At 71.5% G+C, this 115,343-nt stretch carries 98 protein-coding genes, 1 tRNA gene and 4 pseudogenes (2 of these 103 cut by a window edge); 36 read left to right on the top strand and 67 right to left on the bottom strand.

What is annotated here, in order from left to right; genetic code table 11:
- Positions 1-640, bottom strand: partial view of a DUF2127 domain-containing protein gene (locus JT723_RS05975; RefSeq protein ID WP_205043418.1) — the 5' portion only. 176 nt of this gene lie to the left of the window's left edge; only the first 640 of its 816 coding nucleotides appear in the window; it begins with the start codon at positions 638-640; the stop codon falls past the left edge of the window.
- Between the two features lie 217 nt (positions 641-857).
- On the opposite strand from JT723_RS05975, the gene JT723_RS05970 reads away from it, so the two are divergent.
- On the top strand, positions 858-1,202 hold the full coding sequence (locus JT723_RS05970; protein WP_205043417.1) for a DUF3817 domain-containing protein: 345 nt from the start codon (positions 858-860) through the stop codon (positions 1,200-1,202).
- Complete coding sequence (locus tag JT723_RS05965) at positions 1,199-1,492, top strand: MTH1187 family thiamine-binding protein (protein ID WP_205043416.1); 294 nt, start codon at positions 1,199-1,201, stop codon at positions 1,490-1,492. Before JT723_RS05970 ends, JT723_RS05965 begins: the two co-directional genes overlap by 4 nt.
- Before the next feature lie 115 nt (positions 1,493-1,607).
- Here the strand turns inward: JT723_RS05965 and JT723_RS05960 are convergent, their stop codons facing one another.
- Positions 1,608-2,594 (bottom strand): ArsR/SmtB family transcription factor, encoded by a 987-nt coding sequence (locus JT723_RS05960; RefSeq protein WP_205043632.1) that lies wholly within the window; start codon positions 2,592-2,594, stop codon positions 1,608-1,610.
- Between the two features lie 69 nt (positions 2,595-2,663).
- Here JT723_RS05960 and JT723_RS05955 point away from each other — a divergent pair, with 69 nt between their 5' ends.
- A complete protein-coding gene (locus JT723_RS05955; RefSeq protein ID WP_205043415.1) occupies positions 2,664-3,989 on the top strand; it encodes an MFS transporter in 1,326 nt (441 codons plus the stop codon).
- A 150-nt stretch (positions 3,990-4,139) separates the two neighbouring features.
- Here the strand turns inward: JT723_RS05955 and JT723_RS05950 are convergent, their stop codons facing one another.
- Entirely contained in the window at positions 4,140-5,348 is a 1,209-nt protein-coding gene (locus JT723_RS05950) for a lipid II:glycine glycyltransferase FemX (RefSeq protein ID WP_240165150.1), read from the bottom strand.
- Positions 5,349-5,817: 469 nt separating this feature from the next.
- Between JT723_RS05950 and murJ the strand changes: the two genes are divergently transcribed.
- The 3 genes from murJ (at position 5,818) to JT723_RS05935 (ending at position 8,869) form a co-directional block, all read left to right on the top strand.
- Positions 5,818-7,434 carry a murein biosynthesis integral membrane protein MurJ gene (murJ, locus tag JT723_RS05945; RefSeq protein ID WP_240165149.1) on the top strand — a complete coding sequence of 539 codons (1,617 nt, stop codon included), beginning with the start codon at positions 5,818-5,820 and terminating at the stop codon, positions 7,432-7,434.
- An 81-nt stretch (positions 7,435-7,515) separates the two neighbouring features.
- Complete coding sequence (locus JT723_RS05940) at positions 7,516-8,088, top strand: PadR family transcriptional regulator (RefSeq protein ID WP_205043412.1); 573 nt, start codon at positions 7,516-7,518, stop codon at positions 8,086-8,088.
- A complete protein-coding gene (locus JT723_RS05935) occupies positions 8,072-8,869 on the top strand; it encodes an SGNH/GDSL hydrolase family protein (protein WP_205043411.1) in 798 nt (265 codons plus the stop codon). Before JT723_RS05940 ends, JT723_RS05935 begins: the two co-directional genes overlap by 17 nt.
- Here JT723_RS05935 and JT723_RS05930 read toward each other — a convergent pair.
- Positions 8,860-9,483, bottom strand: coding sequence for a TetR/AcrR family transcriptional regulator (locus JT723_RS05930; RefSeq protein ID WP_205043410.1), 624 nt, complete (start codon positions 9,481-9,483; stop codon positions 8,860-8,862). The two genes, JT723_RS05935 and JT723_RS05930, sit on opposite strands and share 10 nt — an antisense overlap.
- A 95-nt stretch (positions 9,484-9,578) precedes the next feature.
- Here JT723_RS05930 and JT723_RS05925 point away from each other — a divergent pair, with 95 nt between their 5' ends.
- The gene (locus JT723_RS05925) at positions 9,579-10,757 is read left to right on the top strand and encodes an FAD-dependent oxidoreductase (protein ID WP_205043409.1); all 1,179 of its coding nucleotides are present in this window, start codon (positions 9,579-9,581) and stop codon (positions 10,755-10,757) included.
- A gap of 44 nt (positions 10,758-10,801) precedes the next feature.
- On the opposite strand, the gene JT723_RS05920 is transcribed toward JT723_RS05925, so the two are convergent.
- From JT723_RS05920 to JT723_RS05910, 3 genes are all read right to left on the bottom strand, one after another.
- Complete coding sequence (locus tag JT723_RS05920) at positions 10,802-11,362, bottom strand: mycothiol transferase (protein WP_205043408.1); 561 nt, start codon at positions 11,360-11,362, stop codon at positions 10,802-10,804.
- 71 nt (positions 11,363-11,433) lie between these two features.
- Positions 11,434-12,390, bottom strand: a complete 957-nt coding sequence (gene meaB, locus JT723_RS05915; RefSeq protein WP_205043407.1) for a methylmalonyl Co-A mutase-associated GTPase MeaB — start codon at positions 12,388-12,390, stop codon at positions 11,434-11,436.
- A 28-nt stretch (positions 12,391-12,418) separates the two neighbouring features.
- Positions 12,419-13,615: an acetyl-CoA C-acetyltransferase gene (locus tag JT723_RS05910; protein WP_205043406.1), complete on the bottom strand. Its 1,197-nt coding sequence runs from the start codon at positions 13,613-13,615 to the stop codon at positions 12,419-12,421.
- 139 nt (positions 13,616-13,754) lie between these two features.
- Between JT723_RS05910 and mce the strand changes: the two genes are divergently transcribed.
- From mce to JT723_RS05885, 5 genes are all read left to right on the top strand, one after another.
- Positions 13,755-14,204, top strand: coding sequence for a methylmalonyl-CoA epimerase (mce, locus tag JT723_RS05905; RefSeq protein ID WP_205043405.1), 450 nt, complete (start codon positions 13,755-13,757; stop codon positions 14,202-14,204).
- 180 nt (positions 14,205-14,384) lie between these two features.
- A complete protein-coding gene (gene scy, locus JT723_RS05900; protein ID WP_205043404.1) occupies positions 14,385-17,948 on the top strand; it encodes a polarized growth protein Scy in 3,564 nt (1,187 codons plus the stop codon).
- A gap of 105 nt (positions 17,949-18,053) precedes the next feature.
- The gene (locus JT723_RS05895; RefSeq protein WP_205043403.1) at positions 18,054-18,989 is read left to right on the top strand and encodes a coiled-coil domain-containing protein; all 936 of its coding nucleotides are present in this window, start codon (positions 18,054-18,056) and stop codon (positions 18,987-18,989) included.
- Positions 18,990-19,089: 100 nt separating this feature from the next.
- The gene (locus JT723_RS05890) at positions 19,090-20,163 is read left to right on the top strand and encodes an ABC transporter ATP-binding protein (protein WP_205043402.1); all 1,074 of its coding nucleotides are present in this window, start codon (positions 19,090-19,092) and stop codon (positions 20,161-20,163) included.
- 1 nt (position 20,164) lies between these two features.
- Positions 20,165-20,938 carry an ABC transporter permease gene (locus tag JT723_RS05885; RefSeq protein WP_205043401.1) on the top strand — a complete coding sequence of 258 codons (774 nt, stop codon included), beginning with the start codon at positions 20,165-20,167 and terminating at the stop codon, positions 20,936-20,938.
- Between the two features lie 189 nt (positions 20,939-21,127).
- On the opposite strand, the gene JT723_RS05880 is transcribed toward JT723_RS05885, so the two are convergent.
- Positions 21,128-21,445 carry an Rv1322 family protein gene (locus tag JT723_RS05880; RefSeq protein ID WP_205043400.1) on the bottom strand — a complete coding sequence of 106 codons (318 nt, stop codon included), beginning with the start codon at positions 21,443-21,445 and terminating at the stop codon, positions 21,128-21,130.
- A gap of 173 nt (positions 21,446-21,618) precedes the next feature.
- Here JT723_RS05880 and JT723_RS05875 point away from each other — a divergent pair, with 173 nt between their 5' ends.
- Entirely contained in the window at positions 21,619-22,647 is a 1,029-nt protein-coding gene (locus tag JT723_RS05875) for an LLM class flavin-dependent oxidoreductase (RefSeq protein WP_205043399.1), read from the top strand.
- A 100-nt stretch (positions 22,648-22,747) separates the two neighbouring features.
- Here the strand turns inward: JT723_RS05875 and JT723_RS05870 are convergent, their stop codons facing one another.
- On the bottom strand, positions 22,748-23,140 hold the full coding sequence (locus tag JT723_RS05870) for an SCO5389 family protein (RefSeq protein ID WP_205043398.1): 393 nt from the start codon (positions 23,138-23,140) through the stop codon (positions 22,748-22,750).
- A gap of 250 nt (positions 23,141-23,390) precedes the next feature.
- Here JT723_RS05870 and nucS point away from each other — a divergent pair, with 250 nt between their 5' ends.
- On the top strand, positions 23,391-24,053 hold the full coding sequence (gene nucS, locus JT723_RS05865; RefSeq protein WP_205043397.1) for an endonuclease NucS: 663 nt from the start codon (positions 23,391-23,393) through the stop codon (positions 24,051-24,053).
- A 331-nt stretch (positions 24,054-24,384) separates the two neighbouring features.
- Positions 24,385-25,449, top strand: coding sequence for a glycoside hydrolase family 11 protein (locus JT723_RS05860; protein WP_205043396.1), 1,065 nt, complete (start codon positions 24,385-24,387; stop codon positions 25,447-25,449).
- A 48-nt stretch (positions 25,450-25,497) separates the two neighbouring features.
- Here JT723_RS05860 and JT723_RS05855 read toward each other — a convergent pair whose 3' ends face one another.
- From JT723_RS05855 to JT723_RS05845, 3 genes are all read right to left on the bottom strand, one after another.
- Entirely contained in the window at positions 25,498-28,233 is a 2,736-nt protein-coding gene (locus JT723_RS05855; protein WP_205043395.1) for an ATP-binding protein, read from the bottom strand.
- 90 nt (positions 28,234-28,323) lie between these two features.
- On the bottom strand, positions 28,324-28,623 hold the full coding sequence (locus JT723_RS05850; RefSeq protein ID WP_033176582.1) for an STAS domain-containing protein: 300 nt from the start codon (positions 28,621-28,623) through the stop codon (positions 28,324-28,326).
- A 132-nt stretch (positions 28,624-28,755) separates the two neighbouring features.
- Positions 28,756-29,604 (bottom strand): 3-hydroxyacyl-CoA dehydrogenase family protein, encoded by an 849-nt coding sequence (locus JT723_RS05845; protein ID WP_205043394.1) that lies wholly within the window; start codon positions 29,602-29,604, stop codon positions 28,756-28,758.
- Positions 29,605-29,738: 134 nt separating this feature from the next.
- On the opposite strand from JT723_RS05845, the gene JT723_RS05840 reads away from it, so the two are divergent.
- Positions 29,739-30,311 (top strand): cob(I)yrinic acid a,c-diamide adenosyltransferase, encoded by a 573-nt coding sequence (locus JT723_RS05840; protein ID WP_205043393.1) that lies wholly within the window; start codon positions 29,739-29,741, stop codon positions 30,309-30,311.
- A gap of 24 nt (positions 30,312-30,335) precedes the next feature.
- Here JT723_RS05840 and JT723_RS05835 read toward each other — a convergent pair whose 3' ends face one another.
- From JT723_RS05835 to JT723_RS05715, 25 genes are all read right to left on the bottom strand, one after another.
- The gene (locus JT723_RS05835) at positions 30,336-30,782 is read right to left on the bottom strand and encodes a DUF2550 domain-containing protein (RefSeq protein WP_205043631.1); all 447 of its coding nucleotides are present in this window, start codon (positions 30,780-30,782) and stop codon (positions 30,336-30,338) included.
- A 169-nt stretch (positions 30,783-30,951) separates the two neighbouring features.
- A complete protein-coding gene (locus tag JT723_RS05830; RefSeq protein ID WP_205043392.1) occupies positions 30,952-31,326 on the bottom strand; it encodes a F0F1 ATP synthase subunit epsilon in 375 nt (124 codons plus the stop codon).
- Positions 31,327-31,436: 110 nt separating this feature from the next.
- A complete protein-coding gene (gene atpD / locus JT723_RS05825) occupies positions 31,437-32,885 on the bottom strand; it encodes a F0F1 ATP synthase subunit beta (protein ID WP_205043391.1) in 1,449 nt (482 codons plus the stop codon).
- A gap of 5 nt (positions 32,886-32,890) precedes the next feature.
- Entirely contained in the window at positions 32,891-33,814 is a 924-nt protein-coding gene (locus tag JT723_RS05820; protein WP_205043390.1) for a F0F1 ATP synthase subunit gamma, read from the bottom strand.
- 4 nt (positions 33,815-33,818) lie between these two features.
- Positions 33,819-35,390, bottom strand: a complete 1,572-nt coding sequence (gene atpA, locus JT723_RS05815; protein ID WP_205043389.1) for a F0F1 ATP synthase subunit alpha — start codon at positions 35,388-35,390, stop codon at positions 33,819-33,821.
- Between the two features lie 137 nt (positions 35,391-35,527).
- On the bottom strand, positions 35,528-36,343 hold the full coding sequence (locus JT723_RS05810; RefSeq protein ID WP_205043388.1) for a F0F1 ATP synthase subunit delta: 816 nt from the start codon (positions 36,341-36,343) through the stop codon (positions 35,528-35,530).
- On the bottom strand, positions 36,340-36,909 hold the full coding sequence (locus tag JT723_RS05805) for a F0F1 ATP synthase subunit B (protein ID WP_205043387.1): 570 nt from the start codon (positions 36,907-36,909) through the stop codon (positions 36,340-36,342). Before JT723_RS05805 ends, JT723_RS05810 begins: the two co-directional genes overlap by 4 nt.
- Positions 36,910-36,951: 42 nt before the next feature.
- Positions 36,952-37,197: an ATP synthase F0 subunit C gene (atpE, locus tag JT723_RS05800; RefSeq protein ID WP_205043386.1), complete on the bottom strand. Its 246-nt coding sequence runs from the start codon at positions 37,195-37,197 to the stop codon at positions 36,952-36,954.
- 88 nt (positions 37,198-37,285) lie between these two features.
- Complete coding sequence (gene atpB, locus JT723_RS05795; protein WP_205043385.1) at positions 37,286-38,092, bottom strand: F0F1 ATP synthase subunit A; 807 nt, start codon at positions 38,090-38,092, stop codon at positions 37,286-37,288.
- A 298-nt stretch (positions 38,093-38,390) separates the two neighbouring features.
- Positions 38,391-38,807 (bottom strand): Cg1360 family ATP-synthase-associated protein, encoded by a 417-nt coding sequence (locus tag JT723_RS05790; protein ID WP_205043384.1) that lies wholly within the window; start codon positions 38,805-38,807, stop codon positions 38,391-38,393.
- Between the two features lie 264 nt (positions 38,808-39,071).
- Positions 39,072-40,415 (bottom strand): MraY family glycosyltransferase, encoded by a 1,344-nt coding sequence (locus JT723_RS05785; protein WP_205043383.1) that lies wholly within the window; start codon positions 40,413-40,415, stop codon positions 39,072-39,074.
- Between the two features lie 182 nt (positions 40,416-40,597).
- A complete protein-coding gene (locus JT723_RS05780) occupies positions 40,598-41,272 on the bottom strand; it encodes an arsenate reductase/protein-tyrosine-phosphatase family protein (protein WP_205043382.1) in 675 nt (224 codons plus the stop codon).
- On the bottom strand, positions 41,269-41,916 hold the full coding sequence (locus tag JT723_RS05775; RefSeq protein WP_205043381.1) for an L-threonylcarbamoyladenylate synthase: 648 nt from the start codon (positions 41,914-41,916) through the stop codon (positions 41,269-41,271). Before JT723_RS05775 ends, JT723_RS05780 begins: the two co-directional genes overlap by 4 nt.
- A gap of 61 nt (positions 41,917-41,977) precedes the next feature.
- Positions 41,978-42,823 carry a peptide chain release factor N(5)-glutamine methyltransferase gene (prmC, locus tag JT723_RS05770; protein WP_205043380.1) on the bottom strand — a complete coding sequence of 282 codons (846 nt, stop codon included), beginning with the start codon at positions 42,821-42,823 and terminating at the stop codon, positions 41,978-41,980.
- Between the two features lie 11 nt (positions 42,824-42,834).
- Positions 42,835-43,929 carry a peptide chain release factor 1 gene (gene prfA, locus JT723_RS05765; protein ID WP_205043630.1) on the bottom strand — a complete coding sequence of 365 codons (1,095 nt, stop codon included), beginning with the start codon at positions 43,927-43,929 and terminating at the stop codon, positions 42,835-42,837.
- Between the two features lie 105 nt (positions 43,930-44,034).
- Entirely contained in the window at positions 44,035-44,259 is a 225-nt protein-coding gene (gene rpmE / locus JT723_RS05760; RefSeq protein WP_205043379.1) for a 50S ribosomal protein L31, read from the bottom strand.
- Positions 44,260-44,416: 157 nt separating this feature from the next.
- The gene (locus JT723_RS05755) at positions 44,417-45,544 is read right to left on the bottom strand and encodes an LCP family protein (protein WP_205043378.1); all 1,128 of its coding nucleotides are present in this window, start codon (positions 45,542-45,544) and stop codon (positions 44,417-44,419) included.
- Positions 45,545-45,666: 122 nt separating this feature from the next.
- Entirely contained in the window at positions 45,667-47,472 is a 1,806-nt protein-coding gene (locus JT723_RS05750) for a trypsin-like serine protease (RefSeq protein WP_205043377.1), read from the bottom strand.
- 277 nt (positions 47,473-47,749) lie between these two features.
- On the bottom strand, positions 47,750-49,744 hold the full coding sequence (rho, locus tag JT723_RS05745) for a transcription termination factor Rho (protein ID WP_205043376.1): 1,995 nt from the start codon (positions 49,742-49,744) through the stop codon (positions 47,750-47,752).
- A gap of 360 nt (positions 49,745-50,104) precedes the next feature.
- On the bottom strand, positions 50,105-51,028 hold the full coding sequence (thrB, locus tag JT723_RS05740; RefSeq protein WP_205043375.1) for a homoserine kinase: 924 nt from the start codon (positions 51,026-51,028) through the stop codon (positions 50,105-50,107).
- A 299-nt stretch (positions 51,029-51,327) separates the two neighbouring features.
- Positions 51,328-52,419, bottom strand: a complete 1,092-nt coding sequence (gene thrC / locus JT723_RS05735) for a threonine synthase (protein WP_240165148.1) — start codon at positions 52,417-52,419, stop codon at positions 51,328-51,330.
- Between the two features lie 7 nt (positions 52,420-52,426).
- Complete coding sequence (locus JT723_RS05730) at positions 52,427-53,719, bottom strand: homoserine dehydrogenase (protein ID WP_205043374.1); 1,293 nt, start codon at positions 53,717-53,719, stop codon at positions 52,427-52,429.
- A gap of 271 nt (positions 53,720-53,990) precedes the next feature.
- A complete protein-coding gene (lysA, locus tag JT723_RS05725) occupies positions 53,991-55,382 on the bottom strand; it encodes a diaminopimelate decarboxylase (RefSeq protein ID WP_205043373.1) in 1,392 nt (463 codons plus the stop codon).
- Between the two features lie 28 nt (positions 55,383-55,410).
- Entirely contained in the window at positions 55,411-56,397 is a 987-nt protein-coding gene (gene nrtL, locus JT723_RS05720) for an ArgS-related anticodon-binding protein NrtL (RefSeq protein ID WP_205043372.1), read from the bottom strand.
- A gap of 320 nt (positions 56,398-56,717) precedes the next feature.
- Positions 56,718-57,155: a response regulator transcription factor gene (locus JT723_RS05715; RefSeq protein ID WP_206248072.1), complete on the bottom strand. Its 438-nt coding sequence runs from the start codon at positions 57,153-57,155 to the stop codon at positions 56,718-56,720.
- Positions 57,156-57,325: 170 nt separating this feature from the next.
- On the opposite strand from JT723_RS05715, the gene JT723_RS05710 reads away from it, so the two are divergent.
- Positions 57,326-57,397: transfer RNA gene (locus tag JT723_RS05710), tRNA-Arg, on the top strand.
- A gap of 865 nt (positions 57,398-58,262) precedes the next feature.
- Here the strand turns inward: JT723_RS05710 and JT723_RS36575 are convergent.
- The 5 genes from JT723_RS36575 to JT723_RS05690 form a co-directional block, all read right to left on the bottom strand.
- A complete protein-coding gene (locus JT723_RS36575; protein WP_491697034.1) occupies positions 58,263-58,430 on the bottom strand; it encodes a DUF8730 family Cys-rich protein in 168 nt (55 codons plus the stop codon).
- A gap of 137 nt (positions 58,431-58,567) precedes the next feature.
- Positions 58,568-59,311 carry a sulfite exporter TauE/SafE family protein gene (locus JT723_RS05705; RefSeq protein WP_205043370.1) on the bottom strand — a complete coding sequence of 248 codons (744 nt, stop codon included), beginning with the start codon at positions 59,309-59,311 and terminating at the stop codon, positions 58,568-58,570.
- A complete protein-coding gene (locus JT723_RS05700; RefSeq protein WP_205043369.1) occupies positions 59,308-59,673 on the bottom strand; it encodes a rhodanese-like domain-containing protein in 366 nt (121 codons plus the stop codon). Before JT723_RS05700 ends, JT723_RS05705 begins: the two co-directional genes overlap by 4 nt.
- 59 nt (positions 59,674-59,732) lie before the next feature.
- Positions 59,733-61,091 carry an MBL fold metallo-hydrolase gene (locus tag JT723_RS05695; protein WP_205043368.1) on the bottom strand — a complete coding sequence of 453 codons (1,359 nt, stop codon included), beginning with the start codon at positions 61,089-61,091 and terminating at the stop codon, positions 59,733-59,735.
- Between the two features lie 272 nt (positions 61,092-61,363).
- Positions 61,364-61,870, bottom strand: coding sequence for a MarR family winged helix-turn-helix transcriptional regulator (locus JT723_RS05690; RefSeq protein WP_205043367.1), 507 nt, complete (start codon positions 61,868-61,870; stop codon positions 61,364-61,366).
- Positions 61,871-62,123: 253 nt separating this feature from the next.
- Between JT723_RS05690 and JT723_RS05685 the strand changes: the two genes are divergently transcribed.
- From JT723_RS05685 to JT723_RS05675, 3 genes are all read left to right on the top strand, one after another.
- A complete protein-coding gene (locus tag JT723_RS05685) occupies positions 62,124-62,771 on the top strand; it encodes a phosphatase PAP2 family protein (protein WP_205043366.1) in 648 nt (215 codons plus the stop codon).
- Positions 62,772-62,875: 104 nt separating this feature from the next.
- Positions 62,876-63,760, top strand: a complete 885-nt coding sequence (gene lgt, locus JT723_RS05680; RefSeq protein WP_205043628.1) for a prolipoprotein diacylglyceryl transferase — start codon at positions 62,876-62,878, stop codon at positions 63,758-63,760.
- A gap of 143 nt (positions 63,761-63,903) precedes the next feature.
- Positions 63,904-64,065 (top strand): hypothetical protein, encoded by a 162-nt coding sequence (locus JT723_RS05675; protein ID WP_205043365.1) that lies wholly within the window; start codon positions 63,904-63,906, stop codon positions 64,063-64,065.
- 126 nt (positions 64,066-64,191) lie between these two features.
- Here the strand turns inward: JT723_RS05675 and JT723_RS05670 are convergent, their stop codons facing one another.
- The 5 genes from JT723_RS05670 to ctaD all read right to left on the bottom strand — a co-directional run bounded on the left by JT723_RS05670 (position 64,192) and on the right by ctaD (position 69,912).
- On the bottom strand, positions 64,192-65,652 hold the full coding sequence (locus JT723_RS05670; protein WP_205043627.1) for an MFS transporter: 1,461 nt from the start codon (positions 65,650-65,652) through the stop codon (positions 64,192-64,194).
- 299 nt (positions 65,653-65,951) lie between these two features.
- Positions 65,952-67,028, bottom strand: coding sequence for a PP2C family protein-serine/threonine phosphatase (locus JT723_RS05665; RefSeq protein WP_205043364.1), 1,077 nt, complete (start codon positions 67,026-67,028; stop codon positions 65,952-65,954).
- A gap of 261 nt (positions 67,029-67,289) precedes the next feature.
- On the bottom strand, positions 67,290-67,655 hold the full coding sequence (locus JT723_RS05660; protein ID WP_491697035.1) for a DUF302 domain-containing protein: 366 nt from the start codon (positions 67,653-67,655) through the stop codon (positions 67,290-67,292).
- A gap of 158 nt (positions 67,656-67,813) precedes the next feature.
- The gene (locus JT723_RS05655; RefSeq protein WP_205043363.1) at positions 67,814-68,155 is read right to left on the bottom strand and encodes a hypothetical protein; all 342 of its coding nucleotides are present in this window, start codon (positions 68,153-68,155) and stop codon (positions 67,814-67,816) included.
- Positions 68,156-68,181: 26 nt separating this feature from the next.
- Positions 68,182-69,912, bottom strand: a complete 1,731-nt coding sequence (gene ctaD / locus JT723_RS05650; RefSeq protein ID WP_205043362.1) for an aa3-type cytochrome oxidase subunit I — start codon at positions 69,910-69,912, stop codon at positions 68,182-68,184.
- 248 nt (positions 69,913-70,160) lie between these two features.
- On the opposite strand from ctaD, the gene JT723_RS05645 reads away from it, so the two are divergent.
- Together JT723_RS05645 and JT723_RS05640 are read left to right on the top strand one after the other, a co-directional pair.
- Complete coding sequence (locus JT723_RS05645) at positions 70,161-72,335, top strand: MMPL family transporter (protein ID WP_205043361.1); 2,175 nt, start codon at positions 70,161-70,163, stop codon at positions 72,333-72,335.
- A 149-nt stretch (positions 72,336-72,484) separates the two neighbouring features.
- Positions 72,485-72,751, top strand: a complete 267-nt coding sequence (locus JT723_RS05640) for a metal-sensitive transcriptional regulator (RefSeq protein ID WP_205043625.1) — start codon at positions 72,485-72,487, stop codon at positions 72,749-72,751.
- Positions 72,752-73,160: 409 nt separating this feature from the next.
- On the opposite strand, the gene JT723_RS05635 is transcribed toward JT723_RS05640, so the two are convergent.
- Positions 73,161-73,772, bottom strand: a complete 612-nt coding sequence (locus JT723_RS05635; protein WP_205043360.1) for a TetR/AcrR family transcriptional regulator — start codon at positions 73,770-73,772, stop codon at positions 73,161-73,163.
- A gap of 94 nt (positions 73,773-73,866) precedes the next feature.
- On the opposite strand from JT723_RS05635, the gene JT723_RS05630 reads away from it, so the two are divergent.
- On the top strand, positions 73,867-74,592 hold the full coding sequence (locus JT723_RS05630; RefSeq protein WP_205043359.1) for an SDR family oxidoreductase: 726 nt from the start codon (positions 73,867-73,869) through the stop codon (positions 74,590-74,592).
- A gap of 207 nt (positions 74,593-74,799) precedes the next feature.
- On the top strand, positions 74,800-75,711 hold the full coding sequence (locus tag JT723_RS05625) for a hypothetical protein (protein ID WP_205043358.1): 912 nt from the start codon (positions 74,800-74,802) through the stop codon (positions 75,709-75,711).
- A gap of 129 nt (positions 75,712-75,840) precedes the next feature.
- Here JT723_RS05625 and JT723_RS05620 read toward each other — a convergent pair whose 3' ends face one another.
- From JT723_RS05620 to JT723_RS05610, 3 genes are all read right to left on the bottom strand, one after another.
- Positions 75,841-76,521, bottom strand: coding sequence for a uracil-DNA glycosylase (locus tag JT723_RS05620; protein ID WP_205043357.1), 681 nt, complete (start codon positions 76,519-76,521; stop codon positions 75,841-75,843).
- 276 nt (positions 76,522-76,797) lie between these two features.
- Positions 76,798-78,198 (bottom strand): amino acid permease, encoded by a 1,401-nt coding sequence (locus tag JT723_RS05615; protein ID WP_205043356.1) that lies wholly within the window; start codon positions 78,196-78,198, stop codon positions 76,798-76,800.
- A gap of 165 nt (positions 78,199-78,363) precedes the next feature.
- Complete coding sequence (locus tag JT723_RS05610) at positions 78,364-78,678, bottom strand: hypothetical protein (protein WP_205043355.1); 315 nt, start codon at positions 78,676-78,678, stop codon at positions 78,364-78,366.
- A 40-nt stretch (positions 78,679-78,718) separates the two neighbouring features.
- On the opposite strand from JT723_RS05610, the gene JT723_RS05605 reads away from it, so the two are divergent.
- Positions 78,719-79,903, top strand: a complete 1,185-nt coding sequence (locus JT723_RS05605; RefSeq protein ID WP_205043354.1) for a permease — start codon at positions 78,719-78,721, stop codon at positions 79,901-79,903.
- Positions 79,904-79,917: 14 nt separating this feature from the next.
- Here JT723_RS05605 and JT723_RS05600 read toward each other — a convergent pair whose 3' ends face one another.
- Positions 79,918-80,415 (bottom strand): nitroreductase family deazaflavin-dependent oxidoreductase, encoded by a 498-nt coding sequence (locus JT723_RS05600; protein WP_205043353.1) that lies wholly within the window; start codon positions 80,413-80,415, stop codon positions 79,918-79,920.
- A 238-nt stretch (positions 80,416-80,653) separates the two neighbouring features.
- On the opposite strand from JT723_RS05600, the gene JT723_RS05595 reads away from it, so the two are divergent.
- Both JT723_RS05595 and JT723_RS05590 read left to right on the top strand, forming a co-directional pair.
- Complete coding sequence (locus JT723_RS05595; RefSeq protein WP_205043624.1) at positions 80,654-81,700, top strand: PP2C family protein-serine/threonine phosphatase; 1,047 nt, start codon at positions 80,654-80,656, stop codon at positions 81,698-81,700.
- 308 nt (positions 81,701-82,008) lie between these two features.
- On the top strand, positions 82,009-83,517 hold the full coding sequence (locus tag JT723_RS05590; RefSeq protein ID WP_205043352.1) for a SulP family inorganic anion transporter: 1,509 nt from the start codon (positions 82,009-82,011) through the stop codon (positions 83,515-83,517).
- Positions 83,518-84,264: 747 nt separating this feature from the next.
- On the opposite strand, the gene JT723_RS05585 is transcribed toward JT723_RS05590, so the two are convergent.
- The 3 genes from JT723_RS05585 to JT723_RS05575 form a co-directional block, all read right to left on the bottom strand.
- Entirely contained in the window at positions 84,265-84,756 is a 492-nt protein-coding gene (locus JT723_RS05585; RefSeq protein ID WP_205043351.1) for a MarR family winged helix-turn-helix transcriptional regulator, read from the bottom strand.
- Positions 84,757-84,844: 88 nt separating this feature from the next.
- Positions 84,845-86,077, bottom strand: coding sequence for a polysaccharide deacetylase family protein (locus JT723_RS05580; RefSeq protein WP_205043350.1), 1,233 nt, complete (start codon positions 86,075-86,077; stop codon positions 84,845-84,847).
- A gap of 215 nt (positions 86,078-86,292) precedes the next feature.
- Positions 86,293-87,984, bottom strand: a complete 1,692-nt coding sequence (locus JT723_RS05575) for a chloride channel protein (protein ID WP_205043623.1) — start codon at positions 87,982-87,984, stop codon at positions 86,293-86,295.
- Positions 87,985-88,200: 216 nt separating this feature from the next.
- Between JT723_RS05575 and JT723_RS05570 the strand changes: the two genes are divergently transcribed.
- Together JT723_RS05570 and JT723_RS05565 are read left to right on the top strand one after the other, a co-directional pair.
- Complete coding sequence (locus JT723_RS05570) at positions 88,201-88,713, top strand: MarR family winged helix-turn-helix transcriptional regulator (RefSeq protein WP_205043349.1); 513 nt, start codon at positions 88,201-88,203, stop codon at positions 88,711-88,713.
- An 82-nt stretch (positions 88,714-88,795) separates the two neighbouring features.
- Positions 88,796-89,317, top strand: a complete 522-nt coding sequence (locus tag JT723_RS05565; RefSeq protein ID WP_205043348.1) for a hypothetical protein — start codon at positions 88,796-88,798, stop codon at positions 89,315-89,317.
- 319 nt (positions 89,318-89,636) lie between these two features.
- On the opposite strand, the pseudogene JT723_RS05560 reads toward JT723_RS05565, so the two are convergent.
- Positions 89,637-89,972, bottom strand: a pseudogene (locus JT723_RS05560) (TerD family protein); the annotation flags it as partial.
- Between the two features lie 54 nt (positions 89,973-90,026).
- Positions 90,027-90,194 (bottom strand): annotated as a pseudogene (locus JT723_RS05555) (IS256 family transposase); the annotation flags it as partial.
- An 817-nt stretch (positions 90,195-91,011) separates the two neighbouring features.
- Between JT723_RS05555 and JT723_RS05550 the strand changes: the two are divergent.
- Positions 91,012-91,305 carry a hypothetical protein gene (locus JT723_RS05550; protein WP_205043345.1) on the top strand — a complete coding sequence of 98 codons (294 nt, stop codon included), beginning with the start codon at positions 91,012-91,014 and terminating at the stop codon, positions 91,303-91,305.
- Positions 91,306-91,385: 80 nt separating this feature from the next.
- Positions 91,386-94,022 carry a class III lanthionine synthetase LanKC N-terminal domain-containing protein gene (locus JT723_RS05545; RefSeq protein WP_205043344.1) on the top strand — a complete coding sequence of 879 codons (2,637 nt, stop codon included), beginning with the start codon at positions 91,386-91,388 and terminating at the stop codon, positions 94,020-94,022.
- A 169-nt stretch (positions 94,023-94,191) separates the two neighbouring features.
- Here the strand turns inward: JT723_RS05545 and JT723_RS05540 are convergent, their stop codons facing one another.
- The 3 genes and pseudogenes from JT723_RS05540 to JT723_RS05535 form a co-directional block, all read right to left on the bottom strand.
- Positions 94,192-95,175 (bottom strand): zinc-dependent alcohol dehydrogenase family protein, encoded by a 984-nt coding sequence (locus JT723_RS05540; protein WP_205043343.1) that lies wholly within the window; start codon positions 95,173-95,175, stop codon positions 94,192-94,194.
- Between the two features lie 163 nt (positions 95,176-95,338).
- Positions 95,339-95,446 (bottom strand): annotated as a pseudogene (locus JT723_RS34905) (oxidoreductase); the annotation flags it as partial.
- 117 nt (positions 95,447-95,563) lie between these two features.
- Positions 95,564-97,048: a hypothetical protein gene (locus JT723_RS05535; protein WP_240165147.1), complete on the bottom strand. Its 1,485-nt coding sequence runs from the start codon at positions 97,046-97,048 to the stop codon at positions 95,564-95,566.
- A gap of 121 nt (positions 97,049-97,169) precedes the next feature.
- Here JT723_RS05535 and JT723_RS34900 point away from each other — a divergent pair.
- Together JT723_RS34900 and JT723_RS05530 are read left to right on the top strand one after the other, a co-directional pair.
- Positions 97,170-97,484, top strand: a pseudogene (locus JT723_RS34900) (DNA-binding protein); the annotation flags it as partial.
- A gap of 133 nt (positions 97,485-97,617) precedes the next feature.
- A complete protein-coding gene (locus tag JT723_RS05530) occupies positions 97,618-98,310 on the top strand; it encodes a hypothetical protein (protein ID WP_205043342.1) in 693 nt (230 codons plus the stop codon).
- 40 nt (positions 98,311-98,350) lie between these two features.
- Here JT723_RS05530 and JT723_RS05525 read toward each other — a convergent pair whose 3' ends face one another.
- A complete protein-coding gene (locus JT723_RS05525; RefSeq protein WP_205043341.1) occupies positions 98,351-99,547 on the bottom strand; it encodes a Gfo/Idh/MocA family protein in 1,197 nt (398 codons plus the stop codon).
- A gap of 118 nt (positions 99,548-99,665) precedes the next feature.
- Here JT723_RS05525 and JT723_RS05520 point away from each other — a divergent pair, with 118 nt between their 5' ends.
- The gene (locus JT723_RS05520) at positions 99,666-100,499 is read left to right on the top strand and encodes a helix-turn-helix domain-containing protein (protein ID WP_205043340.1); all 834 of its coding nucleotides are present in this window, start codon (positions 99,666-99,668) and stop codon (positions 100,497-100,499) included.
- A gap of 74 nt (positions 100,500-100,573) precedes the next feature.
- Here JT723_RS05520 and JT723_RS05515 read toward each other — a convergent pair whose 3' ends face one another.
- From JT723_RS05515 to JT723_RS05495, 5 genes are all read right to left on the bottom strand, one after another.
- On the bottom strand, positions 100,574-103,960 hold the full coding sequence (locus JT723_RS05515) for a lectin (RefSeq protein ID WP_205043339.1): 3,387 nt from the start codon (positions 103,958-103,960) through the stop codon (positions 100,574-100,576).
- Positions 103,961-104,269: 309 nt separating this feature from the next.
- On the bottom strand, positions 104,270-106,795 hold the full coding sequence (locus JT723_RS05510) for a helix-turn-helix transcriptional regulator (RefSeq protein ID WP_240165146.1): 2,526 nt from the start codon (positions 106,793-106,795) through the stop codon (positions 104,270-104,272).
- 235 nt (positions 106,796-107,030) lie between these two features.
- Positions 107,031-108,035, bottom strand: coding sequence for a class I SAM-dependent methyltransferase (locus JT723_RS05505; protein WP_240165145.1), 1,005 nt, complete (start codon positions 108,033-108,035; stop codon positions 107,031-107,033).
- Complete coding sequence (locus tag JT723_RS05500) at positions 108,032-109,222, bottom strand: DegT/DnrJ/EryC1/StrS family aminotransferase (RefSeq protein ID WP_205043338.1); 1,191 nt, start codon at positions 109,220-109,222, stop codon at positions 108,032-108,034. The genes JT723_RS05505 and JT723_RS05500 overlap by 4 nt, the downstream gene beginning before the upstream one ends.
- A gap of 159 nt (positions 109,223-109,381) precedes the next feature.
- Entirely contained in the window at positions 109,382-110,515 is a 1,134-nt protein-coding gene (locus JT723_RS05495; RefSeq protein ID WP_265934412.1) for a type III polyketide synthase, read from the bottom strand.
- 326 nt (positions 110,516-110,841) lie between these two features.
- Between JT723_RS05495 and ispH the strand changes: the two genes are divergently transcribed.
- Together ispH and ispG are read left to right on the top strand one after the other, a co-directional pair.
- Positions 110,842-112,854: a 4-hydroxy-3-methylbut-2-enyl diphosphate reductase gene (gene ispH, locus JT723_RS05490; RefSeq protein ID WP_205043336.1), complete on the top strand. Its 2,013-nt coding sequence runs from the start codon at positions 110,842-110,844 to the stop codon at positions 112,852-112,854.
- A gap of 75 nt (positions 112,855-112,929) precedes the next feature.
- A complete protein-coding gene (ispG, locus tag JT723_RS05485; protein WP_205043335.1) occupies positions 112,930-114,087 on the top strand; it encodes a flavodoxin-dependent (E)-4-hydroxy-3-methylbut-2-enyl-diphosphate synthase in 1,158 nt (385 codons plus the stop codon).
- A 73-nt stretch (positions 114,088-114,160) separates the two neighbouring features.
- On the opposite strand, the gene JT723_RS05480 is transcribed toward ispG, so the two are convergent.
- A protein-coding gene (locus JT723_RS05480; protein ID WP_205043334.1) for an alkaline phosphatase family protein crosses the window boundary here: on the bottom strand, positions 114,161-115,343 show its 3' portion. 206 nt of this gene lie beyond the right edge of the window; the window shows 1,183 of its 1,389 coding nt (coding positions 207-1,389); its start codon lies off the right edge, out of view; it ends in the stop codon at positions 114,161-114,163.

The following is a 115,343-nucleotide window of genomic DNA, read 5'->3' as shown; positions in this document are numbered from 1 at the left end:
CCAGCACGTTGAGCGCGAGGGTGCCGATCTTGAAGTAGCTGACCTTCTCGGTCAGTTCGTAGACCTCAAGGGGGAGGAAGGCGGCGGTGGCGACGACCGTCAGGTACTCGGCCCAGCGCTTGGCCCACCACAGCCCGAAGCCCTCGATGATCTCGATCAGCGCGTAGCCGAGCAGGGCCGCGGCGACGATCTGCAGGGTGGACTTCTTGTAGTCGAAGGTCTTGCGGATGGTGTCCACGACCGGTGAGTGGTCCAGGTCGTAGTGGAAGTGGTCGGCGACCGGCTTGAAGGCGGTGAGGTCGTCCTCGAAGAGCTTGCGCACCGCGTCCTGCGAGTTGCTGAACTTCCACACTGCCCAGGCGGCGACCACGATCAGCAGTCCGCGCAGGATCCGCTCGACCGCGAGGAAGCGCAGGATGAACAGGTCGCGCAGCGCCCGGCCGCGCGGCACCAGCGGTGCCCGGTCGGCGGGGCCGGTGCCGTGCGGGTCGCCCAGCACGAAGTCGCCGCAGCGCAGGCAGCGCCACACCTCGCCGACGGCGGTGCTCGCGTGCAGCCGGCTGCGCAGCCGCAGCTCGTCGGGCGCGTAGGTGATGTGGCCCTTGCGGGCGCAGTGCCTGCGGTCCCAGTCGATGCTCATCGTGTCCCGGTCCCCGTTGAGTACGTACAGATGTCGTGGACATGGACGCTATCGCCCGCCGGACGGTTTCCTACCCCCGGGGCAGGTCATCGATACGGGCCGGTGATAATGGACGCATCCTTGTGATCGCGTTCACAAGATCCGGTCCCGGCCCGCCCGGGGTCGGGCACCGCCCCCCGGCCGACAGTGCCGGCAGCATCGACAGTGAGGTTTTCCCGTGGACCTGAAGACCGCCGGCGCTCTGCGCAGGCTGCGCCTGATCTCCGCCCCGGAGGCGGTCTCCTTCCTGCTGCTGCTGGTCTGCTCGGTGCTCAAGCGCACCACCGACTTCAACGCGGTGCCGGTGATGGGCATGGTGCACGGCGTGCTGTTCGTCGGATACGTCGTGCTGTGGGCGCTGGCCTGGAACCGCGCCCGCTGGGGCTTCGGCCGGGCGGCGCTGCTGTTCGTGCTGTCGGTCCTGCCGACCGGCGGCTTCTTCGCCGAGCGCACGCTCGCCCGCGAGTGCGAGGACGCGGTCGTGGCCGCCCGCGCCGAGGCGCAGCAGGCGGTCGGCGCATGATCGTCGCCTTCTCCGTCACACCGCTGGGCGTCGGCGAGGACGTCGGCGAATACGTCGCCGACGCGGTGCGGGTGGTGCGCGAGTCCGGGCTGCCGAACCGCACGGACGCGATGTTCACCTCGGTCGAGGGCGAGTGGGACGAGGTGATGGACGTGGTCAAGCGGGCGGTCGCCGCGGTCGAGGAGCGGGCACCGCGGGTGTCGCTGGTCCTCAAGGCGGATCTGCGGCCCGGCGTCACGGACGGCCTGGACTCCAAGGTGGCCACCGTGGAGCGGTATCTGGCCGGTTGACGGCCGTTTTCGGACATCCTGCCGTAGCACAGGGGCCACGGTTGCGTCACGTGCGGAGCGGGCAGGGACTACAACCGGACCGCGGCGGTCCTGCGGGCGCCGCCGCCCGCGGGCCTCACAGCGGCCCCCCGGTGGCCAGGGCGATGCCCAGCGGGGTGCGCTCGTAGAGCACCTGGTGCCCGTAGCGGCGGGACGTCAGCAACCCTGCGTCCCGCAGCACCGCCAGGTGTGCGGAGACCGACGACATCGCCATCACATGCCGGTGCGCCAGTGCCGTGGTGGTGCTGGGGGCGTCGAGGCCGCTGAGGATCGCGGCCCGGTTGGCGCCCAGCAGCCGCACCAGGGTCGCGGACGCGGTCGGGCCGCCAGGCGCCCACAGGCCGCCGATGCCGCGCGCCGGGTAGATCACCAGCGGCTGCCAGGGCGGGTCGAAGGCGCTGCCCGCCTCGGGCCAGAAGAAGACGCTGGGCACCAGCACCAGGCCGCGCCCGCCGGGCTCGGGCAGCGGCCCCATGGCGCCCGCGGTGGTCAGCGCCCCCTCCGACCAGTGCAGTTTCGGATGCAGCCCGGTGAACAGCCGCTGCATGCCGCCGTCGGCGAGCCGCCGGGCGTGGTAGGCGACGTCGGCTTCGAGGACCGCGCGCAGCCGCGGCCAGTGCGGGGCCAGCAGCGCGGCCCACACGTGCTCGTACAGCCCCGCCAGCTGCCGTACGGTCCCGGCGGGGTCGGCCAGCATGGCGCGGCCCCTGCGGGTGTCGGCGGCGCCGGGGGTCTGGGAGAGGGCAACCGCGATCTGCAGCCTGGCGACCTCCGGCGGGGTGGACCTGACGACGTCCAGCTCCTCGTCGAGACCGGCCAGCGGCACCTCGGGGATGGGCTGCAGAAAGTCGGGGCCGTAGCCGTGCTCGGGGGCCAGCAGCCACAGCGGGGCGAGGTCGAGACCGGCCGCCGCGGCCCTGACCTGGCGCAGCCACGGCAGGTGGTGGCCGTGCCGGTCGGGGCGGGACAGGGTGCGCACCGCGCCCTGCGCCTCACGCAGCGGGGATATGGCAAAACGGCACCTCAGCAGGTCCTCAGCCGCAAAACGCATGCGAAGCGACATCATGACCCCCAAGATTCGGCTGTACGCGAAAGACTACACGTGGGGTCCCTGTGGCTCCAGGGTGATGACATGACAACGGACAGCGAGCACCCTCCACGCGGTGTCAACCACGCTTCGCCGGCCGGAGAAGAGCACGTGAAGGACGCGGACAACGCCACCACCACCCCCGGTGGCGCCGACAGCGGAAGCACCATCGGTTACGGCGCGGTGTTCTCCGTCCGCGAATTCCGGCCGATCTTCGCCGCGCACGTGCTGTCCCTGCTCGGCGGCGTCCTCGCCGAGGTCGCGCTCGCCGTCCTGATCTTCGCCGAGACCGGCTCCGCCGTCCTGTCAGCCCTGGTCTTCGCACTGACCTACCTGCCCTACGCGCTCAGCGGCCTGCTGCTGTCCGGCATCGCCGACCGCTACCCCTCCCGCCGGGTCCTGGTGTCCTGCGACGTGCTCTCCTGCGGCTGCGTGGCCGCCATGGCGATACCCGGGGCGCCCGTGGTGCTGCTGTTCGTGCTGCGGGTCGCCGTCTCACTGATCGCCCCGCTGTTCACCGGCACCAGGGCGGCGAGCCTGGCCGACATCCTGGAGGGCGAGCGCTACGTGCTCGGCCGCTCCCTGGTGCGGATCGTGGCCCAGGGCTCGCAGATCGCCGGCTTCGGCCTCGGCGGCCTGGTCCTGGTGTGGCTCACCCCGCGCTCCGCGCTGCTGCTGACCGCGTGCACCTTCGCCGGGTCCGCGCTGCTGCTGCGCCTGGGCACCGCGGACCGCCCGGCCCGCGCCACCGGCAGCGGGCGGCTGATGCGCGAGTCCATCGCCTCGGCCGGGCGGCTGATGGCCGACCCGCGGATCAGGGCGCTGCTGCTGATGTGGTGGGTGCCGCCGATGTTCTTCATCGTCGCCGAGGGCCTCGCGGCGCCCTTCGCCAAGGCCGCCGGGATCGGCACGGTCGGCTTCGGCCTCTTCCTCGCCGCGATGCCCGCGGGCACCGCCGTCAGCGAGGTGCTGGCCGGGACACTGCTGTCGCCCGCGGCCAGGGACCGTATCGTGCTGCCGCTCGCCGCGGTCTCGCTGCTGCCGCTGGTCCTCTTCGCCCTCGACCCGTCGCTGCCGCTGGCCCTGGTGCTGCTGGTGCTCACCGGGCTGTGCGCGGCCTACGCGCTGGGCATGGACCGCTGGTTCGTCGACGACGTGCCCGACCAGATGCGCGGGCAGGCCATGTCGCTGCTCGGCGCGGGACTGATGACCCTGCAGGGCCTGGGCATCACCGTCGGCGGCGCCCTCGCCGAATGGGCGCCGCCCTACGCCGTCATCGCCGGCTCCGGGGTCGGCGGCACGCTGAGCGTGGTCCTGGTCCTGCGGATGGTGCGCCGCACCCGCGCGGTGCCGGCCGCACTGGCGGCCTGAGCGCAACCGGCGCGCTCCCGCGGGCTCGGCGCCCGGCTGCCTTCCGACCGGTCCCGCGGGCTCAGCGCACGCCGCATTCCTGCCGCGCCGGCCCCCGGCCGCCCTTGCGCGGGCTCGGCGCCCGGCTGCCTTCCGACCGGTCCTGCGGGCTCAGCGGCGGGTCAGATACGTGTGCATCGCCCGGTGCAGGGCCTTGTTCACCGCGCCCTGGAGCGGCAGTTCCCACTCCCCCACGGTCTCCACCGCCTCGCCGCCCGTGCCGAGCTTCCAGCGCAGCAGCCCGTGCGCGCGGGCCGCGGGGTCCAGGTCGTCGGGGACCCCGCGCATGTCGTAGACCGCGGCGCCCGCCAGCAGGGCGTCGCACAGCATCCGCCACTGCAGGGCGTTGCTCGGCCGCACCTCGCGGCGGTGGTCGGCGGACGCGCCCGTCTGGTACCAGACGCGGTTGCCGTCCGGCGCGGTCAGCAGGGTGTGCGCGGCCAGCAGCTCGCCCTGGTGGCGGGCGGTGTACAGGCGCATGCTGCGGGGCCGCTCCGCGTTCAGCTCGGCATACTGCCGCTGGTAGTAGTCCAGGCCGCGGCCCAGGTCGAAGCCGTCGCGGCGCTCGGTGATCCGCAGCAGGTCGTGGAAGGCCGGCAGCGTCTGCGGCCCCTCGACGCCGGTCCACACACCGGACTTCGCGGCCTTCTTGATGTTGCGGCGCCACTCCTGGTTCAGGCCCGTCCACAGGTCGTCCAGGCCGCGCCCGGCCAGCGGCACCTCGAACAGCAGCCGGGGCTGCGCTCCCCCGGAGATCCGCCTGGGAGGTACCCCCACGCCCTGCCCGTCCTCCCCGCAGCGCCGCCAGCCCGACTCGCGCAGCCGGTCGGCGACCGCGGTGCCCAGCGGCTCCACCAGGTCGGGCAGCACGTCCCCGACCCTGCGCCCCGGCCCCGCCGCGTCCTTCAGCGTCCGTGCCGACCACCTGCGGTACGCCAGGGGCGGCCCCATCCGTACGGCGAAGGCGCCGGTGCCCGCCAGGTGCGCGAGCAACGGGTCGAGCCAGCGCTCCAGTTGCGGGTCCGCCCAGTCCACGCCGGGGCCTTCCGGCAGGTACGCGAAGAAGCGGCGTACGCCGGGAGGACGGCGGTAGAGGACCAGCGCCGAGCCGACCATGCGCTGGTCCGCGTCGAACCAGCCCAGGGTCTCCGAGCGCCAGCCCGTCTTGACCCTGGCCCACGCCGGTGTCTGCAGGAAGCTCGCGGTGTACGGGCCCGGGCGCCGCAGGAAGGCGGCGTGCTCGCCGCCCGTCACCGGCTGGAGGAGCAGCGGGCCGTTACGCTGTCCCGCCGGGGCCTGCGGGCGATGGTGGGTGCTCATCGTCAAGGCGTCGTCCTCCGCGTATGCGGCGGTCCGGGGCGGCCCGCTCACATGTAACACGCGTGTACCTCCGGGTATGTGACAGAGACTTTCCCGACATCGCGCGGGGCTTCGGCCCCAGCCGCGCGTACGGCACACTTGCGCCCTGGGGCGCCCCCTCCACATCCGGGCCGGTGGTCCGCCTCCGAACCGAACAGCCCCCTCCGTCCGGTGACGACCCGCGCCCCGGTGGGGGCTTGTCGCGCAGTTCCGCCCCCAGAGCTTCGCCTGGGGGTACCCCCAGCGCCTCCTGATGGTTGCCCTCCTCCGCAGAGGCGGGCGCTTGCATGCGGCGCCCTCTTCCGCAGAGGGTGAGCGTTTTTCAGGGGCGCGGGGAGCTGCGCGACCAGCCCCCACCGGGGGAAGGCGCGCGGGCCACCGCAAGTGGCACCCCACCTGGCGAAGGTGGCAGAGAACGGAGAGCACAACGTTGACGACAGCCGCGCCACGCAGTGGCAGGCGCGCCCACGCGAAGCAGCCGTCGCTGCGGCGCAGCGGGACCCTGATGGCCGCCGGGTCGCTGGTGTCCCGGGCGACGGGATTCGCCCGGCTCGCGGTGATCACCGCAGCCGTCGGCACCGCAGCGACCGGCGACGCCTTCGGCGTCGCCAACACCGTGCCGAACATCATCTACGCGCTGATGATCGGCGGCGCCCTCCAGTCCGTGTTCGTGCCGGAGCTGGTGCGCGCGGCGAAGGAGCACGCGGACGGCGGACGGGCGTACACCGACCGGCTGCTGACGCTGTGCGCGGTCGGCCTGGTGCTGGTCACCGCGGTGTCCGTGGCGGCGGCGCCACTGCTGGTGTCGGCGTACGCCCCGGACTTCAGCGGCGGGCAGCGCGACCTGACGGTGACGCTGGCCCGCTACTGCCTGCCGCAGATCCTCTGCTACGGGGTGTTCACGCTGCTGGGCCAGGTGCTGGGGGCGCGCGACCGGTTCGGCGCGATGATGTGGACGCCGGTGCTCAACAACCTCGTCGTCATCGCGGTGTTCGGCCTCTACCTCGGCACCGCGCGCGGCGGTGTCGACGACCGCGACGCGATGGTGCTGGGCCTGGGCAGCACGGCGGGCATCGCGGTGCAGGCCCTTGGGCTGCTGCCGTCGCTGCGGGCGGCGGGATTCCGCTGGCACCCGCGGTTCGACTGGCGCGGTGCGGGGCTGACGCAGCCGGTGCGGGCCGCGGTGTGGACGCTGCTGCTGGTGCTGGTCAACCAGGCCGCGTACTGGGTCGTGACCCGGCTGTCGACGTCGGCGGGGCAGCACGCGCTGGCCGCGGGGCACCGCGCGGGCGTCGGCTATGCCGCGTACAGCAACGCCTACAGCCTGTGGGTCGTCCCGCAGGGCATCGTCACCGTCTCCCTGGTCACCGCGCTGCTGCCGCGGATGAGCAGGGCCGCGGCCGACGGCGACCACGCGTCGATCGGCGCGGACCTGACGCGCGGCCTGAACGCGTCGGGTACCGCCGTGGTGCCCGCCGTGCTGGCCTTCGTCACCCTCGCACCGCAGATCACCGGCGTCGTCTTCCAGCACGGCGCGACCACCGACGCCGACGCGGCCGCCATCGGCTGGATGCTCACCGCCTTCGCGCTGGGCCTGCCGGCCTTCGCGGGCCAGTACCTGCTGGCCCGCGGCTTCTACGCGCTGGGCGACACCCGTACCCCCTTCTTCCTCAACGTGCTGATCGCCGGCGTCAACGCGTCGCTGGCCGCGGCCTCTTACGCGCTGCTGCCGGCCCGCTGGGCGGTCACCGGCATGGCGGCCGGCTACGCGGTCGCCTGCACCGCCGGGCTGCTCGCGACGTCGGCGCTGCTGCGGCGCCGGCTGGCCTGGCGGCCCCGGGTGCTGGGGCACCATGTGCGGCTGCTGGCCGCTTTCCTGCCGGGCGCCGCGCTGTCGCTGGCCGCCGCGCACTACTGCGCCGGGCGGTTCGGCACGGCGCCCGCGGGCGACCTGGCGGGCCTGCTGCTGGGCGGGGTCGCGCTGGTGCTGCCCGCGGTGGCGCTGGCCCGGCCGCTGGGGCTGCGGCTGAAGCCGGCGCGGTCGTGAGCCGAAGTGTCCGCTAGTCATATCCGCGACTAGTCAATTTTTTGAGTATGCTGAGCCCACGGGAGAGAGGGGGACTCGGCGATGGCACTGCGGCATGCCGTGCTCGCGGCGCTGCTGGACAGCGACTTCAGCGGCTACCAGCTGGCCAAGGCGTTCGACGTGGGCGTGGCCAACTTCTGGCACGCGCTGCCCCAGCAGCTCTACACGGAGCTGGCCAAGCTGGAGAAGGAGGGGCTGGTCGCCGGGCGCGAGGTCGTCCAGCACGGCCGCCCCAACAAACGGGTCTTCACCGTGACCGGCGCGGGTGTCGCGGAGCTGGAGCGCTTCGCCGCCGCCGAGCCGAAGCCGACCTTCATCCGCGACGACCTGCTGGTGAAGGTGCAGGCCGCGGACCGCGTCGGCGCCGGGCACGTGGTCCGGCAGCTCGACGAGCGGGCGGCAGCGGCCACCACGCGGATCGCCGCCTTCGAGGCGCTGCTCGCCCGGCTGCGCGGCGACCAGGCCGAGGACGACTACCTGCGCCACGGCACCCGCATCGGCCCGTACCTGACGTGCCTGCGCGGCCTGGCGCTCGAACGCGAGACCCGCGAGTGGTGCACCGGCACCGCGTCCGTCCTGCGCGCCCGGGAGGCAGCCCATGCAGAACAGATCTGACGCCGCGGAGGTGCGGGCCTACCGGCGCTATGTCGCGCTCGGGGACAGCCAGACCGAAGGGGTCGGGGACGGGGACGGCGCCGGCGGGCTGCGGGGGTGGGCCGACCGCTTCGCCGAGGTGCTGGACCGCGTCAGCCCGGGCGTGGAGTACGCGAACCTGGCCGTGCGGGGGAAGCTCGCGGGGCAGGTGCGCGCCGAGCAGCTGGCGGCGGCCCTGGGGCTGCGTCCCGACCTGGCGACGGTGGTGGCGGGGGTCAACGACCTGATGCGGCCGCGCTTCGACGCGGGCGCGGTGGCCGGGGAGCTGGAGGCGATGTTCGCCGCGCTCACCGCGGGCGGTGCGCACGTGGTGACGCTGACCTTTCCCGACGTCGGCCGGATCGCCCCGCTCACCCGTCCGCTGCGGCCCCGGGTGCGCGCCCTCAACGCGGCCGTCCGCGCCGCCGCCGCCCGGCACGGCGTGACCGTCGTGGAGACCGAGCACGAGCCGGTCGCGACCGACCCGCGGCTGTGGAGCGCCGACCGGCTGCACGCCTCGCCCGTCGGCCACGCGCGTATCGCCGCCGCGGTCGCGCAGGCCCTGCACCTTCCCGACGGCGGCCCCGCCTGGAACACGCCCTTCCCGACCCCGGCCGCCCGGCTGACCCTGGCCACCGAGGCCCGCTGGGCCGCCGCCTTCCTGGCACCCTGGGTCGCCCGCCACGCCCGCGGCCGCTCCTCCGGGACCGGCCGTACGGCCAAGCGCCCCGACCTGCTGCCGGTGGCGGCGCCCTACAGGTAGCCGGCCAGGCCCTCCGCGAGCACCGCGAAGGCGTGGTCCGCGTCGGCGAGCGCGGCGGAGAAGCGGTCGTCGGCCGACTGGCCGTCGGCGAGCGCCCGGTGGTTGTCCATCGACAGCAGCCAGTGGACGGCGACGACCTGCGTGGCGGCCAGCCGCGCGGTCAGCTCGGGGACTCCCGCGGTCTCCCGCAGCGCCTGCGCGAGCGCTTTTCCCGCACCCTCCTGGAAGCGGACGGCCCGGGTGCGCAGCGCCGGCGTCTCCCGGACCATGCGGGTCAGCGCGAGGATCTGCGGCACGTCGTTGAGCCCGGTGACCGGGTCGCGGTCGCGCAGGCCCGCCAGGAAGTGGTCGCGCAGCGCGGTGAGCGGGCCGGTGCCGGGCGGCCTGCCGCGTACGACGCGCGCCTGTTCCGCCTCGTGGTCGGCGAAGCGGTGGACGACCAGGTCCTCTTTGGCGGGGAAGTACGCGAAGACCGTCCGTTTGGAGACCTCGGCGGCCTCCGCGACCTCCGCGACCGACACCTGGTCGTAGCCGCGGTCCAGGAACAGCGCGATGGCCGCGTCCGAGATGGCGGCGTGCGTGCGTGCCTTCTTGCGTTCCCGCAGCCCTGCCATGCGGTCACCGTACCAGGAATCCTGCACTCGGCTTTTTCTTGCACCCGGTGTACTTTTGCACTCGGACGAGGATTACGGCGCCGGAGGAGTGGACGATGACCGACGTGATCGTGGCGGGCGCGGGACCCACCGGGCTGACGCTGGCGTGCGAGCTGGCGCAGGCCGGGGTCGGGACGCTGGTGGTCGAGCGGCTGCCGGAGCCGCTGCGGCAGACCAAGGGGGGCGCGCTCCAGCCGCGTACCCAGGAGCTGTTCGAGGAACGCGGCCTGCTGGAGCCACTGCGGGCCAGGGCCGTGCCGACCGAGGCGGCCGGCGGGCACTTCGCGATGCTGCCCGTGCCGCTGGACTGCACGGTGTGGGACACCGCCCACCCGCACACGCTCGCCGTCCCGCAGTGGGAGGTCGAGGAGGTGCTGGCCGAGCGGGCCGTCGCACTGGGCGCCACCGTGCTGCGGGACGCCCCGGTGACCGCGGTCGAACAGGACGCGGGCGGCGGCGTCACCGTGACCGCGGGCGGCCGGCGGCTCGCCGCCCGCTACCTGGCGGCCTGCGACGGCGGCCACAGCACCGTGCGGAAACTGCTCGGCGTGCCCTTCCCCGGCCGCACCGGGACCTTCACCGCGGTGCTGGCCGACGTGACGCTCTCGTCGGTGTCCGACCTGGTGCCGACGGGCATCGGCCACATCAGCACCCTCACCCGCGAGGCCGGCGGGCACTGGGTGATGCTGGCGCCGCTGGGCGGCGGCCGCTACCGCTTCACAGGCGGCACCGCGGACGACGGAGGGCAGGACAAGGGCAGGCCGGTGACGTTCGAGGAGGTCGCGCACGCGCTGCGGGTCGTCTACGGCGAGCAGACCGTGCTGGCCGCGATGGAATCCGCCTCACGCTTCGGCGACGCCACCCGGCAGGTCGAGGCCTACCGGGTGGGCGGCGTCTTCTTCGCCGGCGACGCCGCCCACATCCACCCGCCCTTCGGCGGGCAGGGCCTGAACCTCGGTGTGCAGGACGCGGTCAGCCTCGGCGGGAAGCTGGCCGCGGTGCTGCGCGGCGGCGCCCCGCAGGACCTGCTCGACACCTACCACGCCGAGCGGCACCCGGTGGGCGCCTGGACCCTGCACATCACGCAGGCGCAGCGCGCACTCGCCCACCCCGACCCCGGCCCGGACGTGGTCGAACTGCGCCGCTTCCTCACTGAGCTGCTGCGCGGCCCCGAGGCCAACAAGCAGCTGGCGGGGCTGATGTCCGGCCTGTCCCGCCCCTACGACCTGGCCTGACCGCGGGGGCGGTGCCCCGACGGCGGGACCCCGGGGCCGCCGCGCTACTGGCCGACCCGGCCGTCGACGCACTCGCGCAGCAGGTCGGCGTGCCCGCAGTGGCGGGCGTACTCCTCGATGCGGTGGACCATCAGCTCGCGCACCGCGACCTGGTCCCTGCCCACCCGCTCGCCGAGGTCCGGGTGGGCGGCGAGTGCCGCGTCGGTCGCGGCCTGCTCCCGCTCCAGGTCGGCGTAGGCGGCGTCCACCACCGCCTGGTCGGCGACGGCGCCGTCGAAGTCCGCGTCGTCACCGCCGTACAGGCCGGGCAGCGGGTCGCCGTCGGTGATCCAGTTCTGCCAGTCCCGCTCGACCTCGGCGAGGTGCCGCAGCAGCCCGAGCAGCGACATGGTCGACGGCGGCACCGAGCGGCGGGCCAGCTGCCCGGCGTCCAGGCCCTCGCACTTCATCCGCAGGGTCAGCCGGTAGCCGGTCAGGAAGTCCTGCAGCGTGGCGAGTTCGCCGTCCGGGCTGTTCCCTTCGCTGTTGCGCGGGTCGTCGTCGGGGTCGGCCCACATGTCGGGGTAGACGGTGGCCTTGGTCCATCGTGCGGGTCGGTCGCTCATCCGCCCATGCTGCGGGGTGCGGCCCCGTGGCCGCCACGCGATTTGCCGCCGCCGCCCGCCGATGCCGCCCTTCACTCCCCCGTCAGGCCCGCGACCAGCTCGTCGGCCGCCGCGTACGGGTCGAGGGTGCCGTCGGTGACCCGGGAGGCCAGCGCCGTCAGGTGCTGGTCGCCGGCCAGGGTGCCGATACGGGCGCGCAGCGCGGTCAGCGCGATGGTCTCGATCTCGCGGGCCGCCCGGGTGCGGCGGCGGGTGGCCAGCACGGAGTGCTCCTCCATCCAGGCGCGGTGCTTGTCGAGGGCCTCGACCACCTCGTCGACGCCCTCGGCGCGGGCGGCCACGGTCTTGACGATCGGCGGGCGCCAGTCGCCGGGGCCGCGCGACTCCCCCAGGCCCAGCATGTGGTTCAGCTCGCGGGCGGTGGCGTCGGCGCCGTCGCGGTCGGCCTTGTTGACGACGTAGACGTCGCCGATCTCCAGGATGCCGGCCTTCGCGGCCTGGATGCCGTCGCCCATGCCGGGGGCGAGCAGCACCACGCAGGTGTCGGCCTGCGCGGCGATCTCGACCTCGGACTGGCCGACGCCGACCGTCTCGACCAGGATCACGTCGCAGCCGGCCGCGTCCAGCACCCGGATGGCCTGCGGTGCGGCCCAGGCGAGGCCGCCGAGGTGGCCGCGGGTGGCCATGGAGCGGATGTAGACGCCCGGGTCGGAGGCGTGCTCCGACATGCGCACCCGGTCGCCGAGCAGGGCGCCGCCGGAGAACGGCGACGACGGGTCGACGGCCAGCACCCCGACCCTGCGGCCCGCCTTGCGGTAGGCGCTGACCAGGGCCGAGGTGGAGGTGGACTTGCCGACGCCGGGCGAGCCGGTGAGGCCGACCACGTACGCACCGCCGGTGAGCGGTGCGAGCGCGGCCATCACCTCGCGCAGCTGCGGGGACGCCCCCTCGACCAGCGAGATCAGCCGGGCGACGGCCCGCGGCCTGCCCTCCCGGGCCTGCTCGACCAGCTGCCCCACGTCCACCATCGCGCGATGTCCTCCGTCGATCGGGAATTCAGTTGGTCGGCACGTGCAGGATCAGGGCGTCGCCCTGGCCGCCGCCCCCGCACAGGGCGGCCGCACCGGTGCCGCCGCCGCGGCGGCCCAGCTCAAGGGCCAGGTGGAGAACGATACGGGCTCCCGACATGCCGATGGGGTGGCCCAGCGCGATGGCGCCGCCGTTCACGTTCACCTTTTCAGGTGTCACCCCGAGGTCTTTCATGGACTGCACGGCGACCGCGGCGAAGGCCTCGTTGATCTCGATGAGGTCCAGGTCGGCGACGGTCAGGCCCTCCTTGCCCAGGGCGTGGGCGATGGCGTTGGAGGGCTGGGACTGCAGCGAGTTGTCGGGGCCCGCCACGTTGCCGTGGGCGCCGATCTCGGCGATCCAGGTCAGGCCCAGCTCCTCGGCCTTGGCGCGGCTCATGACGACGACCGCGGCGGCGCCGTCGGAGATCTGCGAGGAGGTGCCCGCGGTGATCGTGCCCTCGGCGGCGAAGGCGGGGCGCAGCCGGCCCAGGGACTCGGCGGTGGTCTCCGGGCGGATGCCCTCGTCCTTGCTGACGACGACCGGTTCGCCCTTGCGCTGGACGACCTCGACGGGGGTGATCTCGGCGTCGAAGACGCCGTTCTTCTGGGCGGCGGCGGCCCGCTGGTGGGAGAGGGCGCCGAACTCGTCCTGCGGGGCGCGCTCGATGCCGAGCCGGGTGTTGTGCTTCTCGGTGGACTCGCCCATCGCGATGTTCTCGTAGGCGTCGGTGAGGCCGTCGTGGGCCATCGAGTCGAGCATCTCGATCGCGCCGTACTTGAAGCCGGCCCGGGAGCCGGGCAGCAGGTGCGGGGCGTTGGTCATGGACTCCTGGCCGCCGGCGACCACGACGTCGAACTCGCCGGCCCGGATCAGCTGGTCGGCCAGCGCGATGGCGTCCAGGCCCGACAGGCACACCTTGTTCACCGTGAGGGCGGGCACCGACATGGGGATGCCGGCCTTGACCGCGGCCTGGCGGGCGGGGATCTGGCCCGCGCCGGCCTGCAGCACCTGGCCCATGATCACGTACTGCACCTGGTCGCCGCTGATGCCGGCCCGCTCCAGGGCGGCCTTGATGGCGAAGCCGCCGAGGTCGGCTCCGGAGAAGCCGCGCAGGCCGCCGAGCAGTCTGCCCATCGGAGTGCGTGCGCCCGCGACGATCACCGATCGAGTGGTGTTTCCCATGGTGCGGCCCCTTCGGCTGAAGAGAGGAGTTAACGAGGGTTAGCGTCAATGTACTGGCGGGTACATCCGGAGTCACCCGGCGGAACGTGTGATGGCGCGCACGTTGCGTAGTCACCGGGGGCTGGGGTGCACTGGGTCCATGCTGACGCGTATCGACCACATCGGGATCGCCTGCTTCGACCTCGACGCGACCGTCGACTTCTACCGTGCCACGTACGGCTTCGAGGTGTTCCACAGCGAGGTCAACGAGGAGCAGGGCGTCCGGGAGGCCATGCTCAAGATCAACGGGACCTCCGACGGCGGCGCCTCGTACCTGCAGCTGCTGGAGCCGACCAGGGAGGACTCCGCGGTCGGCAAGTGGCTGGCCAAGAACGGCGAGGGCGTCCACCACATCGCCTTCGGCACCGCGGACGTCGACGCTGACTCCCAGGCCGTCCGCGACAAGGGTGTGCGGGTGCTCTACGACGAGCCCCGGCACGGGTCCATGGGCTCCAGGATCACCTTCCTGCACCCCAAGGACTGTCACGGAGTGCTCACGGAACTCGTGACCGCCGCGGCTGCGCACGGTCAGGACCCGCAGGACCACTGACCCAACCCCCGTCCTGCCCGGTAGAGTGACCGGGCCGACCGGGGTGGGCTCTGGGTACGCTCCCGCTCCGCGCCGTTGATCTGACACCATTCTTCTTATGGGCCTGGATGGACACAGCGCCCACGGAGAATCTCACCCGGTTGGCGGGTGAGTACGCCAGGAGACCGATGGGACCGCGGAGTGCGGGGCAACGACAGCTACCGGGCTGACGACCACCTCTCTCAGCTCGAAGCCGAGATGGACCGGCTTCGTACCGAGCGGGGCAAGGCCGTCGACCACGCCGACGACCTCGGATACCAGGTCGAGGTGCTGCGCGCCAAGCTGCACGAGGCGCGGCGCATGCTGGCGTCCCGCCCTGCCTACGACAACATCGGGCACCAGGCCGACCAGCTGCTGCGCAATGCGCAGATCCAGGCCGACCAGCTGCGCGCCGACGCCGAGCGCGAGCTGCGCGAGGCCAGGGCGCAGACCCAGCGGCTGCTGCAGGAGCAGGCCGAGCACCAGTCGCGCTTCGAGGCCGAGTGGCATGCCGAGGCCATCGCCAGGCGCCGCCAGCTGGACGAGGAGCTGGCCGAGCGCAGGGCCAACGTCGAGACGCACGTCAACGAGAACGTGGCGTGGGCCGAGCAGCTGCGGGCGCGCAGCGAGTCCCAGGCCCGCCGGCTGCTGGACGAGACCAGGGCCGAGTCCGAGGCGGCGCTCGCCGCCGCCCGCGCCGAGGCCACCCGGGTCGCCGAGCAGACCAGGGACCGGCTGACCGCCGACGCCCAGGCGGCCCGCGCCGAGGCCGAGCAGCTGCTGCGCAGGGCGCGCACCGACGCCGAGCGGCTGCTGACCGCCGCGTCCGCACAGGCCCAGGAGGCCACCACAGAGGCCGAGCAGCTGCGCACCTCCACCCGCAGCGAGTCCGACGACGCCAGGATCAGGGCCACCGAGCTGTCCCGGCTGGCCGAGGAGCGGATGCGCGAGGCCGACGAGGCGCTGCGCACCGCCACCGCGGAGGCCGAGCGGCTGCGCGAGGAGGCCACCGCGGGCGCCGCCAAGCGCCTGGCGGCCACCGAGACCGAGAACGAGCAGCGCACCCGCACCGCCAGGGCCGAGATCGCCCGCATGGTCAACGAGGCCACCAAGGAGGCGGAGGCCGCCAAGGCGGAGGCCGAGCAGACCGTCGCCGACGCCAGGGCCGAGGCCGAGCGGATCCGCAGCGAGGCGCAGGAGGCGGCCAGGGCCGCGGCGGCCGAGGACGCCGCGGCCCAGCTGGCGCAGGCCGCCCGCTCGGCCGAGGAGATCCTGACCAAGGCCTCGGAGGACGCCCGCTCCACCACCAAGAGCGCGGGCGAGGAGGCCGAGCGGATCCGCCGGGAGGCGGAGGCGGAGGCCGAGCGGCTGCGCAGCGAGGCGGAGGCCTCGGCGCAGGAGCTGCGCGGCGCCGCACAGGACGACACCGAGGAGTACCGCGCCAGGACCGTCGAGCTGCAGGAGGAGGCCAGGCGGCTGCGCGGCGAGGCCGAGCAGCTGCGGGCCGACGCGGTCGCCGAGGGCGAGCGGATCCGCGGCGAGGCCCGCCGCGAGGCGGTGCAGCAGATCGAGGAGGCCGCGAGCAAGGCCGAGGAGCTGCTCGCCAAGGCCAAGGCGGACGGCGACGAGCAGCGGCAGAGCGCGGCGGCCGAGGCCGAGCGGATGCGGACCGAGTCCGTCGAGCGGGCCTCGGCGCTGAACACGAAGGCCGAGGAGGCGCTGCGCAGCGCCCGCGCCGAGGCCGACGAGCTGCGGGCGGAGGCCGAGCGGCAGGGCGCCGCGGTCAAGGAGGCCGCGGAGCAGGCCGCGGCCGAGCAGCGGGCCGAGGCCGGCACGATAGTGGCCCGCATGCGCGAGGAGGCCGAGGTCGACCTGGCCCGGCTGCGCGAGGAGGCCGAGAGCCGGGTCACGGCCGCCGAGCAGGGCCTGCGGGACGCCTCGGCCGAGGCGGACCGGATCAGGTCGGAGGCGGCGGCCGAGGCCGAGCAGCTGCGCCAGGAGACCGCCGAGCGGGTCCGTACGCTGCAGGAGCAGGCCGAGGCCGAGGCCGTACGGCTGCGCGACGAGGCGGCGGCCGATGCGGCGCAGACCCGCGCGGAGGGCGAGAACGTCGCGCTGCGGGTGCAGGCGGAGGCGGCCGCGGAGGCCGAGCAGCGCAAGGCCGAGGCGCAGGAGACCGCCGACCGGGTGCGCGCCGAGGCGTCGGCGGCGGCCGAGCGGCTCGGGGTGGAGGCCGCCGAGGCGCTGGCCGCGGCCCAGGAGGAGGCGGCCAGGCGGCGCAGGGCGGCCGAGGAGCACCTGGCGACCGCGCGCGCGGAGGCCGAGCAGGAGCGGGCGCGGGCCCGCGGGGAGAGCGAGGAGCTGCTCGCGGCGGCCCGCAAGCGGGTCGAGGACGCGGCGGCGGAGGCTGACCGGCTGGCCTCGGAGGCGGAGCAGCGGGCCGGCGAGCTGGTGGCGGCGGCCGAGGCGACCGCGCAGCAGGTGCGGGACTCGGTGGCGCATCTGCACCAGGAGGCGGAGCAGGAGATCGCCGGGCTGCGTTCCGCGGCCGAGCACGCGGCGGAGCGGGTACGCAGCGAGGCGCAGGGCGAGGCGGACCGGCTGCACGCGGACGCCAACTCCGAGCGGGAGCGCGCAGGGCAGGACGCGTCCCGGGTGCGCAGCGAGGCGCAGGAGGAGGCGGAGGCCGCCAGGTCGCTGGCCGACCGTACGGTCACCGAGGCGATCGAGGAGGCCGACCGGCTGCGGGCCGAGGCCCGCGAGGACGCCAACCGGATGCGCACGGACGCGGCGAACCAGGCCGACCAGCTGGTCGGCAAGGCCCGCGAGGAGGCCGACCGGCTCGGCGCGATGTCCCGGGAGGCGCTGGAGAGTGCGGAGCGGGAGGCGGAGGAGTCGCGCAACGCCTCGCAGCGGATCCTCGACGAGGCCAGGGAGGCGGCCAACAAGCGCCGCAGCGAGGCCGCGGAGCAGGCGGACGAGCTGGTCGGCAAGGCGCAGGCCGAGGCCCGCAGGGTCGCCGAGGCCGCGGAGGAGCGGGCGGACACGATGGTCGCCGCGGCCCGCGCGGAGGCCGAGCGGCTGGTCAACGAGGCCACCGCGGAGGGCAACGGCCTGGTGGAGCGGTCGCGTACGGACGCCGACACGCTGCTCGGCGAGGCCCGCAGGGACGCCACCACGATCAGGGAGCGCACCGACGAGCTGCGCCGCCGGGTGGAGTCCGAGGTGGAGGCGCTGCACGACCGGTCCCGCAAGGAGGCCGCGGAGGCGATGCGGGTGGTCGGCGAGCGGGTCGACAAGCTGGTGGCCGCAGCGACCGAGCAGCTGCGGGAGGCGGAGCAGAAGGCCGCCGAGATCAAGTCGACCGCCACGTCCGAGGCGAGCAAGGTCCGTATCGCCGCGGTGAAGAAGGTCGAGGGCCTGCTCAAGGAGGCCGAGCAGAACAAGGCCGAGGCCGAGCGGGAGGCCGAACGGGTCAAGGGGGAGGCGCGGGCCGAGGCCGAGCGCATCGTGAACGAGGGCCGGCGGGAGCTGGACACCCTGGTCCGCAGGCGCGAGGACATCAACGCGGAGATCGGCCGGGTCCAGGACGTGCTGGAGGCCCTGGAGTCGTTCGAAGCACCGGGTGGCGCAGCGAAATCGACGAAGAGTACGGTCTCGGCGGGAGCGGCTGCCGGTTCCGCCCGCACGGGTGGCAAGCGCAACGACGATGCTCCACTCGATTGAGCGGACATTCTCCATGCCGAATGCGCAATGGCTCGGTGACACGCCGCTGAGCCCCCTAGGATTCCCTCTATCACCTCACCGGTCTGAATCATCGACAGGAACCCCATGAGCGACACTTCCTCCCCTTTCGGCTTCGAGCTCGTGCGTCGCGGATACGACCGCGGACAGGTGGACGACCGCATCACCAAGCTCGTCGCCGACCGTGACAGTGCACTGACCCGGATCACCGCGCTGGAGAAGCGCATCGAGGAACTGCACCTCGAAACCCAGAACGCCGCGGCTCAGGTGAACGACTCCGAGCCGTCCTACGCCGGTCTCGGCGCCCGGGTGGAGAAGATCCTCCGCCTGGCCGAGGAAGAGGCCAAGGACCTGCGCGAGGAGGCCCGTCGGGCCGCCGAGCAGCACCGCGAGCTGGCCGAGTCGGCCGCGGCCCAGGTGCGCAACGACGCGGAGGCCTTCGCCTCGGACCGCAAGGCCAAGGCCGAGGACGAGGGCGCCAGGATCGTCGACAAGGCGAAGGGCGACGCGACGCAGCTGCGCAGCGACGCCCAGAAGGACGCCCAGGCCAAGCGTGAGGAGGCCGACGCGCTCTTCGAGGAGACCCGCGCCAAGGCCGCCCAGGCCGCAGCGGACTTCGAGACGAACCTGGCCAAGCGCCGCGAGCAGTCCGAGCGCGACCTGGCGTCGCGTCAGGCGAAGGCGGAGAAGCGCCTGGCGGAGATCGAGCACCGTGCCGAGCAGCTGCGCCTGGAGGCGGAGAAGCTGCGTACGGACGCCGAGCGCCGTGCCCGCCAGACCGTGGAGACCGCGCAGCGCCAGTCCGAGGACATCGTCGCGGACGCGAACGCCAAGGCCGACCGGATCCGCAGCGAGTCCGAGCGCGAGCTGGCGGCGCTCACCAACCGCCGCGACAGCATCAACGCCCAGCTGACCAACGTCCGCGAGATGCTGGCCACGCTGACCGGTGCGGCGGTCGCCGCGGCCGGCTCCACCGACGACGAGCCGATCTCGCGCGGCGTCCCGGCCCAGCAGTCCCGCTGACCCCACAGGCCAGGGCGGAACTCGCTGTTCCGACGGTTTTTGCGGAACCCTCGCACGCTCGCGTGCGGGGGTTCCGCCGTGTCTTGCTAGCCTCGCCCCCATGATTGAGTTGCAGGGGCTCACCAAGCGGTACGGGGACAAGACCGCAGTCGACCATCTGACCTTCACCGTGCGCCCCGGCGTGGTGACCGGATTCCTCGGGCCGAACGGCGCGGGCAAGTCCACCACGATGCGGATGCTGCTCGGCCTCGACACCCCGACCAGCGGCGATGTCCGTATCGACGGCCGGCACTACGCGCAGCTCAGCGAGCCGCTCAAGCACATCGGGGCGCTGCTGGACGCCAAGGCGATCCACGGCGGGCGCACCGCCTACAACCATCTGCTGTGCATCGCGCAGTCCAACCGCATCCCGGCCCACCGGGTCAGCGAGGTGCTGGAGACGGTGGGTCTGACGGCGGTGGCACGCAAGCGCTCGAAGGGGTTCTCGCTGGGCATGGGGCAGCGGCTGGGGATCGCGGCCGCGCTGCTCGGCGACCCGGAGATCCTGATGTTCGACGAGCCGGTCAACGGCCTGGACCCGGAGGGCATCCACTGGATCCGCAACCTCATGAAGGGGCTGGCCGCGCAGGGCCGTACGGTCTTCGTCTCCAGCCACCTGATGAGCGAGATGGCGCTGACCGCGGAGCACCTGATCGTGATCGGCCGGGGGCGGCTGCTGGCCGACACCTCGATGGCCGACTTCATCGAGAAGAACTCGCGCAGCTACGTGCGGGTGCGCACCCCGCAGCCCGAGCGGTTCAAGGACGTGCTGACGGCGGCGGGCCACACCGTGGTGACGACCGGCGACGGCTCGTTCGAGATCACCGGTACCGAGGCCGCGCAGCTCGGTGAGCTGGCCGCGCAGCACCAGCTGGTGCTGCACGAACTGAGCCCGCAGCGGGCGTCGTTGGAGGAAGCGTTCATGCAGCTGACCGCCGAGTCGGTCGAGTACCACGCGCACGGGGCGGTGACACCCGGCGCCCCGCCGCCGATGCCGGTCGCACCGGGGGCGCAGCAGTGGCAGCAGCCGCCCGCGGCGCCGCCCGCCCAGCCCGGGCAGCCGCCCCAGCAGCAGCCCGGCGGGCAGCAGTGGGGCTCGCAGTGGCGCAACCCCGGCTCTGGAAAGGGGCGTTGACATGGCTGCTCCTTCCGCCGTCCTCCAGTCGGAGTGGACGAAGATCAAGTCGGTCCGCTCGACCATCTGGACGCTCGCTCTCGCCTTCATCGTGACCGTGGCCCTGGGCGCGGTGATCTGCCTGGTGTTCAACAACACCTGGGACGACCTGTCGACCGAGGACCAGGCGACGTTCGACCCGACCAACACCGCCTTCTTCGGCATGACGCTGGGCCAGTTGGCGCTGATCGTCTTCGGTGTGCTGGTGATGTCGAGCGAGTACAGCACCGGCATGATCCGCACGTCGCTGGCCGCGGTGCCGCAGCGGGGCGCCTTCTACACCAGCAAGGTCGCGGTGGCCGGTGTGCTGGCGCTGGTGGTCGGCATGGCGACGAGCTTCGTGGTCTTCTTCCTGGGCCAGGCGCTGCTGGGCTCGCACAAGGCGCAGATCGGCGACCCGGGGGTGCTGCGCGCGGTCGTCGGCGCGGGGCTGTACATGACGCTGCTGGTGCTGCTGTGCGTGGGCGCGGCGGCGATGCTGCGCAGCCCGATGCTGGGCCTGGGCATCCTGATGCCGTTCTTCTTCCTGGTCTCGCCGATCCTGTCGGCGGTGCCGAAGGTGAAGAAGGTCGCGCACTACTTCCCCGACCAGGCCGGCCAGAAGATCATGCAGGTGGTGCCGTCCACCGACGACCACGTGTCGTACGGGCCGTGGGGCGGTATCGCGATCATGGCGGTGTGGGTCGCGGCGGCGCTGCTCGGCGGCTACGTCGTGCTCAGGCAGCGCGACGCCTAGGGCCTGTCTGACAAATAGCGTCGTCCGCCCATAGGGCGGGCATGGCGGGGTCTGGTGCGTGCGATGGCAAGGCGGAGGAAGGAGAGCGCAGCGGGCTGCGCCGACGACCGACAACGCAGCCAGCGTGCGTGCCAGACCCCGCCATGCAGACGGGATTTGTCAGACAGGCCCTAGGCAGCGGGCGGGGTTTCAGTACCTCGGCGCGTTACGGGACCGCTGCACCTTGCTGGTGCGGCGGTCCTTGGCGTTCCAGCAGGCGCGGTGCCAGTGCCTGCGGTCGTCGAGGCCGTCGTACTCGCGCCAGGCGACGACATGGCCGACGCCGGGCGGGATCTCCTGGTCGCAGCCCGGGCAGCGGTAGTGCTTGGCGGACGCGGCGCCGGCGATGGGCCGCACCACCCACTCCTCGCCCTGCCACTCCTCGGTGCCGGCGCCGCCGACGCCGGACTCCTGGCTGCGTTCTGCCGGGCGATGGGCGCCGTGCGGGTGGTTACGTCGCGGCGACACGGAACACCTCGCGCTCTGCTGGCTTCGCGGACGGCATCCAGGGTACGCGCCGGACCCCCGGGTACCCGAACGGGCGCATCCGCCGCACCACGGCCGAAAATCATGAAAACACCGCAGAAGGCCGTGCCTTTGGCACGTGCCAGGCGTTAGTCACGGCAAGGAGGGAGTGGGCGATGCGCGTTGGGACGTTCGTACTCGCTGCTCAGTTCCCCGGTCAGGGCCAGGCCGAGCCGCTGCACCGGGCGATATCGACGGCGGAGGCGGCCGAGGCCGCGGGCCTTGACACGGTGTGGCTGGCCGAACACCACTTCGTGCCGTACGGCGTGTGCCCCTCGGCGGTGACGCTGGCGGGGGTGCTGCTGGGCAGGACCCGGCGGATCGGGGTGGGAACGGCGGTGAGCGTGCTGCCGACCGCGCACCCGGTGGCGCTCGGCGAGCAGGCGGCACTGCTGCACCTGGCCTCGGGGGGCCGCTTCACGCTCGGGGTGGGACGCGGCGGCCCGTGGGTGGACCTGGCGGTCTTCGGGGCCGGAACGGCCGCCTACGAGCACGGTTTCCCCGAGTCGCTGGATCTGCTGCTCCGCTGGCTGCGGGAGCCCTCGGTGGGCGGCCAGGGGCCGCGCTACGCCTTTCCCGAGGTGCCGGTGGTGCCGCGGCCCGACGAGCTGGAGCCGGCCGGTGAGGGGCCGCAGGTGGTCGTGGCGTGCACCTCCCCCGGCACCGTGCGACTGGCCGCGGAGCGGGCGCTGCCGATGCTGCTCGGCATGCACTGCGGCGACGAGGACAAGGCGGGGATGGTGGCGCTGTGGCGGCGCACCGCACTGGCCGCGGGCCACTCCCCCGACGTGGTCGCGGCGGCCGGGCACGTGTCGGCCGGGGTGGTCCAGATCGCCGACACCCGCTCCGACGCGGTGGAGACGCTGCGCAAGGCGATGCCGGGCTGGCTGCAGCAGGGCCTGGCCGCGCACCGCACGGTCGACGGCAGGGCGCGGGCGATGCGCGACCCGTACGCCTACACCGACCTGCTGTGCGGGCTGCACCCGGTGGGGCCGCCGCGGCTGTGCGCCGACCGCCTCGCGGCGACCGCCCGGGCGACCGGCATCACGCGCTTCGCGCTGCTGGTCGAGGGCTCCGGCGACCTCGACGCGACGCTGCACAACGTCGCACGTCTCGGCGGTGACGTGCTCCCGGAACTGGCCTGAACACATGTGCATGGCCCGTTACGGGAGCACGCCCCGTTGTGCGCGCCGCCACTGATCGACTACTGCGCTCCCGCAGCTGCGCCACGGGGCCGCCGACGGGTCAGCAGTCCCTGAACTCCGGTGACTGGTTCAGTACTTGCGACCTGACCGAGGTGAACTTGTCGTAGCTCTCGCCGACCGCCGGGTCGAGCGGGAAGACCGCCACCCGGTGGCAGTTCTGGAACGCCAGCCGCACCCCGAAGTGCCGCTGCAGCGCTCCGCGTATCGCGTCGCTCGCCAGCGCGCGGAGCAGTTGGCCGCGCTCCTTCTCGCTGGGCGGCGGCACCTGGTTGTCCGCGAAGTTCCCCCCATCCACCTTGAGTTGTGCCACCAATGAGCTGATCAGCTCCCACGCGTAGGGGAGGGATGTCCTGACGCAGTCGACGAATTCCTGCTCGTCGACCTCGCCTCGCTCGGCCTGTTCGAGGAGGGCCGGAGAGACGTCGAGCGACATGGGTACTCCTCTCGGTGACCCCGTGGGCGCACGGGGCCGTACGGACGGGATCCGGCAGCCGCGACCGCGTATCCCCCGCGCGGCGGCCACCGGCTTTCAACCGTAGGGTTGGAACGCTGAGCGCACCAGGAGGTAGCACGCACAACCGGCCAATTTTCGGTCCCGGGGGGTAGTCGGCCGAACTCGTACGGTCCCGGAGACCCCGGGCCGAATCGCGTGCCGCACACCGGGTGAAGTAGCGTGGCCCACCATGCGCCTTGTGATCGCCCGCTGCTCCGTCGACTACGCGGGCCGGCTGTCCGCCCACCTTCCGTCCGCCACCCGGCTGCTGCTGGTCAAGGCCGACGGGAGCCTGTCGGTGCACGCCGACGACCGGGCCTACAAACCGCTCAACTGGATGTCCCCGCCGTGCACGCTCAAGGAGGGTGAGGACGGCGTCTGGACGGTCGTCAACAAGGCGGGCGAGCAGCTGATCATCACCATAGAGGAGGTCCTGCACGACTCCTCGCACGAACTCGGCGTCGACCCGGGCCTGATCAAGGACGGCGTCGAGGCGCATCTGCAGGAGCTGCTCGCCGACCGCATGGAGGTGCTCGGCGAGGGCTGGACGCTGATCCGCCGCGAGTACCCCACGGCCATCGGCCCGGTCGACATCCTGTGCCGGGACGCCTCCGGCGGCACCGTCGCCGTCGAGCTGAAGCGCCGCGGTGACATCGACGGTGTCGAGCAGCTCACCCGCTACCTCGAACTGCTCAACCGCGACCCCCATCTGGCGCCCGTGAGGGGCGTGTTCGCCGCCCAGGAGATCAAGCCGCAGGCGCGCGTGCTGGCCACCGACCGCGGTATCGACTGCGTCGTCCTGGACTACGACGCGATGCGCGGCATCGAGGACGACAAGCTCCGGCTCTTCTGACCCCTCCTCCTCGATACCCGGAAATTTTTCGAAACTTTCGAGATTCTGAACCCGGCCCTGATCGCATAATCCGGGCCTCAGGCGGGCAACCTTGACCCCGGCTCCGTATACGGGGCTTCGACCTGCCCAAATGCTTCCCCTTGACGACCACTGCGGAGCGAAGCTTTCGCAATCATTGTCGAAAGTGTTGACAGTGTGTCGGGCGAGTTCAACACTGTCGGTCGCCGGTCGCGCAGGACCGGCGAACCCCGCTGCGCGGCACGGCCATTCCACCGCGCCGTGCCGCGCGGCCGGGCTGCCCCACCAGCCCTCGACGAGGAGGAAGCACCACATGAACACCACCCCCCGACCGGAGACCCGCAGAGGCGGCCGTTTCCGGGTGCTCGGTCGCTTCAGGCTGCTGCTCAGCAGCCTCTGCACCATCGCGCTGGTCGCCGTCGCCGCGCTGGTCCTCCCCGGCACCGCGAGTGCCGACACGACCGTCAGCCAGAACAGCACCGGCACCAACAACGGGTACTTCTACTCGTTCTGGAGCCAGAACAGCGGCCAGGCCTCGATGACCATGGGCTCCGGCGGCCAGTACAGCACCCAGTGGAACAACGTCGAGAACTTCGTCGCCGGCAAGGGCTGGAACCCGGGCAACACCTCGCCCGTGAGCTACTCGGCCTCGTGGAACTGCAACGGCAACTGCTACCTGTCGCTGTACGGCTGGACCACGAACCCGCTCATCGAGTACTACATCGTCGAGAACTTCGGCAGCTACAACCCCAGCACCGGCGCCACCCGGCTGGGCTCGGTCAACAGTGACGGCAGCACGTACGACCTGTACCGGACGCAGCGCGTCAACCAGCCGTCCATCCAGGGCACCGCGACGTTCTACCAGTACTGGGCCGTCCGCCAGGCGCACCGCACCAGCGGCACCATCACCGTGTCCAACATCTTCAACGCGTGGGCGCAGTCGGGCCTGAACCTCGGCACCCCGAACTACGAGATCCTCGCCACCGAGGGCTACCACTCCTCCGGCAGCTCGAACGTCACCGTCGGTTCCAGCAGCGGCGGCACCACGGGCAGCACCACCAACGGCGGTACGACCGGAAGCACCACCACCGGCGGCACCACCGGCGGTGGCGGCAGCTGCACGGCCAACGTGACAGCCGGCGACCAGTGGAGCGACCGCTACAACCTCAACGTCTCGGTCTCCGGCTCCAGCAACTGGACCGTGACGGTGAACCTGCACGCCCCCGAGGTCACCATGGCGACCTGGAACATCAGCGCCAGCTACCCCAGCCAGTACCAGCTGGTCGCCAAGCCCAACGGCAGCGGCAACAACTGGGGCATGACCATCCAGAAGAACGGCTCGACCACCTGGCCGTCGTTCTCCTGCCAGGCCAACTGACCCACACCCTGACCGCCTCCCCCCACACGCCGGTCGCGGCGCCGTACCTCACGGCGCCGCGGTCGGCGTCGCCGTGTCGGTGAGGTCGGGGGCACCCGAGACGGTCTGGGACTGGGTGACCTCTGGCGGCGAGCTGGGCGGCGTCGTCGGAGGCGGGGTGTCCGGAGTCGTCGAAGTCGACGTGGGCGGGGGCGACGAGGGCGGCGGCTTCGTCGTCGTGTGCGTCGGGTGCCCCGACGTGTGGCTCGGCGGCGGCGGGGGCTGGCTCGTACCGCCCGTCGAGGTCGACGGCGGAGGCGCGGACGTGGCGCCGGTCGAACCGCCGGTCGTGGACGCCGTGGTCGGGGTCCCCGTCGTGGTGGCGGACGCCGACGCGGGCGGCGACGACGTCGTACCTGTCGGGGATGTCGTCTCGGGGGAGGTCGTGGACGGGGCGTCCGTCGCCTCCTGTTGGGACGACTCCAGCGGCTTGACCTGGTTCTTCTGGTCGCCGTCGCCGCCCGACGTGGCACCCAGGGTGACGATCGTGCCGAGCACCGCGGCCAGCAGCACACCGGTGCCGGCGGCGACCATGTTGCGGCGGGTGCCGACGACGGCGAGCCGCTTGGGGCCGGGCTCGGGCGCGTGGTGGGCGGGCGGGCGCTGGTGGATGACGGCCAGCGGGGCGGTGACGGCGGGCGCTTCCGGTGTGGCGTCGAAGTCGGCGGCGGCCGGGGGGAGTTCGAGCCGGGACCCGGCCGGGTCGAGGTCGTCCACCAGCGCCAGGGTGCGGCGGCCGACCACGGTGCCCTGCCGGTCGGCGAGGGCGCCGCGCAGCGCGATGGACGCCTCCAGTTCCGCCCTGGCCCGGTCCATCGTGCCGCTGCAGAGCGCCAGCACACCCAACTCGTGGTGGAAGTAGGCCTCTTCCGCGACCTCGCCGGACAGTCGGGCGGCCTCCTGGCCGATCCGCAGCGCCCGCTCCCAGGCGCCCCAGTGCAGGGCGGCGGCGAAGACGGGCGCGACCGTGCGGGCCAGCAGCACCGCGGCGGTGGGGTTGCCGTTGTCGCGGCAGGCGGTCATGGCGGCGATGATCGCCTCGGACTCGGCGGCGGCGCGGGCCGCGGTGACCGAGGGGTGCCCTGTCCACCAGGCGTAGTGCAGGGCCGCGGTGTGCGCCTGGACCTCGCTCAGCTCGCCCTCCGCGGTGAAGGCGGCGGCGAGCTGCTGGGTGACGCCGGCGGCGAGCCGATAGTGCGCGGCGACCGGGACGGCCAGGCCCACCGCGGTCATCTCGCCGAGTGCGGCGTCGCCGTGGGTGTCACCGACCAGGGCGGGCAGGTGCGAGGGGTGCGGGCATTCGCCGTCGAGGGCGACGGCGAAGGCGAGCGCTTCGCGGGCGGACTCGCTCAGCCGGGAGGCGAGCAGGTCGGCGGGGGCGGCGCTCTCGGCGAGGGAGGGCAGCGGCACGTCGGCGCTGGGCACCCGTGCGGGCGGCGGTATGACCGGGGGTATCTCCAGCGGGGCCGCGGGGTCGGGCGCCGCGGGGTCGTCGAAGCCGGTCAGGTCGGGTATCAGGTCCGGGGGCGGCGCGGCGGGGCCGGCCGCGGGGGTGCCGTTCTCCCATACCGAGTCGTCCCAGTCGGGCTCGGGCGGGAAGCGCAGCGCGTCCCGCTGCCGCAGCAGGGCGCCGGCCTGGACGAAGCGCAGCGGCAGGCCTTCGGACTCGAACCACAGGTCGGCCGCCCAGGCGGTCTCGTCCTCTTCGAGGGGGCGTCCCGCGGCGAGGGTGAGCAGGTCGACGCAGGCGACCCGGGTCAGGCCGGAGAGGAAGACCTCCTCGACCATTGACTCGGCGGGCGGTGCGGCGACGTCGGGGGTGGCGGCCAGCAGGAAGGCGCACTCGGGGGCCGCGGCGAGCAGCTCCTCCAGGGCGGTGCCGCCGAATTCGAGGTCGTCGACCACGACGACGGCGCCGGTCTCGCGCAGCAGCGCGGGAAGCTCGGTGCGGCTGGGGCGGTAGTCGTCACCGGCGTAGACGACGCTGTAGAGGGCGTGCAGGACGTCGCCGACGGTGCGGCGGTAGCCCGAGAGCCACAGCACACCGTCGGGGGCGAGGTCGGCGCAGGCGTTGGCGACCGACTCCAGCAGGGCGGTGCGCCCGGCGCCCGACGGTCCCGTGACGCGGACCGAGCGGCCGCGGGCCAGCAGCCGGATCAGCCGCTCGCGCTCCTCGTCCCGTTCCAGCAGCGGGAGTTCGGGCGCGGGAGGTCCCGGCGGCGGCGAGGGGCGCTGGGCCGCGAGGTGGGCGGTGCGCTCGGCGCGGGTGCGCGGTACGGGGGTCCTGCGCTCTTCGGGCGGGCAGACGGTGACCTCGGTGCCGTCGACCGGGTTGACGGTGAGCAGGTAGTCGGGGGTGACGATGCGGCGCACCCGGGCGCTGCCGCCGCTGGGGGTGCCGGAGGTCAGCTCCAGCGGTTCGCGGGCCGGGCGTATCGCCTTGGGCAGCGGGGCGGCGGCGTCGAAGAGCGAGGGCTCGACCGGGCGCGTGCTGTCGAAGGCGCCGGCGTCGGCCGGGACGTCGCGGAGGTCACGGGCGTCGGGGAAGTCGGGGAAGTCGGCGAAGTCGGCGAAGGCGCTGTCGGCGGGCGCGGCCGGCTCGAAGGGCGCGGGCGGCGGCTCGTAGGGCACCAGCGCGCCGCGGTCGGCGGTGCCGCCGCCGGTGCCGCCGCTCCTGACACCGAAGGCGTCGAACGGTTCGTCCTGCCCTGGGCGCTCGCCGGGCTCGCCGTTGTGCTGGTCCATGTCCTACGCCCCCATATGCGGTCACGTCAGGGGCACTCTAAGGGCATGTGCCGCTGTGATGAAGCGCAGGGGTCCCCGGCAGCCTTTACGTCACCTTTCGGCCTCGATCGCGAGGATGCGGTGCAGTCTGGTGGCCACCAGCAGCCGCTGCATCTGCGGCGGGACGTTGCGCAGGACCAGCCGGCGGTTGGCCCGGCCGGCCCTGCGGTGGGCGCCCATGATCACGCCGAGGCCTGTCGCGTCCCACGAGTCCAGCTCGGTCAGGTCCAGTACGAGGTCGCCGCGGCCGGAGTCGACGGCGGTGTGCAGGGCCGTACGGGCGTCCGCCGCGCTGCGGACGTCGAGGCGGCCCCCGACGACCAGCTCGGCATGGTCGCCCCTGATGTGCATAGTCGCTCCCGAAGCTCCCGAAGAATTGCGGCACCCGTCCGTATGTCTTCACACAACTGACGGTCCGTCGCAAAGAGAAGTTGCCGTCTGTGAGCGAACCGATACCGAATTCACTCCTGTGAGTGACGTTGCTTAGTACGGGTAGAACCCCTGCCCGCTCTTGCGGCCCAGGTCTCCCGCGTCCACCATGCGGCGCATGATCTCCGGCGGGGCGAACTTCTCGTCCTGCGACTCGGCGTAGATGTTGCCGGTGGCATGCAGCAGGATGTCCACGCCGGTGAGGTCGGTGGTGGCCAGCGGCCCCATGGCGTGGCCGAAGCCCAGCTTGCACGCGACGTCGATGTCCTCGGCCGAGGCGACGCCGGACTCGTAGAGCTTGACGGCCTCCACGACGAACGCGGAGATCAGCCGGGTGGTGACGAAGCCCGCCACGTCGCGGTTGACGACGATGCAGGTCTTGCCGACGCTCTCGGCGAACTCCCGCGCGCGGGCCAACGTGTCGTCACTGGTCTTGTAGCCGCGGACCAGTTCGCACAGCTGCATCATCGGCACCGGCGAGAAGAAGTGCGTGCCGACGACCCGCTCGGGGTGCTCGGTGGCAGCGGCGATCTTGGTGATCGGGATCGCCGAGGTGTTGGACGCCAGCACCGTACCGGGGCCTGTGATGCGGTCGAGGGTGCGGAAGATCTCCTGCTTGACCTCGATCTTCTCGAAGACCGCCTCCACCACCAGGTCGGCGTCGGCCGCCGCGTCCAGGTCGGTGGTGGTGCTGATCCTGGCCAACGCCGCTTCCGCGTCGGCCGCTTCGAGCTTGCCCTTGGCGACGAAGCGGTCGTAGGACGCCTTGATGCCGTCGGTCCCGCGGGCCAGTGCCTCGTCGGTGACGTCGCGCAGCACCACCTCGTAGCCCGCCTGGGCCGCCACCTGTGCGATGCCCGAGCCCATCAGTCCGGCTCCTACGACGGCGAGCTTCTTCGCCACGGTTCCACCTCTCCGTTGGGGTATCTGGCCGGACCCTAACGCCGGTTCACCACCGGGCGCAGCATGATGTCGGGCGCGTCACCGTGTGTCCTTGGTCGCAACGGGCCGCCCGTGCAGGCCCTACGCTCGACGCCATGGTCAATCTCACCCGCATCTACACCCGCACCGGCGACGACGGCACGACCGCGCTCGGCGACATGAGCCGTACGCCCAAGACCGACACCAGGATCGCCGCGTACGCCGACACCAACGAGGCCAACGCGGTCATCGGCGCCGCCCTGGCGCTCGGCGGTCTGGCCGAGGACGTGTCAGCCGTCCTGGTCCGCGTGCAGAACGACCTCTTCGACGTGGGCGCGGACCTGGCCACCCCCGTGGTGCCCGACCCGAAGTACCCCCCGCTGCGGGTCGAGCAGTCCTACGTGGACCGCCTGGAGGCCGACTGCGACAGCTTCCTCGAAGGGCTGGAGAAGCTGCGCAGCTTCATCCTGCCCGGCGGCACCGCGGGGGCGGCGCTGCTGCACCAGGCCTGTACGGTCGTGCGCCGCGCCGAGCGCTCCACGTGGGCGGCGCTCGCCGAGCACGGCGACGTCATGAACCCGCTGACGGCCACGTATCTCAACCGGCTCTCGGACCTGCTGTTCATCCTGGCGAGGACGGCGAACAAGGACCGCGGCGACGTGCTGTGGGTGCCGGGCGAGAACCGCTGACGGCAGGGCGCGGGAGGGGACCGCTCAGGCCACGTTGACCCGCTGGCCGGGCGGGGCCGCCTCCAGCCAGGCGAGGAAACCGGTGAGCGCGTCGTCGCTCATCGCCAGCTCCAGCCGCAGCCCGCGGTGCTCGCAGGTGAGCACGACCGCGTCGGACAGCAGCGCCAGCTCCTCCGTGCCGCGCGGCTCCCTGCGGCCCTCGACCTCGATGGAGGGGCGCTCCAGCACCCGGCGCGGCCGGAAGGCGTAGGAGAAGACCCGGAACCACTCGACGCGGTCGCCGTTGTAGCGGGCCACCCCGTAGACCCAGCCCTTGCCGCTGGGCTCGGTGTCCTCCGGCGGGGCCACCCGCAGGCTGCAGTCGAAGGTGCCGCCGGAGCGCTGGATGAGCCGGCGGCGCAGCCCGAGGACGAACAGTGCCAGCAGGACCGCGCCCACGACGGCGCCGATCGCCTCGACCGAGAGGATCACGTCCACCGCTCTCCTCTCCTGGGGCCCATCGCCGCCCGTACCGCGCACCGTGTGTGTGCTGCTCCTGCTGTGCCGGTGCCGCGGACCACCCCTGAGGGCAGCCCGCGGCACCGTGGTCCTGCTCCCGCGGTACCGCCGTCCTGCTGGACGGCGCTCCGCCGCGGGTGGTTCAGTGCGCGCCCGCCGCGGCGGCGAGCCGGACCTCCGCGCGGCGCTCGGCCGCCGCGTCGGCCTCTGACCTGGAGCGCTCCAGCGCCCGCTCGGCCCGTGCGACGTCGATCTCCTCGGCAAGCTCGGCGATCTCGGCGAGAATCGAGAGCTTGTTGTCCGCGAAGGAGAGGAAACCGCCGTGCACCGCGACGACGACGGTGCCGCCCTCGGTGGTGCGGACCGTCACCGGACCTGACTGCAGCACTCCGAGCACCGGCTCGTGCGACGGCATGATGCCGATGTCACCGGACAGGGTGCGGGCGATGACCATGGCGGCCTCGCCGGACCAGATGCTGCGGTCCGCGGCCACCACCTCGACGTGAATTTCGGCCAAGACGGCTCCTCGGGTCGGCACCCACCGGGTGAGGGAGGTGCGTAAGACAAAGAATAAGGGCTGCGTGAGGGGGGCAGAGACCGACTGCCCCCCTCACGCCATGACCTGCGTCAGTTGACGCCGAGCTTGGCGGCGTTCGCCTTGAGGTCGTCCAGGCCACCGCACATGAAGAAGGCCTGCTCCGGGAAGTGGTCGTACTCGCCGTCCGCGATGGCGTTGAAGGCCGCCACCGACTCGTCGAGCGACACGTCGGAACCGTCCACTCCGGTGAACTGCTTCGCCGCGTGGGTGTTCTGCGACAGGAAGCGCTCGATGCGGCGGGCGCGGAAGACGGTGAGCTTGTCCTCTTCGCCCAGCTCGTCGATACCGAGGATGGAGATGATGTCCTGGAGGTCCTTGTACTTCTGCAGGATGCCCTTGACGCGCATGGCGCAGTCGTAGTGGTCCTGCGCGATGTAGCGCGGGTCCAGGATGCGGGACGTGGAGTCCAGCGGGTCCACCGCGGGGTAGATGCCCTTCTCCGAGATCGGCCGCGAGAGCACGGTCGTCGCGTCGAGGTGGGCGAAGGTGGTGGCCGGCGCCGGGTCGGTCAGGTCGTCCGCGGGGACGTAGATCGCCTGCATCGAGGTGATCGAGTGACCGCGGGTCGAGGTGATCCGCTCCTGCAGCTGGCCCATCTCGTCGGCCAGGTTCGGCTGGTAGCCCACCGCGGAGGGCATACGGCCGAGCAGCGTGGAGACCTCGGAACCCGCCTGGGTGAACCGGAAGATGTTGTCGATGAAGAACAGCACGTCCTGGTTCTGCACGTCGCGGAAGTACTCCGCCATCGTCAGACCGGCCAGGGCGACGCGCAGCCGGGTGCCCGGCGGCTCGTCCATCTGGCCGAAGACCAGCGCGGTCTGCGGGAGCACGCCGGACTCGGCCATCTCCGCGATGAGGTCGTTGCCCTCGCGGGTGCGCTCGCCGACGCCGGCGAAGACGGAAACGCCCTCGTGCAGCTTGGCCACACGCATGATCATTTCCTGGATGAGCACGGTCTTGCCGACGCCCGCGCCGCCGAACAGGCCGATCTTGCCGCCCTTGACGTACGGGGTCAGCAGGTCGACGACCTTCAGGCCGGTCTCGAACATCTCGGTCTTGGACTCGAGCTGGTCGAAGGCCGGGGCCTTGCGGTGGATCGCCCAGCGCTCGGTGACCTCGGACTCGGCCTCCGGCTCGTTGAGGATCGCACCGAGGGTGTTGAACACCCGGCCCTTGGTGACGTCGCCGACCGGCACCGTGATGCCGTCGCCGGTGTCGATCACCGCGGCCTGGCGGACCAGGCCGTCGGTGGGCTGCATGGAGATGGCGCGGACCAGGCCGTCGCCGAGGTGCTGCGCGACCTCCAGGGTCAGCGTCTTGGTGGCGCCGGCCTCGGTCGGGTCGGCTACGTCGACCTTGAGCGCGTTGTAGATCTCCGGCATGGCGTCGACGGGGAACTCCACGTCGACGACCGGGCCGATGACCCGCGCCACCCGGCCGGTGGCGGTGGTTTCAACGGTGTCAATAGTGGCAGTCATAGTGGTCAGTCACTCCCCGCGTTCGCGTCGGCCAGAGCGCTGGCACCGCCGACGATCTCGCTGATTTCCTGGGTGATGTCGGCCTGTCGGGCCGCGTTGGCAAGCCGCGTGAGCGACTTGATCAGATCTTCCGCGTTGTCGGTCGCCGACTTCATCGCCCGGCGGCGGGCCGCGTGCTCGGAGGCGGCGGCCTGCAGCAGGGCGTTGTAGATGCGGCTCTCGACGTACCGCGGCAGCAGCGCGTCCAGCACGCCTTCCGCGGACGGCTCGAACTCGTACAGCGGCTTGGCCTGGGGCTGCTTGGACAGCTCCGCGCCACCTTCCGCGTCGTCCGAGATGGCCAGCGGCAGCAGCCGCCGGTCGACCGGTGTCTGGGTCATCATCGAGACGAACTCGGTGAAGACGATGTACAGCTCGTCCACGCCGCCCTCGGCCGAGTCGGCCAGCACCGACGCGATCAGCGGCGTCGCCACCGCCTTGGCGTCGGCGTAGGAGGGGCTGTCGGAGAAGCCCGTCCAGGACTGCGCGACCGTGCGCTCACGGAAGCCGTAGTACGCCAGGCCCTTGCGGCCGACGATGTAGCTGTCGACCTCCTTGCCCTCGGCGCGCAGCCGCTCGGTGAGCCGGTCCGCCGCCTTGATGGCGTTGGACGAGTAGCCGCCGGCCAGGCCGCGGTCGCTCGTGACGAGCAGGACCGCGGCACGGGTCGGGTTGTCGGCCTCGGTGGTCAGCGGGTGCTTGGTGTTGGAGCCGGTCGCGACCGCCGTCACCGCACGGGTCAGTTCGTCGGCGTACGGGGACGAGGCCGCCACCTGGCGCTGCGCCTTGACGATGCGCGAGGCGGCGATCATCTCCATCGCCTTGGTGATCTTCTTCGTGGCGGTGACGGACCTGATCCGGCGCTTGTAAACCCGAATCTGTGCGCCCATGCGATCAGCCCTCGACCAGCAGCGCGCCGGAGGACGTCTCGAACTGCTTCTTGAACGCGGCGACCGCGGAGGTCAGCGCGTCGATCGTGCCGTCCTCCAGCTTGCCGGTCTCGACGATGCCGGTCAGCAGCGACTTGTTCTCGCGGTGCAGGTAGTCCAGCAGCTCGCGCTCGAAGCGGCGCACGTCCTCGACGGGGACGTCGTCCAGCTGGCCGGTGGTGCCGGCCCAGATGGAGACGACCTGGTCCTCGATCGCGTACGGCGCGTACTGGCCCTGCTTGAGCAGCTCGACCATGCGCTGACCGCGCTCCAGCTGCGCCTTGGAGGCCGCGTCCAGGTCGGAGCCGAAGGCCGCGAAGGCCTCCAGCTCGCGGAACTGGGCGAGGTCCACGCGCAGCCGGCCCGCGACCGACTTCATGGCCTTGATCTGCGCGGAGCCGCCGACGCGGGAGACCGAGATACCGACGTTCAGCGCGGGGCGCTGGCCGGCGTTGAACAGGTCGGACTCCAGGAAGCACTGGCCGTCGGTGATGGAGATGACGTTGGTCGGGATGAACGCCGACACGTCGTTGGCCTTGGTCTCCACGATCGGCAGACCGGTCATGGAGCCGGCGCCCAGGTCGTCGGAGAGCTTGGCGCAGCGCTCCAGCAGGCGGGAGTGCAGGTAGAAGACGTCGCCGGGGTAGGCCTCGCGGCCCGGCGGGCGGCGCAGCAGCAGCGAGACGGCGCGGTAGGCGTCGGCCTGCTTGCTCAGGTCGTCGAAGACGATCAGGACGTGCTTGCCCTGGTACATCCAGTGCTGGCCGATGGCCGAGCCGGTGTAGGGAGCCAGGTACTTGAAGCCGGCCGGGTCGGACGCCGGGGCGGCGACGATGGTCGTGTACTCCAGCGCGCCGGCCTCCTCCAGCGCGGCGCGCACGCCGGCGATGGTGGAGCCCTTCTGGCCGATGGCGACGTAGATGCAGCGGACCTGCTTCTTCGGGTCGCCGCTGCGCCAGTTGTCGCGCTGGTTGATGATCGTGTCGATGGCCAGGGCCGACTTGCCGGTCTGCCGGTCACCGATGATCAGCTGGCGCTGGCCACGGCCGATCGGGGTCATGGAGTCGACGGCCTTCAGGCCGGTCTGCATCGGCTCGTGCACCGACTTGCGCTGCATGACCGTGGGGGCCTGCAGTTCGAGGGCGCGGCGGCCGTCGGTCTCGATCTCGCCGAGGCCGTCGATCGGGGTGCCCAGCGGGTCGACGACGCGGCCCAGGTAGCCCTCGCCGACCGCCACCGACAGCACCTCACCGGTGCGGTGCACCGGCTGGCCTTCCTCGATGCCGTTGAACTCGCCGAGGACGATCGCGCCGATCTCGCGCTCTTCCAGGTTCAGCGCGAGACCCAGGGTCCCGTCCTCGAACCGCAGCAGTTCGTTCGCCATCGCCGAGGGCAGGCCCTCGACCTTCGCGATGCCGTCTCCGGCAACGCTGACCGTCCCGACCTCCTCGCGCGAGGCCGCGTCCGGCTGGTACGACTGGACAAACGTCTCCAGCGCGTCCCGGATCTCCTCCGGCCGGATCGTGAGCTCCGCCATCTGGGTTCCCTGCTCTCCTTGTTGGGCCCGAAGTCTTCTTTGGGGGCGTCGGCCCAACGCGGGCCGTCAGTGCTTGTCTGTTGCTCGTCTGATGCTTGTCTGTGGTGCCTGTGCCGGTGCCGCCGGCGGCGGAGCCGTCAGCCGGCCATCCTGCGGGACGCCTCGTCGAGGCGGTCCGCGATGGAGCCGTTGATGACCTCGTCGCCGATCCGCACCCGGACCCCGCCGAGGACCGCGGGGTCCACGTCCAGGTTCAGATGCACCGGGCGGCCGTAGATCCTGGCCAGGGCGTCCCCGAGCCGACGCTTCTGCGTCTCGCTCAGCGGAATCGCCGAGACCACCTCTGCGACCGTCCGGCCGCGGCGGGCCGCGGCCAGCTTGGACAGGGATTCGATCCCGCCCTCAAGGCTACGTCCTCGCGGCGCGGTGACCAGCCGGGTGACCAGCCGTTCCGTGACCGGTTTGGCGCGGCCGCCGAGCAGCGTGTGCAGCAGGTCGGCCTTGGCACCGCCGGCGCCGGCCCGGCCGCTGAGCGCGGCCCGCAGCTCGCTGCTGCCCGCGGTGATACGGCTGAAGCGGAACAGCTCGTCCTCGACCTCGTCCAGCGTGCCGTCCTGCTGGGCGGCGGTGAGGTCGGCGGTGTCGGCCAGCTCCTCCAGCGCGTCCACCAGATCGCGGGACTGCGACCAGCGCGCCCGGACCATGCCGCTGACCAGGTCGACGCTGTCGGCGCCGAGCTGGCTGCCCAGCAGGCGGCGGGCCAGCGCGGCCTTGGACTCGCCCGACTGCGCCGGGTCGGTCAGGGCGCGGCGCAGCGTGGACTCGCGGTGCAGCAGTGCGGTCACGGCGGCCAGCTCGTCGGCCAGCCTGGTCGCGTCGACCGACGCGTTGTCGGTCAGTGCGTCCAGCCGTTCCCTTGCGGCGCCGAGTGCGTCGCGGCTTGCGCCGTTCACCGGGCCGCCCCGGCGCCCGCCCCGTTGCCCGCGCCGGCGTCGGCGGAGCCGTCGAGGCTGTCGAGGAAGCGGTCGATGGTGCGGCTCTGCCGGGCGCTGTCCTCCAGGGACTCGCCGACCAGCTTGCCCGCCAGGTCGGTGGCGATCCTGCCGACCTCCTGGCGCAGCGTGACGGTCACCTGGCGGCGGTCCGCCTCGATCTGGGCGTGGCCCGCGGCGACGATGGCGTCCCGCTGGCGCTGGCCCTCCTCGCGCATCTCAGCGATGATCACGGCACCCTGCTCCCGGGCCTGCTCGGTGATCCGGGCCGCCTCGTGGCGGGCCTCGGCGAGCTGCGCCTTGTACTCCTCAAGCGTGCGGTTGGCCTCTGCCTGCGCCTTCTCCGCGCGCTCCAGGCCACCCTCGATCGCGTCGTGGCGCTCCGCGAGGGTCTTCTGGATGTTCGGCAGGAGCTTCTTACCGAGGAGGCCGAAGACGATGAAGAAGCAGAGCAGGCCGATAACCAGTTCCGCGGTGTCGGGGATGAGCGGGTTCTGCGCCCCCTCCTCCGCAAGGAAGGTCATCATGTCTGAACCTTTCGTCGAGTGGCTGCTGGTCGGGTGCCGGAATCAGCTCTGGAAGATGAAGGGCACGACCAGGCCGAGGAGCGCGAGCACCTCGCAGAGGGCGAAGCCGAGGAACATGTTGGTGCGGATGATCGGCATGGCCTCGGGCTGGCGGGCCATGGCCTCGATCGAGTGGCCGAAGACCAGGCCGATGCCCACGCCGGGGCCGATGGCGGCGAGGCCGTAGGCGACCGCGCCGAGGCGGCCGGCGGTGGTGGCAGCGGCGAGGTTGACGAGCTCGGCAGACATATCTCTGTCTTCCTTTTGATGCGGTCCGGTGGGGGGCTTCCCAGCGGAGGTATGGAGGGGTGGTGGTACGGGGTGACCGAAGTACGGCTCAGTGGCCCTCTTCGATCGCTCCCTGGATGTAGATCGAGGCCAGCAGCGTGAAGATGTACGCCTGCAGGAACTGGATCAGCACCTCGAAGGCCGTCATGAAGATGGCCAGTCCGAAGGAGCCCCCGGACACCGCCGTCAGCCAGGTCGGCGTCAGCAGGTACCAGGTCGCGACGCTGAACATGACGATCAGCATGTGGCCGGCGAACATGTTCGCCCACAGCCGGACCGCGAGGGTGAAGGGGCGGGTGATGCAGTTCTGGATGAACTCCAGGAGCACGATCAGCGGGACCAGCGGCTTGGGCAGGCCCGAGATCCACACCAGGTTCTTGACGCCGCCGCGGAAGCCGTGCGTCTTGAACGTCAGGTACATGTACGTGATGTAGACCAGCGCCGCGAGTGCGACCGGGAACGCGAACCGCGAGGCCGGCGGGAACTGCGCGAACGGGATGATCGACATGATGTTCATGAACCACACGAAGAAGAAGATCGACGTGAGGAAGGGGACGTACTTGTCGCCCTTCTTGCCGATCACCTCGCGGGCGATGCTGCGGGCCACGAACGTGTAACCGATCTCACCGACCAGCTGCAGCTTGCCGGGGACCAGCTTGGGCTTGTTGAAGGCGGCCCAGAAGAAGCCCACCACCAGCAGCATGCAGATGATCGCGAGCAGCATCGGCTTGGTGAAGTCGAAGCTGCCGATGCTGAAGATCGGCTTGAAGTCGAACGAGTGGAGGCCCGGAGCAGGGAAACCACAGTCCTGCTTGATGTGACAGCCAGCCTCAGCGAGCAGCGTGTGGGCACTCACCCGTGACTCCTTCGTCGTGACGCATAAGTAACGGCAACCTTGTGTGTCAGCGCGGCTGGTGAGGCCGCTGGTCGGCACGGCGGACGAGGCGTGGCGAAGTCACCACGGTCCGCTGGGAGCCCGCATCGAAGACCGGGCACCTGGGCTCCGCACCGCGTCCGCGGCTCCGGATCCGAGTACACCGATGGGCGCGGGGGCAGCACCTTCCTCAAGCGCGAGGGGCCTCCACGTCCAGATGCGATTCCGGACGATAGCAGATGGAATTGCAGCCTCTTTACCCGCCCCTTGGCACCCCGCATCAGTCGGCCGGAGGTGCGGAAGGGACGGGGTCGACGTAGAGCATCCGCGAGGTGAGGCTCTGCTTGACCTGGCCGCCGACCCACGACAGCGCGGTCGCCAGCAGGGACAGGCCGAAGGCCTTGCCGTTGAAGAGCGTGGTGTCCTTGAACACCACGACGAAGACGCCGATCATCAGGATCTGCAGGGCGTAGACCAGCATCCCGGCGGCCATGGCGATCTGCGGCCGGTCCTCGGTCATGGTCATCAGCACCCAGGAGCCGAACGCGAAGAAGACCGCGACCACGGCGATCGCCACCAGTCCGCCGACGAGGCCTTTTTCGCCTGCGAGTACGGCGCTGACAACGGTGGCGACAACTCCGACGGGAGCGGCGACCAGCGCGGCTCCCCTGAGGATTCGGGCGTCGTTCTGCTGCATGGTGACGGCTCCTCCGGCGGGAGTTGGGGCAAGCGGATGTCGTCGGAGACGAGCGTAGTCAGGGAACGAGGGTGCGCCTCATGCCGGTAGACCGCTCAACCGGTCTATCGGCACCTTCCCTGCTTTCGTGAACGGTATCACAAAGTATTTGATGCGGTCTTTACCATGGACGTGTGCTGCCTGTCACAAGGTTGTGCTCGCGACACGCCGTCCTTTTTTCCCGACTTGTTCCCGCCGTTGGTCCCGACGTGTTCCCGGCCGCGGTCAGTTGCGGGTGTCGACCGGGCTGCGGCGGTCGCCCCGCCGCTCGGAGCGGCGGTCCGACCTGCGGTCCTGCAGGCGGGGGCGGTCGCCGATCGCGGTCGAGCCGTGCAGCGCGGGGTGGTCGGGCGAGCGCATCTCCCGCTCGGCCGCGGCGGCACCGGCCGCCAGCCGCCGGCGGCGGCGCCGGTAGCGCGGCGGCACCACGGACTCCGCCCAGTCGGGGGCGGCCGGCTTGAAGCGCGGCAGCAGCAGGACGACCAGGCCGACCGCGCTGAGCGCGACGATCACCAGCACGATCCACAGGCTGGAGGAGTTGACCGAGAAGGCCACCGCGGCGAAGGCGAACAGCGCGCACCAGAAGTACATGATCAGCACCGCGCGGCTGTGCGAGTGCCCGATCTCCAGCAGCCGGTGGTGCAGGTGGCCGCGGTCGGCGGCGAAGGGCGACTGGCCCTTCCAGGTCCTGCGGACCACGGCGAGCACCAGGTCGGCGGCCGGGATCGCGATCATCGTCAGCGGCAGCAGCAGCGGCATGTAGACCGGCACCATGAAGTGCACGGTCTCCCGGGTGGACCCGGTGAAGGAGGTGATCGCGTCGGGGTCGACCTGCCCGGTGATGGAGATCGCGCACGAGGACAGCACCAGGCCGATCAGCATCGAGCCCGAGTCGCCCATGAAGATCCGCGCCGGGTGGATGTTGTGCGGCAGGAAGCCCAGGCACATCCCGATCAGGATCGCGCTGAACAGCGTCGCGGGCGCTGCCGCCTCGACGCCGTAGCCGTACCACATGCGGTAGGCGTACATGAAGAAGGCGACCGAGGCGATGCACACCATGCCGGCCGCGAGGCCGTCCAGGCCGTCCACGAAGTTCACCGCGTTGATGGTGATCACCACCAGCGCGACGGTGAGCAGCGTCGACTGCACCGGGGTCAGTGCGACCGGGCCGATGCCCGGCACCGGCAGCCACAGGATGGTGAGGCCCTGCAGCACCATCACGCCGGCGGCGATCATCTGCACGCCGAGCTTGATCAGCGCGTCCACGCCCCACTTGTCGTCCAGCACACCCAGCAGCCAGATCAGCCCGGCGCCGGACAGCAGCGCGCGCGGCTCGTTGGACACCGAGAAGACGTCGCCGATGTTGGACAGGTGCGCCGCGACCAGCAGTCCCGCGCTCAGGCCGCCGAACATCGCGATGCCGCCGAGCCGCGGGGTGGGCTCGCGGTGCACGTCACGTGCCCTGATGGGCGGCATCGCACCGGCGGCGATGGCGAACTTCCGCACAGGACCGGTCAGCAGATACGTGACCGCGGCAGCGACGAAGAGGGTCAGCAGATACTCGCGCACGAGCCGCCTCCGACTGTTTCGGGGGCGTAGCGGTGCTGCGCACACGTCCGGGGGTGGTACCTCACAGCGTCACACCCTAGTGGTGGCCGGGCCGGGACGGCGAACACCGGGGAAGACTCACAGGAGGGCCGCCGCGGTTGCAGCCGCCCGCGGCCGTTCTCGGAAGCGCCGCACCCCGGCTCTCAGGAGGGCCTGACACCGGCGCCGACGCCGGTCAGCGCGGTCACCATCGGGTCCAGCGCGGTGTGGATCTCCTCGCCGATGCTGCGGAAGTAGGACAGCGGGGCACCGTAGGGGTCGTGGACCTCGTCGGCGTCGGGGCTGGGGGCCAGCAGCCAGCCGCGCAGCGCGGCGGCGGCGCGCACCAGCGCCCTGGCCCGCTCGGTGACGCTGCCCTCGGGCAGCGTGGTGGTGTCGATGGCCCGCACCAGCCGGGTGAACTCCTTGAGCGTGAAGGTGCGCAGGCCCGCCGCGTGGCCCATCGAGATGACCTGCTGGCGGTGGTCGCGGGTGGCGGTGAGCACCAGGTCGGCGTCGATGACGTGGTCGTCGAGCAGTTCCCTGCCGGTGAAGCCGGAGGGGTCGGCGCCGTACTCGGTGAGCACGGCTGCGGCATGGGCCTCCATCGGGGCGCCCTCGTGGCCCCAGGTGCCGGCCGACTCGACCAGCATGCCGGCCGCGCCAGGGCCGAGCCGCCGGGCCAGCCCGTGCCGGGTCAGCCGCTCGGCCATCGGCGAGCGGCAGACGTTGCCGGTGCAGACATGCAGGATGCGGAAGACGTCGCCGCTGTCCCCAGGGACGACGCGCTGGACGTACTGCGTGTGCCCCCGTATGCCGCGCCCGTCGGGCGTGGTCAACTGCGCTCCTCCAGGTCGGGTACGACCTTGCGCAGCTCCTCCGCGCTGATCGCCCCGGCCCGCAGCAGCACCGGGACCCTGCCGGTGACGTCCACGATCGACGAGGGGGTCGCGGCGGGGGTGGGGCCGCCGTCCAGGTAGACCGCGACGGAGTCGCCGAGCATGCCCTGGGCGGCGTCGCAGTCCTGCGGCGAGGGCATGCCGGTGAGGTTGGCGCTGGAGACGGCCATCGGGCCTGTGGCGGTGAGCAGTTCGATCGCGACCGGGTGCAGCGGCATGCGCACCGCGACGGTGCCGCGGGTGTCGCCGAGGTCCCAGGCGAGCGAGGGCTGGTGCTTGGTGACCAGGGTCAGCGCGCCCGGCCAGAAGGCGTCGACCAGCTCCCAGGCCTGCTCGGAGAAGTCGGTGACGATGCCGTGCAGGGTGTTGGGCGAGCCGACCAGGACCGGCGAGGGCATGTTGCGCCCGCGGCCCTTGGCCTCCAGCAGGTCGCCCACGGCCTCGGCGTCGAAGGCGTCGGCGCCGATCCCGTAGACGGTGTCGGTCGGCAGGACGACGAGTTCGCCGCGCTTGATCGCCGACGTGGCCTCGCGCAGGCCGGTCGCCCGGTCGGTCGCATCCGAGCAGTCGTATCGCCGTGCCATGAGATGACCTCCGAAGAGTGCTGTGCTGCTGCCGGGTCCTGCGCCCGGTCGGCCTGCCTGGTCACGGCAGGGCCTTGCGGGCCGAGGTGAAGCGCGGGCGGTTGTTGAGATCGGGGTGGTCGGCCGCGTCCGCCCAGCCCGCGTCCTCCTTGAAGATCCACGGCACCTGACCGCCCTGCGAGTCGGCGTGCTCCACCACGACGACCCCGCCGGGCCGCAGCAGCCGGTGCGCGGTGCGCTCGATGCCGCGGATGGTGTCGAGGCCGTCCTCGCCGGAGAAGAGTGCCAGTTCCGGGTCGTGGTCGCGGGCCTCGGGTGCCACATGCTCCCACTCGGTGAGCGGGATGTAGGGCGGGTTGGAGATGACCAGGTCGACCTGGCCGTTGAGTTCGGGGAAGGCGGTCAGCGCGTTGCCCTGGCGCAGGTCGACCTTGCTGCCCTCGACGTTGGCGCGGGCGTAGTCCAGCGCGTCCTCCGACAGCTCCACGGCGTGCACCCTGGAGCGCGGCACCTCCTGGGCCAGCGCGAGCGCGATGGCGCCGGAGCCCGTGCAAAGGTCGACGATCAGCGGTTCCGCGACGTCCATGGCCCGCACCGCGTCTATCGCCCAGCCGACGACCGACTCGGTCTCCGGGCGCGGCACGAACACCCCGGGGCCGACCCGCAGTTCGAGGTAGCGGAAGAAGGCCCGGCCGGTGATGTGCTGCAGCGGTTCGCGGGCCTCGCGGCGGGCGACGGCCTCCCAGTAGCGGGCGTCGAACTCGCTGTCGGCGACGCTGTGCAGCTCACCGCGCTTGACGCCGTGGACGTACGCGGCCAGCTCCTCCGCGTCGAACCGCGGCGAGGGCACACCGGCGTCGGCGAGCCGCTGGGCGGCCTGGGCCACCTCGGCGAGCAGCAGGTTCACCGTCCGCCCCCTCAGCTCGCGTCGCCGGCCGCGGCCAGCTTGGCGGCGGAGTCGGCGTCCACGCAGGCCTGGATCATCGCGTCGAGGTCGCCGTCGAGCACCTGGTCGAGGTTGTAGGCCTTGAAGCCGACGCGGTGGTCGGAGATGCGGTTCTCCGGGAAGTTGTAGGTGCGGATGCGCTCGGAGCGGTCGACGGTGCGCACCTGGCTGCGGCGGGCGTCGGACGCCTCGCGCTCGGCCTCCTCCTGGGCAGCGGCCAGCAGCCGGGAGCGCAGGATGCGCATCGCCGACTCCTTGTTCTGCAGCTGGCTCTTCTCGTTCTGGCAGGAGACGACAAGACCGGTGGGCAGGTGGGTGATGCGGACCGCGGAGTCGGTGGTGTTGACGGACTGGCCGCCGGGCCCCGACGAGCGGTAGACGTCGATGCGCAGGTCGTTCGGGCCGATCTCGACCTCCACGTCCTCGGCCTCGGGGGTGACCAGCACGCCGGCCGCCGAGGTGTGGATACGCCCCTGGGACTCGGTCGCGGGCACCCGCTGCACCCGGTGGACGCCGCCCTCGTACTTGAGCCTGGCCCACACCCCTTGGCCCGGATTCGTGGTCTGTCCCCCGCGGGAAGGAGGGGCCTTCACGGCGACCTGGACGTCCTTGTAGCCGCCGAGGTCGGACTCGTTGGCGTCCAGGATCTCGGTCTTCCAGCCGACGCGCTCGGCGTAGCGCAGGTACATCCGCAGCAGGTCGCCGGCGAACAGGGCCGACTCCTCGCCGCCCTCCCCCGCCTTGACCTCCAGGATGACGTCCTTGTCGTCGCTGGGGTCGCGCGGCACCAGCAGCAGCCGCAGCCGCTCGGTCAGCTCGTCGCGCTCCTTGTCCAGCTCCTTGACCTCGGCGGCGAACTCCGGGTCGTCGGCGCCGAGTTCCCGCGCGGTCTCGATGTCCTCGCCGGTCTGCCGCCAGGCCCGGTAGGTGCTGACGATGGGGGTCAGCTCCGCGTACCGCTTGTTGAGCCTGCGGGCGTTGGCCTGGTCGGCGTGCACCGCGGGGTCGGCAAGCTGCTTCTCGAGGTCGGCGTGCTCGCCGATCAGTTCCTCGACCGCCTCGAACATCATCAATCCCTAGCTGGAAGAAGTCTGGAAGGAAGTAGGTGGGACGACAAAGCGCCGGTCCGGTCGCCCCGGGCGGGGCGACCGGGAACCGGCGCTCTCGGGTCGCTACTTCTTCGCGGACCCGGCGGCCTTGCCGAAGCGGGCCTCGAAGCGGGCCACACGGCCGCCGGTGTCGAGGATCTTCTGCTTGCCCGTGTAGAACGGGTGGCACTCGGAGCACACTTCGGCGCGGATCTGGCCGCTCTTCTCGGTGCTGCGGGTGGTGAACGAGGCGCCACAGGTGCAGGTGACCTGGGTCTCGACGTACTCGGGGTGGATCTCGCGCTTCAAGGGTGCTCCTAGGTTCGGGAGGGCGCCGGGTCGCTCCGCGGGTTTGCGTCACGTGAACCGGGGCCAGCGGACCAGTCTGCCAGCACAGGCCGCATCTCCCAAAACCAGGTCGGGAACGGGATAATTCCCCTCCCGAACGGTTCGGCGTTCCCGCAGGTCAGCGACCCTTCGACGGGGTGGCGGAGGGGGAGGGCCGCACGACCTTGCCCGCGTCCACCTTGTCGGCCGCAGATCCCTGCACCGCTGCGGCCGGTATCGCCTTGTCCGCGCGCAGCGCGGCCCACACCATCTGCGCCTTGGCCTCGATGGGCTCCACCCGGTTGCGGTCGGTGGGGGCGTACCGCACGGGCAGGGTGACCATGTGGATGTGCCCGGACTTCAGGTTGCGGACGCTCTGCGCCAGGCCCATCAGCCTGCCGACCGAGCCGAGGCCGGTGTCGGTGGTCACCGCGCTGGTCGCGGTGTCGGCGACGGAGAACAGCTTGGTGGGGCTGGTGAGCACCCCCAGGCCGCTGATCCGGTCCATGAGGGCCTTCAGGAACGCCTGCTGCAGCTGGATACGGCCCAGGTCGCTGCCGTCCGCGACGCCGTGCCTGGTGCGCACCAGGCCGAGCGCCTGGTCGCCGTCGAGGGTGTGGGTGCCGGCCGCCAGCGTCAGGTGGCTCTTGGTGTCGTCGATCGCCGACGTCGTGGTCAGCGGCACCCCGCCGAGCGCGTTGACCAGGTCCTTGAAGCCGGTGAAGTCGACCTCGACGTAGTGGTCCATCCGCAGCCCGGTCAGCGCCTCAACGGTCTTGACCGCGCACACCGGCCCGCCGACCTCGTAGGCGCTGTTGAACATCGCCTGCGGCACCGCGGGTGCGGTGCCGCCGCCGGGCTTCTTGCAGGCCGGACGGCTGATCAGGGTGTCGCGCGGGATGCTGACGACGCTGGCCCGCTTGTGGCCCTTGGCCAGGTGCACGATCATCGCGGTGTCCGAGCGGGCGGTGCCGCTGTCGTGGCCGTACCCGCGGTTGGCGCCGGAGCGGGAGTCCGAGCCGAGCACCAGGATGTCCATGGAACCGTTGCCGAGCTTGACCGGGCGGTCGGCGCCGAGCGCGGAGTCGATGTCGACGCTGTGGATGTTGCCGTTGAGCCGGAAGTAGATGTAGCCGGCCCCGCCCGCCCCCACCAGGACCAGGCCCGCGGCGACCCATGCGGTGATCCGCAGGCCGCGGCGCCGGCGCCGCGGGCCTTCGAGGGCGGTGGCGCCGGCGGGCGGCTGGAGGTCGCCTGTGCCGGACATTCCTCCATCGTGCGCCGCCCCCGACGGGATCGGCATCCGGGGGAAAACCGGCGCGTCCGCGTACCCCCAGGTCAGGGGGTACGCGGACGAATTTCATCTCACGCTGTGCGACGAGTGGTGACTCAGCCCAGCTTGTTGTAGATGTTCCAGCCGGCGCAGATCTCGGTCCGCGCCGCCAGCGGCGCCGTGGCCGAGCCCGTGCCCTTGTACAGCCACAGCACGCCCGAGCTGTCGCGGGCCACCAGGTCCGCGTGCCCGTCGCCGGTGATGTCACCGACGGTGGCGATGATGTTGTAGATGTTCCACCCCGCGCCGATCCGGGTACGTGTCTGGAACGGCTTGGTGGCCGAGCCGCTGCCCTTGTAGAGCCACATCACACCGGCGCTGTCGCGGGCGACGAGGTCGGGACGTCCGTCGCCGCTCAGGTCACCCTTGCCGTAGATCACGCCGTTGTAGATGTTCCAGCCGCCGCCCACCGAGTGGCGGGCGCCGACGGTCCCGTTCCCGTTGCCGGGGTAGTACCACATGGTGCCGCCGGTGTCGGTGGCGACCAGGTCGGGCAGCCCGTCGCCGTTGAGGTCGCCGGGGGCGACCAGGGCGCGCATGGCGTTCCAGCCGGCGCCGAGCCGGATGTCGCTGGTGCCGGCTTGGCCGTTGAGGAAGTACAGCTGGCCGTCGGTGGTGCGGGCCAGCACGTCCTGGAAGCCGTCCCGGTTGAGGTCGGTCTGCCGGATCATGCCGGTGCCGGCGAGGTTGCCGTCGGCGACCCGGCCGTTCACCGTCGTGCCCTTGGAGGCGTAGTAGTAGGTGGCGCCCGCCGGGGTGACCGCGAGCAGGTCCGCCTTGCCGTCGTGGGTGATGTCGGTGTCGTCCAGCCGCGGGTCGATCGCGCCCGCGAAGGCGCTGACCCGGCTGAAGACGCTGTAGGCGCCCTTCTCGACGCAGTCCTGGACGCCCCAGGACACCACGCCGACGACCCGCCCGGCCACGACCAGCGGGCCGCCGGAGTCGCCGTTGCAGGCCGACGTGGTGCCCGCGTCGCTGCCGGACGCCGGCGGGCCCGCGCAGACCATGTGGGCGGCCACGTAGTCGCTGCCCCATGCACTGCTGCACGCGGCGTTCGACACGATCGGCATCGACGCCTTCTTCAGCGTCTGCGCCAGGTCCTGCGTGGTCGAGGACGTCCGCCCCCAGCCGTAGAGCGTCGCGGCCGTGCCGGCGCCGTACGAGGCCGTGTCGCCCGCCGTGGTGATCGGCAGCGGCTTGGCTGTGACGGGCCGGTTCAGGGTGAGGACGGCCACGTCGTTGTCGTAGGTCACCGAGCTGTACGACGGGTGGTTCCACTGGCGCTGGACGCCGGTGGCGGTGCCGCCGTGCAGGTTGGCGGTGTCGTCCGCGTTGGTCGTCGGCAGCTGGTCGGTGCCGGTCACGACGGCGCCGAACTGGAACCAGTCGTAGCCGTGCACGCAGTGCGAGGCAGTGAGGATCTTGGTCGGGGACACCACGGTGCCGCCGCAGAAGAAGCCGGTGTCGTCCGTCTCGTCCGCGGGGGTGCCGTTGTCGTCGTAGTACCAGAGCTGGGCCATCCACGGCGCCGTGGAGATCGTCGTCGTCGTTCCGCCGATGATCTTCGGGTCGACCGTGGTGCCTGCCGTGCCCGACGACTTCGTGGTCGTCGAGGCGGCGAGCGGGGCGCGGGCCGGGCCGCTGTCGGCCTTGACCGCGCCCGCTATCCGGGCGCTGAGCGCGGCCGGTGCGGGTGCAGGGGGCTGTGCGACGGTGCCGAGCACCGGCGGCTGCACGGTGCCGGCGTGGGCCGGCGACAGCAGCAGCACACCGGCGGCGCCGGCACCGAGCACGGCCACCCCGATGGCGACCGGACCGCGCCGTCGCCGCCGGTGGCCGGCACCCTTGCGGGCAGGGAACATCCACGACTCCTGTCGTTGAGACGTCAGCCGCCGCCCGCGGCGGTGGACGCACGGCGGGCGGCAGCAGTGATCACGCACAGGAGCGGCGGTACGACACAACGGGAGCGGCAGGTCAGGGGCAGCGTGAAGCGCCGCCCGACACTCGGGCCGGACCCGGAGATGGATTCCCCCCCACCTGCGGCCGACCGATCATATGCTCATGCCCGAAGTGGCATGCACACGGCCCCGCCCACCGGGGAAACCGGTGGGCGGGGCCGTGTGCGGTGCAGCGCGCGGGTCAGTCGTTGTTCTGGCCCGGCGTGGTCTTCGCGATCTGCATCAGGAACTCGGCATTGGACTTGGTCTGCTTCATCTTGTCCAGCAGCAGCTCGATCGCCTGCTGCTGGTCGAGCGCGTGCAGCACCCGGCGCAGCTTCCAGACGATGCCCAGCTCCTCGCCGCCGAGCAGGATCTCCTCCTTGCGCGTACCCGACGCGTCGACGTCCACCGCGGGGAAGATCCGCTTGTCGGCGAGCTTGCGGTCGAGCTTGAGCTCCATGTTGCCGGTGCCCTTGAACTCCTCGAAGATCACCTCGTCCATCCGCGAGCCGGTCTCGACCAGCGCGGTGGCCAGGATGGTCAGCGAACCGCCGTCCTCGATGTTGCGCGCGGCGCCGAAGAACCGCTTCGGCGGGTAGAGCGCGGTGGAGTCCACACCACCGGACAGGATGCGGCCGGAGGCGGGCGCGGCCAGGTTGTAGGCGCGGCCGAGCCGGGTGATCGAGTCCAGCAGCACGACCACGTCGTGGCCCAGCTCCACCAGGCGCTTGGCGCGCTCGATGGCCAGCTCGGCGACCGTGGTGTGGTCCTCGGCGGGGCGGTCGAAGGTCGAGGAGATGACCTCGCCCTTCACCGACCGCTGCATGTCGGTGACCTCTTCAGGGCGCTCGTCCACCAGCACCACCATCAGGTGGCACTCGGGGTTGTTGGTGGTGATCGCGTTGGCCACGGCCTGCATGATCATGGTCTTGCCGGTCTTCGGCGGGGCCACGATCAGACCGCGCTGCCCCTTGCCGATGGGCGAGACCAGGTCGATGATCCGGGTCGTCAGCACACCGGGGTCGGTCTCCAGCTGGAGCCGGTCCTGCGGGTACAGCGGGGTGAGCTTGTTGAACTCGGGACGGCCGCGTCCGGAGTCGGCGGCCATGCCGTTGGCCGAGTCCAGCCTGACCAGCGCGTTGAACTTCTCGCGCCGCTCGCCGTCCTTGGGCTGCCGCACCGCACCGGTGACGTGGTCGCCCTTGCGCAGCCCGTTCTTGCGGACCTGCGCCAGCGAGACGTACACGTCGTTCGGCCCCGGCAGGTAGCCGGAGGTGCGGATGAACGCGTAGTTGTCGAGGATGTCGAGGATGCCCGCCACCGGGATCAGCACGTCGTCGTCCGCGACCTGCGGCTCGCCGCCGCCGCCGAACTCCTCACGGCGGTTCCCGCGGCCCCTGCGGTCGCGGTAGCGGCCCCTGCGCCTGCCCCGCCCGTCGCCGAACTCGTCGTCGTCCTGCGGGCCGCCCTGGCCGCCCTGCTGCTGGCCCTGGCCGCCGCCCTGCTGCTGGCGGTCGCCGCGGTCCCGGCCCTGCCGGTTGCCGCCGCCGTCGCCGCCGTCCTCGCGGTTGCGCTGCCGGTCCCGCTGCCGCTCCCTGCGGTCGCCGCGCTGGCCGCGCTGCCGGTCCTGGCGGTCGTCTCCGCCGCCCTGCTGCTGCTTGCCGTCCTTGGCCTCGGCACGCCCCTCGGCGGTGTCCGCGGCGGCCTCCGCCGCCTTCTCGGCCCGCTCGGTCTTCGCGGCCTTGGCCTGCTCACCGGCCGGCTGGCCGGGGATCTCGATCTGCTTCTGCTCCTGCCGCTGCTCGGGCGCCTCGGTGGCCGTCGCCACGGCGGCCGGGGCGGCCTTCTGCGCGTCCTGCTCGATGCGGGCCTTCGAGGTGGTGCGCCGCTTGGGCTTGTCCGCCGCGTCGCCGTCGGCGGCCGCGGGGGCGGCCGGCGCGGAGGCGCCGCCGCCGGCCTGGCGCTCCTTGATGGTCTCGATCAGCTGGCTCTTGCGCATCCGCGCGGTGCCCTTGATACCGAGGCCTGAGGCGAGCTGCTGCAGTTCGGCCAGCACCATGCCGTCCAGGCCGGTCCCGGACCGGCGGCGCCGCGACGCACTGGCCGTGGCAGCACCGGTAGCAGGCGCGGCGGCGTCGGACGAGGCGACAGTGTCATCTGCGCGCACGCCCATCAGATCGGTGGTGTCGCTCACGAAGGGTCCTTCCCTGGAGCGGGCGTCGGCCTGTCTGGCTCGGCGACCGGTCGTGCTGTCCGGCTCTGGGCGTTTCCGCTGCTCAGAAACCGGGGCGGTGGTCCGCCTGATGGCGGCAGAAATACATACGTGCCTTCGGCACGGAGGGAACTCGTACCGAAACTCCGGAGCGTGCTCAACACTGCTCGGGCGGATTCCGACTGCTCGGACCTTGCCCTATGCGGTGTGGGAGGCTCCCGGAAGAAAAGCGGTCCCACGGAAGGGACACGGTGCATCTCGCCCATCGGGCATCGAATGCAGGCTTGAGGTTAACACTACCGGATCCAACAAACATTCCCCCTCTCACGACCGGCAACCGTGTCACTGCCCCCCGGCCAGCGGCAGTACACACGCCCCGGACGCGTCCAGTGCCAGGCGGTTCGCCGCCCAGCCCTCGCCCGCGATCCGGGAGACCTTGTCGGCGGCCCCCTCGTCGGTGAACGCCAGGACCGTGGGTCCCGCGCCCGACACGACGGCAGGCACGCCCTCGCCACGCAACCGGTGGACCAGCGCCAGGGTTTCGGGCATCGCAGGCGCCCGGTAGTCTTGGTGCAGCCGGTCCTCGGTGGCCGGCAGCAGCAGCTCGGGACGCCTGGTCAGCGCCTCCACCAGCAGCGCGGCCCGGCCCGCGTTGGCGGCGGCGTCCACATGCGGGACGGTACGCGGCAGCAGCCCGCGCGCGGTCTCGGTCAGCACCGGCACGGCCGGCACGAAGACCACCGGGACCAGCGAGGCGGCCGGCTCCAGGCGTACCGCCCGGGCGGCGCCGCCCTCGGTCCAGGCCACGGTCAGGCCGCCGAGCAGGCACGCGGCGACGTTGTCGGGGTGCCCCTCGATCTCGGTGGCAAGCTCCAGCAGTGCGGTGTCGTCCAGGACGGACGGGCCGCCTATGGTCACCGCGCGGGCGGCGATGATGCCCGCGCAGATGGCCGCCGACGACGAGCCGAGGCCGCGGCCGTGCGGAATGCGGTTCGCGCACACCACCTCCAGGCCGCGCGGCTGGCCGCCGAGCAGGTCGAAGGCGGTCCGCAGCGAGCGCACGACGAGGTGTTTCCCGTCGCGCGCCAGCGTGTCGGCGCCCTCACCGGCGATGTCCACGTGCAGGCCGGCGTCCGCGACCCGCACGACCACGTCGTCGTACAGGCCCAGGGCCAGCCCGAACGCGTCGAACCCCGGTCCGAGGTTGGCGCTGGTCGCGGGGACGCGCACTCGTACTGCGGCAGCGCGGAACGCGGGACCGGCCATCTTTCGACGAATCTCCTTGTGCGGTTCGCCCTGCGGGCGCGGCACCATTGCCGGGCGGCGGGGCGGGGAGTGGCGATGCCACGTGGCATCCGCCGATGCGGGGCACACTACGGTGTCCCCGGGTTCCAGCTTATCGAAGGAAGGTTCTCCTGCGACATAGGGCGCACGTACAGCGCGTGATGCGTGTCGCCCTTCCCGACGTGCGCCCCTTCGGCTGGCGCCGAGCCGTGGGGAGTCAACCGTCACATGACGACGGACCGCCACCACCCCAGGGGCGCCCTCTCGGGCAGGAGGCCAGGTCAGACGAGGCCCAGGCTCTGCGCAGCAGCGTCCGCGTCAATCGGCACCGTCATTGGGGCGGGAGCGCCCGCGACCGCCCAGTCGGGGTCCTTGAGGCCGTTGCCGGTGACCGTGCAGACGATGCGCTGGCCGGGGTCGATGCGGCCCTCGTCGACCGCCTTGAGCAGGCCCGCGACCGACGCGGCGGACGCCGGCTCGACGAAGACGCCCTCCTTGGCGGCCAGCAGCCGGTAGGCGGACAGGATCTGACGGTCCGTCACCGCCTCGATGACGCCGCCGGACTCGTCCCGCGCCTCCTCGGCGAACTGCCAGGACGCGGGGTTGCCGATCCTGATCGCGGTGGCGATGGTCTGCGGGCTGCGCACCGGCGCGCCGTTGACGATGGGCGCGGAGCCCGACGCCTGGAAGCCCCACATGCGCGGCTTGCGGGTGGCCATGCCGTCCGCCGCGTACTCGCGGTACCCGCGCCAGTACGCCGTGATGTTGCCCGCGTTGCCGACCGGCAGCAGGTGCAGGTCGGGCGCGTCGCCGAGCGCGTCGACGATCTCGAAGGCGGCGGTCTTCTGGCCCTCGATGCGCACCGGGTTGACCGAGTTGACCAGCGCCACCGGGTACTTCTCGCTGAGCCCCCTGGCCAGGTCCAGGCAGTCGTCGAAGTTGCCGTCGACCTGGAGGATGCGGCTGCCGTGGACCAGCGCCTGGCCCATCTTGCCGAGCGCGATCTTGCCCTGCGGCACGAGCACCGCGCAGACCATGCCGGCGCGTACGGCGTAGGCGGCTGCCGAGGCGGAGGTGTTGCCGGTGGAGGCGCAGATGACGGCCTGGGCGCCGTCCTCCTTGGCCTTGGAGATGGCCATGGTCATCCCGCGGTCCTTGAAGGACCCGGTCGGGTTAGCGCCCTCGACCTTGAGGTACACGTCGCAGCCGGTGCGCTCCGAGAGCAGTTGGGCCGGTACGAGCGGGGTGCCACCCTCAAGCAGCGTGACCACCGGGGTGTCCGGGCCGACCGGGAGCCGGTCGCGGTACTCCTCGATGATGCCGCGCCACTGGTGGGTGCCCGACATTCGGGGCTGGTCGATTGTTCCGTTCATTGCGGGTCTACTCCCCTTCCACACGCATGATGCTGGCGACGCCGCGTACGGTGTCGAGTTTCCGCAGGCTGGAGACGGTCGCCGAGAGGGCGGCGTCCGGCGCGCGGTGGGTGACGACGACGAGAGACGCTTCTCCGTCTTTTCCTTGCTGACGGACCGTGTCGATGGACACGTCGTGCTCGGCGAACACCGTGGCGACCTGTGCGAGGACGCCCGGTTTGTCCGCCACGTCGAGGCTGATGTGGTAGCGGGTGACCACATCTCCCATCGGGCTCACCGGCAGTTGCGTGTAAGCGGACTCGCCGGCACCGGTGGTCGCCGCCAGTTTGTTGCGGCAGGCGGCCACCAGGTCGCCGAGGACGGCGGAGGCGGTGGGTGCACCGCCGGCGCCGGGACCGTAGAACATCAGCTGCCCCGCCGCCTCCGCCTCGACGAAGACGGCGTTGTAGGCCCCGCGTACGGAGGCCAGCGGGTGGCTGAGCGGGATCATTGCGGGGTGCACCCGGGCGGTGACCGAACGGCCGTCGCGGGCGCGCTCGCAGATGGCCAGCAGTTTGACCGTACAGCCCATCTTCTTCGCCGACGCGATGTCGGCCGCGGTGACCTCGGTGAGGCCCTCGCGGTGGACGTCGTCGATGGTGACCCGGGTGTGGAAGGCGATGCCGGCCAGGATCGCGGCCTTGGCGGCGGCGTCGAAGCCCTCGACGTCGGCGGTGGGGTCGGCCTCGGCGTATCCCAGCGCGGTGGCCTCGTCCAGCGCCTCGCTGTAGCCGGCGCCGGTGGAGTCCATCTTGTCGAGGATGAAGTTGGTGGTGCCGTTGACGATGCCGAGCACCCGGTTGACCTTGTCGCCGGCCAGCGACTCGCGCAGCGGCCTGATCAGCGGGATCGCACCGGCGACCGCGGCCTCGTAGTAGAGGTCCACACCGTGCTCGACGGCCTTGGCGTGCAGGCTGGCGCCGTCCGCGGCCAGCAGCGCCTTGTTCGCCGACACCACGGAGGCGCCGTGCTCGAAGGCGGTGGTGATCAGCGTGCGGACCGGCTCGATACCGCCGATGACCTCGATGACGACGTCGATGTCGCCGCGCTTGACCAGCGCGGTGGCGTCGGTGGTGAGCAGCTCCTGCGGCACACCTTCACGCACCCGGTTGGGGCGGCGCACCGCGATGCCGGCCAGCTCGATCGGCGCGCCGATGCGGGCGGCGAGATCGGCCGTCTGCGTCGTGATGATGCGCGTGACCTCGGAGCCGACCACACCGCAGCCAAGCAGCGCCACTTTCAGCGGACGCGTACGCATCATCCGACCTCGTCTCTCGTACAGCTCTCGTGTCGCGTGGGTACGGTTCCGGCTGCCCGGTCCCGTACGGCGTGGAGGGAACCAGTCTCACCCACCGGATGGGAGAAGCCACGCCGTGTCCGGATTGCGAGACCGGCCGGGCGGGCCGTGAGATTTGCCGTTCGCCCGGCGATCTTGCGGTGTTTCGTTGCGCCCGGCGCGTGCCCGCCGTAGATCCTCTTTTCGGACGAGCCGGCCCGGCTCGGACTGGCCGGCTCAGCTCGGGCCGGCCGGCTCAGCCGACGTCGAGGCGCAGCAGGTCCTCCTCCGTCTCGCGGCGGACGATCACCCGCGGCTGCCCGTCCGCGACCGCGACCACCGGCGGGCGCGGCACATGGTTGTAGTTGCTGGCCATCGAGCGGCAGTACGCGCCGGTCGCCGGCACCGCGAGCAGGTCGCCCGGCGCCAGGTCGGACGGCAGGAACGCGTCCTTGACCACGATGTCGCCGCTCTCGCAGTGCTTGCCCACCACCCGGCTGAGCATCGGCTCGGCGTCGCTGCGGCGGGAGGCGAGCGCGACGGTGTACTCGGCGTCGTAGAGCGCGGTACGGATGTTGTCCGACATCCCGCCGTCGACGCTGACGTACGTGCGCAGGCCTTCGAGCGGCTTGACCGTACCGACCTCGTAGAGGGTGAAGGCGGTCGGGCCGACGATGGCCCGGCCCGGCTCGACCGACAGCCGCGGCGGGTCGAGGCGGGCCGCCTCGCACTCGCGGGTGACGATCTCGCCGAGCGACTTGGCGATCTGGTACGGCTCCGCCGGGTCGTCGTCCGCGGTGTAGGCGATGCCCAGGCCCCCGCCGAGGTCGATCTCCGGCAGCTGCACCCCGTGCTCGTCGCGGATCTCGGCCAGCAGCGACACCACCCGGCGGGCGGCCACCTCGAAGCCGGCCATGTCGAAGATCTGCGAGCCGATGTGGCTGTGGATGCCGATCAGCTCCAGGCTCTCCAGCTTCAGCACCCGGCGCACCGCCTCCGCGGCCTGCCCGCCGGCCAGCGCGAGGCCGAACTTCTGGTCCTCGTGCGCGGTCGCGATGAACTCGTGGGTGTGCGCCTCGACGCCGACCGTCACCCGGATCTGCACCGGCTGGCGCCGCCCGTGCCGCTCGGCGGCGGCCGCGACCCTGACGATCTCCTGGAAGGAGTCCAGCACGATCCGCCCGACCCCGGCGGCGACCGCCCGGTCGATCTCGGCGTTGCTCTTGTTGTTGCCGTGCATCGCGATCCGCGCGGCGGGCATCCCGGCGTCCAGCGCGACCGCCAGCTCCGTGCCCGAGCACACGTCGAGGTTCAGCCCCTCCTCGTGCAGCCAGCGCACGACCGCCCGGGACAGGAAGGCCTTGCCCGCGTAGAAGACGTCGGCGTCCGGCCCGAAGGCCGCCTTCCAGGCCCGGCAGCGCGCCCGGAAGTCCGCCTCGTCCAGCAGGTAGGCGGGGGTGCCGAACTCGGCGGCCAGGTCGCGTACGTCGATCCCGCCGACCTCGATCGCGCCGTCGTCGTTGCGGGCGACCGTGCCCGACCAGATGTGCGCGTCCAGCCGGTTGAGGTCGGCGGGCGGGGCCGCGTAGTGCCCCTCGGGCAGTACGTCGGCGTGGCGGGGGCCTGCGGGGTGTGCGGATCGGCTCACGGCGGTGTCTCTCGTTCTCGTCTTCTCGTCAGAGGTGGTCGGGTGCGCTGATGCCGAGCAGGTGCAGGCCGTCGGCGAGCACGATGCCGGTCGCGTCGGCGAGGCGGACCCGGGCAGCGTGGACGGCCGAGGGTTTCTCGTCCCCTTTGGGCAGCGCGGGACACTCGTCCTGGAACCGGAGATAGGCGTCGGCCAGCCGCTCCAGATGCCGTGCGAGCCGATCGGGCGCGCGGCGGCGGGCGGCGGTCTCGACGACCCGGGGGAAGTCGGCGATCAGCCCGAGCAGTTCCGTCTCGGCGGGGTGCCGGTACGGGTCCCCGGCCGCGCCGTCGACGCGTACGCCCAGGTCGTGGGCGTTGCGCAGCAGGGCGCGGGTGCGGGAGCGGGCGTAGCGGACCCGGAAGAGCGGGTTCGCCTCGCGTTGGGCGAGCAGCGCGGCGGTGGGGCGGGGAGTGTCCTCGGCGGGCGGGCGCAGCAGCGCCCAGCGGGCGGCGTCCCGGCCCAGCAGCTTCTCCGGGTCCTCGGCCGGCTCGGCCGCACTGAGCCGCTCCGGCGGCCCCGCCGGTGCGCCCGCGGCGGCCAGCAGCCGGTTGACGACCTCGGCGACGGTTGCCGCCCGCACCCCGTGCGGCGGCTCGGGCACGACGGTGGCCGGCTCGTCCGCCAGCCCGTCGCCCCGCCCGTAGTCAGCCCCCTGCTCGATCACCTGCCGGACGACGTCGGCGTACGCGCGGGCGCTCAGCGTGATGTTCAGGAACCCGGCCTCGGCGACCTCGACCTGCGCGATGCCCGGCTCCTTCGCCAGCCGTACGGCCAGCACCCGGGCGACGTCGAAGGCGCTGCGCCCGGCCTGCCCGGCCAGCTGCAGGGCCACGTTGGTGGCGTAGTCCCCGCACCCCGGGCGCGGCGGCCGCTGCACGACCACCCGGTCGGGCACGGTGACCTGCAACTCCCCCGCGCCGACGGCACGCCGGACCGTGCTCAGCACGGTCCAGGACAGTTCGGAGGGGGTCACGCGGCAAAGCCTAGGCGAGAGGCGGGCCTCTGTGCCGACCGGGTTTTCCGCCCCCGGGGCGGTCGGGGGGCGCCGACGCGGGCTCGCCCGTGGCCGGCGGGGGCGTACCGCGCCCGGCGGGGCTTGCCGTGCCCGGCGCGGACTCGGCGAGGCCGACCGGGGTCGCCGCAGCCACATCCGGCTGACCGGGACCAGCCGGGACTCGGCGAGGCCGACCGGGGTCGCCGCAGCCGAATCCGGCTGACCGGGACCAGCCGGGACTCGGCGAGGCCGACCGGGGTCGCCGCAGCCACATCCGGCGTGCCGTGCCCGGCGGGGGCTCAGCTGCCGCCGGGGGCGACGGCGGCCTCGCCCGCCTCCTCGGCGTCAGGGTCCTGCGCACTCTGCTGCTGCGGGCGCGAAGGCTGCGCGGGGCGCTGGACCAGTCGCCGCACCGTCTCCACGAGCTCGGCGGGCTCGAAGGGCTTGCCCACGTACGCGTCGACCCCGCGCGGCCCGCCGGTCCCGTCCGGCAGCGCACCGGCGCTGACCATCACGATCCCGACCTCCCGCGTCCACGGATCCGCGTCCGCCCGCAACCGCGCCGCCGTCCGCACCCCGTCCAGCCGCGGCATCACCACATCCAGCGTGACGACGTCCGGCCGCACGCTGTGCACGATCTCCAGGCACTCGGCACCATCAGCCGCGGTCACGACCTCGAAGCCCTCCAGCTCCAGGTTGACCCTGATCAACTGCCGGATCACCTTGTTGTCATCCACAACAAGTACCCGGCCGGTCGCACCCGCCACACCCCGAAGCGTAGGCGGACGACTACTGATGCGTCCGCGTTTTGCCCATTTCTTCCCCGCCACGGGTGACCCCGCCCCTCCACCCGCACCCCAAACCCTGTCGGACCCACCCTCCCCGGACTGGTACTGTTCTTCCCGTCGCCCCCGTAGCTCAGGGGATAGAGCAACGGCCTCCGGAGCCGTGTGCGCAGGTTCGAATCCTGCCGGGGGCACAACCGGATTGAGGCTCTGACCAGCAGAAATGCTGGTCAGAGCCCTTCTTGTACCTGCTAAAACGCACACTGTCTTATGGCCGTTGCTCTTTCCGGACCCAAGGGAGCCTCGCCTGGGGTATCTGGCCGCGTCTCCCCTGCATTTCCACTGGTCAGCATCGTTGCGCGACGCAGCAGGCGGACGGCGCGGACCCCGTTCGGGGGCTGCTCGGACGACTTGTGCACCCAACGGCACTTCCATCCGGAAACCGACCGTGACCTGCTGCGATGTCGTGAGAGCGCTCTGAAACGCAAAGCGGCGTCGAGGTGCTCTTAGCGGCCCGACCATCGGCCCCGAACTTGTAACGCCCCTTTATGAGATCAGCACACGGCGGTGTTCAGCCGCCTCGGCCAACGCACCGAGAAAAGGCAGCCAAAGCACGGCCCGGTCTCCAATTCGTGAGACGTTCACCGGCCGAGTTGCGCTCTACTCAGGCGCCGGCCCGCAGGGCAGGGCTGAGCACCGAGTCAGGGGCCGCTCCTGTGCCACTGGTCAGCAGGTCTTGGCTCTGGTCACCGCTGGCCTGACGGGCGGTGGACGCGGTTGGCTGCCTGGACGAGCGCCGCTGCGGCGCGGTCGATGCCTGTTCGATCGGTCCGGCGTCCCAGGGTGAGGCAGAGTGCGACGAAGGCGCAGGGTTCACAGGTACCCATGGCCAGCAGACGCACCTGCGCTTCGTTATCAAGTCGTGGGTCGACCGAGTGGCAGCTCGACGCCTGACGGGACGGGCGAGCTGCCCCCAGTCACAGGGCAACCGTCCTGGACCCCACTGCTCAGACGCCGACCGGCCGTTCCGCCTCTACGCCCGCAGGGTCGGGCGCTTCCTCAGCTTCGACCGAGGAGGCGCTTCCACAGGCTCCCGGCGGGCGTGGTTTCCCGGGTGCAGGTGCAGCGCTGGGTTTTGGGGACTCCCGCCAGCACCTGTTCGACGTGCATTCCGCAGCCGCGGTACGTGAACTTGTGGCACTTCTTGCAGAGGGTTCGCTGGCACATGGGTATTGCTCCTTCGTTGTGTGCGATGTGTGAGGCCGGAACAGTGCGCCGGGCTCTCGGACGCAGTTGTGGGCTCCTGGATCGGTGTTGCCCCCCTCCTCACGGGGTCGGGCAACGTCCCTGTCTGTGGGCCGCGGTCAGACGAGCACGTCGGCAAGCATGAAGGCCGCCACCCCCAGCAGGACGAAGGCGAAGATGCGTTGCAGGGCGCCGCCGCTGACCTTGGTCGCGAGGCGCTTGCCGTCCCAGGCCGCGAGAACGGCCGCTGCGGTGAACGGCGCGATCACCTCCCATCGCAGGTCCCCTCCGGTTCCGCTGCGGGCGGCGAGTGCGGCGAGGGAGTTGACGCTGATGACCAGCAGGCTGGTGCCCACGGCCGTCCGCATCCGCAGGCCGAGGACGCTCACCAGGGCGGGCACGGCAAGGAATCCGCCGCCGACGCCGAGGAAGCCGGTCACCGCGCCGAGACCGGCGCCGGCAGCCGCCGCCTTCGCCGGCCTGACCCCCTGGGGCGCTACGGGGGCGGCGGGCCGCAGCATCCGCACTGCGGCAGCCGCGGCAAGAACGGCGAACGCTGCAGTGAGTGCCGCCTGCGGAAGGTGCGCGGTGGCGGCACCGGCCAGGAATGCGGGGATGACGCCGGCGGCGGCGAACAGGACTCCCGTCCGCCAGGCCACATTGCCGTCGCGGGCGTGTGCCACCAGTCCCGTCGCGGAGGTGACGGTCACGATGATGAGGCTGGCGGTGGTGGCCGCCACCGGAGTGAAGCCCAGCAGGTAGATAAGAGCCGGCACAGCCAGGACGCTGCCTCCGCCGCCCAGCGCGCCGAGGGCCAGACCGACGACGGCTCCCGCGACGAGGGCGAGGATGAGCACGCTCACGCTGTCGGACCGTGTTTCCCGCGCTCGTCGATGACCGGATAGCCGGCCGTGGTCCACGCATTCATGCCGCCCTCGACATTCACCGCGTCCGCGCCCTGCTGCGCCAGCAGCTTCGCGGCCTGCTGCGAACGCTGCCCGCTGCGGCAGATCACCGCGAGGGGCCGGCCCCGCGCCGCGGCCGGAAGCCCCGCGCCCGCGACCAGGCCGGACAGCGGTGCGTGCACGGCGCCGGGCGCATGGCCCGTTGCCCACTCCGCTGCCTCGCGCACATCCAGCAGTACCGCCTGCGGCTGGTCCCCGCGGGTCAGGGTGCGCGCCTCCTGTACGGACAGGCTCTGCTCGTTGCTGTCAGGGGAAAACATCGGGGCTGTTCCTCCTCGGGATCGCCTGATGGGTGGTTGCTCGGCAGGCCGCTCGGGGATCAGCCACTGGTGATGGTGAGGCCCGCCTCGCCGGCGGCGTCGTAGCTGTCGTCGACCGCGACCACGTCCCGGCCGATCGCGTGCAGCAGGGACGCGGCGATGGCGGCGCGCATCCCTGCGGCGCAGTGCACCCAGACGGTGCCTTCCGGAACCTCACCGGCCCGGCGGTGCAGCTGATGGACGGGGATGTGCACCGAGCCCTCGATCCAGCCCTTCGCGCGTTCGGAGTCGCGGCGCACGTCGAGGACCACGATGTCCCCGGCGTGCTGCTCGGCGAGTCCGGCGAACGTCGAGCGGGGGAACGACACCGGCCGCTGCCCGACGTCCACCCAGCGTTCCGGGCCGCCGGTGGCGGCGGCAGCCGGGCGGTCGATGCCGACGCGCACGAGTTCCCGCTGGGCTGCGGCAAGCTGTTCGGCGGACTCGGCCAGCAGGGTGACCGGCTTGCCCCAGGGGATCAACCACGCCAGATAGGTGGCGAGTTTGCCGTCCGCCTCGAAGTTGAACGAGCCGGCGACATGCCCCTCCGCGAAGGCGATGCGGTTGCGCAGATCCACGACCCACTCCCCCGCGGCCAGCCTCGCCGCGATCTCCTGTGGATCAGCGGTGCTCGGAGCCGTCAGGTCCACTGGATCCGGACCGCCCGCGTTGATCGGACCCATGTGCGTGTAGTACGCGGGGATGTCGTCCAGTCCGCTCAGCAGGTCGGCGACGAAGGTGGCCGCATCGGTGGTGAGGGCGGCGTTCCCGGCCTTCTCCCTGCCGATCGTGCTGTCCGTGGCGTCGGCCTGTGCCGAGGAGCAGAAACTGCCGAAGCCGTGCGTCGGCAGGACCGCCGCGTCATCGGGCAGGGCGTCGGCGAGCCGGTGGGCGGAGGCGTGCTGGGCGCGCGCCAGGTACTCGGTCAGGCGCGGCTCGACCAGGTCGGGCCGGCCCACCGTGCCGATCAGCAGCGAGCCGCCGGTGAACGCCGCCACCGGGCGGCCCTCGTCGCTCAGCACGTAGGCGGTGTGATGCGGCGTGTGCCCGGGCGTCGCAACCGCAGCCAGCGTCAGGTCCGCGTCGAGGTCGACGGTGTCGCCGTCCGCGACCGGGGTCCGCGCATAGGAAACCCGCGCGCCGGCCGGCACCAGATAACCGGCACCGGTGATCCGCGCCAGCTCCAAGCCGCCGGTGACGTAGTCGTTGTGGACGTGCGTCTCCACCACATGAGAGATCCGCACCCCTCGCCGGGCAGCAGCAGCCAGCACCTGGTCGACGTCACACGGTGGGTCCACCACGACCGCGGCGTGCCGGCCCCCGGCCAGATAGCTCCGGTTTCCCAGACCTTCCAGCTGGATGGCGTCTACGAAGAACACCCGGATACTCCTTTCCGTTGCTTTACCCCCCGGGGTATATCACCCAGACTACCATGAGTACCCCCAGGGGTATATTTCAGCACCGGCTGCACAGTCGGTTCTGGCGAGAGCCACGCAGGGTCGAATCCGCGACCTCCGCACCTGCAGCACGATCCCCGCACTCTGGGGCAGCAGCGTCGGGCCGCCTGGCCGCCCACAGGGCGAGGGTCAACGCAGTTGGCGGTGGTGGCGCTGAACAGCCCCAAGCCGCATGCGAAAGTGCCCCGGAGGTCTCAGTCCGTCGGGCTGTCAGCAGGTGGTTCGCCGAGGTATTCGGCGAGGTGGAACAGGGCGGGAAGGGCGACCCCGAGAGCAGCGCGCTCGTCGCCGTCGAGGGCGTGCAGGGCCGCGTCCAGGCGTCGTTCGTGGGCCTGGGTCCAGGCAGCGAGTTGTTCCCGCCCGGCGTCGGTGAGGGTGACGACGGAGGCGCGGCGGTCGGCGGGGTCGACCTCGCGAGCGACAAGGCCGGAGGTCATCATCTGGCCGATCAGGCCGCTGACGGTGCTGGGGGCCAGTCGCTGGCGGGCGGCGAGGTCGCCGACGCGGGCCGGGGAGTGTTCCCCGAGGACCTGAAGTAGTTCCACTTGGGCCATGGGCAGCGTCTCCCAGGGGTAGTCGCTGCGGATGGACGCGCGCAGGGCGCGCCGCAGCCGCGTTACCGCATCGGTGAGCCGGCGGGCGTCGGGAACCGGGTCCACGGTGGCCTTCGACGCGGCCTCGGGGTGCGACTGCGAGGACATGCCATGAGGGTAACGGTCCGCGCGGCCCCCTCCGACCGCGTCACGGCACTGCGAGAGCCGCTTTCGGCGTCACAACTCCGTCAATCTGGCTCCCCGGCGCCACGGGGCGATCCGGCCGAGCGCAGGGGCGCCAGGTCGAAGACGTAGCCGTAGCCGCGAACGGTGCGCAGCCGGTCCCGCAGCGCCGGATCGGCGTCGGCTGAACCGGGCAGATGGCGCCTTCGGACCGGCCCGGCACGAGAGGTCCCCTGCGATGGTTGCCGGCTCGGCCGTGCCGGCCTTCGACGGTTCGCACATCGACGGCTCGCTGTTCACCACCGTCACGGACTTCGCGTCCGACACCACATGGCTCAACGGCGCGATGGAATGGTGGACCAACGCCGGGCTCCGGGTCTTCGCGATCCTCATGGTCGCCGGTTGGTGGCGGGCCCGCCGCCGGGGCAATACGGCGATGACGCTCGCACTGGCGGTCCCGGTCGCGGTGGTGGTGGCTTTCGCTGCTGCGGAGGTCGTCAAGAAGGTCGTCGGTGAGGTGCGGCCCTGTCGCTCCATGCCGCACGCCTTTCTCGTCGACACCTGCCCGGCGCCCAGCGACTACGCCTTCCCCAGCGGGCACACCACCGCGGCTGCGGCCACCGTCGCCGCCCTGTTCCTCCTCGACCGCAGACTGGGCGCCATCGCCACGGTCTTCGCTGCCATCGAGGGTTTCACGCGCGTCTACGTGGGGGCGCACTACCCGCACGACGTCCTCGGCTCGGCGCTGCTGGCCGTGCCGGTCGCCTACGCGACGAGTGTGGCGCTGCGGCGGACCTTGACACCGGCGGTCGGGCGCTTGCGCGACGGCGCGCTGCGGCCTGTGCTCGCCGCATCCGCGGCGACCGGTGCCCCAATCGACCGCTGACAGGTCTCGATCGTCACGGAGTAAGAAAACTTCGGTGTGCGATGTAATGTCGTGCGGGGCTTCCGGTGCGAGGCCGGACCCGCACGGCGAGAGTGATCATCTTCATGCTGCTGGCGTACCTGCCGAGCCCTTCTCGGGGCGTATGGCACCTGGGACCCTTCCCGATTCGCGCGTACGCGCTGTGCATCATCGCCGGGATCTTCGCGGCGGTGTGGATGACCGGCGGGCGGTGGGCGGCCCGCGGCAGGGACCGGAACGAGATCGCCGACATCGCCGTGTGGGCCGTGCCGTTCGGAGTGCTCGGCGGGCGGCTCTACCACGTGATCACCGACCCCGAACTGTACTTCGCCGCCGGAAGGCAGCCGATTCACGCCTTGTACGTGTGGGACGGCGGGCTGGGCATCCCCGGCGCGGTACTACTGGGCGCGTTCGGAGCCTGGCTCGGCTGCCGCCGGCGCGGCATCGCGCTGGCCGCCTTCGCCGATGCCGCGGCACCGGGCTTGGTGCTGGCCCAGGCGATGGGCCGCTGGGGCAACTACTTCAACCAGGAACTCTTCGGCCGCCCGACCCACCTCCCCTGGGCCCTGCGCATCGACGCCGCGCATCGCCCCGCCGACTCCCCAGCGGTGGTCCTCTACCACCCGACGTTCCTGTACGAGTCGATGTGGGACCTGGGCGTCATGGCCCTGCTCCTGGTCCTCGACCGCCGCTACCACTTGCGCCGGGGCCGGCTGTTCGCCTGCTACGTGCTGGCCTACACCGCCGGGCGCGCCTGGATCGAGGCTCTGCGGATCGACCACGCCAACCACTTCTTCGGCCTTCGACTGAACGACTGGGTCTCCGCCGCGCTCTTTGCCGGCGCCACGCTGTACCTGCTGGCCGGCCGGACGTCCGCCCGCCGCCGGGACGATGCGGACGGTGAGCCACGACACCAGGACAGTGACGGGGCTCCCCTAGCAGGTGCCGGCCGGCAGCCAGGAGACAGCTGATGTGCCCCGCCGGTGGCGGCCTGCCTTCGCCGGAGCGCGTCGCAGTCCGGTGGCGCCTGCGCCCACTGTTGCCCCCACGCCTGCGGCCGCTCGGCCGGCCCCGCCTGTGGGTCGAGTTGACGTTCAGCGTTGCCTTGTACCTGGTGTACCGGCAGATCCGCCTGGACGTGCCCGACCACCGCGGCGCCGCGATGCACCGCGCCGCCCAGATCTGGAACACCGAACGCCGACTGCACCTCGACCCCGAACTGGCTGTCAACCACGCCTTCAACCACGTGACCTGGCCAGCCACACGGCCCCGGTGAGCAAAGCAGCAACCACGAAGCCCACAGCCGCGGCCGCATGCACGCCGGTCAGCCAGTCATCCGGCGTCCCGCACCGCAGTGCGCTTATCCGCCGCGAGTTCATGCTGCTCCCATGCCGGTCAGCTCTCAGCCGTGTGTCGATCCGTTCGTGATCGGCGGCGGCTCGGGGAATCTGTGCTGAAGGTCGTACTTTCCGCGAGGTTGCACCCGGCGGGGACTGAACCAGGCTGCCAGCAGCGCCGCACCCGATGCGACCAACAGCACCACCACGCCGTGGTGTGCAGCAGGAGCGACACTGTCGGCGGGAGCCAGGTGCAGCGCCAAGGTGACCAGCGCAACGCCCAATGCCGTTCCCATGCCCCTGGTCATGTTGACCAGCCCGCCGCCAGTCCCCGAGGCGGCAACCGGGATGGCACGCATGATCAACGCATTGTTCGCCGGGGTGAACACCCCGAGCCCCGCCCCGAGCAGGCCCAGCAGCGCCGCCAGCCACCCGGCCGACACCGGTGCCACCAGCATCCCTGCCAACGCGCCACTCGCCACGACGGCACCCAGCACACATCGCGCACGATCCGTGACCGACCGCGGCAGCACCCGGTCGGACCCCGTTGCCGCCAGAGCGAACCCCGCGGGAAGCGCACTGACCACCAACCCCGTCAGCAGCTCCGAGGCCCCCGTGCGGCCCAGCGTGATCGGCACCAGCACCAGCGGACCGAACAGCACCAGATACCCGCACAACGCCCCCACCAGCCCCGGCGAGACCGCCGGCACCCGCAGCAGCGCCAGATCCAGCAGCGGAACGGCCGCCCGCCGCTGCCGCCGCACGAATGCCCAGCCCGCGACGACGGCGGCAGCAAAGAGCAGCACCACCGCCCATACCGGCAACGGCAACCCCGAGGCCGCGGAAACACCCAGCAATAGCGAGGTCGTCGCCGCAGAGAGCCACGCCAGCCCCTGCCAGTCGAAAGCGGGTACCGGGTTACGGGCGCGGGTGCGCGGCAGCAGGAAATGACCGGCCACCAATGCGATCACGCCGATCGGCACGTTGATACCGAACACCCAACGCCACCCCACCGTGGCCACCAGAGCCGCACCCACCGTAGGACCGAGCGCCAGCCCCAAAGCCTGGGCCGCGGCCTGCACTCCCAGTGCCGCGCGCATCTTCTCCCGTGGCGCGCTGGTCGCCACCAGCGCCACGCTGTTGGCCTGCAGCATCGCCGCCCCGGCCGCCTGCACCACCCGGAAGGCGATCAAAGCAGTGAGGGAGGGAGCCACGCCGCACGCCGCCGATGCAGCTGTGAACACCACGAAGCCGTAGAGGTAGAACAGCTTGCGGCCGCGGGCGTCCGCCAACCGGCCGACCGGCACCAGCAGCGCCACCAGCGTGATCAGATAGGCAAGCGACACCCACTCCACACCGGCCAGCGGCGCCCCGAAGTCCACCCGAAGGCTGTGATAGGTCAGGGTGACGATGCTCGCGTCGAGCTGGCCCATGAACGCGCCGAAACACACCGTGGCGACCGCGAGCCGCCAGGCGTTCGGACGGTTCCGAATGGCAGCCGGGCGAGGGCGTTCCCGGACCAGCATCGCCGGCCATCCCTCCCGCCCGTCAGTCTTGGTGCCGGTGCCGAGCCCGTTCACAGACCCTCCTCCTCCACGGGTTGACGGCAGCCGAAAGGTGCCGCCGTGGGTACCCGTCCAGGTTACATCGGCAACAGAACTATTCTGGGGCCGCAAGGAGATATCTGCTACTCGGCCACCAGGCGGACACCTCGGCGTCACCGTTCACCGTGGACCCGAGCGCAACCCGCAGGCGCCGCCGTCAGCCGCCCCGGATGAGAGTCCCAGGCAGGAACATCGGGCACAGCCCGATGCCGCCGCCGACCTCAGACCGTCCGTTGAACGGTGACCATGGCCACATCGTCGCCCCGCGGCGCCGCCACGTGCCGAGCCAGGTCCTCGGTGATCGCGGTCAGCAGATCATCACAGGTGCACGAAGGCCACCGCCGGAGCCGCTCGGCGAGGGGGTAGAACTCGCCCGCGGCGTTCCGTGCCTCGATCACGCCGTCGGTGTAGAGCAAGAGAATGTCGCCGATCTCCATGCGATATGCGCCAACCGTGTGGGTGTCCTCGGCAAGGTCCCCCAGGCCCAGGGGAAGAGCGGGCTCCTGCCGGTCCAAGGTGATGACCTCGCCGTGCCGCAGGAGCAGTGGCGGCGGGTGGCCGAGGTCCAAGATTCTCAGCGCCGCGCCGTCCTGGGAGACCTCGGCGGCGACCGCGGTGACGAATCCCTCCAGAGGCGGCGTCGGCGCCGCCCTGCCCGCCGGCACGGGAGCCGCCAGCGCGATGTCGGTGATGTCCTCACGCAGGCTGCCGTCCAGCCATCCCGGCAGCTGTTCCAACGGCACACCGGTACGGGTGGCGCGCAGGAACGCCCTGACCAACGAGCTGCCCAGCTCGACCGCTGACAGCCCCTTTCCTTCCGCGTCCCCGACCAGGATCCTGGCACCGCCGTCGACGGTGCGCACAGCCGCATAGACGTCACCGCCGACTGCGGACTCCTTGTCGGCGGCCAGGTACATCGAGCGCAGGTTCACCGGACCCACCCGCTCGGGCAGAGGCTTGAGCAGTGTCCGCTGTGTGGTGGCAGCCACCCAGCGAGACTGGGCCAGCTCCCGCTCGCGTCGCTGTCGAACGGCTGCGGCGGCGACCGAGGTGGCGCTGATCAGCACCACCGCGGTGAGGGCGACGGGGAAGTTGGCCGTCCCGAGCTGCCCGTTGTCCCGAGCTGCAACGACCACGGACGCGAGCGTGACACCAGCGACGACCAGCACCCGGACGGGGCTGAGGAACACGGCACACACGGCCGGTACGCCTACCATGAGGCCTCCGATGCGGATCCCAGGGCCGCTCAGCACATCGATCAGCAGCAGCAGACCCACCACCGCCAGTGCGGCAAGCATCAGACCCCGCTGGGATCGCGTCCACCGCGAGGGAATGGATCGCCCGCCAGGCCCGGCCGTCCCCATGAGTCCAACGTACCGCCAGGACGGCGAACACACGCCTTGGCGGCCATCCGGTCGAGTCGGCAACGAGTGCGCCGGCCGCAAGAGGCAGAGACGGCATCAACTCATCCAGGCCGGAAGGCCCGCCCTACCGTAGGAGGGCAGGACATCGGTCCCGTGGAAACGGATCGCGCCCGAACTCCTGGACGACCGCCCACGTCAACCGAGGGAAGCGAGGGAAGCGTCGAGTTTCCGGCGTGCCTCGTCAGCGACCGGGCGCAGTTCGGGCAGGCCGGTGAGTTCGACCATCGCCTCCGGGTCCAGCGCCTGCACGATCGAGCCGCCATCGGGGTTTCCGCGCACCACGACGTTGCAGGGCAGCAGCATTCCGATGGAGCGGTCGGCCTCCAGCGCGCGGTGCGCCAGGTGCGGGTTGCAGGCGCCGAGGATCACGTACGGCTCCATGGCGACGTCCAGTTTCGACGCGAGGGTCGCACGGACGTCGATCTCGCTGAGCACCCCGAAGCCCTGCACGGCCAGCGCCTCCCGCACCCGCCGCATCGCCTCGTCGAACGTGAGGTCCACTACAACAGTCCGCCCATATTCCCTGGTCACGCCTCGCCCCGCTCTCCGACGGAAACACTCCTGCCCAGGATACGCCCAGGGGTATAAACCGTCCCTTCGCGCCGCGCTGCCACCGGCGCCCCGTGCCACAGCGTCCCTGAGCTTGATCAACTACCCGGTCAGCGGGAGATGAGGACGACGACTCCGGCGACGCCGGCGACAACGGCGGTGCACCCGGCAGCAGCTGCCACACAGCGCCTCTTCAGGGACCCGTACCGCCGGCTGTACTCCCCTCGCAGTGCAACGGCTCGATCGCGGATCTGCTCCAGCATGGCGCGGGAGGCGGCCACCCGGTCAGCGATGTAGACGCGCTCCACGTCCTCGCGCTGCCCTGTGGTCAGCCATGGCAGGTGGGAGGTGAAGACGGCTGCCTGGCGGCGGGCTTGTTCGACCTCAGCGTGCCACAGCAGGTAGCCGGTGATCTGGTTCAGCCCGTGCTCATCGGCGCTGTCTGGTTTCACCCGTGTCCCCTGCTTTCCGTGACGTTCTACGTGTCCTTGTCGCCCGGAGCGACGGTGATGGACTTGTCGGGGCGGTTCGTCGCGTCATCGATGGAGGAGATCTCGGGGTGGTGCAGGTCGAATGCCGGGGATTCGGAGCGGATGCGCGGCAGCGAGGTGAAGTTGTGCCGCGGCGGCGGGCACGAGGTCGCCCACTCCAGGGAGCGGCCGTAGCCCCACGGGTCGTCGACCCCGACCTTCTTGCCGTACTTCGCCGTCTTCCACACGTTGTAGAGGAAAGGCAGCATGGAAAGGCCCAGCAGGAACGAACTGATCGAGGACACCGTGTTCAGCGTCGTGAAACCGTCGGCCGCCAGGTAGTCGGCGTACCGGCGCGGCATACCCTCGACGCCCAGCCAGTGCTGGACGAGGAAGGTGCCCTGGAAGCCGAAGAAGAGCGTCCAGAAGGTGATCTTCCCGAGCCGTTCGTCGAGCATCTTGCCGGTCATCTTCGGCCACCAGAAATGGAAGCCGGCGAACATCGAGAACACCACGGTGCCGAAGACCGTGTAGTGGAAGTGCGCCACCACGAAGTACGAGTCGGACACGTGGAAGTCCAGTGGCGGCGCCGCCAGGATGACGCCGGTCAGGCCGCCGAACAGGAACGTGACCAGGAAGCCGACCGACCACAGCATCGGAGTCTCGAAACTCAGTGACCCCTTCCACATGGTGCCGATCCAGTTGAAGAACTTCACCCCCGTCGGCACCGCGATCAGGAAGGACATGAACGAGAAGAACGGCAGTAGCACACCGCCGGTGACGTACATGTGGTGCGCCCACACCGTGATGGAGAGCCCGGCAATGGAGATGGTTGCCGCAACCAGGCCGATGTAACCGAACATCGGCTTGCGGGCGAAGACCGGGATGACTTCGGAAATGATGCCGAAGAACGGCAGCGCGATGATGTACACCTCTGGATGCCCGAAGAACCAGAAGAGGTGCTGCCACAGCAACGCGCCGCCGTTTGCCGCGTCGAAGACGTGCGCGCCGAACTGCCGGTCGGCTTCCAGTGCCAGCAGCGCGGCGGCGAGCACCGGAAAGGCGAAGAGAACCAGAAGCGAGGTGAGCAGCACGTTCCACACGAAGATCGGCATGCGGAACATCGTCATGCCGGGTGCGCGCATGCAGATGACCGTGGTGATGAAGTTGACCGCGCCGAGGATGGTGCCGAAGCCGGACAGCGCCAGACCCATGATCCACATGTCGGCGCCGACACCGGGCGAGTTGACCGCGCTGGACAGCGGCGAGTACGCGAACCAGCCGAAGTCCGCCGCACCCTGCGGGGTGGCGAAGCCGCCGACCGCGATCAGCGAGCCGAACAGATAGAGCCAGTAGGCGAGCATGTTCAGCCGCGGGAAGGCGACGTCGGGGGCGCCGATCTGCAGCGGCATGATCCAGTTGGTGAAGCCGGCGAACAGCGGTGTCGCGAAGATCAGCAGCATCACGGTGCCGTGCATCGTGAAGGCCTGGTTGAACTGCTCGTTCGACAGGAACTGGGTGCCGGGCCGTGCCAGCTCTGCCCGCATCAGCAGCGCCATGACGCCTCCGACCAGGAAGAAGCCGAACGACGTGGACAAATACAGCGTGCCGATGGTCTTGTGGTCGGTCGTGGTCAGCCACGTGACCACCACACTGCCCGGGCGCCTGAGCCTGGCCGGCACTTCGTCCTCGTAGGTATCGTCCAGGCCGGCCGGTTCCGCTGTATCGCTCCTGGTCATTTGCCGGTGCCCCCGGTCGCATGAGTCGTCCGCACCGGTCCAGGCTCTCGTCGGACTGCCGATCGGCAAACCAGCCCCACCGATCTGTCAGCCCGATGGAGCAGCCGACGGCCGCCGCCTCGCGCCGGCCTTCCCCTCGATACCCGGGCGGGTATTTGCGTCGACCCTGCCCGCCACTCTACGGTGGTCTGCATACCCCTCGGGGTATGCAGACGGTCCAGTAGAGCATGAGCAGGAAGGCTCGTTCCATGACATCCGTGTCTTCGCCAGAAGCCGGCTCGCCCGGCAGGAGGCCTCACGCTCCCGGGGCGGCCGGCTCCCCCGGGCCGTTCGGCCGCCTCGGCATCTGGTCGGCGACCCACGCCAGGACGGTCTTCCTGCTGTGGGTGGTCGTCGTGGCCGTCCTCGGCGCCTTCGCACCGAAAGTGGAGTCGGCGCTGTCGGGCGCGGGCTGGCAGGCCAACGGCTCGCAGTCGGTGGCCGTGCGGCAGATCGCCCAGGACCACTTCGGAGGCAACGCCTCCTCCGCCATCCAGGTCGTGGTGCACGCCGACAAGCCGGTGACCGACCCGTCGGTGCAGAAGGTCATCGGCCAGGCGGAGTCGATCGTCCGCGGCGACTCGCGCGTCGCCGCCGTGGTGCCGCCGCAGCCCGGCGCCACCGTCAGCCCCGACGGTCACACGGCGATCGTGCTGGCCGGAGCCAAGGCCGACCCCAACGAGATGGTCCGCGCGGCAGACGACCTCAAGGAACCCCTGGCCGCCCTGTCCGGCCAGGGCGTCACGGTGAACGCCACCGGGGCCTCGGTGCTGTGGAGCGACTTCAACACCGCCAACCACAGCGCGATGATCCACTCCGAGATCCTGTCCTGGCCCGTGACCCTGGTCATCCTGGTGCTGGCCTTCGGATCCCTGGTCGCCGCCGGACTGCCACTGCTGCTGACCATGGCCGGGCTCGGCGCCTCCGCCGGCTCACTCGTCCTGCTCACCCACCTGACACCCGTGTCCATCTGGGCGATGAACTTCGCGATGATGTTCGCCCTCGCCCTGGGCATCGACTACGCCCTCTTCATGGTCATGCGCTTCCGCGGCGCACGGATGGGCCGCGCGCGCACCACCGTCCAGGCCGTCGCCGAGACCATGGACACCGCAGGCAAGGCCGTCGCCCTGTCCGGCGCGACCGTCCTGGTCAGCCTGTCCGCAGTGATGCTCGTCCCGTCCCCCGCCTTCCGCTCGATGGCGGGCGGCATCATGCTCGCCGTGGCGTTCGTCCTGGCCGCGACACTGACCTTGCTGCCTGCCGTGCTGGCCAAGCTCGGCCACCGCATCGACGCGGCGGCGCTGCCGTGGGCGAAGGTGGGCGAGCACCGCTCACCGCGCTTCGCCGCCTGGGGCGAGCGGCTGTGGCGCCGCCCCGTGGCCTACGGCGCCGGCGCCCTCGTCGTGCTGCTGGCCCTGGCAGCGCCGGTGATCGGCCTGCGCACCGCGATGCCCTCCATCAACGTCCTGCCGGGGGACGCCTCCGCCCGCGCGGGCTACACCGCCGTACAGAACGCCTTCGGCCCCGGCGCCCCCGGCACCCTGCAGATCGCCGTCCCCTCCGTCTCGGCCCCGCAGGCCGCGCAGACCGCCCAGCACACCCCCGGCATCGCCACCGTCCTGCCACCCCAGGCCGCCGCCGACCACTCCGGCTGGACGATGATCCAGGCCGTTCCCACGGCCGACCCCTCCGACCCCGTCCTGTCGCAGACCGTGCACACCCTGCGCACAGGCCTCCCGCACGGCAGCCTGGTCGGCGGCGCCGCCGTGGAGAACCTCGACCTGCAGCACCTGCTCACGCAGAAGACGCCGCTGGTCATCGGCATCGTCCTGGCCCTGGGCTTCCTGCTGCTGCTCATCGCCCTGCAGGCGCCCCTGGTCGCAGCACTGGGCACCGCGGCCAGCCTGCTGTCCACCGGCGCCGCGTTCGGCGTCGCACGCCTGCTCTTCCAGGACGGACACGGCGCCGGCCTGCTCGGCTTCACCTCGCAGGGGTTCCTCGACGGCTGGGCACCGGTGTTCTTCTTCGCGATGATCTTCGCCATCGCCATGGACTACACCGTCTTCCTGCTCGCCTCCGCCAAGGAGCACTACGAACGCACCCGCGACGTCAAGGACGCCATGGTCGGCGCCATGGCCCACTCCGGCCGGGTGATCTTCGCCGCCGCCGCGGTCATGGTCGCCGTCTTCTTCACCTTCGCGATCTCAGGACCGCTGCCACCGAAGGAGATGGGCATCGTCCTCGGCGTGGCCGTCCTGCTGGACGCCGCCCTCGTACGGCTCGTCCTGCTGCCCGTGCTGCTCCGCCTCACCGGCCACGCCGCATGGTGGACCCCGTCCTGGCTGCGCCGCATCCTGCCCGACGTCCGCTTCGCCCACGACTGACCGGCGGGCTCCCCACGCGTCGCGCATCCGCGTCCGGCCGAGCACCGCACGGCCGGACGCGGGCCGGACTGCACCGCAGACCCGGCCCCTATACCCCCTGGGGTACAATCAAAGCAAGTGAAACCATTGAAGGAGGTGCGCTCATGGGAATGGCCGTGGACGAGGACTCGGTACAGGCAGTCCTCAACCGCCTGCGCCGCGCGCAGGGACAGCTCTCGGGCGTGATCGCCATGATCGAGGCCGGCCGCGACTGCAAGGACGTCGTCACCCAGCTCGCCGCCGTGTCCCGCGCACTCGACCGCGCCGGATTCAAGATCGTCGCCAGCGGCATGCGCCAGTGCATGACGGCGGCCGACGGCACCACGCCGCCCATGACCGAGGCCGAACTCGAAAAGCTCTTCCTCACCCTGGCCTGATCCAGCACCGCCGAGACGGGCACAGCAACCACAGGTGCGGGAGAAGACAGCGCAGAAGAGCCGGCGTCAAGGAGCGACGGGCTGCTCTTCGTGCGGCGTTGAACACCAGCGGCGACCCGCCGAGCGGAAAGTGCACCTCGGGCCGGCCGAACGCATGCACCACGCGCAGATCCGCCGGGTTCGCCACCGGCATCGGCCGCACCAGGCGGACAACGCGCCCGAGGCGACGCTCCCCCTGGTCACCAACTCGCCGGCCCCCTCGGGCCTGGCCCCGGCGACTGCGGCGGACGTCCGCACATCGCACGTCCTATACATCGGGCAGACTCCGCCCGCCCGGTCGGCGCGGCAAAGCGGGCTTGACCGATCTCGCGGGTGACATCGGGGAACCCAAGTAGTCCGCAGGCAGTGCTCAGCCATGCGCGGTTGTCGCGTCAGGGGCGGGCAACGCAGTGAAGTCCACCGCCCCCAGGCCGGCGGCGACCTCGGCAGCCGCCTCCCGGATGCGAGTCGGCAGGTCCATGTCGTCCGGCCGGTCGGTCCACCGCTCGAACGCGGTGCGGAAGATCGCGACACCGACCTCCGCGAGGAGCGTCGCATGCGACTCGGTGGTGCCTCGGTCCCGCAGTGCGTCCGCCACCGCGTCGATCACCGCGGCGAACTTGGTGCGCCCCCGCTCCTGCAGTTCCGGGCTCGCCCGGACAACCGCCCGCCGTTGCACGGCGAGCGGGGCCTGGTCGGCCAGCCCTCCGGCGACATCCACGAGAGCGGTCAGGAGGGCCTCGAAGGGCGTGAGTGTGTCGGCGGCGTTCCGGACGGAACGCGCGAGGACGACCGGAAGTTGTTCGGATCCGGCAAACAGCACGTCCCGCTTGTCCGTGAAGTAGCGGGAGAACGAGCGCCGGGTCAGCCCGGCCCGCTCGGTGATCTCCGCGACGGTGACGTTCTCGTACCCATGCTCAAGGAACAGCTCCAGAGCTGCCTCGCGGAGCCGGTCTTCGGCATACGGGTCCCATCGCGACATGGCCACCACCATAACAGTGATGACTCACTGAGTCATCACGCTGCTATACTGATGACTCACTGAGTCATCATTTCGAGGTGCAGGAGTTGTCACCATGGCCCTTTCAGGCCAGCACATCGTCATCATCGGCGGCAGTTCAGGGATGGGACTGGCCGCGGCCCGCGCCGCAGCGGCAGCAGGGGCGGTAGTCACGATCGCATCGAGCAGCCAGGGACGGCTGAAGGCCGCTCTCGCGGAGTTGCCGGACACCTGTGAAGGGGCGGTCGTCAATTCCCGCGACGAGGCCGGCCTCGCCGCCCTCTTCGAGCGCGTCGGCGAACTCGACCACGTGGTTTACACAGCCGGGGACACGGTGCGTCCGCAGCCGCTGGCAGACCTGCCACTCGATACCGCCCGGGACCTGTTCGAGGTCCGCTTCTGGGGAGCAGTCGCCGCGGTCAAGCACGCGACGCGGCACATCCGGCCGGGAGGCTCGATCGTGCTGACGTCCGGGACGGTCGCTGTCCGCCCCGCACCCGGAACGGCGCTCGCGGCCGGCGCCGCCGCCGCCGCAGAGGGCCTGACGCGAGGGCTGGCTGCCGAGCTCGCCCCGATCCGCGTCAACGCGGTCCGCCCGGGAGCAATCCGCACGCCGCTGTGGGACCCGGTTCCGGAGCCGCAGCGCGCCGCGTTGTTCGCGACCCTCGCTGATCGGACGCTCACCAAGTCGATCGGGGAAGCGGACCAGATCGCCGCGGCACACCTGTATCTGATGGAGAATCGCTTCGTCACCGGAACGGTGCTCACCGTAGACGGAGGCGCCGTCCTCGCCGGGAGCTAGCCTCGTGCTTTCGCGAGGTGGGCTGTCCAACGGCTGATCAGGCAAGCTCCGAAGCCGTGTGCGCAGGTTGGAATCCCGCCGGGGGCACAACCGGGTTGAGGCTCTGACCAGCGTCCGCCAACCGGCGCTTTCCTCCAACGGCAGGGATAGGATCTGCCGATATCTCTCGAGCCGCGGGGCGAGGGGCGGGGGGTGTGCGCTGACGTGGTGAACGCGGTACTGATGCTCGGGGCCTTTGCGTGGATGGGCGCGCTGCTCGCCGGCGTGGCCGTGATCGGCGACGGACCGATGGGCCCGGTGCTGACTTTGGGTGGCCTTGCTGCCTTGGCCGTGATGGCGATCGGCGTGACGATCGTGCCTCGTCGGCTGCGGTGGCGGGGGGACGTTCGGCCACGCCGTACCGGCAGTCGCGCCTTCGAAGCCGGGTATCCGCTGAAGCCCGCGCAGATCGCGGTCGAGGAACGCTGGGGTGTCACGCAGCAGATCACGGACAGGGGGTGGGTGAGGGAGGTCGGACGGCTGAGCTGGCGCCAGGCCACGGTGTTTCTGGTGGGCGATGAGACGGGGCTGGTCATCGACCCGCGGTTCTTGTCCCGCCGGGCTTACATCTTTGACAGCACCTGCCGCGTCGGCCCAAGTCCGACGACGGCAACACTCAACCCCGGTTTCGACCTCTGGCGGAAGAAGGGCGTACTGCGTATTTCCCAGGGGGCGCAGGTGATCGACTTGGCCGTCCCACTGAAGTCCGTGCCCGCCGTCGCCCGCATCGGTGGGGCGGGGCCGGTCGACAAGGTGGTCGGCACTGCCGTCACCGTCTCCGACGAACGCCTGGCCCGGATCGCGCGGATTGATCGTCGGGCCGCGCGAGGCCATGCTTTCTTCGCCCGGATCAACGCGCGATCCAACGCGAACCGCTGGGTTGCCGCGGCGTGTTCGCTCTTCTGTCTGGCGCTGGCCGCCGGTTTCTTCGTCGGCGGTGCGAAGTTGGGCCAGTACGGCGCTGTCGCCGTCATGCTCTCGCTGTCGTGCTTGGGCGCGGGGGGTGTTTACGCGGGTCGCGTGGTATTTCGTGACAAGCACGGATGGCCGTCGCAATGGCGGCGAGGGAGGCCCGGCTGACGCGTTCTCACGTTGTGGACAGCGGTGGTCGTCCGGCCACTGACGGCTACGACGTGCTGACCGCGAGAACGACGGAGCCCTGATCCCGCAGCCTCTCCGGCCGCGGGGCGCCGCAACGACCAGGACCCGCTATCCGGCTCGAACAGTACCCAGCAGCCGCGCAGCCTGCTGCAGGACCTTCAATATCTCCTGCCGGGCGGCAGGACGCGACGCGAACACACGTGGGCTCGGATGCCAGGTCGGAAGCGTGTGCACCTTCGGGGCGAAGCGTTCCTGGTATATAGCCCATCCCGCTTGGGCCTTGCGCCCCATGGGAACGACGACCTCCAGGGAGGGCAGCATCGCTATCACCTCATGGAGGAAGAGCGCGGCACGCTGGATCTCGGACTTCCCCGGGGCCGCGATTCGGGTGGCCGTGCCGAGGTACCACGGCACCACGTTCCAGTGCACGGACTCCCTGTACGGAAGGCCTGCCTCATCACGCAACATCCAGCAGTTCCGCGCGGTGGGGTCGTCGTTGTCGATCGAGATGATCCCACTGCCTGTGCGACGCAGTTCGGCCTCGGCGCCCACGGCCTTCTGACCCGGTGCTTCCAGCAGGAAGAGGCTCCGGGCTTCCACCCCGCCCGAGGCAGGGTCGAACCACGGCACTGATTCGCCCTCGCCCAACCGGGCACGCAGGCCCTCCACCCAGTCGTTCAAGGGGCGCGTCGAGGACTCGGTACGAACGGCGGCCAACCGAGTGCGGAGCGCCTCAGGCTCTGCCAGTGCCCGCGGCGCCGTCGTATGAAAAGCGTTGCGTGATGTCATGCGCTGCAGTGTGTCACTCCACAGTGACAGCTTCTGTTGGCCGAGAGAAACACGGAGTTCGGCTGAACGCCGGATCCGGATTTACGACGTCGGGCTCCTCCGCGACCCGGATGAAGCCTGTGCCCGGGTCGTAGAGGGCACTGCCCGGCGGCGGCAAGCCAGTGCTCCGCAATGGGGCATCAGCCGTTGTGCGGCTTGGGCTCCGGCTAGGCAAGGGCAGCACTCTGTGGCGGCGGTTTCCACGACAGGCCGTTGGCGGCCGTGCCTGGGTGCGGCTCAGTCAGCCGTCGGTTCCGCCGCGGATTCTGCGTTCTCGACGCCGGTGGGTCTGCCGGCTTTCGTCCACCGGACGTACAGGGCGGCTGCGATGGCCAGGGTCGCCGTCAGGGACAGCAGGGGCCAGCCGCGCAGCAGGTTGACCGCGAGCGTAAAGGCGACGGCGACGGCGGCCAGTGCGTTGACGCAGGCCAGTGCCGTCTTGCCCTCGCGGCGGGCGAAGCTGGTCATGGCCAGCAGGCCGACGAGGAAGCTGACGAACACCGCGACGGCGTAGAAGAGCACCAGGCGCTGTTCCCTTGCTTCCGCGGCCAGGACGACCAGGGCTCCGGCGGACAGGTAGACCAGTACCGACCAGTACGGGGTGTGGTGATGGTTGGTACGACCCAGCGGTGTCGGCAGCACACCCGGTGCCCGGTCGGTGCCGGAGAGGGCCTTGAGGAGTCCGGGGCCGGCCTGGAATGAGGAGCTGGCCGCCGCGAGAAGCAGCAGGGCGCTGGTGAGCTGGAAAGCGCCGTAGAGCCAGCCGGGGCCGGTGGCGGCGTGTGCGATGTCGGCGATCTGGGTGGAGTCCGGGGCGGGAATGCCGGTGTGGAGGCGGACTGCCAGCGCGGTCAGTGCCAGGGTCAGGCCGCCGACGATCACCACCAGGAGCGCGAGGGTGCCGCGGCCGAAGCGGCGGCGGTGGGTGTCGTCGAGCTGGCCGAGTTGGGCGATGGCGGTGGACGGCGCTTCGACGCCGGTGGCCAGGGCCATTGCCACGGGGAAGGCCAGCACCACCGCCAGGAGCGCGGAGTGTCCGGGATCGGTGGTGGCCGGTGCGCTGCCCGCGTTGTGGGGGGAGGTGAAACCGAGGACCAGGACGCTCACGGAGACCACTACGAACACTGCGGTCATCACGGCGAACAGCAGGCGTCCCCCGTGTCCGAACCAGGTGAGTCCCGCGACCACCACGAGCAGCACCAGGGCCAGCGGGATCCGGGCAGGAGCCAGGCCTGGGAGGAGGGCGATGGCCGCGCTGGCCGCAGCGGAGATCGAGACGCCGATGGTCAGTACGAAGTCGACGACCAGCGCGCCGATCGGGAGGAACGTCCACTGGGGGCCGAACGCCCGCCCTGCCGCTGCGGCGGCACCGCCCCCTTTGGGGAAGCGCCGCACGAGTTGCCAGTAGTTCGCCGTCACCACGACGACCAGACCCACCACCAGGGTCATCGTGGGCAGCAGTAGCGCAAGATCACCTTTCAGCGCGCGAAGTGCCGCTTCGATGGCATAGGCCACGGACGAGACGGGATCGGCGATCACCGCGAAGGAGAACGCGAAGAACAGTACCGAACGCCGAGGCCCGGCGGAGACGGCCGCCGGCGAACCGACAGATGGCCGGGCGCGCCGGCGGAGAATCATGGAGAGCCTTTCGCAGCACATAGCACATAGCACAAGGAGGATCTAGCCGACCGTGACGGCCGGTGCGCCGGCTTTGACGGCGCTTGGGGGTGATGAAGGGTGCCCTCCGGGTCGAGCGTGGAGATCACGTCGGAACACAAGACGACGGTACGAGGTCCGGCCGGCTCAACAGCGGCTTGACGGCCACGTCGTGGCGCGGGTCAGCATCGTCGCGCTGCTGGTCGCCGGCCTGCTGGTCGCGATCTCCGCAGCCGACACCAGGGTGAACACCGTCCCGATACCCACGACCAGATCCGTATCTTCGCAGTGGACGCCGCCGGGCGGAGAAGGCTTTCTGTGGTCCCGTCGCGTCATCCAGGCGATGACCGGCACGCCGACCAAGCCGACAGCCGCGGTCTTGAACGGCGCCGGGACGAACAGGACGCCGACCACGGCCAGAAGGAGCGCCAGTGGAAGCTCGTACTGGTCTGCCCTCGGCACTCATGCATGGGATACCCCTGCGCGGGGGAAGGCGAAGACGGTGAAGCCGATCATTCACGCGCTGTCCATCACCGGCTCGATGACCTGGGAGATCACCTGGGCACTGATCCTGGGATTCACCTTGTCCGCCGTCGTCCAGGCAGTTGTCCGCCGGGCCACGGTCGTCCGGATGCTCGGGGACGACCGGCCGCGCACGCTGGCGACCGCCTCGGCATTCGGCATCGCGTCGTCGTCCTGCTCCTACGCCGCCGTGGCACTGGCACGCTCACTGTTCCGCAAGGGAGCGGACTTCACCGCCGCCATGGCGTTCGAGATCGCCTCGACGAACCTGGTCGTCGAACTGGGTGTGATCCTCGCACTGCTGATGGGGTGGCAGTTCACGGCCGCGGAGTTCGTGGGCGGGCCGGTCATGATCGCACTGTTGGCGGTGCTCTTCCGCCTTCTCCTGCGGGACATTCTGCTGCGCGAGGCCAGGGAGCAGGCCGAACGGGGGCTGTCGGGGGCCATGGAGGGGCACGCGGCAATGGACATGTCCGTACAGGGGAACAGCTCCTTCGTACGGCGCCTGGGTTCCGGCGAGGGGTTCACCGCGGTCGCGAGCGTATTCGTCATGGAATGGGCGGCCATCCTGCGCGACCTCGTCGTGGGGCTGCTCATCGCCGGTGCCATCGCCGCGTGGGTCCCCGATTCCTTCTGGCGGCACTTCTTCTTCGAGGGCCACCCGCTGGTGTCGAAGGTGTGGGGGCCGCTGGTCGGGCCGCTGGTGGCGATGCTGTCATTCGTGTGCTCGATCGGGAACGTGCCGCTGGCCGTCGTGCTGTGGAAGGGCGGCATCAGCTTCGGCGGAGTGGTCGCATTCATTTTCGCCGACCTGCTGATCCTGCCGATCCTGAACATCTATCGGAAGTACTACGGCGTCCGGATGACGCTCTTCCTGCTCGGCACCTTCTACACGACCATGGTCATCGCCGGATACGTCGTCGAATCCCTCTTCGGCGGCCTCGGCCTCATCCCCGACCAGGCCGACGCCGAGATCCCGACGCAGGGGGTGACCTGGAACTACACCACCTACCTCAACATCGCCTTCCTCCTGCTGGCCGCCGCATTCGTGACGCGCTTCCTGCACACCGGCGGTGCCGGCATGCTCCGCGCCATGGGCGGCGCACCCGAACCGGCGGACGCCGGGCAGGGTGCCGATGACCACCACGGTCGAGCCGGACGCTGAGGCCGGTGCGGAAGTCAGCTTCCCGGAAAGGCGACCAGCCGGACGAAGGCGATCTGACGGCCGGCGGCGCGGTATGCGTCGGCGGTGCCGTCCGCAGGCAGGCCGAGGTAGCGGCACAGGAGGCGGGCTGCGCGCGGGTGCCTGGGGGCGTACTCGGCCATCACCTCGGCGCCCTCCTCGGGGTCGAGGAAGTAGGCGGACACGTGGTGGCGGTGCCTGCCGACCTGCACCGTGCCGCCGGGCGCATGGCGCAGGTTGCGGTACCACTGCGCTTGCTTGCCGTAGCCCGAGGCGACGGTCCAGGAGTGGTTCGCCGCGTCATAGGCCACCACCTCCACGACGACCCGCCGGGGCTGTCCGGAATTCCGCCCGGTATGGGTGAGCAGCAGCATGCGCCTGCCCAGCAACCGTCCCAGTCCCACCCTGTACAGCTGTACGGGCAGGCGGGCGAGGATGCGGGTCAGGCCGGTCGGTGGCCTGCGGCGTGGATCGTCGCTAGTCGTGGGGGGCATGGGCGAACCTCCTTCGCCAGGGGGCTACGGGCAGGGAACCCGATTCGGTAACCTCTCGTGAGAGGATCGTCCTCCAGTAGACCTTTGCACAATCCAAACGACAGGGGCAAACGTGCCACACGAGGCGGGTCCCCTGGAACGCCCGGGGCTGTACGAGGGCCTTCCGACCGCGACGGCCCCGGCCGACACGGTCGCCGGCGGCCCGCCGGCGGCTCTGGTGTCTCTGCCGTATGTCGTCATGGGCGTCGTGGTGGTGGCGGACATCGCGGCCGGATCGAGCGTGGGCCTGCTCCCGATGACCGCGCTGGGACCGGCCTTCGCCGGACTGACCGGGGGCTGGCGGAGAGCCGCCCTGGTGGGGCTCGTGGCCGTTGCCGTCTGCTGCGGGCTGGGCATCTACGACGGACTCTTCGAGGAGCGACGCGGCTTCACCGCCCTCGCGTCGGTCGTCGGCGTGACGGTGGCCGCGGTGATCGCGGCGGTTGCGCGGCAGCGGCGCGAGGCGGAACTGGCCAGCGTTCGCTCCATCGCCGAGGTGGCGCAACGTGTGCTGCTGCGTCCGGTGCCGCGCAGCGCCGGCCATCTGCGGGTGGCGGTGTCGTACACATCCGCGGTCGCCGAGGCACGCATCGGCGGGGACCTCTACGAGGTCGTGGCCTCGCCTGCGGGAGTCCGGGTGATCATCGGCGACGTCCAGGGCAAAGGGCTTGCCGCGGTGGAGATCGCGGCCGCGATTCTCGGCGCGTTCAGGGAAGCCGCCTACGACGAGCCGGACCTGCGGGGCGTCGGTGAGCGGCTTCAGCGGACGGCGGAACGATCAGTGGGCGGCGAGAAGTTCGTGACCGCGCTGATCGCCGAGATACGCCCGGACACCGGGGCAACGGTGATGAACTACGGTCACCCGGCGCCCATGCTGGTCACGGCGGACGGCGACGTCTCCTTCCCTGAGCCGCCGGAGTACTCCGTACCCCTCGGCCTGGGCACCGGGCCGACCGACACTCCCGTGGCCTTTCCGGTACGGATGGAGCCGGGTGACCAGATGCTGCTCTACACCGACGGCGTCACCGAGACCAGGAACACGGCGGGCGAGTTCTATCCGCTGGAGAAGAACGCACACCTCCTGCGCACCCCCGACCCCGACCTGGCGCTGGAGGCGCTCCGCGTCGACCTGGTGCAGCACTCGGGAGAGCCGCTGCACGACGATGCGGCGATGCTGCTGCTGCGCCACCGCAACCGACCGGGGCTCATCGGGCAGCAAGCCGTCCGGCCGGAGCAGGGGCGGTAGACCCACGGGGCTCATGGCGGGCGACCTCCCGCCCGTCACCCGCCCAAGGCCTCGGGAGACCTCGCCGATCTGCATGTGCCTGCTGTCCACGATCGTGCTCCCGGCCCCTTCTCGTCCCTGCGGGGCCGCCGTCACCGGCGCGCTGAGCGGACCCGCCGCCGGGTCGTACGCGGCGCCGGGTCGTACGCGGCGCCGCTTTTCGGACTTCCGCCCACTGACGGGCGATCCGCGCACCGCCACCTCGGCCCTGCGCGTCCTGCCCGCGCGGCCCCGACCGGCTGCGCCCGAGCACGACAGGTCATCCGGTCTTGCAGCCATCCTCCTCATCCGCGTCCGCGCGCCTGCCCGGCCTGCCCCGGCCCGCGTGGCTGTCCCCGAAGGTCTTCCGCACCGAGGTCCTGGCCGGCCTGGTCGTCGGTCTGGCACTGATCCCCGAGGCGATCTCGTTCTCCGTCATCGCCGGGGTCGACCCGAAGGTCGGGCTGTTCGCCGCGTGCACGATGGCGATGGTCATCGCCTTCGCCGGCGGGCGCCCGGCGATGATCTCCGCCTCCACCGGTGCGGTCGCCCTGGTCGTGGCCCCCGTCGCCCGCCAGCACGGCCTGGGCTACCTGATCGCCACCGTGATCCTGGCCGGGATCTTCCAGATCGTGCTGGGCTCGCTCGGCGTGGCCAAGCTGATGCGGTTCGTGCCGCGCTCGGTGATGGTCGGCTTCGTCAACGCGCTGGGCATCCTGCTGTTCACCGCGCAGATCCCCAACCTCCACGACGTGCCCTCGGCCGTGTATCCGCTGGTCGTGGCCGGGCTGGCGATGATGGTGTTCTTCCCCCGCCTGACCAAGGCCGTGCCGGCGCCACTGGTCTCGATCGCGGTCCTCACCGTGATCACCGTCGCGGCCGGGATCGCGGTGCCCACGGTCGGAGACAAGGGCAAGCTGCCGTCGTCGCTGCCCGTGCCGGGGCTGCCCGATGTGCCCTTCACCGTCCACACCCTCACCGTCATCGCGCCCTACGCGCTGGCGATGGCGCTGGTCGGGCTCATGGAGTCGCTGATGACGGCCAAGCCCGTGGACGAGATCACCGACACCCACTCCGACAAGACCCGCGAGTCCATCGGCCAGGGCATCGCCAACATCGTCACCGGGTTCTTCGGCGGCATGGGCGGCTGCGCGATGATCGGCCAGACCATGATCAACGTGAAGAACGGTGCGCGCACCCGCCTGTCGACGTTCCTGGCCGGGTTCTTCCTGCTGATCCTGTGCATCGCTCTCGGGCCGGTGGTCTCCGACATCCCCATGGCGGCGCTGGTGGCCGTGATGGTGCTGGTCTCGGTCGGCACCTTCGACTGGCATTCGATCAAGCCCGCGACGCTGAAGCGGATGCCGGCCGGTGAGACCCTGGCCATGGCCGTGACCGTCGCCGTCGTCGTCGCCACCAGCAACCTGTCCATCGGCGTCGTCGTCGGCACCGTCACCGTCACCGCGATGGTGATCTTCGCCCGCCGCGTCGCCCGCGTCACCGCCGTGACGTCGGTCACCGACCCCGACGGAACCGAGGTCGTCTACGCCGTGACCGGTGAACTCTTCTTCGCCTCCGCCAACGACCTCATCACCCGCTTCGACTACGCCGGCGACCCCGGCAAGGTCGTCATCGACCTCACCGACGCCCACGTCTGGGACGCATCCTCCGTCGCCGCCCTCGACGCGATCACCACCAAATACGCCTCACGCGGCAAAGCCGTGGAGATCGTCGGCCTCAACCAGGACAGCGCCAGAATGCACGGCAACCTCACCGGGGAACTCACCGGAAACCGCTGACCCGCGCCCCGCCCGCGACCACCCGCCCGGGGCTGAATCGTTCGGTGTAACTCCCGATCATGGATGCGCCGATGACCAGTGAGAACATGTCTGATTCCGAGACTGCCCAGCCCGTGGAGTCTGCGTCGGCGAGGCTGTGGACGACCGGTCGATCAACGAGCTCATGGGCCTCGGCAGACCCGGCCGTAGGCGAGGTCCCTCCGGCAACGGCAGGTCCGCGACCGGGCGCCCGTCCTCCAGGAATATCTCCTCCCCTGGACGCGGGTGGACTCCGCGAGGGTCGAAGACCAGCCCGGTCAGTCCACTCCGCGCCGTCGGGCGTACACAAGGCAGAGGCATCCAACCCGGCATCCCAGCCGATGGCATCGGACAGGTAACGGATCACGGCAGAAACTTTTGGCCTAAGCAAAGTTTGCATAGTCTCAATGAAGGGGGGACGCTGGGCGGAGCGGGCCGCCCGGGCGGCGGCTGGAAGGAGGACCGTGGGGATGCGGGACGACACGTCGAAGGGGACCGACGACGAGCCTCCCAGTCGCCGCTTGCCGACGGCCCTCCTCGGCGAACTGGCGGCTCTGCGGCATTCGGTGACGGAGCTGGGGGCGAGTCCGGCGACCATGTCGCCGTCGCACGCCGACCAACTCGCCTCCGTACTGGCGGCGCTCGGGCTGGCGACCGGGCAGCAACAGCGCTGCGCACGTGACGCGTCCACGGCACCGACCCTCGACATCAGTGGGCCGACCGCGGCGGTCACCATCCCAGGTGGTGAGGTGGCGCCGAACGTACGGAGGGCTCCGAGCCGGCGTCGGTGAAGGCCCGCAGCGCCTTGATCAGGTCGTGCCGCTGGGTCGGTGACATGGCGTCGACGATGCGGGCGATCTCGGCCCGCCGGCGCTCGGTGGCTTGCAGGACGGTGGACCGGCCCTTCGCGGTCAGCGAGATACTGCTGGTGCGGCGGTCGGTGGGCGATGCCGAGCGCGTGACCATCTCGGCGGCGACGAGCCGGTCGATCATCCGCATGGCCGTGGAGGGCTGGACGTCCAGTTCGGCGGCCAGCATCGACAGGCTCAGCGGCCCGCGGGTGTGGAGCGCCACCAGCATCCGGAACTGGGGAAGGGTCAGCGCGTCCTCGACCGAGGCCAGCGACCTCGCCGATACCGCGACCAGCAGGCGGGACGCGGTCAGCAGCGCGCTGACCATGGCTTCGGCGTCGTTCTCCGAGCCGGACGGGAAGTCGACCATGGGTCAGTTCTACCCTGCCGGGTGCCGTGCAGCGCAGTGGGGCGGCGGTGGCGGTCCCGGTGCCGGGTGCCCTTCCGGGGGCCGGGTGTCATACGGCCCCGGTGAAGGCACGCCATCCCTGGCTGGGCTTGCTGCCGACGTCGAGAGTGCGCAGTCGGGCCAGTAGCGCGGGGTCCTGCGCGTCGAGCCAGTCGACGAACTGCTGGAAGGACACCATGCGGACGTCGCTCGCCCCCAGTGAGGCGATGTGTTCCAGCGTCTTCTCGACGGCGTCCATGTAGATCCCGCCGTTCCACTCCTCGAAGTGGTTGCCGATGTAGAAGGGCGCCCGGTTGGTCTGGTACGCCCGCTCGAACCCGGCGATGTACGACGCCGTGGCCTGCTCGCGCCAGTACGGGTAGTTGCGCGGGTCGCTGCTGGTCGCCGTGTGCGACTGGTTGGCCAGCATGTTGTAGTCCATGGACAGCACCTCGAAGGTGTGCCCGGGGAAGGGGATCAGCTGCAGCGGCAGGTCCCACACGCCCATCTTCTTCGACGGCCAGACCTGGTTCCCGCCCGGCGAGCTGGCGTCGTAGCGGAAGCCCAGGGCGCTCGCGGTCGGCAGCCACTGGTTCTGGCCGAGCAGGCACGGAGTGCGGCCGCCGATCAGCTCCTTGCCGTAGTCGAAGGGCAGCGGCTCGACGTCGGAGAAGCCGGTGTTCGTCCGCCACCGGGTGACGAAGTCGATGGCTTGGCCGATCTCGCTCTTCCAGTCCGCCGGGCTCCAGTTGCCCACACTGCCCGAGCCCTCGCAGAAGTGGCCGTTGAAGTGGGTGCCGATCTCGTGGCCTTCGAGCCACGCGCCGCGCACCTGCTCCAGCGTCATCTTGATGTGCTCGTCCTTGAAGTACCCGATGGCGGACGCGCCCACCGGGTTGTTCGGCGGCCGGTAGAGGTCCTTCTTCGACTCGGGCAGGCAGTACAGCCCCGACAGGAAGAAGGTCATCTTGGCGTCGTGCTCATGTGCGAGCCTGCGGAACCGGGCGAACAGGCCGTTGTCCAGCTCCCCCGCACCGTCCCAGGAGAAGATCACGAACTGCGGCGGCGTCTGACCCGGCTCCAGCCGTTCCGGCACGGGCTGGAACGGCTGCGGACCGGTGTCGGAGGTGGAGCCGTCCCCGAGGAGCCGACCGCCCGGCCGGGACGTGGTGCCGTCGGTGGGACCCTCCGGTGGCGCCGCACTGTGCGGCTTCGGCTCACCGCCGCCGGCGCATCCCGCCGCGGTCCCGGCGGCGGCCCCGGCCGTGAGGGCGAGCAGACTCCTCCGTGTGATGGATCCCATGGTGTTCCCGCTTCCGCGTGGCTCTGCGACAGCTGCGGTCATCACCGGAGCCATCCTTTGCACAATGCACAATGCACAATGGGTACCCGAATATGGTCGTATATATAATGCCAATCGGATGAATCAGTCATAAGTGGCGAACGGGCGCCGCCGTCGCCCCGTTCGGCTGCGGATGCGCGCGTATCGCGACAGCCGGGGGTCGGAGCCGCGAGCGGTCATCCCCCATCGGGGTTGGCTGCCTGGTGCATCGCGCCGAGGACGGACTGATGGGTGATCCACCCGACGAGGCGGTCGTGGTCCGCATCGAGAACGGGCAGCCCCGCGCCTTGGGTGCCGACCAGGTCGGCCAGGGCGGCGGACAGGGCGCTTTCCGCACCGACGGACCGGGGAAGCTGCACGATCGACTCCACCGGCACGCTGTCGTGGGCGCCGTCGGCCAGCGTCTCCGCGGCGCTGCGCGCGGTGGCGATGCCGAGGTAGGTACCCTCCGCCGAGACCACCGGCAGGACGCCGTGCGCGGATCGCGCCAGTGCGGCTGCCGCTTCGGCCAGCGGCAGGGAACCTTCAAGAGGGGACGGGACGGGCTCCATGACCGCCCCCACGGTGATGCCCGCCAGCACGTCGACGACAGGCCTCTCGCCGAGGTCGACTCCCCTGCGGCGGAGTTTGAGGGTGTACACGGTGTCGGTGGACAGCGCCCGGCTCACCCCGGTGGCGAGAACGATCGCGGTCATCAGCGGCAGGATGATGGTGTACTCACCGGTGAGTTCGAACATGATGATCACCGCGGTGATGGGCGCGCGTGCCGAGCCCGCGAAGACCGCACCCATACCGATCAGCCCGTACGCGCCGATCGGCCCCGCGACTCCGGGCAGCACGTGATGCGCCGACGCGCCGTAGGCGGCCCCGAAGGCGGCGCCGATGAAGAGCGCGGGCGCGAAGACGCCCCCGGAGCCGCCGATGCCGATGGTCAGGCTGGTGGCTGCCATCTTGGCGACCACCAGCACGACCAGGAAGCCGATGGCGTATCCGCCTCCGACCGCGCCCTCCAACACCGGATAACCCACGCCGTACATCTCCGGCAGGAAGAACAGCAGCACACCGAGGAGCAGCCCGCCGGCGGCCGGGCGTGCCCACTCCGGGCCTCGCCACGCCCAGTCGCAGGCGTCCTCGACCAGATACAGGACCCGGGTGAAACCGACACCGACCGCGCCCGCCAGCACACCCAGCAGGGCGAAGAGCAGGTACTCCGACAGGTGCGTCACAGCGAAGGCCGGCGGATGCAGGAACGGGTGGTCGCCGAACGCACTCCGGCCGATCACGCTGGCGGTGACCGAGGCCAGGACCACCATGCCGAACGACTCGGCCGTGAAGTCCCGCAGGATCAGCTCCATCGCGAAGAACACCCCGGCCAGCGGCGCGTTGAAGGTCGCCGCGATCCCGCCGGCCGCACCGCAGGCGACGAGAACCCGCATACGGTCCTCAGCGACCCTCACCAGGCCGCCGAGCGTCGATCCGAGCGCGGATCCGATCTGCACGATCGGCCCCTCACGCCCGACCGAGCCGCCGCCACCGATGCACAACGCGGAGGCCAGCGACTTGACCACCGCGACCTGCGGCGGGATCCGACCGCCCTTCCGGGCGACCGCGTACATGACCTCGGGCACGCCGTGACCGCGCGCCTCACCCGCGAAGCGCTGCACCAGCGGCCCGAACGCCAGCCCCGCGGCCACCGGCGCGAGCAGCACGAACCAGTGCCCCAGCCACGGCACATGCGGGTTGGCCACATGTCCGGCTCCGGCGTAGTCGGCTGATCCGGACAGTGCCCCGGTGAACGTGCGGATCAGCCACCGGAACGCGATGGCGCCCAGCCCGGCCCCCGATCCGACGGCCAGCGCCAGAACCAGCAGGCCGCTCTTGGCCTCCCGGAGCGCGGCGACAGCCGCCGGCAGCCCGTGGCGAAGGCGGAGGCCGCCCGCGGGTACGGCGACGGTCGAGGATGCAGGAGGCGAGAGGCGAGGCATATTTGCATTATGCAATACAAACCATTGCTCTATGCAAAGCCCACTCGGCCGCACGGCTGCCGGTACCCGCCGGGGCCGTGGAAACGGTAGAAAGACCCCATGCCCAAGCGTGCACCCGCCACGGACGACACCGTGCCGCCCGTATCCGACCCGGCGGACGAGGTGGTCACCGCCGTCCTCACCGCATCCCGGCTCCTGGTGTCGGTATCGGCACGCTCACTGGCCGCGGTCGAAGAGACCCTGACACTCCCCCAGTTCCGCATGCTCGTCGTCCTCGAAAGCCGAGGCGCGATGAACATCTCCCGGCTCGGCGAACACCTGGACGTCATCCCGTCCACCGCCATGCGGATGGTCGACCGGTTGGCCGCAGCCGGCATGCTGGACCGCGCCCCCAACCCCGGCAACCGCCGCGAGATCCTGATCACTCTCACATCGACAGGGCGCAGCACCGTACGCCAGGCGACCGAACGCCGCCGCACCGAGATCGCCCGCATCGTCGCCGCCATGCCCCGCAGCCAGCGGGCAGGACTGGTCAAGGCCCTGCAGACCTTCACCGACGCGGGAGGGGAGCCTCTCGCGCACCGCAATGCGGGCGTGGACGTGGGCTGGTGACACCTCCCCACCGCCTCGGCCGCGCGAGTCAGCCCCCTGGGGGGGCGACCGGTCATCCCGTCGAGTTTGGCATCATGCAAAGATGAGGACCCTCCCCGCAGCGCAGCGCACCGCCCGCATCGCCCGCTGGGCAGGCACGGCCGCAGCCCTGACCGCGCTGGCCACGGCGTGTACGCACGCCGCCTCCGCCACCGCGACCGCGCCAAACGGCATCTCCGCCGCCCCCGGACAGGTCACCGTCGAGGAGCCGGGCGTCAGTCTGAGCATCACCGGCGCCGTCGCCCACCTTGACCCATCAGGCTCGGGCACTCTGAGCATGACAGTCCACAACGGCAGCAGCGTTCCCGAACACCTCGACATGGTCGCAACCCCCGACGGTGGCCGCGGAGTACTGACCGGCCGCGCCGGCGCGCCGGCCAGCGGCTCGATGACCAGCGCAGGAATCCTGCTGGAGCCCGACAGCACAGTGACCTTCGGGAAATCCGGGCCCTCCGTCCGCCTGACCCATCTGCACGGCGTGGCCAACGCCCACACGCTCGCACTGATGCTCCAGTTCGGGGTCACCGGACTCGTACACCTCTCCGCCGTCATCCCCGCCCGGTAAGGCTTCCGGGGAGCGGCGCCGCTGTGCGCAACGCGAGGGCATCCATCTTCGGTCTCGCGGGTGATCTGCCAAGCCCCGTCACTACAGAATGCGGACTGCGGGCACCATATGCGATGACCTCGACGCGCCCGGACAAGGTCACCTCGTTCCCTGCCGGGACGAGAAGTTCGCTGGCCCGGAGAGCCGAGCTCCGCGACGAAGCAACCCGGCAGTCCACTCGTTCGGCCCGCGATCGGCGGCACCGCCCGACCGGTAGTACCAGCGGTCGGCGGCGCCCGTCACCCGGCTCCGCCACAGCGGTCGCGGTCTTCGGCGGCGCCTACCGGACGCTGCCCATCTGCCCGGCGAAGGCGAGTGGATCGCTGTCGAACCCGCGGACCATCTCGCGAAGTCCCCACCCTCCGGAAGCATTCCTGGTGAACTCCGCGACGGTCGCGGCGGTGGACCCGGCGACCTGCGCCAAGTCGTCCACCAGCAACTCCTCGTAGCGCTCGACAACAACCACCTTGGCGTTCGATATGTCGCCGAAGGTCTTCCTGCCCCGATCCTGATGGATGGCCACGCCCACGACGACACGCGCCAGGGAGGATGCCATCCGGTCGAACTCCAGGACCATCACCTCGACGAACCCGAGCCCCAGGCCCGTCTCACTGTATGGTCACCGACCAGCGCCTGGACGTTTCCCTGGCGTGCCCCCCGCAAACCGGATCAGCACACGCTTCGTCAGCTGCTGGAGCAGCCCGCCCTCCCCGGTCAGCTGCAGGCCCTCGCAGCGGGCCCGGTCCACGAGCATCTCGACCAGCTGCTCGTCACTCGCCGGCACGGCCTCCACCGCCGCCTCGCCGCCTGGTATCTGCTCGATGGTGGTGTCGCTCATCTGGCGTCTCCTTGATCACGGATCCGCCGATCATTGAACACTCCCGATCGAGTCAGAAAACCACGAGACCGACCTGCCCACCGAACTCACCGCATAGCATCACAGACGAGATCACCGAGTGGCCGTCGATACACCACTCCAGCGGACGTGACCGCCCGACCGGGGCAGACCCACCACCCCGTGCGCGCCCCCTGCACTCCATCACGCCACACGCCAACCGCATGGACCACGACCGCCCATGGAATCCTTCCATCAATGGGCTCCTGCCAGCCCGGAGCCCAAGCACGGGGACGAAAGGGCAAAAAGGTCTTCCACTAGCTGTGCGCCATCCGTGGGCCAAGAGAGCCAACGAGGCGTCAGATACGGGGTCACGTCCGCTGACCTGCGGTAACTTTCTGCCAGGTTACGGCCTCCGGAGCCGCGTGCACAGATTCAAATCCCGCCGGGGGCACACTACTGTGCAAGTGTGCCAAGACCCCGCCCCCGGCCACCCGCTGGAGCGGGGTCTTCGTGCCCGCACCCGGACGCGGCCCGCGGCAGCTGTTTGCCAGTGATCACGTAATGGCGACGGCACGACAGGATGCGAAGGCGTAATCGTCATCGGCGAGCCGGCAGCCCGGTATAAACCGCCCCTGCCACCGAAGACGTAGGCGCCCCCTGCGGCGGCGTCCCTACTGCGGCAGACCGCGGCTTGCGCCGGGTGCGTGAATATCTGATTCACCCGCTTGCGCGGGAATCGCAACCCCGCGAACCGGGTACCGTCGCAATGGCCGCATACGGCGGTCCGTCATACGACCCGCCGAAAGGTGCCCGCAAAATGAGTTTGCAGGACCCAGAATTCAGAGTCCAGGTTGAACGCGCCGCGATCATGCCCGACGAGGGTGCGGTTCGCGAATTCGTCAAGCAGTTCAACGAGGAGCTTGAGGGCGATCCTGCACTCAGGGAGCGTTTCACGCAGAATCCCGAGGTGGTGCTGGCCGATCGCGGTCTGGCGGTGGATCTCCAGCGGTTGCTCCTGCAGTCGAGCGGTGTCGACGGAGCCGATGAAATCGCCTGTCACATTACCTGTTTCCTCAGTGAGATCTGCACGACCCTGCGTATCGGGGTCTAGGAGCAGCGCCCGGGGCGGATGGTTGTTCCTCCGGGCTGAGGGCCACCGGTCAGAAGCAAGGTACGGACGAGAAGAGGGCGATGAGAGTGCCGTCCGGCGAGCAACTCCACGTCGAGTACGGAACCGCCCTCCAGGCCTTCACCGCCCGCCTCCCGCAGGGATGGCGGACCATGACGAGCGGCGGTACCCCTATCACCTGGCAGGAGTTCTCGTCGCCCGGGACCCTGCCGGTGCAGGGGTGGAAACTCCATGTCTCCGCCGCTGCGACCGACGTCCTCGATCTGGTCGAGATCGTCCTCCCCCGATTGGTGGAGACCGGTACGACCTTCAAAGTGGCGGCCGATGTCAGCACCGTCATCCGGCTCAACGCCGGACTCGCCGGGCGCTCCCAGGTAGGCAAGATCGTCACGGCCTATCCGGTATCCGACGAGGTTCTGGCCGGTCTTGTCGACCGACTGGACGCGGCCTGGCGCCCCCTGCGTTCGCCTGCCGTTCCCTCCGACGTCCCGGTGGGGTCGGGCGGCGCCCTGTTCGTCCGCTACGGCGCCTTCATGGGCACCGGATCGGTAACCGACACCACCGGCGTCATTCACCCGGCCCTGCGGACACCGAACGGGGAGTTGCACCCCGACGTGCGAACCACCCAGGGGAATCAGCCCCGCTGGGCGACTTTGCCGGTCCGCCCCGCAGCCGCCCGCGGACCAGCGTCTCCGGGTGCACTGGTCGAGATCGACGGTGTCGCGTACTTCCCGCTCAAAGCACTGGCAGCGGACCACCGCGGCCGCGTGGACCTGGGGCTCCGTGTCTCCGATGGCACGCTGATCGTCATCCGGCGAAGGTTCCGCGGGGTCGAGGGTGACGAGTTCGGCAATGACGCCATCAGCCGGCTCGACAACGAACGGCTCGTTCTGCTCCGTCTGCGTGGATCAGGCATCGCGCACGAGCTCGTGGCCCACGACCCGGAGGCCGGGTGTCTCGTGGTGACCGACGGAGGCGGGCTCAGGCTGGAGCGGTTTCCTGCGCAGCGGCGCCTGGAGCAACTGCCCGATCTCGCCGAGACAGTGGCGAGGCTCCACGCGCAAGGCCTCGTGCACCGGGATCTGAAACTGTCCAACACACGCCTCGGCCCGGACGCCCTTCGGCTCGTCGACCTCGAACTGGCCGCGCCGTCCGGGACGGAGAAGCCGATTCCCGTCGGCACGCCCGCGTACGTGGCGCCTGAAGGGGTGCACGCCACGGTCAGGCCGCCGTACGACGTCTACAGCCTCGGATCCTGCATCACCCATGCGGTGCTGGGGCAATGCCCGGGCGGACTGCCGCAGCGGAACAACGCCGGGCGCCAGATCGGCCTGTTGCGCCACTATCGATTGCGGACGGCCGCCTCGCTCGTGAAGGAGTGCCACAGCCCGGACGCGGAGCGCCGACCGACAGCCAGAGATCTGACCCAACGGCTCAAAGACGCGCTTCCCGCCCTGCAGGCGGAGTCCGCCGCGGCTCCGCACGCAGTCCTCGACACGTTCGACGTGCGCTGGGCTCGTGCCGCCGCGGTGAGCGCGGGCTTGGCGAGCCGCCGGTTCCGGGTGGGCCGGGACGGCACCTATCACTGGGGGGATCCCAGCCGACACGCCCATGTGTCCGAGGGGCTGAACGGAGGCGTCGCCGGAATCCTCGTCTCACTGGCCACCCTGAACACGGCACTGCGGATCGGGCAGTTCACCGATGACATCAGGGGCGCAGCGGAGTGGCTGGCCGAGCGCCCGGCCGCCGTCAAGGCGCACGGCCTGTTCACGGGGAACAGCGGTGTGGCCGTAGCGCTTGCCGTGGCGGGCCGACTGCTGGGGCGAGCAGACCTCCTGGACGCGGCACGGCGACGATTCGAGTACGCGGCATCCAGCCGCATCCTCGACTACGACCTCTTCTCCGGGGCTGCCGGCATCGTATGGGCCGGACGCCTGCTTGACGCTGTCCTCGGCACTGGCTGGGGAAGCGGTCTCGTCGAGCAGCAGGTGCGGCGCATCCACAAAGCAGCGGGCAGATTCGACGGAGTGGTCGGGTGGCCGGCCAACATCGAGTACGACTCCTCCGGAGGCGTCTACGTCGGGGCCGCCCATGGCACGGCGGGCATCGCGATGGCCCTCGCCGGTTGGGGGGGCGCCACGGGTTGTGCTGCCACGGTGCAGCTCGCAGGGGAAGCCCTGCACAGCATCGCCGAGCACGGTCTGACGGACGACGGCTCCAACATCCGGGCAACTGTGTCGGGCAGCACCATGCCTGCACACACCTGGTGCCATGGAGCAGCCGGCTTCCTCTGGTGCCTCCTTCAGTCCGGCCATGCCTCGGCGGTGCCGGACACGGCAATGGTGGAGTCGATTGCCACGAAGTTCGACCGTGCGATGCCGTTCCTGGCCAACCCCTCGATGTGCCACGGAGTGGGGGGAATGCTGGAGACGTGGCGCATGCTTCGTGCGCTCCCCGGTCACCGTGCCCGGGCGAGTCGCCGGATCGGGCACCTGGTCGGCATCCTCCGGCTGCTCCACCACGCATACGAAGGCGCCACGGTCTGGTCGTCGGATCAGCCTGCGGTCGTCGCTCCCGACCTGTGGGTCGGATTCACGGGCCCGGCCGTCCAACTCGCCCTGGCCGCCAACGGCTCATCCGCGCCGGTGATCTCTCCGGACTGGTTGCAGAAATGTGCATCTCCGCCGGCGGGGCCGTGATCGATCGGCACGCACCGGCGGAACAGCGTTCGGAGGGGCGGTCGAGTCCGCCGGCTGTGGTGACCCGCGCGCTCATCACCGGCATCGGAGCCGGCCAGGCGGAAAACCTGCACCGAGGGGGCCCGGCGGGTCGCGCGGGAGGGTGAGGAGGCGCTTGGCGGCCCGGGTGTCACTCGATGTCGACGACCACCTTGGCCCGGGCCGAGCCCGTTTCCACGGCCGCGTGGGCGTCGGCGACGCTGTCGAGGGTGAAGCGCCGCGGGTCGAGGTCGGGCTTGAGGGCTCCCGCGGCGGCGAGGGCGGCGGCCTCGCGCATGATCTCCCCGTGGTGCTCCCGGCCGCGCCCGGTCAGCAGGGGCAGCAGGGTGAAGACGCCGGAGTAGGTCGCGCCGCGGAAGGAGAGGGGTGCCAGGTTGTGCGTCCCCCAGCCGAGGGCGCTCACGACGTGGCCGGTGTAGACGCGGACCGCTGTGAAGGACGCGTCGAGCACGGGGCCGCCGACGGTGTCGAAGACGACGTCGAAGCCCTCGCCGCCGGTGTGCTCGGCGACGTACTCGTCCACGGTGGTGCTGGTGCGGTCGATCGGGGTGGCGCCCAGGCGCCGGACGTCGTCCAGGCGTGAGGGCGAGGCGGTGGCGTACACCTCGGCACCGCGGGCGCGGGCGATCTGCACGGCCACGTGGCCGATGCCACCGGCGCCGCCGTGGACGAGGACCTTCTGGGCAGCGTGGACGCCCGCGCGGTCGACCAGGCCCTCCCACGCGGTGATGACGGCCAGGGGCAGGACCGCGGCCTCGCGCAGGGACAGCTCGGCCGGCTTGCGGGCGAGCAGACGGGCGTCGACCGCCGCGTACTCGGCGAGGGAGCCCTGCACGTCGCCCACCCCGCCGGTCAGGCCGAAGACCTCGTCACCCGCCGCGAAGCCGTCGACGCCGGGACCGGCCTCCTCGACCACGCCGGCCAGGTCGAGGCCGAGGACGGCCGGGAGCGTGCGCCGGGCGTGGGCGGCCTTGCCGGCCCGGATCTTGGTGTCCAGCGGGTTCACGCCGCTCGCCGCGATCCGGACCAGTACCTGCCCCGGACCGGCTTCGGGCCGACCGATCTCCCTGAGGACCAGTGGCGTACCGAACTCCTGCAGAATCGCTGCGCGCATGGCCGCGCCTCCTTCCGTCGAGCCGTGCGGGCGCCCGGACGTACCGGGCCAGGACCTCCTGCACCGTGCGTTCCTCACTCACAGTCGGGACCCATTGCCCTGTGTAGCGGATACGTGTGCGTCGGCACACCCGCCGCGCCGCGTCCGGACGGCCGCCGCGGCCTCAGCCCTGGGCGGTGGGACGGACGACCAGTTCGTTGACGTCGACGTTCGCAGGCTGCTCGATGGCGAAGGCGACGGCGTCCGCGATGGCGGAGGCCGGGATTGCCAGTTGCTCGGCCGCGGCCCGGGCGGCCGCCCGAGGCCGGTGACCGGGCAGATGTCGAGCAGCGGGCGTTGAGGTACTGCGTGCCCCGGACGCCCCGGTCAGCCCCGCGTTGCCCGAGCGCTATGGGCGGATGTACGCGCGGTACGCGGCGGAGCCGGACCCCGGTGCGAGTACGGCGGAACGCCAGTGCCGGGCGAAGGCGGGCGCGCGGGCGCCGGGGGCGACGAGCACGGCGACCGGCCGGTGTCCGGCGGCCGCCACGAGCCCGGGCACCGTGATGCTCCGGTCCGCGCCCGCCGTCTGGCGGGATGCGCAGCCGGTGTAGAAGGCGAGCGGGACGGCCGAGTCCCCGGACAGCACGCAGGGCGGCCGTACGCCGTTCGCGTGCAGGCGGGCGGCCATGGCGTCGTAATGCCCGCGCGCCTGCCGGTTGCCTGCCACCGCGGTGAGCAGGACGCCGCCCTGGACGGCCAGGTGGCCGCACAGGACGAGGGCGACGAGGGCGGCCGTCCGCGGGCGCAGCCGGCCGCCGCTGCCGCGGACCAGCCGGCACAGGCACTCGGCGACCGGGATCGCCAGCAGGGCGTACGCGGGCAGCAGGAACCGGGGGGCCGCGTAGCCCACGGTGAACAGGTAGGGCACGGCGAGGGATCCGGCGGTCAGCAGCGGCAGCCACACGCTCGCCCGGCGGCCGCGCCAGGCCGTGGCGGCGCCGCCCGCGGCCAGCACGGGGAGCGCGAACCACCAGGCCGAGTCCGCCCGGTGCCGCCACGGCACGTCGCACGGGCGGCACAGTGTGCGGCCGTCCAGCGCACGGATCTGGTCGTCGACGGAGAAGTGCAGGCCGAGGCCGCCCTCGATGGCGCTGGCCCGGTGCAGCCTGGCGGTCAGGCCGCCGTAGCGGACGTACGCCTCGACCACCCACTCCGCGCATCCCGCGAACAGGCCCGCGGCGAGGACCGCGAACAGGGCGGGGCGGCGCCACCGGCGGACGGTCAGGGCCGCGCCGGCCAGCGGCAGCACGAGCCACACCGCGTCCGGCGGGCGCATCAGGCCGACCAGCGCCACGGCGGCGGCCAGCCCCGCGAGTGCCGCCCGGTCGGTACGGTCGCGGGCCGCGCGCAGCAGGCAGCCGACGGCGGCCAGAGCCCCGTACGCGCTCCAGAGGTTGGGCATCACCTGCGACCCGTAAAGCAGGGTGATCCACAGCCCGGCGAACAGGCCGCCGGCGAGCGCGAGCACCCGGGCGGGCAGCAGCGGACGCCACACGCGCAGCGACACGAAGAGCCCGGCGCCGGACAGCACGGCGAGATAGACCCGCAGGGCCGCGGTCGAGGACGTCAGGCCCGCGACCGGTGCGGCCAGCAGGGAGACGCCGCGGGCGCGGGGCGCGCTGAAGAAGGCGGCGGGGACGTGCGCTGCGACCTGGCTGGTGTAGACGGTCTCGTCCCAGCCGAGGCCGGAGCCGGGGACGGCGAGGACGAGTTGGGCCAGGACGAAGGCCGCGCATACGGCGGCGAGCGGGTGGACGGTCTCCGGCGTGGCGGTCGCCGGCCCGCGCGGGGCCGGCGTCGGGTGGGCGCGTACCTGGAGCCTGTCGGACATCAGCGACCTCACGTCGTCGGTGCGGCGACGCGTACGTGCCCGCCGTGTCCGACTCTGTCCGGGTCCGGGTGCCCGGCACCACTCGACGCGCCATCGGCCGCCGCGGAAGGCCCCGGCGGCGACCGGGTGGCTCGCGCTCGCCCGGGCCGGCGACCTCAGGGTGATCACGTCGGCCGCCGCCCTGGTGGAAGTGGTCCACCCGCGGATCAACCGCCACGCCCTGGAGTGAACGCTGTCACGCCTCGTCGTCGAACCGGTCACCGAGCCCGTCGCACGCCGCTCGGCCACCCTGCTCGCCGACTCCGGCCTGCACGGCCACGAGTACGCCGCCGACGCCGTGCTCAGCGCCACCGCCCTCGCCGCCCCCGGACCCGTCACGATGCTGACCTCCGGTCCGGAAGACCTCGCCGCCCGCGGGCGACAGCGGGCACCGTAAGGTGCCGGGGGGTGCCTGGGGGATGCGAGGGGGGAACGGTGTGATCGGTGAGCCGGAGATGGTCGGTGGGGGCGAAGAAGGCGGGGAGGGACAGGCCGGGGACGCGGTAGCGGGGCGCGGAAGGGCGCCGTGGGTGTGGGGGGTCGGCGGGATCGTGGTCGCCTCCGCCGTGTGGGGGGCGGTGTTGTACGGGGCCGGGGGCACGGCCCCGGACCTGCATGGCTACCGGCTCGGCGGCAATCCGTGCGTCGGCGACACGCTGCAGCGGCTCAAGGACGCCACCGGGGCACGGGGCTTCGTCGCCTCGGAGGCCGCGGTGAACCGGGGGCCGGCGCTGGACAGGCTGTCGTGCTTCCTGTCGGACTCGCCGGCGGCGGGCGACGGGTGGGTGACCGGCTACTCCGTCGGCGTCAGCATCGAACTCCACAAGAAGACCGACCCGCGCGCCGAGTTCGAGAACACCGCACGCAGCCGGAACTCCACCGTCCCCGGCGGCGGTGGCGGCTCCGGCGCCGCCGTGGGGATGGTCGTCACCGGGGACCTCTTCGACTCCGGCGCCGACGTGCACCCCGTCACGGGGGTGGGCGACGAGGCCTATGTGCTGGTGTCGCGGGGGTCCCACCAGACGTTGACCGTCCTCTACGGCGGGGCCGTGCTCAGCCTCCAGCTCAGCGCCTCCCACCAGTGGAACGGCACCGGAGACCCCCCGGCGGACTCCGGGTCCGCCGCTGAACCGGCGGACCCGGACGTCACCCGCCTGCGCCCCGCCATGACCGCGGCCATGCGGGACCTGATGGCTTCCCTGGCCTCCGACGGGCCGGAGTGAAGCCGGGCGGAGGACCGGCCGCCGCCCGCCTGCCGCTCCGCTAGTTCTTGGGGCCGGCGCCGAAGTCCGGGATGGGGAGGCGGCGGCCGGCGTTCAGGGCGGACTGGTGGGCCACGATGCCCGGGAGGGTGTAGCGGGCGGCGACCCAGGCGTTGACCGGGGGGAGGGTGCCGGTGGTCACCGCGGTCACGAAGTCGTCGGCCAGGTAGTGGTGGCTGCCGAAGTGGCCGTTGGGCACGCCGGCGAACTCCGCCGGCAGGCGCGTGCGGTCGTGCACGGGGGCGTAGCCGGACAGGAAGGCCTCGCGCAGCGCGGGGGCGACGTGGCTGACGCCCTCCTGGCCCGAGCCGTCGTCGGGGACGGGGCGCAGGTGCAGGGTCACGTCCTGGACGCCGGTCCTGTCCTGCCACAGGCTCACCGTCGCGACCTGCTCCAGGCTGGCCTGCGTACCGAAGAAGCGGTAGCGCGACTCCAGGATGTGCGAGGGGTAGCCGACCCGGCGGAACTCGTTGGTGCGGAAGGAGCCGCCGCCGGCGACCTCGAAGAGGGCGGTGGCGTTGGAGAAGTCGTTGTCGAACTGGCTGACCTCGCGGTCGAAGACGCCGTCGCCGCGGTCGTCGGTCACGCCGATCGCGGACACGCTGACCGCGTGGGTCTGCCAGGCGCCGAGGACCCCGCCGACCGCGTGGGTCGGGTAGAGCAGCGGCGGGAAGCTCGCGGTGGCCTTCCAGTTCTCGCCGCCGCTGTACTGGTAGGCCTCGTAGAAGCCGAGGTCCATGTCGTGGACGTAGTCGCCCTCCGCGTAGAAGAGCCGCCCGAAGGCGCCCTGGGCGGCGCGCTGCCTGGCGTAGACGGCGGCCGGGTTGTAGTGGGCGGTCTCGCCCATCATGTAGGTCAGGCCGGTCTCCCTCACCGCGTCCACGATCGCGGCGATCTCGTCGGCCGTGACGGCCATCGGCACCGCCGAGTAGACGTGCTTGCCGGCCCGCAGCGCCTGGACGACCAGCGGGCCGTGCGTCCAGCGCTGGGTGAAGATCGCGACGGCGTCGATGTCGGAGTCCAGCAGCGCCTCGAACGACGGCAGGGTGCCGGCCAGGCCGGTGTCGGCGGCGAGCCGGGCGGCGCGCTCGGGCAGCAGGTCGGTGGCCCGGATGTCGCCGACGCCGGGGTGGTGCTGCCAGAGCTTGGCGAAGGAGCCCGCGAACTGGCCGGCCCCGACTATCCCGAGAGTGAACACGGCGGGCTCCCCGACGTCGGTGGTGGAGTACGTGCCCGCGGACCTGTGCCGCCGCGGACCTGTTCCACGATAGGTTCGTACGATCCGGCAGGTCTTCACCGATAGGAGGGAGAACTTCTTGGATTCTCCGGTGCTCGCGGAGCCGCTCCCCTCCGACCTGTCGGGCCGCAGCGGCCGGCCCGAGCTGATGCGCGCCCCGCACCGGCACGACGACCTGGAGCTGAACCTGGTCGCGGGCGAGGGCGAGTTGCTGTACCTCTTCGGCGGTGAGCCGGTCGCCGTCGGGCCGGGGTGCGTGGCCGCCTTCTGGGCTGCGGTGCCGCACCAGCTGGTGGCCAGCACCGCGGCCGACGTGCACTGGGTCAACGTGCCATTCGCCACCTTCCTCGGCTGGGGCCTGCCCGACTCGCTGGTCAGCCGGCTGCTGTCGGGCGTGCCGCTGGTCGCGGGGCCGTCGGCGGCACTGCCCACCGACCCGGCGAACTTCGCCCAGTGGGCGCGGGACCTGGCATGCGGCCGGGAGGAGGGCCGCCGCATCGCGCTGCTGGAGATCGAGGCCCGGCTGCGCCGGCTGGGGCTGGCGGAACTCGGCGAAGGCGCGCACGAGTACACCGGCGGCGACCGGTCGCTGCGGCAGGCCATCGCGATGGTGCGCTACGTCGCGGAGCACTTCCGCGAGCCGGTGACGGTCGCCGAGGTGGCGGCCGCGGCGCAGCTCCACCCCAGCTACGCGATGGCGCAGTTCCGTGCGGTCGTACGCGCCACGGTCGGCGACTACCTGACCCGCTGCCGGCTGGCCGAGGCGCGGCGGCTGCTGGTCACCACGGACCTGCCGGTCGACGCGGTCGCCGAGGCCGCGGGCTTCGGCTCGGTCAGCCGCTTCTACGCGGCCTTCACCGCCGCCTGCGGCAAGCCGCCGGCCCGCTTCCGCCGCGAGTACCGCCGGCGGTAGGGCGGCCGTGGCGCGGTCGTGCGCGACCGCCCCTGGAGGCGGGGCCTTCAGGGGCGGTCGCGGGCGGGACGGGGTCAGGAGCCGTAGGCGAAGGCGAAGAGGTGGACCGTGCCGGAGGAGCCGGTGACCGGGAGGGTCAGGGAGGCGACGGTCTTGGCCGGGTCGAGGGGGACCTTCACCGAGAAGACATAGGCCTTCACGGTGTCGCGTCCGCCGCTCGCCGTGTTGCGGTAGGCGGTGGTGACGGCCGCGGTGTTGCCCGGGAGGGGCTGGCGGGCGCCGCCGTTGAGCGTCCAGTCGGAGAAGGCGACGGTCGCCTTGGCGGTGCTGCCGTCGGTGTAGGTGACGGTCAGCTCGCCGGGGACGCCGCTGCCGTCGGTGGGCGCGTTGGTCGCGGAGCCGAGCAGGCCGAGGTAGGCGCCGGAGGAGCCCGCGGGCTGCGGGACGGTCTGGCCGCCGACCTCCAGGTTGTCGGGGCGGCCGGGTGCGGTGGTCGGCCAGGTGTAGGTGAGGCCGTCGGCGGTGACCTTGCCGCCGTCGGTGACGCCCGCGGCGCTGAGCGCGTTGGACGAGTACGCCCAACCGCCGTCGTCGAAGCCGCCGTTGAAGTGGGTGCCGTCGGCGTAGATGCCCTCGTTCGACTCGTAGGGCCACAGCGCGCCGGGTTGGGCGACGGCGACCCGCAGGGTGGCGTGGCCGAGGTCGGTGCCGCCGGTGTGGTCGGTGAGGGCGAAGTCGACGGAGTACGCGCCCTCCGTGCTGCCCGCGGTGACCGGGACCTGCGCCTGCGCGGAGCCGGACGCCGGTACGGTCAGCGAGCCCGCGGAGGGGCCGAGCGTGACGCCCGAGGGGGCGGTCGCCGCCCAGTCGACGGTGGCGGGCCTGCTGCCGAGGTTGGTCAGCCGCAGCGTGGCGTCACCGCTGCCGCCGGGGGCGACGACGAGTCCGTCGCTGGTCGGACCGGTCGCGGCCAGCACGCGTTCGCCGCCGGTGGTGTCGGACGGCGGTGCCGCGTCCGGACCTGCCGCCCACGTGGTGCTCGGCCGGGTGGAGAGCACGAAGTCCATGGACTGGGCCGAGCGGAACTGGTCGAAGGTCAGCCAGGCCGCGTTCCACTCCCCGCCCTTGACGTCGAGCGCCTGCACATAGGGGGCGTCGGGTGCGGCCTGGGGGGCGTTGATCGTGACCTGCTTGCCGTTGCCGAAGGTGACCTTCGCGACGGGGAAGGCGGGGCTGCCCAGCGCGAGGGTGTCGGTGCCGGGGGTCTCCGGGTACATCCCCAGCGACGACCACACGTACCACGAACTCATCGCGCCCAGGTCGTCGTTGCCGAAGGACCCGACGGGCGCGTTGAAGTACAGGCTGGTCTGTGCGGTGCGCACCGCGGCCTGCGTCTTCCACGGCTGGCCGAGGTAGTCGTACTCCCAGGGGATCTCCAGGCTGGGCTCGTTGGACAGGTCGGCGTCGGTGCCGCCGGGTTCCGTGATGTCGTCGAGCAGGCTGTCGAGGTACGACGCGTACGCCTGCGGGCCGCCGCGTGCGGTGATCAGCTGGCTCAGGTCGAACGGGACCATCGGGGTGTACTGGGCCGAGGTGCCCTCGACGAAGCCGTTGGAGGTGCCGGGGGTGAAGCCGCCGGCGAAGCTGCCGTCCTTGTTGCGGCCCTGCATGTAGCCGGTCTGCGGGTTGAAGACGTTCATCCAGTCCTGCGCGCGGGTGGCGAACCTGCGGTAGTCCGCGGTCCTGCCGAGCGACTTGGCGAACGACGCGAGCGCGTAGTCGGCGCTGTCGTACTCGAGTTGGGTGGACACCGGGCCGTAGAAGTTGCAGCAGCCGTAGTCGTTCTCGTCCAGCGGCAGGTAGCCCTTGGCGTCGCGCACGGCCTCGCCGGGGCGGTCCTGGTTGGGCACGGTCGCCGAGTGCACCATGGCGTCGAGGGCGTGCGCGGAGTCGAAGTTGCGCACCCCGAAGGCGTAGGCGTCGGCGATGATCGAGGTGCCGGGGTCGCCGACCATGACGTAGCTCTCGCCGTTGTTCGAGGCCCACTTGGGCAGCAGGCCCGTCTGGTCGTAGCCGTTGAGCATCGAGGTGACGATGTCGCCGGTCTCCTTGGGGGCGACGACCGCCATCAGCTGGGTCTGGGAGCGGTAGGTGTCCCAGCCCGAGTAGTTGGCGTACTGGGCCTTCTGGCCCTTGGCCAGCTTGTGGACCTGGTCGTCCATGCCCATGTACTGGCCGTTGTCGTCGGAGAAGACGTTCGGGTGCAGCAGCGCGTGGTAGAGCGCGGTGTAGAACTGCACCTGCTGGTCGTGGCTGCCGCCGCCGACGGCGATGCGGCCGAGGACCGAATTCCACGCGCTGTGGCTGGCGTTGCGCAGCTTGTCGAGGTTCCAGCCGCTGATCTCCGAGGAGAGGTTGGCTGCGGCGTTGTCGTCGCTGGTGTAGGAGATGCCGACGGCCGCGGTCACCGCGGTGGAGGACGCGGTGCCGAAGGTCAGGTACATCCCGTTGGCGCCCGTGACGGGTGCGGCTGCCGCCGCGGACGGCGCGGCACCGGCGGCCGGGTGCACGACGGGCGAGGGCGAGGCGGGCACCGTGAACGCCTTCTCGTGCAGGGCGCTGCCGCCCTGCGCGGACGTCGCGGGGGCGGCGGTGCGGCCCGCCGACATCGACGTCGCACCCGGGTTCACGGTGCTGCCGACCCAGGTGCCGCTGGCCGTGAAGGGCCGGTCGAACCTGATGTCGAAGTGCAGCGTGTAGCGGTTGCCCGCGCCGCAGAAGTGCCCGCTGTCGACCGAGCCGCTCACCTCGCGGCTGCTGACGACCTTGACCCGGGTGCCGTCCACCTGCGTGGCGCCGCCGCTGAGTTTGAGCAGAAGGTTGCCGTCGGCGCCGGCCGGGAAGGTGAAGCGGCCCAGGCCTGCGCGGGTGGTGTCGGTCAGCTCGGTGGTGACGCCCGAGGCGTCGGTGACGGTGTACGAGCCGACGGCCGTCTTCTCGTCGCTGTGCGCGAACTGGGCCGTGGTGTCCGACAGGTTGCCGGACAGCGCGGACAGCGCACCGGAGACCGGCAGGATCGGTACGTCGCCCGCGACGTCGCAGCCGGGACCGGAGACGTGGGTGAGGCTGAAACCGGAGAGCTTGGTGCTGTCGTACTCGTAGCCGCCGCCCTGGGCGCGGTGCGGGGTCGTGTCGGGACCCCACTGCATCATCCCGAACGGCATGTCGGGGCCGGGGAAGGTGTTGACCGCACCCGAGGTGCCGATCAGCGGGTTGACCAGGGACGCCGGGTCCTTGACCGGGGTCGGGGCCGAGGCGGCCGACGCGCTGTCGAGGGACTGCAGCGGGAGGGCCGCCAGGCTCAGCAGCGACCCCAGCACGGCGAGCCGCCGCAGCGCGGCACCGCCCTTCCGGGAACGGCCGCCGGGGCGAGGGTGGTCCGGGCGACGCAAGGGAATCATCGAGACTGCCTCCGCGATTCGTGCGCACGGGTGCCCAGGGAGGACGGATGGCGTCCTCGGCCGGGCAGCGGTGTCACGCGGGTCGCCCTCAGTGGTCCAGGAGGCGGGGGTGACGTCATGACAACGTTGCCAGGCCTGCACGAGCGTCGAGTCAAACGCGAGTGGCGAGATCATGTCAATGGTCGCGCGCGAGTTGGGGTCGCGGTGCACCCGTTCGGCCGACGCCGGGGCGCCCGCGGACGGCCGTCGGAGGCAAGGACTTTCCGGTCCACTTCGGCAGGGGGTGGACCGGAAAGTCCGGACAGGGGGTCAGGTCGAGGACAGCCTGCGGGTGACCTGGACACGGGACTGGCAGCCGAGTTTGCGCATCACCTTGCGGAGGTGGTTCACCACCGTCCATTCGGCTATGCCGAGTTCACGGGCGATGATGCGGTTGGTCATGCCCTCGGCCACCAGCAGCGCGACCTCCAGCTCGCGCTTGGTGAGGGCGGTCGCCACGGCCGAGGGCGCGGGCGGCGGGGGCACCGCTGCCGCAGCCGGAACCGGGGCAGGCGGCGGCGCCGGCGGCGCCGCCGGGATGAGCCGCAGGGCGTCATGCCAGGTCATGGCGGGACCCGAGGCGACGGCGCCGGCAAACTGCTCGGCCGTCAGCTCCTGCGCTGCGGTGGCCAGGACCGGGCCGACCATGTCGCGCAGCGGCTTCGGGCGTGCCCGGCCGGACCGGCGGCGCAAGTGGTCGGCCAGTGCCAGGGTCGCGGTGAGCGCGGGCCAGTCGGTGACCCGGTGCCAGGCGTTCAGGGTGACCGCGAGGAGTTCCAGGCACTCCGCCCGCTCGGGCGCCGACTCCGACAGGGTGCCGATCTGTTCCGCGGCGTCGGCGAAGAGCGCGCGGGCCTGGGCCGAGTCGTGCTCGCGCCAGCGGACGGTGGCGAGGACGTACCGCGTGAGCAGAGCACCGCTCCCGTGCCCTGGCCCACCCGGCTCCCCCAGTTCCTCCGCCAGCCCCGCCAGGGCCAGTTCGCGTGCCCGCGGGAGGTCGCCCGCGTCGCGCAGGACGGCCGCCAGGCGGCGGACCAGGTGGCGGCGGGTCGCCACGCTGTCCGCGGACCCCGCGGACGTCCCGGACTGCGCAGAAGGCAGTGCCGCCGCGTGCGCCTCCTCGAAGCAGCGGCGCGCGCGGTCCGGCTCCCCCGCCGCGTACGCCTCCTCGCCCAGCAGGGTGAGGCAGCGCAGGGCGCCCTGCTCGTCGTGGGCCGCGCGGTGGGCGGCGTAGGCGCGGGTGAGGTGGTCGCGGGCGGCCGGGGAGGCCAGCCGCAGCGCGAGGTCGCCCGCGGCCTCCAACGTCCGGGCGAGCAGCCGGTGGTCGTCGGCCGGGAGCACCCGCAGCGCCTCCTCGGCCAGCCGCAGGCACTGCCCCGCCTCCACGGCAAACGCACCGGCGCCCAGGCCGACGGAGGACTGCGCGGGCGATGCGCACTGTGCGTACAGAGCGTGCGCGATGGCGGCCATCGCCGTGCCGTCGCCCGCCTGCCGCCAGTGCTCGAAGGCCGCGAGCAGGTCGGCCCTGGCCTCGGGGCCTGGTCCGGGACGGCCCCCGGCGGCCCACGCACCGGCCGCCGCGCTCCTGAAGTGCTCGGCGTGCGCGCGCCGCAGCGCGGTGTGGACCGGCAGCCGGGCCAGCAGCCCTGCCGCGGCCCGCCGCAGGGCGTGCGGGATGCTCAACCGCAGCTCGCCGTCGTGCTGTTCGTCCGGGATCAGGACGCTCTTGTCGATGAGCCGCTCCATGGTGCGGTAGGCGGCGCCGTGCAGCCCGTCCAGCACACCGACCGCGGCCCGCATGGTGAACGGCCCCTGGAAGACGGCGAGGTGCACCAGCTGGGTGCGCTCCTCGGGGCGCAGCCTCGCCAGCACCCAGGCCACCATGTCGGCGATGCTGGCGTGCCGGGAGTACGGGTGGTGGTCGGGCCGGTGCAGGTCGCCCGGGTCGTTCTCGAAGCGCTCCAGGATCAGGTCGGGTTCCGCCAGCGTGATCTGGGCGGCGGCCAGTTCGATGGCCAGCGGCAACCCGCCGGCCTGCCGGCACAGCGCCAGCACGTCGGGCGCGTTCTCCGCGGTCAGCGCGAACTCGGGGCGTACGGACCGCGCGCACTGCACGAACAGCTCGACCGCCGGGTTGGCGGCCGGCGCGGCCGGCACGGCCGGCGCCGGGTCGCCGGTCGCCAGCGGGCCGATCCGGACGACGCGTTCGCCGTACAGGCCAAGACGTGCGGTGCCGACGCAGACGATCCGCACCTGCGGGCAGCACCGGCGGAACTCGGCGAGCAGCGGCGCGAGGTCGTCGGCGACGTCCTCGTAGTGGTCGAACAGCAGGGTGTGCTTGCCCGCCGCGACCCGTTCCAGGGCCTTCCGGACCGCGGGCGAGCCCTCGTAGCACTGCTCCCTGAGCTGGCGCAGCATGAGGCCGGCCACCGAGGTGTCGGTGACCTGGGCGAAGTCGAAGACCTCGACGCCGCCGCCGGGGCCGTCGCCGCGGTGCCGGAAGAACTCCATCACCAGCCGGCTCTTGCCCACCCCGGCGGGGCCGGTCACCGTGACCAGCCCCGCGTCGGGGGCTGCGGTCACGGCGGCCAGCCGCTCCAGGTCACGGGAGCGGCCGATCAGCTCCGTCGGGGTGGTGCCGATGTAGCCGGCGGGTGTGGTCATCCGGTTGAGCAGCAGGTCGCCGAGGCCGGAGTGGCCCTGGCTGCTGCCCGGGGTCGTACTCGTACCCGTGGTCGTACTCGTCGTCGTACCCGTACTCGTATGACTTCTGGGAGCTGCGGCGGCTCCGGTCATGGCATCCCATGCCTCCACCAGTGATGCGCTGGACTGCCCACCCACACCCGCGCAGCCGCTAGGGCGTGTCCGCAAAGTCCCGTCTGGCCGACGGCGCCTGGCACGCGCGCTCGCTGCGTTGTCGGGCTCGTCCGAGTAGGCCCACTACGAGGACGACCCTCCGCCTTGCGATCGCACGCACCAGACCCCGCCGGCCCCGCCCTTTGGGCGGACGACGCGACTTTGCGGACGCGCCCTAGCGGGCGAAGATCAGGGTGGTCGGCGACAGCGTGGTCTGGAAGGTGATGTCGTCGTAGCCGGTCTTGCTGAGCCACCCGTGGTAGTCGGCCCGCCGCCAGGTGCTGCCGTGCCGGCTCTTGAGCAGCATCTCGTTGGCGAAGGTCAGCGGGTACGGCGGACCGCTGCGGTCGTCGTCCACGACGTAGTCGGAGACCACCAGGGTGCCGCCGGGCTTGAGGACGCTGCGCACCCGGGAGAACAGGGCCATGTTGTCGTCCGGCCCCTCCTGGTGCGCGATGTTGGAGTAGACGACGACGTCGTACGTGCCCGGGGCGCCCAGTTCCGTGGTGTGGAAGTCGCCGTCGACGTAGGTGACGCGGTCGCCGACGCCCCGCTCGCCGAGCAGCCGGCGGGCGATGGCGTTGATCGGCGCCCAGTCCAGCTGGGTGGCGCGGGCCGCGGGGTTGCGTTCCAGCCAGGTGCCCGAGTAGATGCCCGAGCCGCCGCCGATGTCGAGGATGGAGATCTCGCCGGCGTCGGCGATCTTCAGGGTGTCGGCCGCGGTGCGGGCCACCGGCACGGACTGGGCGGCCAGTGCCTGGACCAGCTCCTCCCAGTGCGGGTTGTCGGCGACCTCGACGACGGCGTCGGTCAGCGGGCCGCCGACCTTGACGACCTCGGGCAGGTTGGTGAGCGAGGCCATGTGACCGGCCTTGAGCTTGGCGAAGCCGGTCAGGCAGTCGGGGCTGCCCTCGACCAGGAAGGCCGACGCCTCGGCGGAGTTGCGGTAGCCGCCGTCCTGCTGCTCGACCAGGCCGAGGCTGACCAGGCCGTCCAGCAGCGCCTGCGCGCCGCGCAGCGAGATCGCCGCCCGCTCGGCGACCTGCTCGGCGGTGGTGGCGCCGCCTTCGAGGTGGGTGAAGACGGAGTGGCTGGATGCGGCGCCGACGATGCCGGTGGCCCAGTAGCCGGTGATGAGCCGCATGATCCGATCGGAGGTCGGCTGCTGGCTGCTGGTCATGACGCACCTTCCTGGTTTGCGCTGTCGGTGGAGGTCGCCGGTACGGCGGACGGCCGCCGTACCGAGTGGTTGCGCAGGGCGGTGCGCAGGGCGTGCGAGACCCGCTCGGCCTGGTCCACGGTCAGCTCCGCGTGCATGGGGATGGCGAGCTGCCGGGCGAAGAGGTCGGCGGAGACCGGGCAGGTCTGCTTGGCCTCGTAGACCGGCTGGGTGTGGCTGGCCCAGGTGCCGTGCCCGCAGCCGATGCCCTGGCCGCGCAGCTCCGCGGCGACGCCGGCCCGGTCCACGCCCGGGTCCAGGGCGACGAGGTAGGACTGCCAGGCGTGGGTGCGGTCGTCCGGGACGTGCGGCAGCGTCAGCAGCTCCTCGCCGCCGAGCAGTTCCGCGTACCGGGCGGCGACCGCGTTGCGGCGCTCCAGCAGCTCCTCGATCCGGCCCAGCTGGACCTGCAGGATCGCGGCGGCGATGTCGGAGAGCTTGTAGTTGTAGCCGACCTCGGTGAACTCCGGGATCGGCAGGCCGATGGTCTGCGACTTGTCGAAGATGCTGCCGATGCCGAAGGACGACCGCAGCCGCACGTCGGCGCCGATCGCCGGGTCGGCGGCGAGCAGCGCGCCGCCCTCGCCGCTGGTGATGCCTTTGCGGCCGTGGAAGGACAGCGCGCCGATCGGTGCCAGTGCGCCGGCCGGGCGGCCCCGGTAGGTGGCGCCGACCGCGCAGGCGGCGTCCTCGATGAGGAAGAGCCCGTGCCGCCCGGTGAGTGCTTCGAGTTCTGCGTAGTCGGCGGGCAGGCCGACGGTGTCGACGGCGATCACCCCGACGGTGCGGGGGCCGATCAGGTCGGCCACCGCCTGCGGGTCGACCGTGCCGGTGTCGGGGCGCGCGTCGGCGAAGACCGGGACGGCGCCGACGTAACGGGCGGCGTGCGCGGGGGCGGGGAAGGTGTAGTCGGCGACGATCACCTCGTCGCCGGGTCCCACGCCCAGTGCGAGCAGCGCCAGGTGCAGGGCGGCGGCGCAGCTGCTGAGGGTGACGGCGTCAGCGACGCCGTAGCGCTCGGCAAGCTCCTTCTCCAGGGCCTTGCCGCGCGGCCCCTGGCCTGCCGTCCACTCGGAGGCGAACACCTCCTCGACAGCGGCCAGTTCCTGCTTGCCCAAACTCGCGTGAACCAAGGGGATCGGGTCCAACGTGGCCACCTCCGGCGACGCTTGCGGAGACCTGCGGCCCGGGGGCGGACCTGCGGTCGGGACGAACATGCGGCTTGCCGAGCGCGCGTGACGACGCCTCGGAACCCGGTGTGCGCGGACGCGGCGGGCGCGAACGCGGTGCGCGGGGCAGTGCGCGCGTCACACCAGGGGGGTCGCGGAAGCGGCGATCGGTGTCGCCTGCCGGCTGCGCGGTACGTCGGTGACCCAGCTGCCCACCGCCATCTCGGCGGTGATGCCCGGGCCGAAGCCGGCGATGATCCCGCTGCCGCCGGGCAGCATCTCGTCCTCCTCGAACAGCCTGCGCAGCGCTTCGAGTACGACGGCGCTGGCGATGTTCCCGTACTCGCTGAGGGTGGACCAGCTGTGCCGGAACATGCCGCGGTCGACGTTGAGGTACTTGCACAGGTCGTCGAGGATGCGCGGGCCGCCGGCGTGGATGATGTAGAAGTCCAGGTTGGCGACGTTCCAGCCGTGGTCGGCCGCGAGCTGGCGCAGGATGGGCGCGAGCGGCTCCATGGTGCCGGGCACCCGGCGGTCCAGCTGGAAGTGGAAGCCGGTGGAGCGGACCGCGTAGGAGATCCAGTCCTCGGTGTTGGGGATCAGGTAGGAGGCGTTGCGCTCCAGGCGCACCCCGGTGCCGCCGTTGCCGCGGACGACCGCGGCGGCGACCGCGTCGCCGAACAGGCCGTCGGACAGCAGCGAGCCGACGTTGTCGTCGACCGGCTGGTAGCACAGCGAGCACAGTTCGCAGGAGACGATCAGGACGTTGGAGTCCGGGTGCGCCTCGCAGAAGTCGAAGGCGCGGTTGATCGCGGCGCCGCCCGCGGCGCAGCCCAGCTGCGCGATGGGGATCTGCCGGGTGTCGTAGCGGAAGCCCATCGTGTTGATGAGCCACGCGGTCAGCGACGGCATCATGAAGCCGGTGCAGGACACGTAGATGATGGCGTCGATGTCCTGTGCCGTCAGGCCGGCGTTGGCCAGTGCGTTCTCGATGACCTCAGGGCACCTCTTCTTGGACTCCAGCTCGTAGATCCGGTTCCGCTCCTCGAAGCCCGGGTGGAGAAGGGTCTTCTCGATGGGCTGGACGATATGCCGCTTCCTGACCCCGGTCTTCTGGATCAGTCGAAGCGCCAACGGAAGCTGTGGCTTTCCCTTGTGCACCTTCTTGGCGAATTCAAGGGTGTCTTCCATGGTGATGACGTATTCCGGCACGCTCACCGCTGGCTTGCACAGAGTTGCCATACCTGGCATCCGCCTTCTGTGGGTTGAGATTTCCCCGAAACATCCCGACGCAGTACGCCATATCGTTGCCCATTTAACTTGCGATCGGCTTGGTGGCGACTTGGGAGGGCGCGCAGAATGCCCGGGTGATCAGGTCAGCGCAGGTCACAGCCGTTCCGATAGGCATCACAGGCCTCCCGGCACACGGCTTCCCGAACGTCGGTCCCGCAGGACGCCAAGCCACCGCCAACTCGATGAACAGTCGCAGAAGCCGGGCTGCACGGCTGCTTTGCGGGCACCTCATTGTGACGGCGTGACAATAATCTGCCCCACCGGGATCCTTGTGTTCGCCCCCGCGGTTCCGCACCCTTTTCCATATGGCTACCACACTGGACAACAGGCGGCAATCGGGCGGCAAGAAGGTCATTCTGGCAGAGCCGCGCGGCTTCTGCGCCGGTGTGCGCAGGGCCATTGAGATCGTGGAGCGCGCGCTCGAGCTGCACGGGGCCCCCGTCTACGTACGCAAGCAGATCGTGCACAACGAGCACGTGGTGCGCGAACTGGAGGGGCGCGGCGCGGTCTTCGTCGACTCCGAGACCGAGGTTCCGGACGGCGCGGTGTGCATCTTCTCCGCGCACGGCGTCTCCCCCCAGGTGCGCGGCAACGCGGCCGAACGCAACCTGACCGTCATCGACGCGACGTGCCCGCTGGTGGCGAAGGTCCACCAGGAGGCGCGCAGGTACGCCCGCGACGGGCGCACCCTGATCCTGGTCGGGCACGCCGACCACGAGGAGATCGAGGGCACCTTCGGCGAGGCGCCCGACCGCACGGTCATCGTGCAGGACGCGGACGAGGCCAGGCAGCTGGACCTGCCCGCGGACGCCGACGTCAGTTACCTCACCCAGACCACGCTCTCCCTCGACGACACCGAGGAGATCGTCGGGATCCTGCACGAGCGCTTCCCCCGCCTGACCGGTCCCGGCACCGACGACGTCTGCTACGCCAGCCAGAACCGGCAGAACTCGGTGAAGTCGATCGCCGCCCGCAGCGACCTGGTGCTGGTGGTCGGCTCGGCCAACTCCAGCAACACCGTGCGGATGGTGGAGGTCGCCGAGGACGCCGGCACCCGGGCGTATCTGCTGCCCGACGCCGGGCACCTGGACCCCGACTGGCTGGCCGGGGTCGGCACCGTGGGCCTGAGCGCCGGCGCCAGCGCGCCGGAACTCCTGGTGGAGCAGGTCGTGCAGCGGCTCGCCGAACTGGGCTACGCCGACGTCGAGACCGAGGTCACCGCGGTCGAGACGGTGGTCTTCCGGCCGCCGCTGGGCCTGGAGCCGCCCGCGGCGCGGGCCGTCGACGCGACCGCGGAACTGCTGGAGCAGGTCAGCGCCAGGATCGAGGAGCTGCTGTCCGCCGAGATCGCCCACTGGGGCGCGGTCGACGCGCGCGCCGCGGTGCCGGTCGAGGCGGTCAGGGAACTGGTCGCGGCGGGCGGCAAGCGGCTGCGCCCGACCTTCTGCATCTCCGGCTACCTGGCCGCGGGCGGCACCCTGGAGGACGCCGAGGGCGTGGACGCGGTCGTCGCGGCGGCCGCGGGCCTGGAACTGCTGCACGCGCACGCCCTCATCCACGACGACGTGCTGGACAACTCCCCCACCCGGCGCGGCGAGCCGACCGTGCACGCCAGGCACGCGGCCGTCCACGAGGAGTCCGGCTGGGCCGGCGAGGCCCGCCGCTTCGGCGAAGGCGTGGCGATCCTGGCCGGCGACCTGGCCTTCGGCTACGCCCACCGGCTGGCCGGCGGGCTGCCCGCGCACGCCCGGGCGATCTGGATGCACCTGGGCACCGAGATGCTGGTCGGCCAGCACCTGGACATCGCGCTGGCCGCCGAGGCCGTGCCGGACGCCGACCTGGCGCGCTGGATCGCGGTGGGCAAGTCCGGCCGGTACACCATCCAGCGCCCGCTGTCGCTCGGCGCGGCCCTGGCCGGGCGCGACGACCTGCAGAAGGCCTTCGAGGCGTACGGGCTCGCGGCCGGCGAGGCCTTCCAGCTGCGCGACGACCTGCTGGACGCGTTCGGCGACTCGGCGGCGACCGGCAAGCCCGCCGGGCTCGACGTCAGCGAGCACAAGATGAACCTGCTGCTGGCGCTGGCGGCCACCGAGGACGCCGAGGTGGCACGGCTGCTGGAGCAGGGCGCGGAAGGCGACTTCGACCCGGCGGCGCTGCGTGCGGCGCTGCTGGCCTCCGGGGTGCGCGAGGAGATCGAGAAGCGGATCGACGAGCTGGTGACGACCGCCCGTACGGCACTGGACGCGGCGCCGCTGGCGGACGGCTGGCGGGAGCGGCTCGGCGAGATGGCCACGCAGGTGGCCTACCGGGACCGCTGACGGCGCACAGGAAAGAGGGGGCGGGGCACCCGATGTGGCCGGCCCGGCACGACCGAACGGAGAGGATGATCACAGATGGTGGATCTCGGCATACCCCAGATACCCCCGACCCTCGCCCCGCGCCGGGTGAGCCGGCAGCTGAAGCTGGGCCACGACGACCGCGCCGTGCTGGTGGGCGGCGGGGCGCCGGTGAGCGTGCAGTCGATGACCACGACGGTGACCGCGGACGTGAACGCCACGCTCCAGCAGATCGCCGAACTGACCGCGTCCGGCTGCCAGATCGTACGGGTGGCGGTGCCGTCCGCCGATGACGCGGAGGCGCTGCCGCAGATCGCCCGCAAGTCGCAGATCCCGGTGATCGCCGACATCCACTTCCAGCCCCGGTACGTCTTCGCGGCGATCGACGCGGGATGCGCGGCGGTCCGGGTGAACCCGGGCAACATCAAGGAGTTCGACGACAAGGTCGCCGAGATCGCGAAGGCCGCGGCCGACGCGCAGGTGCCGATCAGGATCGGCGTCAACGCCGGTTCGCTGGACAAGCGGCTGCTGGCCAAGCACGGCAGCGCCACGCCCGACGCGCTGGTGGAGTCGGCGCTGTGGGAGTGCTCGCTGTTCGAGGAGCACGGCTTCCGCGACATCAAGATCTCCGTCAAGCACCACGACCCGGTGGTGATGGTCTCGGCCTACCGCAAGCTCGCGGCGGCCTGCGACTACCCGCTGCACCTGGGGGTGACCGAGGCCGGGCCGTTCTTCCAGGGCACGGTGAAGTCCTCGGTGGCCTTCGGGGTGCTGCTGGCCGAGGGCATCGGCGACACCATCCGGGTGTCGCTGTCGGCGCCGCCCGCCGAGGAGGCCAAGGTCGGCATCGCGATCCTGGAGTCGCTGAACCTGCGCCAGCGCCGGCTGGAGATCGTCTCCTGCCCCTCCTGCGGCCGGGCGCAGGTCGACGTCTACAAGCTGGCCGAGGAGGTCACCGCGGGTCTTGACGGGCTCGAAGTGCCGCTGCGGGTCGCGGTGATGGGCTGCGTCGTCAACGGCCCCGGCGAGGCGCGCGACGCGGACCTCGGTGTGGCCTCTGGCAACGGCAAGGGGCAGATCTTCGTCAAGGGCAAGGTCGTCGCGACGGTGCCCGAGTCGAAGATCGTGGAGACGCTGATCGACGAGGCCATGCGGCTGGCCGAGGAGGCGGGCGACGAGGGCGCGACGGGAAAGCCGGTGGTCGTCACACCCTGACCGGTGCGGCCGGGGTGTGACGCCGGAGCCTCGCGGTGGCCGCGGCCGCCGCGAGGCGAGGTGCAGCCCGCGGCTACCGCGAGGCGAGGTCGAGCAGCAGCTGCTTGACCTCGGTGGCCCGGTACCGCTCGCGGGCGCCGTACGGCTGCGAGCACAGCAGGACGGGGCCGTCCTGCGGGTCGGCGGGCAGCCGTCCGTGGCTGCCGCGGACGGCGGCGGCGCCGGCGTCCAGGCCGATGGCGCTCATCAGGTAGCGCATGCCGAGCTTCTTGCGGGCCAGCGCCACACCCGCCCTGCGCTTGGCCGCGGCAGGGGCGGCCGGGTCGAAGAACAGCTCGGCGGGGTCGTAGCCGGGTTTGCGGTGGATCTCCACCAGCCGGGCGAAGTCCGGGGCGCGGGCGTCGTCCAGCCAGTAGTAGTACGTGAACCACGCGTCGTCCTCGGCGACCAGGACCAGTTCGCCGGCCCGCTCGTGGTCCAGGCCGTACGCCGCCTTCTCCTGCTCGCCGAGCACCTCGGCGACGCCGGGCAGCTCCGCGCACAGCTTGCGGACCAGCGGCAGGTCGGCGGGGTCGTCGACGTAGACGTGCGCGACCTGGTGGTCGGCGACGGCGAAGGCCCGTGAGGTCCACGGGTCCAGGTACTCCATGCCGTCCTGGGTGTGGACCCGCAGCAGGCCCTCGCGGCGCAGCAGCCGGTTGACGTCGACCGGGCGGGTGGCCCGCGTGATGCCGTACTCGGACAGGGCGACGACGGTCGCGCCGCGCTCGCGTGCGTGGTCGAGCAGCGGGGCGAGCACCGCGTCCAGTTCGGCGGCGGCGGCCGCGGCCTGCGGACCCGAGGGGCCGAAGCGCTGCAGGTCGTAGTCCAGGTGCGGGACGTAGACCAGCGTCAGGTCGGGGTCGTGCCTGGCCATGACCTGCTGCGCGGCGCCGGCGATCCACGCGGACGAGGGCAGTCCCGCGGTGGGTCCCCAGTAGGTGAACAGCGGGAAGGGGCCGAGGGCCGCGGTCAGTTCGTCGTGCAGCTCGGGCGGGTCGGTGTAACAGTCGGGTTCCTTGCGGCCGTCGGCGTAGTAGATGGGGCGCGGGGTGACCGTCCAGTCGGTGTCGGCGCCCATCGCGTACCACCAGCAGATGTTGGCGACGGTGTAGCCGGGGTGCTCGCGGCGGGCCGCGTCCCACAGCTTGTCGCCGCCCATGAGCTTGTTGTGCTGCCGCCACAGCAGGACTTCGCCGAGGTCGCGGAAGTACCAG

Origin of the sequence: Actinacidiphila bryophytorum (genome assembly GCF_016916835.1) — a bacterium.
Taxonomy (GTDB): Bacteria; Actinomycetota; Actinomycetes; order Streptomycetales; family Streptomycetaceae; genus Actinacidiphila; species Actinacidiphila bryophytorum.
The sequence above is the reverse complement of the archived record's forward strand: the minus strand, read 5'-3'. Positions and strand labels throughout refer to the sequence as shown.

Bases quoted from the DNA above. Each gene is read 5' to 3' on its own strand.
- JT723_RS05965 (WP_205043416.1), top strand. From the start codon at position 1,199: ATGATCGTCGCCTTCTCCGTCACACCGCTGGGCGTCGGCGAGGACGTC.
- JT723_RS05960 (WP_205043632.1), bottom strand. From the start codon at position 2,594: ATGTCGCTTCGCATGCGTTTTGCGGCTGAGGACCTGCTGAGGTGCCGT.
- JT723_RS05955 (WP_205043415.1), top strand. From the start codon at position 2,664: ATGACAACGGACAGCGAGCACCCTCCACGCGGTGTCAACCACGCTTCG.
- JT723_RS05950 (WP_240165150.1), bottom strand. From the start codon at position 5,348: ATGAGCACCCACCATCGCCCGCAGGCCCCGGCGGGACAGCGTAACGGC.
- JT723_RS05940 (WP_205043412.1), top strand. From the start codon at position 7,516: ATGGCACTGCGGCATGCCGTGCTCGCGGCGCTGCTGGACAGCGACTTC.
- JT723_RS05935 (WP_205043411.1), top strand. From the start codon at position 8,072: ATGCAGAACAGATCTGACGCCGCGGAGGTGCGGGCCTACCGGCGCTAT.
- JT723_RS05930 (WP_205043410.1), bottom strand. From the start codon at position 9,483: ATGGCAGGGCTGCGGGAACGCAAGAAGGCACGCACGCACGCCGCCATC.
- JT723_RS05925 (WP_205043409.1), top strand. From the start codon at position 9,579: ATGACCGACGTGATCGTGGCGGGCGCGGGACCCACCGGGCTGACGCTG.
- JT723_RS05920 (WP_205043408.1), bottom strand. From the start codon at position 11,362: ATGAGCGACCGACCCGCACGATGGACCAAGGCCACCGTCTACCCCGAC.
- meaB (WP_205043407.1), bottom strand. From the start codon at position 12,390: ATGGTGGACGTGGGGCAGCTGGTCGAGCAGGCCCGGGAGGGCAGGCCG.
- JT723_RS05910 (WP_205043406.1), bottom strand. From the start codon at position 13,615: ATGGGAAACACCACTCGATCGGTGATCGTCGCGGGCGCACGCACTCCG.
- mce (WP_205043405.1), top strand. From the start codon at position 13,755: ATGCTGACGCGTATCGACCACATCGGGATCGCCTGCTTCGACCTCGAC.
- JT723_RS05895 (WP_205043403.1), top strand. From the start codon at position 18,054: ATGAGCGACACTTCCTCCCCTTTCGGCTTCGAGCTCGTGCGTCGCGGA.
- JT723_RS05890 (WP_205043402.1), top strand. From the start codon at position 19,090: ATGATTGAGTTGCAGGGGCTCACCAAGCGGTACGGGGACAAGACCGCA.
- JT723_RS05885 (WP_205043401.1), top strand. From the start codon at position 20,165: ATGGCTGCTCCTTCCGCCGTCCTCCAGTCGGAGTGGACGAAGATCAAG.
- JT723_RS05875 (WP_205043399.1), top strand. From the start codon at position 21,619: ATGCGCGTTGGGACGTTCGTACTCGCTGCTCAGTTCCCCGGTCAGGGC.
- JT723_RS05870 (WP_205043398.1), bottom strand. From the start codon at position 23,140: ATGTCGCTCGACGTCTCTCCGGCCCTCCTCGAACAGGCCGAGCGAGGC.
- nucS (WP_205043397.1), top strand. From the start codon at position 23,391: ATGCGCCTTGTGATCGCCCGCTGCTCCGTCGACTACGCGGGCCGGCTG.
- JT723_RS05860 (WP_205043396.1), top strand. From the start codon at position 24,385: ATGAACACCACCCCCCGACCGGAGACCCGCAGAGGCGGCCGTTTCCGG.
- JT723_RS05855 (WP_205043395.1), bottom strand. From the start codon at position 28,233: ATGGACCAGCACAACGGCGAGCCCGGCGAGCGCCCAGGGCAGGACGAA.
- JT723_RS05850 (WP_033176582.1), bottom strand. From the start codon at position 28,623: ATGCACATCAGGGGCGACCATGCCGAGCTGGTCGTCGGGGGCCGCCTC.
- JT723_RS05840 (WP_205043393.1), top strand. From the start codon at position 29,739: ATGGTCAATCTCACCCGCATCTACACCCGCACCGGCGACGACGGCACG.
- atpD (WP_205043391.1), bottom strand. From the start codon at position 32,885: ATGACTGCCACTATTGACACCGTTGAAACCACCGCCACCGGCCGGGTG.
- JT723_RS05820 (WP_205043390.1), bottom strand. From the start codon at position 33,814: ATGGGCGCACAGATTCGGGTTTACAAGCGCCGGATCAGGTCCGTCACC.
- atpA (WP_205043389.1), bottom strand. From the start codon at position 35,390: ATGGCGGAGCTCACGATCCGGCCGGAGGAGATCCGGGACGCGCTGGAG.
- JT723_RS05805 (WP_205043387.1), bottom strand. From the start codon at position 36,909: ATGATGACCTTCCTTGCGGAGGAGGGGGCGCAGAACCCGCTCATCCCC.
- atpE (WP_205043386.1), bottom strand. From the start codon at position 37,197: ATGTCTGCCGAGCTCGTCAACCTCGCCGCTGCCACCACCGCCGGCCGC.
- JT723_RS05790 (WP_205043384.1), bottom strand. From the start codon at position 38,807: ATGCAGCAGAACGACGCCCGAATCCTCAGGGGAGCCGCGCTGGTCGCC.
- JT723_RS05775 (WP_205043381.1), bottom strand. From the start codon at position 41,916: ATGGCACGGCGATACGACTGCTCGGATGCGACCGACCGGGCGACCGGC.
- prfA (WP_205043630.1), bottom strand. From the start codon at position 43,929: ATGTTCGAGGCGGTCGAGGAACTGATCGGCGAGCACGCCGACCTCGAG.
- JT723_RS05755 (WP_205043378.1), bottom strand. From the start codon at position 45,544: ATGTCCGGCACAGGCGACCTCCAGCCGCCCGCCGGCGCCACCGCCCTC.
- JT723_RS05750 (WP_205043377.1), bottom strand. From the start codon at position 47,472: ATGTTCCCTGCCCGCAAGGGTGCCGGCCACCGGCGGCGACGGCGCGGT.
- thrB (WP_205043375.1), bottom strand. From the start codon at position 51,028: ATGGCCGGTCCCGCGTTCCGCGCTGCCGCAGTACGAGTGCGCGTCCCC.
- thrC (WP_240165148.1), bottom strand. From the start codon at position 52,419: ATGAACGGAACAATCGACCAGCCCCGAATGTCGGGCACCCACCAGTGG.
- JT723_RS05730 (WP_205043374.1), bottom strand. From the start codon at position 53,719: ATGATGCGTACGCGTCCGCTGAAAGTGGCGCTGCTTGGCTGCGGTGTG.
- JT723_RS36575 (WP_491697034.1), bottom strand. From the start codon at position 58,430: ATGTGCCAGCGAACCCTCTGCAAGAAGTGCCACAAGTTCACGTACCGC.
- JT723_RS05700 (WP_205043369.1), bottom strand. From the start codon at position 59,673: ATGTTTTCCCCTGACAGCAACGAGCAGAGCCTGTCCGTACAGGAGGCG.
- JT723_RS05690 (WP_205043367.1), bottom strand. From the start codon at position 61,870: ATGTCCTCGCAGTCGCACCCCGAGGCCGCGTCGAAGGCCACCGTGGAC.
- JT723_RS05685 (WP_205043366.1), top strand. From the start codon at position 62,124: ATGGTTGCCGGCTCGGCCGTGCCGGCCTTCGACGGTTCGCACATCGAC.
- lgt (WP_205043628.1), top strand. From the start codon at position 62,876: ATGCTGCTGGCGTACCTGCCGAGCCCTTCTCGGGGCGTATGGCACCTG.
- JT723_RS05670 (WP_205043627.1), bottom strand. From the start codon at position 65,652: ATGCTGGTCCGGGAACGCCCTCGCCCGGCTGCCATTCGGAACCGTCCG.
- JT723_RS05665 (WP_205043364.1), bottom strand. From the start codon at position 67,028: ATGCTTGCCGCACTGGCGGTGGTGGGTCTGCTGCTGCTGATCGATGTG.
- ctaD (WP_205043362.1), bottom strand. From the start codon at position 69,912: ATGACCAGGAGCGATACAGCGGAACCGGCCGGCCTGGACGATACCTAC.
- JT723_RS05645 (WP_205043361.1), top strand. From the start codon at position 70,161: ATGACATCCGTGTCTTCGCCAGAAGCCGGCTCGCCCGGCAGGAGGCCT.
- JT723_RS05640 (WP_205043625.1), top strand. From the start codon at position 72,485: ATGGCCGTGGACGAGGACTCGGTACAGGCAGTCCTCAACCGCCTGCGC.
- JT723_RS05635 (WP_205043360.1), bottom strand. From the start codon at position 73,772: ATGTCGCGATGGGACCCGTATGCCGAAGACCGGCTCCGCGAGGCAGCT.
- JT723_RS05630 (WP_205043359.1), top strand. From the start codon at position 73,867: ATGGCCCTTTCAGGCCAGCACATCGTCATCATCGGCGGCAGTTCAGGG.
- JT723_RS05620 (WP_205043357.1), bottom strand. From the start codon at position 76,521: ATGACATCACGCAACGCTTTTCATACGACGGCGCCGCGGGCACTGGCA.
- JT723_RS05615 (WP_205043356.1), bottom strand. From the start codon at position 78,198: ATGATTCTCCGCCGGCGCGCCCGGCCATCTGTCGGTTCGCCGGCGGCC.
- JT723_RS05600 (WP_205043353.1), bottom strand. From the start codon at position 80,415: ATGCCCCCCACGACTAGCGACGATCCACGCCGCAGGCCACCGACCGGC.
- JT723_RS05595 (WP_205043624.1), top strand. From the start codon at position 80,654: ATGGGCGTCGTGGTGGTGGCGGACATCGCGGCCGGATCGAGCGTGGGC.
- JT723_RS05585 (WP_205043351.1), bottom strand. From the start codon at position 84,756: ATGGTCGACTTCCCGTCCGGCTCGGAGAACGACGCCGAAGCCATGGTC.
- JT723_RS05580 (WP_205043350.1), bottom strand. From the start codon at position 86,077: ATGGGATCCATCACACGGAGGAGTCTGCTCGCCCTCACGGCCGGGGCC.
- JT723_RS05570 (WP_205043349.1), top strand. From the start codon at position 88,201: ATGCCCAAGCGTGCACCCGCCACGGACGACACCGTGCCGCCCGTATCC.
- JT723_RS05565 (WP_205043348.1), top strand. From the start codon at position 88,796: ATGAGGACCCTCCCCGCAGCGCAGCGCACCGCCCGCATCGCCCGCTGG.
- JT723_RS05550 (WP_205043345.1), top strand. From the start codon at position 91,012: ATGAGTTTGCAGGACCCAGAATTCAGAGTCCAGGTTGAACGCGCCGCG.
- JT723_RS05545 (WP_205043344.1), top strand. From the start codon at position 91,386: ATGAGAGTGCCGTCCGGCGAGCAACTCCACGTCGAGTACGGAACCGCC.
- JT723_RS05540 (WP_205043343.1), bottom strand. From the start codon at position 95,175: ATGCGCGCAGCGATTCTGCAGGAGTTCGGTACGCCACTGGTCCTCAGG.
- JT723_RS05535 (WP_240165147.1), bottom strand. From the start codon at position 97,048: ATGTCCGACAGGCTCCAGGTACGCGCCCACCCGACGCCGGCCCCGCGC.
- JT723_RS05515 (WP_205043339.1), bottom strand. From the start codon at position 103,960: ATGATTCCCTTGCGTCGCCCGGACCACCCTCGCCCCGGCGGCCGTTCC.
- JT723_RS05510 (WP_240165146.1), bottom strand. From the start codon at position 106,795: ATGACCGGAGCCGCCGCAGCTCCCAGAAGTCATACGAGTACGGGTACG.
- JT723_RS05505 (WP_240165145.1), bottom strand. From the start codon at position 108,035: ATGACCAGCAGCCAGCAGCCGACCTCCGATCGGATCATGCGGCTCATC.
- ispH (WP_205043336.1), top strand. From the start codon at position 110,842: ATGGCTACCACACTGGACAACAGGCGGCAATCGGGCGGCAAGAAGGTC.
- ispG (WP_205043335.1), top strand. From the start codon at position 112,930: ATGGTGGATCTCGGCATACCCCAGATACCCCCGACCCTCGCCCCGCGC.